Raw genomic sequence first — 112,544 nt, 5'->3', positions numbered from 1 at the left:
GCCGGCAGACAAACTCAAAAAAGCCTTCGGCATCTTCCTGCTCTGCATCGTGGCGAAAATGATCGATAAAGTCTTTTTCTAAGAAAATGGGGAGAGAAAAAGCCTTCGCCGCAAGCAGAAGGCGGCGGAACAGCATGCTAAGCTGTAGTGAAAAAACAACAAAAATTTTTTTGTTGGTAAAATGCAACAAAGTTGTTGCATCCCTGCAAAAAAAGCAGTACTATTGCCCTCGGATTAGGCAATCCTTGAAAACACTTTTATCTCATTGGAGAAAACACATGAAAAAAGCTCTTATTGCATTAAGCGTTGCCGCAGGCATGATCGCATCAGCTCAAGCTGAAAACACCACCACTCTTTATGGTTCATTGGGTGTTGAAACTCAAGTTAACAAAAACAATACTGATTCTATTAGAAGCAGTATCACTGATAACCGTTGGAACTTAGATACTTCATCCGCTAAATTCGGTATCAAAGGTACTGAAGATCTGAACAACGGTTTGCAAGCTTTCTATAAAATCGAATTTGGTTTTGACCCTAATGGCGGTGTTGATAAGACTCGCTATGCCTACCTTGGCTTACGCGGTAATTTCGGTGAAGTAACTTTCGGTAAACAAGATTCGCTCTACAAAATCGTAACTAACAAAGCCGATATCTTCCAAAATAGCTTCTACGGCGAAACTACGCACTATGGTGCAGCGACTGGTGGTTCACAGATTCCTAAAGTGATCAGCTATGTATCGCGTAATATGAACGGCTTCCAATTCGGATTGGCAGGCGTATTAGATGGCAACCATGATGCAGTTGGTTTCTCTGATAACAAATCATTCTCTGCTTATCAAGCAGGTATTTGGTATGCACAAAACGGATTCTACGTAGGTGCTGCTTATTCATCTCTTGATGTTCAAAAAGGTAAATCAGCAACTTTACTTTCTGCTGCTGGTAATTTTCGTGCTAGAACACAACCGTTTGATAATTCACCAAGCATTGATGTAGTTGGTATTGCTGCCGAATACAAAAATGATCAATTTAAAGTCGCTATCAGTGCTGAGCATAAATCAGGTAATGATGTAGTTGGTGTTAGTGGTCCTTGGGGTTCTAATGATGCTAGTACCCCTGCTGATTTCGCTGCTATATCTCAAAAACGAGCTGCAGAACGTTTAGCATGGTCTGATGGTGAAAAATATGCCTTAGCTGGTGAATACTATTCTGGTCCTAATACCTTCCGTGCAGGTTTTGGTCTAGCCGATCTTAATGAGTTTAGTAGCAATATTTACACCTATGGTTTAGGCTATCAATATAACTTCAGCAACCGTACTTACACCTATGTTGAAGGTGAATACATTGACTGGAACGTTAACAATATAAAAAATGGCTACACTGTACGTGTAGGTCTGCGTCACGATTTCTAATCTGATTAGAGATTTTCTACAAGGATGTAGAGGGCGAGAGAGCAATCTCTCGCCTTTTTCTTTGTCTCATTATTGTAGGTCGGATTCTTGAATCCGACAAATGTATAGCTCGAACAATGTCGGATACAAGTATCTCCGCTACCTCTTGAAAAGAAATTCATCAAAATTTCCTTACTGTTTGAAACCCTCCCTTTAGGGAGGATAATCTTGTGGGAGAGGTGTAACCTCTTCCAATTCAGGGCAACACGTAGAGCGACGCTTTATGTGTCGCTCTGTGTGTTGAAACATTTTGCCATGAATTAAGCTTATATCGCTTTAGCAAAGACTTCCTATAAAGCATTTTGGTAAATACTCACTCAAGGTTTTTTGCAAAGGTATCAGACTTGGTATAATCTTGCGCTTGGCGCTTATGCGCCGTCTTTCCCATAATGATAGAGGAGTGTATCTGATGAAAAAAGCATTAAGCGTGGCCATTTTGGCGGTTTTGGCAAGCAGCGCCAGTGCGGAAATGATATTTCGCCGCGGTAACGGCAGCGAGCCGCAGATTTTAGATCCGCAAATTTCCGAAGGCGTGCCCGAATCGAATATTCAGCGCGATTTGTTTGAAGGCTTGGTGGCGGAAGATGCCGCAGGGGAATTGGTGCCGGGTTTGGCAAAATCTTGGGATATTTCTGCCGACGGCTTGGTCTATACTTTCCATTTGCAGGAACAGAATTGGACGGACGGCAGCCCTTTCACCGCGGAAGATGTGGTATTTGCCCTGCGCCGTCTCGTTGACCCTGCTACAGGTTCCAAATATTCCTTTATCGCTTACCCGATTAAAAACGCGAAAGAAATTACCGAAGGGGAAATCAAAGACAGCAGCGAATTGGGCGTCAAAGCCATTGACGCGCACACGGTGGAAATCACGCTGAATGCGCCGACGCCTTATTTCTTGGGCTTGCTCACGCATTCCTCCACGTATCCCGTGCCGAAAGCGGTGGTGGAAAAACACGGCAAAGAATGGACGCGTCCGGAGAACATCGTTTCCAGCGGACCTTTTAAAATGAAAGACTGGGTCTTGCAGTCGCATATCACGCTGGAAAAATCCGATACTTACTGGGATAAAGCAGCGGTAAAACTCGATCAAGTGATTTTCTACCCCACCGAAGACCAAAACAGCGAGCTTAAGCGCTACCGCGCCGGCGAATTGGATTGGACAAATGAAATTCCTAATGACCAACTCAAATGGATTAGAGAAAATCTAGCGGAAGAATTGAAAATCGGCGATTATTTAGGTACTTACTACTACGGTCTGAACCTAAGCAAAGCGCCCTTTAAAGACAATCTGAAATTGCGCCAAGCCTTGAGTCTGGCGATTGACCGCAATATCTTGACGGAAAAAGTAACCGGTGCAGGCGAGAAAGCTGCTTATACGATTGTGCCGCCGGGTGTGATGCACTATGAGCATTATGTGCCGGAATATGCGAGCTGGCCGCGCGATAAGCAAATCGCCGAAGCACAGCGTTTATACGCCGAAGCAGGCTACGGCAAAGACAATCCGCTGAAAGTGGAACTGCTCTACAACACCAACGAAAACCATAAAAAAATCGCGGTTGCCGTTTCCGGCATGTGGAAGCAGGTTCTAGGCGTGCAAACGGAAATGACCAACCAAGAATGGAAAGTCTATTTGCAAACGCGGCGCGAAAAAAATACGCAAATCTTCCGTGCCGGCTGGATTGGCGATTATAACGATCCCTATACCTTCCTTGAGATGTTCCAAGCAGGCGGCGGCTTAAATGACGTGAACTTCGCGCAAAGCGAATTTGACGAACTTTTGGCACAGGCGGCAAAAGAGCAGGATTTGGATGCGCGCGGCAAGATTTTAAATCAGGCGGAGCAGATGTTTACCGATGATTTTGCGATTTTGCCGATTTACTCCTATGTCAGCAAACGCTTAGTCAAGCCCTATGTGAAAGGCTATGAAATCAATATCATGGATCACTCACGCTCCAAATATATCTATCTGGAAAAATAATCCTAATAACCGTCTCAGCCACGGATAAAAGACCCACCTTGCGCCAAGCCGCGCCAAGCCGCGCCAAGCCGCGTCAAGGCGGGCAAGACGGCAAAGCCGCATTTGTCCATCTAAGGAGCCTTTATGTTTCAACACACAGAGCGACACATAAAGCGTCGCTCTACGTGTTGCCCTGAATTGGAAGAGGTTACACCTCTCCCACAGATTATCCTCCCTAAAGGGAGGGGTTTCAACCAGTAAGGAAATTTTGATGAAAAAACTCTTAGCCCTATTATTGCTTGCCGCCTTGGGCGCACAGGCAGAAAGCGTGCTGCACCGCAGCAATGACGACGAACCCTCTACTTTAGACCCGCAACTGGCGCAGGGTATGCCGGAAATGCACATTCTGCGCGATATGTTTTTGGGCTTGGTGGACGAAGCGCCCGACGCCTCTTTAATCGCCGGCGCAGCGGAGCGTTGGGAGATTTCCAAAGACGGACTGACCTACACCTTCCATCTGCGCGACGGCAAATGGTCGGACGGCACGGCGGTTACGGCGCAGGATTTCGTTTACGCTTGGCAACGCGCGCTCGACCCTGCGGTGGGCAGCAAATACGCCTTCTTCCTCTATCCGATTAAAAACGCCAAAACCATCAACGAAGGCAATGCGGAAGTCGCCGCATTGGGCGTAGAAGCGATTGACGCAGGCACCCTGAAAGTGCAACTGGAAAATCCGACCCCTTATTTCTTAGGTATGCTGACCAATGCGGTCGCCTATCCCGTGCCGAAAGCGGTAGTGGAAAAACACCAAAAAGAATGGACGCGTCCGGAAAACATCGTCAGCAACGGCGCATTTACCCTGCAAGAATGGCAGCCGCAGGCGCGCCTCGTATTAGCCAAAGCGCCGCACTATTTCAATGCCGATCAAGTGAGTTTGGACAAAGTCATTTATTATCCGACGCAGCCCAATGCCGCCCTGCAACGCTATCGCGCCGGCGAATTGGATTTCACTTCCGACGTACCGGTGGAACAGCTGAAATGGGTGCGCGAAAACCTGCCGCAAGAACTGCATACCCACAGCCAATTAGGCGTGTTTTATTACGGCTTCAACCTGACCAAACCGCCGTTCAAAGACAACATCAAATTGCGCGAAGCCCTGACTTTGGCGGTAGAGCGCGAGCCGATTGTGAAAAACATTACCGGCAGCGGCGAAGAACCCGCTTACAGCTTTGTCGTGCCGGGGGTGGATAATTACGGCGCTTCCTATCGTCCTGCCTATGCCGATATGCCGCGCGAAGAACGCATCGCCCGCGCCAAGCAACTGTATGCGGAAGCCGGCTATGGCAAAGACAATCCGCTGAAAGTGGAACTGCTGTACAACACCAATGAAAACAATCAGAAAATCTCCGTTGCCATTGCCGCCATGTGGAAACAGACCCTCGGCGTGAAAACCGAGCTGATTAACAAAGAATGGAAAACCTATCTCAGCGACCGCCGCAGCTATAATACCCAAGTCTTCCGCGGCTCATGGCTGGGCGATTATAACGACGCCAACACCTTTTTGGATTTGTTCGTCAGCGGCGGCGGCTCTAATACCGTCGGCTTGGTAGACCCCGAATTTGACGCCCTGATTGCGCAAGCCGCGCAAACCCAAGACATGGACAAACGTTCGGAAATTCTGCATCAAGCCGAAAAACGCCTGATTGATAATTTCAGCCTCATTCCCGTGTATTACTTTGTTTCCAAACACATGGTCAAACCCTATGTCAGCGGCTACGAAGCCAATGTCATGGACCACTGGCAAAGCAAATATCTGAAGGTTAACCGTCCGTAAATACGGACAAAGGCGACGATAAGCCGCCTTTTTCTCATGGTATAGTCTCTTAACTTCAAAATGAGATTATTCTAAGCGCTTCTCCTGACAAAATGTGTATCTCTAAGTCTCATTTTGAAGTTAAGGTACTATATAATCTCGCGCCAATCTGTACGCGAATGGAGGCATGCAATGGCAATCAAAGAAAAACTTGCGGATAAACGCATTCAATTAAGCCCGAAAGACAGCAAAAGACTATGGCAAAAACTTTCCGCCGTCGATGTCAGCCCTGAACGGCGTTTGCAATTGCAAGAAGCGGCAAAACAGCGTCTTCACATCATTTCTTGGGTTAAAAAATAATGCTTTATGTATCCCATTGTTGTTTTAGACGATCTTTCTGCCGATGATGCGGGCAAAGCCTTATTAGCGAATTTTAGCTGCGGTGATGCCGCTCTCGATAATTTTTTACACAATGAGGCGCTCCATTTACATAATGCCGGCATTACGAGAAGCCTCCTGTTTTTAAGCCCCAATCAAGAGGAAATTGTTGCTTGGGCAGCTTTATCGGCTTCAGAAACCCACCTCTCTGATTTTGAAATCGGCGAATTAAGCATTAATAGCATGTTGCCCACGCGCTTTATACCCTCCGTTCGCTTAACGAAATTTGCTCTTGCCGCAAAATATCAGAAACAAGGTCTCGGAAGCCTTGTCCTATCAAGGGTAAAAGATTATTTAATCAGCAATATCAATTCATTATGCGCTTATCGTTTATTAGTTCTTGATGCGCGCAATGATGAGTCGGTGCTTGCCTTCTACCGCCGCAATGGCTTTGAAGAATGCGCACAAGAGACGCGCAATAAAAAACATGATCGTGATCGCAGTTCGGTAGAAATGTATTTTGATTTATTAAACCTCTCTCAATAAAGGAAAACTGATGGACTTAATCGCTTATAAAACCATGCCGCAATGGGGTGCTGATGATCTTCCCAAGGCTTTTTTGCAGCATCACAATACCAAGGCCGGCACATGGGGGCATGTGCAGGTGCTGCAAGGCGAACTGATGTATTACGCCATGGACGAAGCCGGCAATATCCTTTCCGAAACACGGCTTAATCCGCAGAATACGCCGCTCTTTGTCGAGCCGCAGGCTTGGCACAAAGTCGCGCCGCTGAGCGAGGATATGCGGATGCAGCTGAGTTTTTACTGTGAAAAAAGCGACTATTTCACGAAAAAATACGGCATGACGGCGATTCATTCGGCGGTCAAACATATGCTCGATATCGTGCCGCCATGCACAGTGCTGGATTTGGGCTGCGGACAGGGGCGCAATGCCCTGCCGCTGAGCTTGATGGGCTATCGCGTCAGAGCTGCGGATTATCAGCCCGCCGCCGTGGAGAGCATCGCGCGTCTTGCCGCGGAGATGCAATTGCCGCTGGATACCGCCGTCTATGATATTCATCAGGCCGATATTGCAGGCGAATACGACTGCATTATCTCTACTGTGGTCATGATGTTTTTACAGGCGGATAAAATCCCCGCCATTATTGCCGATATGCAGGCCAAAACACGCCGCGGCGGCTATAATCTGATTGTCTGCGCTATGCACAGCGCCGATTATCCCTGCCACATGCCTTTCAGCTTCACTTTTGCCGAAGGCGAGTTGCGCCGCTACTATCAAGATTGGCAATTGCACGTCTATGAAGAAGCGCCGGGCAAAATGCACGCCACCGATGCGCAGGGCAATCCGATTGAATTGACATTCGTTACGATGCTGGCGCAAAAGCATTAAAAACTCGTTTTGTCGGACATCGCATCGATGCGGCGCAGGTCTTCATCCAGCGAAGCGCCGCCGATTTTCTTATTCACGCTGCCGCCGCCGAACCGCAATGGCGGATTGATATCGATATCGTTGAACGATTGCCGCCTTACTCAGCGCGGGAAAACTGTGCGACGTCGATTGTCTGCCGCGTCCTCTGCAAGGTTTGCCAGACAGTGAAAAGGCGCATATTCTGGAAGCATTAGAGGCTTTGGCGCGTTTCGCACCACAGAATAAAACGCTTATTGATTAATAAGGCCAGCATTGACACACTCCCACCACCAAACCTAGCGGTTATGATGGGGGAATCTTTGCGACCCATAACAACCTCAACCTAGATTGAGTTGTTACCTTTCACCAGCACACTTACGCTGATAAGTATTATACTGGGGGAACTCTTTACACAGCACTAAGTCCTAGTGCATCAGCTAACGCTTGATGGCGTATATTGCTTGCTGCATTGATATCACGGTCATGGTGTGTTTGACAGCTAGGACATGCCCAATTTCTGACTGACAACGGCAGACTGTCTAATTTGTGATGGCAATGCGAACAAATTTTACTACTGGCAAAGAATCGATTCACTTTTAGAATGTTTTTACCATACCAATTCGCCTTGTAGGTAAGCAGGGTAACAAACTGCCCCCAACCGACATCATTAATGGCTTTGGCAAGTTTTCGGTTCTTTACCATGTTTTTCACCGCTAAATCTTCAAGTGCATAACTGGTAGCTTGGTTTTCGCAAATCAGTTTATGCGTGATTTTGTGGTGTAAGTCTAAACGCTGGTTGCGTACTTTTTCATAAATACGAGCAACGGCTAATTTTTGTTTTTGATGGTTTTTACTTTGTTTTTGTTTGCGAGCAAAAATTTTTTGCTGTATTGCAAGGCGTTTGCTTGCTTTAGATAAATGTTTTGGGTTATCAAACTTGCTACCGTCTGATAGATTGAGTAAGTGGCTGATGCCTAAGTCAATACCTACAGTTAGGCTAGGCTCTATTGTGGTTGGTGTTGGTACAATTTCATTGTTTTCTACTAAAATACTTGCATGGTATTTGCCTGTTGCTGTCTTAGTGATGGTAACCGTTTTGATATTGCCAATAAATTCACGGCTAAATACGGTTTTGATGCCTTTGATTTTGGGTAGGTTGATGATGCCTTGTTCAAAGTTTATGGTGCAATGTTGTGGACATTGATAACTTCGCTGTGGGATTTTTTTAGATTTAAAGCGTGGAAACTTGGCACGACCTTTGAAGAAATTAGTAAAAGCGGTATGGACATTTAGTAAGGCATTTAGTAACGATTGGCTATTAACTTCGTTTAGCCATGCAAACTTGCCTGTTTTCTTTTTCTTGACTAATTGGTTTTGTATTTGAGTACGGGATAATGATTTGTCAAAGATTTTGTAATATCTATTTTGTAATGCCAATGCCCAATTATAAACAAAACGAACACAACCAAAGTGTTGTTCAAACGCTATGGCTTGTTGTTGGTTTGGGTAAATTCTGTATTTGTAGGCTTTGAGCATGGGTTGTTAGTCAACTTGAATGTAGGTATAATTTAGCGTAAATCCTACTTAGTGTCAATCATGAATAACAAACTAAAATCCCATTATCATTGCGTTTATAAACTTACTTACCATTTAGTGCTAGTCACAAAATACCGCAGAAAATGCTTTACTGGAGCTATGCTCGATAGGCTAAAAGAAATCGTAACCGACCTTTGCCAAAAATGGGAAGTTGAGCTGTTAGAATTCAATGGGGAAGCCGACCATGTGCATTTACTGCTTGATATGCATCCTAATATCATGCTAAGCAAGTTTATCAATAATCTAAAAACGGTAACGAGCCGATTGATGCGAAAGGAATTTGCAAAGCACTTGGCAGAGTTTTACTACAAGCCTGTACTTTGGACTAGAGCGTATTGTTTGCTGACGACTGGCGGTGCTACGATTGATACCATTAGACAGTACATCGAAAAACAAGAACGCCCTGCTTAGGTTGCCTGTGCTTACATCTCCATCTAAATCGAAGATTATAGGTGGAGAATTACGCACGATGAGTTAAAAAGCTGCGCGGCTTAATGTTTTATTATCATGCCGTTCAACCACGCCTCAGTTTCGACGATATTGCCGACGGCGGGGGCTTGGGGGAAAAGGTCGGGGTGGGCAAGCAGATCGATTGCGCCGCCGTAGCTGTCAATCACAAGATGGTAGAAGACTTCGCCGCTCAGCGGATTTTCGCGCAATGCGGCGGCTTTGATGCTGCCGCTAATATAAGCTGTCGGCAGGACTTTTCCCTCGGCATTGTCTTGCGTTTCCTGCTGCATCAAGCCGATAGGGATAAAGGTTTGGGCGGCATAAGGCGTTTCTCTTTCAGCGGCGGTAAAAGCTTTTTCATCGGCATAAAGGCTGATTCTGTGCGGGAAAGCGGTGAGCTGTACGCTGAATTCGATGATTTCATTTAGGCTGTCATCTAGCGGAAATGTCTCGCGGATATGGTCGAAGCCCATCAGATTGAAGAGCAGGGGATAAAGTCCTTCCGGATTGTCCGCTTCGCTCGCGCTCTGTTTTGCCTCCGCCTGCGCCCAAGCATAGCAGCAGCCGACAAAGGGATTGTCTTGTGTATTTAGGTAGCGGTGGGCATGAATGCGGCGGCGGCTGTCGCCGAAGAAATGCGGCTCGAGGCTGTTGAAATCCTGTGCCTGATTGACGCTCACCCAGAGTGAGATGCCTGCCGCCGTATCGCTTTCGCGGTAGCAATAATAATAGCCATTGGGCGTTTCAATGCTTTCAAGCGTTTGTGATTGCAGGGTTTCTAAGAGTGCTGCGAAATCGCTTTCACTATGAATGGCAAAGCCGATATGGTCAAAGGCATTATATTGCGCTTGCGGGGCGACAAATTCGCCCAATTCGTCCAGTATGCCGTATTCGTCCATCAAATCTTCAACCATGTCGAGCAGGTTGTCATTGTTTAAGCCCTCGTTTTCTGTCATAAAATCCAGCCATTGATTTAAATGACTAGCCGCAAGAATCGGCATATAGCCTTCGCCGTCTTCGTCGGGATGCAGCAGCATGATAACGGGGACGGCGGCTTGGCTATGGTCGAGGCAGAAAGTGCCGACTTCATTGCGGTAGAAGGGCAGCCATAACGGATGCAAAAGAGTATTGGCAATGCCGTCTTCCGCGTTTTCAAGCGGATGTGTCTGCCAGTTCTCGCCAAAAGTCTGTGCCAGAAAATCCATGATAGCGGCGCGCGTGCGGATAATGTCTTCACAAGACAGCCATTGCGCATGGATTTCGCCGTCTTCAAAGTATTGCGTCGCGCCGTCGGCGGTCAGCAGAAATTCCCGCCATTGTGCTTGCAGCGCGCAGCCGAGTGTTGCTTCCAAAGCGCGGATAGACGCTTCTTCGGCGGGCGGATGTAATTGAAAATCGCTGTCTTGCAAGGCATTAAGAATGGGGTTCATCTTGGCTGCGTTCCTGTAGGTAAGGGATGGTTTTGTCTAAACAGAGAGTCCATTGCTCTTTGTCGTATTCGGGAAAGATAATCGGACTGACGGTGCTGATGTGTCGGCGCAGGAAGTCCCAATCGACTTGCAATAAGGCCTGTCCTGCGCTGACGCGTTTATGGATGCCGACCAAGAGGCGGATGCCTTCGCCGCGCAGTTTGATGCTGTCGATGCCGATATGGATTAGGATTTCCGTGCCGTTATCGGCGCGGATGCCAATCGCATGTTTGGTGGGAAAAATGGCGATGATACTGCCGTTGACGGGCGAGCGTACTTCGCCATCGCTAGGCTCAATCGCAAAACCGACGCCCATGTCGCCATGTGCGAAACTTTCTTCCGGCACGGCGCTCAGCGGCAAGATGTCGCCATTGATGGGCTGCTGCCATTCCAGTGGAATGGGATTGGCAGGAAGTGCTTTGCTGCGAGGCGGCGTTGAGGTATTTTCTGCGCTGCTGTCGCTGCGAAAGAGGCGGCTCAGATTGCGCCAGAGTTTACTAAAACCCGTATTCGGATTTTCCGCCATGACGGCTTCAAAGGCGGTATAGGCGGCTGTGATATGCTCCGCACCAAAGACGATTTGAAATTCTCCGGCATTGAAAAAATAGCCTTTAATCAAAGGTTCTTGGTCTAGGAGTTCTTGGCGGATACGACTATTATTGTGCAAGACAAGACGCAGGCGCAGCGCGCAATGCGTGGCGGAGGCGATATTGTCCTTGCCCACCGCTTCAATGATGCATTGCGCGGCACGGCGAAATTCCGCATGGCTTGGCATAAATGTAGCTCCTCAGCTGATTCTTGTGATGATGTTCGGGCGCATCATGGCATGTTCGCATCTTTGCTGCAAGCCTGCTGCGACGCTGTCGGCAGGCAATAAAAAGCCGCTTCAATGAAGTGGCGCTGTTTAATAGACTTCGGCAAACAGGTCATGTTCGTCGGCGTCGTGAATTTCCACATGCAGAAGTTGTCCTTTTTCCGCGCCTTCGATGTGGCTGATATGCACCACGCCGTCGATTTCGGGGGCATCATAGGGGCTGCGGGCAATCGCGCTTTGGCTGTCTTCGTCGATTTCGTCTATCAATACCGGCATCACGCTGCCGATTTTGGCTTCCAATAAGCGGCGGCTGACTTCATTATGTTTTTGCATAAAGCGCGCCAGCCGCTCTTGTTTGACTTCTTCCGACACCGCATCGGGCAAGGCGTTGGCGCCGGCGCCTTCTACGGGCGAGTAGGCAAAGCAGCCGGCGCGGTTGATTTCCGCTTCGTCAATGAAATCCAGCAGTTCTTGGAATTGGGCTTCAGTTTCGCCGGGGAAGCCGGTAATGAAGGTGCTGCGGATGGCAATGTCGGGGCAGATCTCGCGCCATGAGCGGATGCGCTCGAGGGTACGCTCGATATTGCCGGGGCGGCGCATGGCTTTGAGAATCTCGGGATTGGCATGTTGCAGGGGAATATCCAGATAGGGCAGGATTTTGCCTTCCGCCATCAGGGGAATGAGTTCGTCAACATTGGGGTAGGGATACACATAATGCAGGCGCACCCATACGTCTAATTCGCCCAAGGCTTTGCAGAGTTCGAATAAACGCGATTTGACCGGTTTGCCGCCCCAGAAATCCAGTTTGTGTTTGATGTCCGCGCCGTAGGCGGAGGTGTCTTGCGAGACGACCAGCAGTTCTTTCACGCCCGATTTGGCCAGTGCTTCGGCTTCGCGCATCACATCGCCGGCGCTGCGGCTTTGCAGGCGTCCGCGCATGCTGGGAATGATGCAGAAGCTGCATTTATGATCGCAGCCTTCGGAGATTTTCAAATAGGCGTAATGGCGCGGCGTGAGGCGCAGCCCGATATCCGGTACCAAGTCGATATGCGGATTTTTTGCCGGCTTCGGCACGGCTTGATGCACGGCTTGCATCACCGATTCATAGGCTTGTGGTCCTGAAATTGCCAGTACACCGGGATGGAGTTCGCGAATCATCTCGGGTTTGACGCCTAAGCAGCCGGTAACAATCACGCGTCCGTTGGCATCCAGCGCTTCGCCGATGGTGTTCAGCGATTCCGCCACGGCTTCGTCGATAAAGCCGCAGGTGTTGACGATGACGACATTGGCATCGTCGTAGTTATTGACGATGCGGTAGCCGTCGGTAGAGAGTTGCGTGAGAATGCGTTCGGAGTCCACAAGGGCTTTGGGACAACCCAGGCTGATAAAGCCGACGGAAGGAGAGGATGTGTTCATGATGATGTATTTTTGTAGATATTAGAGCGTATCGAGGCGCGTTTGGCGGCGTTTGACATACCATTCAAAGGCAAAAGTGCCGAAAGGAATGACGGAGGCGAAAAGACCCGCCAGAAAAATCAGCAATGACCAGCGGTTCACATGCGCGGCGGGAATGAGGGCAAGGATGTAGGCGAGGAATAAGCCGCCGTGCGTCCAGCCGCTGTAATAGACGGGCAGATGCTGACCGCCGTAGTATTTCAAAGGCATGGCGACAAAAATCAGGAATAAGAGCGACAGCCCTTCCAAAATGGCAATAATGCTAAAAATACGGTTAATCATAAGGTATTAAGGTTAAAAATAGGGCGCGGATTATAGCGGAAAAATAGTATTGGACGGAATGATTTCAGCAAAATAGGGGGAATGAAAAACCCCGCTGAGCGGGGTTTGGTGGGATTAGGCATATCCACTAAAAATTACTGGGTAACAATACCAGTACTAGGTTGTTGAACGCTGCGCTCAACAACGCCGTCAACAGTGATGTCAACACGGCGGTTTTGTGCACGGCCTTGGGCAGTGTCGTTAGAGGCAACAGGGTTGCGCTCGCCATTGCCGTAAGCTTCAATGATTGTTCCGGGTACGCCGTTTTCAATCAGGAAGTTGCCGACAGCCGCAGCACGACGCTCAGACAATTTTTGGTTGTAAGCATCAGAACCTTTAGAGTCGGTGTTGCCTACAACGGTAATTTTCTGCACGTTGGCGCCACGAGAGTTTAATTCTTGCGCCAATTGTCGAATGGCCGCTTTACCTTCAGGCTTCAATACGGATTTGTCGAAATCGAAGTAGGTGTCGGCAGATAAGGTAACCACTTGACGTTCTGCTACTTGCTGAACAGGTTGCGGTTGTGCAGGTGCATCGCCGCAGCCGGTCAAGTTGCGATTAGCCATAACGGTAACGCACTCGCCGAAGTTGTTTTTAACAAGGATTTGAGTGTCTGCATTAGACGTCAAATTTTCCAGTTGTTGTGCAGAAGCGTAGCTTGCGCCAGCAAGTACGGCAACTGCAAGCAGTTGTTTCAGTTTCATTATGTTCTCCCAAATTAAACAAAAACTTGCAAGTTCATTGTTTGCGAGGGGGTAAAACTACCCACCGCAGCGCATCATAAGCTGTTTGTCGTAAAAATGCAAAGAGAAAGTATTAAAAATGCAACTTTCTTGCTTGGGGTTTGTTGTTTTAATGATACAAATACTTTTCAGATTTGGGAAAAATGCTTGTTCGTCGAGAAAAACAAAATCAGGTATGAGGATTTTTTATGTTTGTAAACCCACTTGCCCGATAGATGGCACAATTCTAAAATAACCTGAGTTCGGGATAAGCCACCTCTATTTAGCAGCCGCCAAAGCATTCTTCCCAAACATCTGCGGCTTATACGCAAACAAGCAATATGCCGTTAATCCAGAAATCAGATTCAACAAAAATCCCTTCTCTAAACGATGGCGAGTATGTTCAATTTGGCATAGATTCTTTAACTGATCAAAAATCGTTTCAACAACACATCTTTGTTTTAACAACCTTTTTTGTTCAGGACTTTGGGGCGGGGATTTCATATTCTTTTTCTTGCCTGTCAGTAAAGTGATGTTGTATCTCTTTTCTAAGCAATCGCTTAACTCTTTGCTGATATAGCCTCTATCCCCAACCAACAATCCAAATAGTTTGTTTGCCATTTGTCGTAAGCCTTTACGGTCATCAACATTGCCTGGCGTTAGGCAGAAATTGACTAGCTCTCCTACATGATTAAACACTGCATGAAGTTTAAATCCATAGAACCAACCCATGCTGCTTTTGCCACGTTGAGCAATGTTTTTAAACACTTTATGCCTATGAATTCGACGATTGTGACAAACAGATAAGATGGTGGAATCCACGATACTGATGCCTGTACATTTCCCCATTTGAGTACTGAGAAAAACCAACATAGCAGGTAATGCACGTTGTGCTAATTCGATAAATCGATTGTAGCTTGGCATGGTGGGGAATGCTGTTTTCCAAATGGTTTTAATTTGCCATAGATAGTAGCTTTTGGAATCACGTATGCGGATATGATGGAAATAGATCCATACGGTAATGATTTCGGAAGTACTGATAGAGGCTTTTCGGTTTCTGCTGTTGGGTTTGCTGATGAGTGTGCGGTTAAAGTCTGCTTCAAATGTTTTACAAAAATCATCTACTTGGCAGAAAAGTGTTGTAAGATGTTCCATGTTAAAGGGCTTTTGTAATGGTTTGTTTTGTCAAAACAGTAGATTATCACAATTGCTCTTTATTTTTTAGTGGGGTGCTTATCCCGAACTCAGGTTATACTACACTGACCGACAAGGTAACAGCCAACCGAACCGTTTCAATCAAACAAGGTGAATGGCTACAAGTACAGAAAATTGACCATGTGCCAAAAACAGGATTAAAAGTTTGGCTTAAAGACTTTGGTTTTGTCAGCCTTTACCGTCATCACTTTAAAGACGAAGTGAGACATTACGTGAAGTTTGAACCTAAGCCTAAAGATGATGAGCCAAATTCACCTGTATCTACGCCACTAGATTTTGAGTATTTGCATGATTGTCATTGGCAGATTGAAACCTATCATCGAACGATTAAACAGTGTTGTTCAATTGAAAAGTTTCAGCTTTGCCATGAACGTAAAATCCGTAATCATGTATTCTCGTCATTGATGGCGTTTGTGTATTTAAAACAGCAAGCAAGCCTTGGCTTTTCTTCGGTGTATGCTTGGGTTAGTAATCTTTTTGCATCTGTGGTTGCTCAAGTGTCCAAATAGGTCGCTGATGATTTATTCCATTTAAATCCAAAATCTAGTTAGGAAATCATGTTTTCTTGAGTTAAGATAGTGCGTAAGTTCTAAGGCAATTTTTTTTAAGGGTAAATATTTAAGGGTAAGTTATGACACATTCTCACAATATCCGCCACACTGAGCATCTCATCATCGGTTTTGGTAAAGCAGGGAAAACTTTGGCTCAAACCCTTGCTAAAGCAGGTAAAGAGGTCATCTTGGTAGAAAAATCTGCCGATATGTATGGGGGTACTTGCATTAATATTGGGTGTATTCCATCAAAAAAATTGGCATTTTTATCACATGAGCGTGATGTGTCATTAAGCGATGCCATTGCCCGTAAAAATCAACTGATTGCTAAGCTCAATCAAGCCAATTTTGATAAAGTCAATGAATTAGATAACGCCACGGTCATCACAGGTGAAGCCAGTTTTATTGATGATAAGACCGTGCAGGTGACGACAGCTGATGACACTCTAACAATCACCGCTGACCACATTCATATCAATACAGGGGCATATAATTGGCAACCACCCATTGATGGGCTAAAAGACAGCAAATTTGCCCATGACAGTACCAGCATCATGCAGTTAACCCAATTGCCAAAACAGTTGGTCATCATTGGTGGGGGATATATTGGGTTGGAATTTGCCTTTATCTTTGCTGGGTTTGGCAGTGTGGTCACGATTTTAGAAACTGCCGATACTTTTTTACCAAAAGAAGATGCTGACATTCGCCAAAATTTGTTGGGCATCATGGCAAACAAACACATCACTGTCAAAACCAAGCAACAAATTAAGCAGGTTAAGGATGCCAACAATCATGCGATGGTTGTAACTGAAGATGGGGAATTGATGGCAGATGCGATTTTGGTGGCAACAGGTCGTCGGGCAAATACGCAAGGGTTAGACCTTGATAAAGCAGGCGTCACATTGACGGATAAAGGTAACATTGCAGTGAATGATAGGTTACAAACCAGCGTGCCACATATCTATGCGATGGGTGATGTGGCAGGCAGTCCACAGTTTACTTATATTTCCTTGGACGATTATCGGGTGGTCAAAAGTCAAGTGTTGGGTGATGGCACATATACCACAAAAGGACGCACTTTTGCCTATGCGGTGTTTACCAATCCACCGCTTGCCAATGTTGGTATGACCGAGCAAGTTGCCAAGGAGCAAGGGCATGCCGTTAAGACGGCTGTTTTAGAGGCGGTCAACATTCCCAAAGCCAAAATCTTAGAGCAAACCGATGGGCTATTAAAAGCGGTGATTGATGCCAAAACCGATAAAATACTGGGCGTGCAGTTGTTATGTGACAATGCCCATGAGTTGATTAACTTTATGGATTTGGCAATTCGTCAGGGTCTGACTTATCAAGAGGTTAGGGATTATATTTTCACTCACCCAACGATGAGCGAAGCGTTAAATGAGTTGTTTTCAGGGGTAGAAACGTAGAAACCGCTTAAGCATACACCGAAGAAAAGCCAAGGCTTGCTTGCTGTTTTAAATACACAAACGCCATCAATGACGAGAATACATGATTACGGATTTTACGCTCATGGCAAAGCTGAAACTTTTCAATTGAACAACACTGTTTAATCGTTCGATGATAGGTTTCAATCTGCCAATGACAATCATGCAGATACTCAAAATCTAGTGGCGTAGATACAGGTGAATTTGGCTCATCATCTTTAGGCTTAGGTTCAAACTTCACGTAATGTCTCACTTCGTCTTTAAAGTGATGACGGTAAAGGCTGACAAAACCAAAGTCTTTAAGCCAAACTTTTAATCCTGTTTTTGGCACATGGTCAATTTTCTGTACTTGTAGCCATACTTGTAGCCATTCATCTTGTTTGATTGAAACGGTTCGGTTGGCTTTAATAGCAAACATAAACCCTAATTCAGCTGGCAGGTTCAAGTATGATTGCAACGCACCCAAAGCTAACTTTAACCTCCAATGACGTCATAAAGCCTAGCACCTTACGAGGACGATTATTCAAATTGTCCTCTATCTCTTTGATGTATTCAGCGTAGAGATTATCAAGTCTCACAGACTTCGGCAAAAATTGTCGAATCAATCCGTTGAGGTTCTCATTATCCCCTCTCTCCCAAGAGTGATAAGGTCTGGCAAAAAATATCTCGGCATTGAGTGCTTCAGCTATCTGTTCATGCCGAGAAAATTCTTTGCCATTATCAAAAGTAATCGTGCAAACCTTTTCAGCATTAAGTATCTCTATACAAACTTGTGCCACTTGTTCGGCTTTTTGTTCGGCTTTACGATGCTTCAATGCTTTGAGTTTGACTTCTCTCGTTGTTCTTTCTACAAGAGTCACTAATGCTCCTTTGTGCTTATGACCAATGACCGTATCACCTTCATAATCCCCTAAGCGCCTACGCTGTTCTACTATTTCCGGGCGTTCTGAAATATCTACTCTGTTGGGAATGTGCCCGCGTCTGTCATAAGCTTTGAAGCCACGTTTACGGTAGGTTTTCTGACTACGCAGATGACGATATAAGTCTGCGCCTGATTTCTTGTCTGCATAAATATAGCGATAGATGCTTTCATGACTGGGAACATGTTGCCAACCCAGTCGTTTAAGACGCCCTGTTATCTGTTCGGGAGAATATTTTCTCTCAATCAGATGATTGATGTAGGCTTTGGCAAAATCACTGAGTTGATAAGCGTTTTGCTTTTTACGATCTTCTGCCATTTCTTGAGCCTGCAGCGGTCGATAAGCTCTTTTACCTGTATTGCGTTTGAACTCTCGGCTGATGGTAGATTTATGGCAGCCCACGATATTGGCTATTTCGCTATATGAATAAGCGCTTTTCTTAAGCACGGATATTTGATACCTTTGTTCTTGTGTAAGATGTGTGTAGTGTTTCATAACGTTCTGATAGGTGAGAGTTGATGAGCAAGTGCAACACCGCACATCTTACATCTTCTCTCTTGTCTATTAAACGTTGCACTTCAAGCTTGAATCTAAGACCTTAAACAATCTTGACTTTTAAAGATAAGTAATTATTATATATAGAGTTTTTAATCATTGCACTTTATGGAAACGCCAAAAATGTCAGAAAATTCAACCAATCAAGTAAGTATTTCAACTGAAAGAACCCTTGAACTTCGCTCTCTTTTTAACAAAAAACTTATGGAAAATTTTGAAAAAAATAATGCTAGAAACCTTGATTTATCTCTTATTTGGAAAGAAACCAATGACTTACGAGAACTTTACTCTCAACTTGACGATTTAAAAAAATGCCTTGATAGTTTTCGTCCATTGTCTGAAAATGAAGTTGAAATGCTAAATGATTATTTTGATATTGAATACACTTACCATAGTAATAAAATTGAAGGCAATACCTTAACAAAAAATGAAACCAACCTTGTTATTAACAAAGGTATAACTGTAAGCGGAAAAACACTTATTGAGCATTTTGAAGCAGTTAATCACAAAGAAGCCATTGATTATATTAGAGAATTGGTAGAAAACAATTCTGATTTTTCAAAAATGGATTTATTAAATATACATCAACTAATTTTAAAATCAATCAAACCAAAAGACGCTGGAAGATACAGAATGCAAGATGTTGAAATCACAGGAAGTAGGCACACGCCACCACCGCATTTTTTGGTAAATGACCTAATGGAAGAATATTTTAGATTTTATGAAGAAAATAAAAATACTATACACCCTGTTGAGTTATCCGCAGAAATGCACGAAAGATTGGTAACCATACACCCATTTATAGACGGAAATGGAAGAACTTCACGGCTTATTATGAATATTATTCTTTTAAAAAATGGCTATCCAATCACTATTATAGATAGCGAAGAAAGATACAGACAAGAATATTATGATAGTCTTGAATTAGCACAGATAGGGGAAGATGTAAACAAGGAAAGATTTAAAATACTGGTTGCCAAAAAAGTTAAAGATATGATGTTTAAATACATTAACTTATTATCTTCAAATAATAATGAAGACAGATTAACAAAAGGCGGTTATTTCTTTGAAAGAATTAAAGAAATATTATAATTTGTGTCTAAAAAATAGCCATATAAATATGGCTATTTTTTGTACTTGAAAAATAACAATTTTTTAATAAAATTTTGAACTGAACTTAATTTGAAATTTATGAACCATTCTGCACCGCTTGAAATGAGCGTAAAACAAGGGGCAAAACTTTGGCGCATTTCCCATAATACCATTTATGACCGAATAAAGAAAGGATTGCTTCAATTAAATGAAAATTGAAAAATTTCCCCTAGCGAAATGACAAGGGTTTTTTGAAGTCCACGCCCAAACAAAAAAGTTCAATGAACCGTTCAAAACACCCATTGAACTGAACCAAATGAACCCTTTTGAACGGTTCAAATTTCACTCATTGAAACAAAATTGAACTTTGAAAAACAACGCAATGAAGACCTAGAAAAACGCCTAAATGAAGCCAAAACACAACTTGACCGCAAAGACCAACAAATTTCTGAACTTTTGCAAACCATCAAAGACCTATCACAGAGCATAAAACGCCTTGAACCCCCAAAATCTGAACCAAAGCCACACAAAAAATTTTTAGGAATTTTTTAAAAAGATTTGATTTTTCTAAAAAAATTGATAGAATATTAAAAGTTAATAACTTTTAATAACTATGAGTAACACAGCTATGCCACACCTAGCAACCGCCCCAAAACCCCAAAAAGAACGCTTATCACTTGTTTTGGACTTTGACAAAAAACAAGCCTTAACCGAAATCGCCCAAAAACAAAACCGCTCATTAAATTTTGTGGTGCTTGAAATGATTGAAAAATCTTTGCAAGAAGCACAGGAAGAAGCGGAGTACCAAAATTATATTGAAAACCGTGTAATGCGTGCATACAACGAGATGAAAGAGAATGGCTCACAGGGTGTAAGTAGTGCCAAAGCCAAAGAAATTGTAATGCAAAGAGTAAGAGAAAGACTAGAAAATAATAAGTAAATCCTATGAATAACATCGCTTACACGGTGGTTTATGAACCACGAGTTTTGGATGCATTAACGGAAATTTCTTTTTACTAACCTGAGTTCGGGATAAGCACCCCACTAAAAAATAAAGAGCAATTGTGATAATCTACTGTTTTGACAAAACAAACCATCACAAAAGCCCTTTAACATGGAACATCTTACAACACTTTTCTGCCAAGTAGATGATTTTTGTAAAACATTTGAAGCAGACTTTAACCGCACACTCATCAGCAAACCCAACAGCAGAAACCGAAAAGCCTCTATCAGTACTTCCGAAATCATTACCGTATGGATCTATTTCCATCATATCCGCATGCGTGATTTCAAAAGCTACTATCTATGGCAAATTAAAACCATTTGGAAAACAGCATTCCCCACCATGCCAAGCTACAATCGATTTATCGAATTAGCACAACGTGCATTACCTGCTATGTTGGTTTTTCTCAGTACTCAAATGGGCAAATGTACAGGCATCAGTATCGTGGATTCCACCATCTTATCTGTTTGCCACAATCGTCGAATTCATAGGCATAAAGTGTTTAAAAACATTGCTCAACGTGGCAAAAGCAGCATGGGTTGGTTCTATGGATTCAAACTTCATGCAGTGTTTAATCATGTAGGAGAGCTAGTCAATTTCTGCCTAACGCCAGGCAATGTTGATGACCGTAAAGGCTTACGACAAATGGCAAACAAACTGTTTGGATTGTTGGTTGGGGATAGAGGCTATATCAGCAAAGAGTTAAGCGATTGCTTAGAAAAGAGATACAACATCACTTTACTGACAGGCAAGAAAAAGAATATGAAATCCCCGCCCCAAAGTCCTGAACAAAAAAGGTTGTTAAAACAAAGATGTGTTGTTGAAACGATTTTTGATCAGTTAAAGAATCTATGCCAAATTGAACATACTCGCCATCGTTCGGAGAAGGGATTTTTGTTGAATCTGATTTCTGGATTAACGGCATATTGCTTGTTTGCGTATAAGCCGCAGATGTTTGGGAAGAATGCTTTGGCGGCTGCTAAATAGAGGTGGCTTATCCCGAACTCAGGTTAAAATAAACATGTTTCTTCGGAGAAGTGGAGAAGTGGTACAAGGCGAGCCAACGCCGTAATACTTTTTCAATTCTTCGACTATGGCGAATTTTTGCAAATAAGGAGCGGCTTATGTATATCGGCATTGATCTTGGAACTTCCGGAGTAAAAGCGGTTTTGCTGGATGAACAACAGAATATTCTTGCGATTGTGCAGCAGTCTTTGGCGATTGCCCGTCCGCAGCCTTTATGGTCGGAGCAGCAGCCTGAGGATTGGTGGCAGGCGGTGGAAGAGGTGATGCTGCAGTTGGCAGATACACAAGACTTATCCGCGGTGAAAGCCATCGGCTTAACGGGGCAAATGCATGGCGCGACTTTGTTGGATAAGGCGGATCGTGTTTTGAGACCGGCGATATTGTGGAACGACGGGCGCAGCGATTCGGAATGTCGGGAATTGGCGCAAATGCTGCCCAATGCTGTCGAAATCACGGGGAATTTGATGATGCCGGGCTTTACTGCGCCTAAATTAAAATGGCTTGCCAAGCATGAGCCTGAGATTTTTGCTCAAATTGCAAAGGTTTTGCTGCCGAAAGATTATTTGCGGCTAAAGATGACGGGGGAGTATGCCTCGGATATGTCCGATGCTTCAGGTACGATGTGGTTGGATGTCGGTAAGCGCGATTGGAATGAAGATTTGTTGGCAGCCTGCGGATTGACGCTGAATCATATGCCGAAATTATTTGAGGGCAATCAAATTACGGGCTATTTGCTTAAGGAATTGGCGGATAAATGGAAGATGCCGTCTGTGCCGGTGGTTGCGGGCGGCGGCGATAATGCTGCCGGTGCGGTAGGTATCGGTTTGCATAGGGCAGGGCAGGCAATGCTTTCCCTCGGTACTTCCGGCGTTTATTTGGTTGTGAGCGACAGTTTTATCGCAAATCCGCAAAAAGCGGTGCATAGTTTTTGTCATGCTTTGCCAGCGCGTTGGCATTTGATGTCGGTTATTTTAAGCGCAGCATCGGCGGTGGATTGGGTGAAAAATCTGACGCATACGGCGGATGTGGCGACTTTGTTTCAAGAGATTGAACAAAGCGGGGTGCGTTCGGAGACGATTTTTCTGCCCTATTTGTCCGGCGAACGTACGCCGCATAATGATGCTTATGCCAAAGGGGTGTTTTGGGGTTTGGGTCATAATGACAATGCGGCGACAATGGCAAAAGCGGTGGTGGAAGGCGTGAGTTTTGCTTTGGCCGACGGTATTGATGTGCTGCATGAAACGGGGCTGGAAAGCGAGAGCATTGCCCTCATCGGCGGCGGGGCAAAGAGCGCCTATTGGCGGCAGCTCTTGGCGGATATCAGCGGAAAAACTTTGGAATACCGCAGCGGGGGCGATGTCGGGCCGGCATTGGGCGCGGCGAAATTGGCGCAAATTGCCTTGCATCCGCATGAGGATATGGCGAGTTTTTGTCAGCCTTTGCCTTTGGAAGCGGTTTATCGGCCGCGCGAATCTTTAAGCGCGTTTTATGCGGAAAAACGCGCGAAATACGCAGCGCTGTATCAGCGTTTGAAAGGTTTATAGGCGGCGCAAACGTATCAATAAGTCTTCTTGTTTGAAGGGTTTATTGATAAGTGCAAACTCGCTGAGCTGGCTGATGTATCGGGTGTGGTTGCCGGTCATTAAGAGTATTTTGATTGACGGCATTTCGGATTTGAGTTGATTGGTCAAATCGATGCCCGTCATTTTTCCGTTGAGGACGATATCGGAGAGGATGTAGTCCGGCGGCGAATGGCAATGCTGCAAATATGCCAATGCCTGCTCGGCATTTTCTACGCTTATCGTGCGATAACCGCTTTGATTGAGTTGTTCTTGCAAGATTTCTCGCAATTCGGCTTGGTCTTCTATCAATAATAGGGCGGCTGTTTTTTCTTCCGCCACCTGTTCTTTGAGGCTTTGCGCGGCTAAATGCGGCGCTTGCGCAGCGATAGGCAATTGCAGATGAATGCTTGTACCGATGCCTAATGCAGATTCTACTTCCACTCGCCCTTTGGACTGGCGGATAAAGCCGTAGACCATAGATAGACCTAGGCCGCTGCCTTTGCCGTTTTGCTTGGTGGTAAAAAAGGGTTCAAAAATATGCGATAAGGTGTCGCTGTCCATGCCGCAGCCGTTATCGCTGATGGAAAGCTGAATCATCTGTTCGCTTTTGTGGGTGCGCTGAATGAGGCGTTCTTGCGTGCGGATTAGGATTTCGCCTTCGCCGTTCAAGGCGTCTTTGGCATTGAGCAGCAGATTGACTAGGGCGGTTTCCAGTTGGTTTTTGTCCATATATACGGGCGGCAAATGTTCGTCGAGGTGCAAATTCAGCTTAATGCTTGGCGGCAGGCTGTGTTTCATAAAATCGGAAAATTCCAGCAGCAGGCGGTCGATGTCCAAAGCGCTGGGGTTTAATGGTTGTTTGCGGGCATAGGCTAAGAGGCGTTGGGTAAGCGTGGCGCTGTTTTCCGCCGCTTTTAAGGCGCGTTGCAGACGTTTTCTCTGTTTTTCGCTGAGGCTGCCGGCGTCAATGAGGTCTAAATTGCCGATGATGACGGCTAGTAAATTATTGAAATCATGCGCGATACCGCCGGTTAAATGCCCGATGCTGCGCATTTTCTGACTATGCGCCAAATCGAGTTCCAATTTTTTGCGCTGGGTGCGGTCAATTAAAAACGCGACCAAGCCGCCATCTTGCAGGGCGCTAATCCGCCATTCCAAAATCTGCTGTTTATAGTCGATTTCCAGCGGTTCCTGCTCGCTGCGGATTTCGCGCAGCGCATCTTCGTTCAGCACTTGTCCGCTGCCGTAAATGCTGCCTTGCTGTTGCTGCAAAAAAGCCGCCAGTTGTGAGAAGTTCATAGCGATTTGTTCGGTATCCAAATGCAGCAATTCGATGAATTGGCGGTTGTAGGAAATCAGCTCGTCTTGCGGATTGAAAATCGCCAAACCGTCGCGCATGGCGAAGAAGGTGCGTTCCAGCAATTCGCTTTTCTCTTTTAAGAGGGCATCGGCATGGTCCAGTTTCAGCACATTTTGCTGGAAAATATAAAATGCCCGCGCCAATTCGCCGATTTCATCTTGACGCTGCTGCTGCGGCACTTGTATGGCTTTATCGCCTTGCGATAAACGGGTCAGGGCTTGGGTAATGGAATATAGGCGGTTGCCGAATAGATGATAAATATAGCCGCCCAGAATACATATCAGCGCAATGGTAAACAGTGCGGTCAGCAGGATTAAGACAATTTGCTTGGATAGTGCGGTTTGAATTTGTTTTGAATTTTCATTTACTTGTATGATTTTATCCTGTGCCAGACGGCTGTAGTCGCCATCAATTTTGGCGACCAGAAAATCGATTTGGAAAGTCAGAAACTGAATCCGCTGGTTGATGGCTTCCAATTGGTAGGCGGCTTGAATAATGTGGGCAAATTCCTGTTCTATTTTTTGCCATTCCTGCTGAATATCGGGTTGTTTTTGTTCGGGCAGAAAATTAAAGACCGAGTGGATGGCAATGAAGGTTTCGGATGAAAACGAACCTTTGGTGGCGGTTTCTATCAGGGTTTGAATTTGGCTAAACGGCGATGCGGCTGCCGAAGCAGCGGTATGGTGCGAGATTTCGGGCAGAGCAGAGGCGCTGCGTTTTTCCAAGCGCTTGATGTGTTCCAAATACAGCAGGGATTGATTGAGTTTGCTGATGATGGTGGTGTTTAAGACATGGCGCTGATGAGTCTGCTGCAATAAATCTTGTACGCTGTTTTCCAGCAATTCAAGGGAATGAATGATATCGGCAAATTGGCTTTGTTCCACTTCGCCGTACTGCCTGCCTTCTTCCAGATATTGATGCACTTGCTGCAAATGCGATGCCAGTTGTGCCGATGCTTCTTGGTATTCCAAAGCGCGTACCGTTTCGCGCAGCCTGTTGGCGTAAGTGGAGATTTGCGTGATTTTTACTCCGAGGGTCATCGATAAGAACATTTGGCTGAGGGAGCGTTCACGCAAATTAGACAGGGAATGGTAGGTGGAATGAAGCCCTGCCGCTGACATGATGCTGATAGAGCTTACGAGTAGCACCGCCAGCGCCACAAAAGCGATGAGGCGCAGTTTTACGCTGTAGGTTTTTTTAGAGAAGCGGGGTGTTTGCATCATTTTTTCGCCATAGTGTTTTCTTGGATTCTAAGCCTTGTCGCTCGGCGGATTATGACAAATATGAACGGATGTTTAACATTTTCTGTTCATAAAGCTGTGTTTTACTGGGCGTCCATCAAATAGCCTTGAGGGACATTAAGCATGGAAGACGCCGTTAATTCTATCGCCAACGATAGCGCCCCGATGAACGGTAGCGCACCCTTATTGGAAATGCGCCAAATTGCCAAGCGTTTCGGAGATTTTTATGCTTTGCAAGCGGTCGATTTAGATGTTTATTCGGGCGAAATCCATGCCTTGATGGGGGAAAACGGCGCGGGCAAAAGTACGCTGATGAAGATTCTCGCCGGCGCCTATGTCGCCACTTCGGGCGAAATTAAGATTGGCGGGGAGATTTTTCCGATTGCTTCGCCCAAAGATGCAATTCGTGCGGGCATTACCCTCATTTATCAGGAAATTCATCTGTCGCCGAATTTGACGGTTGCCGAGAATATTTTCTTGGGGCGCGAAATCAAAACGCTGTTCGGCTTAAACCGCAAACAGATGGAGGCAGAGTCCCAAGAGGTTTTAGACCGTTTGGGGGCGCAATTTTTTGCGCATCAGAAAGTCTCTTCTTTAACGATTGCTGAGCAGCAGCAAGTAGAAATTGCCCGCGCTTTGCACCGTAAAAGCCGTATTTTGGTCATGGACGAGCCGACGGCGGCGCTGTCTTCCCGCGAAACCGAAAAGCTCTTCGCATTGATTAAAAAGCTGCGTTCCGAAGGTTTGGCGATTATTTATATCAGCCACCGCATGGCGGAAATCTACGAGCTGGCGGATAGGGTCAGCGTGCTGCGCGACGGCAAATATGTCGGTTCTTTGGTGCGCGAAAACCTGAATTCCAACACGCTTGTACAGATGATGGTAGGGCGTCCTTTGACGGATTTGTTCAATAAGGAAAAAGTGCCGGCGGGCGAAGAAGTGATTCGCATCGAAAATCTCGGCGACGGCAAGAAAGTCAAAAATGCGTCGCTGACGGTCAAAGCCGGCGAGATTGTCGGTTTGTCGGGCTTGATCGGTGCCGGACGTTCGGAATTGGCGCATTTGCTTTTTGGAGCAAGCCAACCGACGCAGGGCAAAATCTATCTCAATGGCGCGGAAATCCGCTTTAAATCGCCGCGGGATGCGATTGCCCAACGTGTCGCCTTATTACCTGAAAACCGCAAAGAAGAAGGTTTGTTCCTTGATATGAACGTGTTTAAAAATGTGATTATCGCTACGCTGGAACGCGATGCCACTATGATGATTGTCAATCAGAAAAAGGGCAAACAGGATACCGAGCAGGCGATCAATAATCTGCATATCCGCGTACCCAATGCCAATGTGGAGGTGAGCGGTTTGTCCGGCGGCAATCAGCAAAAAGTTCTCTTGTCCCGCTGGATGGCGATTCAGCCGAAACTGTTTATTTTGGATGAACCGACGCGCGGCGTAGATGTGGGGGCGAAAAGCGAGATTTATAAAATGATGACCGAAATGGCGAAGCAGGGTGTGGCAATTTTGATGATTTCCAGCGAGTTGCCTGAAATCGTAGGCATGAGCGACCGTGTTTACGTGATGCGCGAAGGGGAAATTGCGGGCGAAGTCGCCGGGCAGGATATTAAGCAAGAACACATCATGGCGCTGGCTTGTGGTGTAAACATCTAATTTTGCAGTAAGGAGTAAAAAATGGACAATGTTGCCGCGAAACCAAGTTTGAAAAAGTCGGTCTTAGCCGATGCCATGCAAGCCATGGGTATTTTGCCTGTGCTGGTGCTGATTGTGGTGGTTTTTTCTTTTATCGCGCCGAATTTTATGACCGAAGCCAATATCATGAATATTACGCGGCAGGCATCGATTAATATCGTTTTGGCGGCAGGCATGACTTTCGTGATTTTAACCGGCGGTATCGATTTGTCCGTAGGTTCGATATTAGGCGTTACCGCCGTTTTGGCGTTGGTGAGTTCTTTAAATCCCGCCATCGCGCATTTTGCCGTTCCGATTGCTTTGCTCGCCGGTTTGGGTATGGGGGTGTTTAACGGTTTGTTAGTGGCCTATGCCGGATTGCCGCCTTTCATCGTGACGCTCGGCACTTATACCGCGCTGCGTGGCTTCGCTTATTTGGCGGCGGATGGCACCACAGTCATTAATTCCAATATCGCTTTTGCTTGGATTGGCAACGGTTATCTCGGTTCGATGCCTTGGTTGGTGATTATCGCTTTTGCCGTGATTGCGGTCTGTTGGTTTATTCTGCGCCGCACCACCTTGGGCACACATATTTATGCGGTCGGCGGCAATTTGCAGGCTGCCCGTCTGACAGGAGTTAAAGTTTCCTTCGTCCTGATTTTCGTTTATGCCGCCAGCGGTTTATTGTCCGGCTTGGGCGGCGTGATGAGCGCTTCGCGTTTGTACAGCGCTAACGGAAATCTTGGCGTCGGTTATGAATTGGATGCGATTGCTGCCGTCATTTTGGGCGGTACGAGTTTTGTCGGCGGTATCGGCACGATTACAGGCACCTTAGTCGGCGCCCTGATTATCGCGACATTGAATAACGGAATGACATTGATGGGCGTGTCCTATTTTTGGCAACTCGTTATTAAGGGTGCTGTGATTATCGTGGCGGTATTAATCGACAAATACCGTACGCGCAAATCAAATTAGCACTTTTTTAACTACTCTCAACAGGAGATTCTGTATGCAATTAAAAACCTTAGTCATCTCTGTCATGCTCGCTGCCGCGCCTTTTGCACAAGCGAAAGAGTTAACATCCATCGGGGTAACCGTGGGCGATTTGGCTAATCCGTTCTTCGTGCAAATCGCAAAAGGAGCAGAGTTGAAAGCCAAAGAATTGGCGGGCGACAAAGTGAATGTCACCTCGGTTTCCAGCGGCTACGATTTAGGTCAGCAAGTAGCGCAAATCGATAATTTCATTGCCGCCAAAACTGATATGATTATTCTGAATGCGGCGGATTCCAAAGGCATCGGTCCTGCGGTGAAGCGGGCGCGCGATGCCGGCATTGTTGTGGTTGCGGTGGATGTGGCGGCTGACGGCGCGGATGCCACCGTAACATCTAACAATTACCAAGCAGGCGAAATCGCTTGTCAAACGATTGTGGATACCATCAATGCCAAAGGCAATGTGGTGATTATCAACGGCCCGCCGGTATCTGCCGTGCAAGACCGCGTACAAGGCTGTATGGATGTCTTGGCAAAACATAAAGACATCAATCTCTTGTCCCATAATCAAAATGCGAAAGGCAGCCGTGAAGGCGGTTTGGAAGTGATGACTTCTTTGCTTATCGCCCATCCGAAAATCGATGCGGTATTTGCCATCAACGACCCGACCGCTATCGGCGCGGACTTGGCGGCGAAACAGGCACAACGCAAAGAGTTTTTCATTATGGGCGTGGACGGCTCTCCTGACGGCGAAGATGCTTTGAAGCAGGCGGACAGTTTGTTCAAAGGCACGCCGGCACAAGATCCGCAAGTCATGGCGGCGGAAGCGGTGCAAATCGGCTACGATATTTTGCAAGGCAAAGCGGCGCCGGAAAAACCCGTCTTGATTCCGGTGACCTTAATTAATCGCGATAACATCAAAGATTACAAAGGCTGGACAGTAAAATAAGCTGCAAAGTATAAGCCGTTGCCTTGTGCAACGGCTTAACGATGCAATCAAACAGTAAATAAGGAATGTGTTGCCGAAAAACAGACGGAAACATTCCTTTACAGGAGATAAGAATGTTTCAACACACAGAGCGACACATAAAGCGTCGCTCTACGTGTTGCCCTGAATTGGAAGAGGTTACACCTCTCCCACAAGATTATCCTCCCTAAAAAAGGGAGGGGTTTCAACCAGTAAGGAAATTTTGATGAAACGCTCCGAAATCAATCAGGCAATTAAAGACGCCAAGCAAATCATGGCGCAATACCGTTTTTCCTTGCCGAAATTTGCCGAATTTTCTGCAAAAGACTGGCAGACATTTTCCTTAGAGCCGTATGCGGAAATATTGAAATCCAATTTGGGCTGGGATGTGACCGATTTTAATTTGGGCAATTTTGCGCAAACAGGATTAACCCTGTTTACTTTGCGCAATCAATCTGAAAAAAACGGCAAACCCTATGCCGAAAAAATTATGCTGGTCAAGCAAAATCAAGTTACGCCGATGCATTACCATTGGAAAAAAATGGAAGATATTATCAATCGGGGCGGCGGCGTTTTAAGCCTGCAATTATATAAGCGCGATGAAATCACGGATTTATTGGACGAGGTATGTGCCATTGAAGTCAGCATAGACGGCGAAAGACGGCAAATTGCCGCCGGCGACAAAATCCGCCTGCATCCCAGACAGAGCATTTGTCTGCCGCCTACGCTTTATCACAGCTTTTGGGCGGAAGAGGGCAATGTTTTGGCGGGCGAAGTCTCGATGGTGAACGACGATCTTACCGACAACCGTTTTTTAGATCCGCTGGGACGTTTTTCCGCCATTGAGGAAGACGAAGCCCCTATCCATTTGCTTTGCAGCGATTATAAGGAGTTTTTATGCCGCTGATTAATTTGAAAGATATGCTTGCTCTTGCCGCAGAACACAAATTTGCCGTAGGCGCCTTTAATGCGATTGATTCGAACTTTATCGATGCGGTATTTGCCGCCGCTCAAGAGCAGCAATCGCCCGTCATTATCAATGTGGCGGAAGTGCATTTGCAATATATCGATTTGCCTTCGGCTGCCGAATATATCAAAAAGAAAGCGCATCAAGCCGGCATTCCCGTGTGCCTGAATTTAGATCACGGCTTAACCCTGCCGACGATTAAAGCGGCAATCGATTGCGGATTCTCATCGATTATGTTTGACGGCTCTTCATTGCCGTATGAAGACAATATCCGCCAAACTCGAGAAGTGGTGGAATTGTGCCGTCCTTATAATATTTCTGTTGAAGGCGAGCTTGGCGCAGTCGGCGGCGACGAAGGCGGCGCATTGGAAAGTAGCGCGGATGCCGCCTTATATACCAAAGTCGAAGAAGCAAAAGCATTTGTCGAGCAGACGGGCATTGATGCGCTTGCCGTTGCTATTGGCAATACGCATGGCAAATATAAAGGCGAGCCGAAGCTCGATTTTCAGCGTTTGGAAGACATCAATAAAGCCGTCGGCATTCCTTTGGTGTTGCACGGCGGTTCGGGCATCAGCGCAGAGGATTTCCGCAAAACGATCGAACTTGGCATTTGCAAAATCAATTTCTTTACCGGCATGTCGCAGGCGGCATTGGACAGCTTAGCTGCCAGCATGAAGGCGGCGGAATCCGGCGGAAAATATAATCAATATTTGATTATCATGGCGCATATGCAACAGGCGGTTCGCCAAACGGTCGCCGAACAAATGCACATTTTCAACAGCGTGAATAAAGCAGAGCATTATGCAGGAACGTAAGGGAATTCTGGCGCTGGGGAATTTATTAGTCGATCGTACCTTAGTCATCTCGGAATATCCCAAAGAAACGATGCTGGCGACCATTTCGCAGATGGGGCTACATTGCGGCGGCGGCTGCACCAATGTTTTATTCAATTTAGCCAAACTGGATGCCGAGCTGCCGCTGTTTTTAAGCGGCGCTATCGGTAAAGACAGCGAAGGGCAATTTATTTTGCGGCAAGCGCAAAAACATAAAGTGGCATTAAGCGCGCTCATAGAAAGCGAGTTACCCACATCATTTACCGATGTGATGATTAACAGTCAAAACGGAGAGCGTACTTTTTTCCACTATATCGGGGCGATGCAGCATTATGACGCGCAAGCGGTGGCGGCGATTGATTGTGATGCCAAAATCGCGCATATCGCCTATTTACCGCTGCTGCCGGCATTATTGGATGTAGCGGTATTGAAAGAGACGCTCCTTACACTGAAAGAAAAAGGTTTTTTAATTTCCATCGATTTGGTTTCTGTCGAAAATCAGCAGATTTTTACCGATATGATTCTTCCGGTGCTGCCCTATGTCGATATTGTGATTATTAATGATGTCGAGGCGAAAAGTTTGACCGCCGCGAAGCAGACGGCTTCTACGGAAAAAGATTTGATAATGGCGGCGCAAAACATTATGCGCTTAGGCGTGAAGCAGGCGGTGGTCGTGCATTCGCCGAAATATGCGGCAGCCTGCGATTGGCAGGGCAATTCTTTGGCACTGCCTTCCTATTGGGTGGAAAAAGACAAAATTGTCAGCACTTTAGGAGCAGGCGATGCCTTTTGCAGCGGCGTTTTGTACGGATTGCATGAGAATCTGCCTTTGCAGGAAACATTGCAGCTGGGGCATGGCTTGGCTTATTTCAATTTATTTTCCGTTTCCGCAACCGAAGGCGCAGTTGATTATCCGCGCTTAAGGGATTTTATCCGCCATCAATCGCTATCAGGTATTGGGCTTTGATTATTCTGATTTTTCTACCGAAAAATTGAACATATAGCCAATGCCACGTACCGTTTGGATAAAAGTAGGTGCTTTCGGATTCGGTTCGATTTTTTTGCGCAGGCGCATAATCAGCACGTCAATCGTACGGTCGAAAATTTCCAAGTTTTCGCTGTGCGTTAATTCCAGCAATTGCTGGCGGGACAAGGCTTTTTGCGCATGGGAGAGTAAAGTGAATAGCAGTAGGTATTCCCCTTGAGTGAGCTCGATTTCCTGCCGCTGCGGCGAATACAATTTATGTTTATCGGTATCTAAAAACCATTGTTGAAAACGCAATCCCTGCTGCTGCGGCGACGGGCAGCTTTGCGGCTGGCCGCGGCGAATGGCAGCTTTGGCGCGAGCGACCACGACGCGCGGATAAAAAGGCTTGGCAATATAATCGTCTGCGCCCATTTCCAAGCCTACCACTACATCCGATTCCGCGTTTAAGCCGCTTAACATGATAATCGGCGTATTGACGAGGTTTTTGAGCTGTTGCAGCAACACAAGCCCATTGATATCGGGCAGGATAAGGTCTAAAAAAATCAGTTGGAACTGCTGACCCGTGCTTAATAAAGCCAATGCCGCCTGCCCGCTTTGTACGCAGCTCATCTGATAGCCGTACTCTTCAAAAGTATCGCTGAGCAGCTCGCACAGCGAAATATCATCGTCAATCACTAAAATAGACATGGCAGGCGACATGAAAGGTATCCAAAAGAGGTGTGTTAAAAATACAAGTATATAAAATATTAGTATAAAATCCTATGTTTTATCAAATGGACTGGTTATTCATCATTAAGGAGCAATTATGCGTATCGGTATTGATTTGGGCGGCACAAAAATCGAGGTAATCGCTTTGAGCGACAGCGGCGAGGAATTGTTCCGCAAACGGATTGCCACGCCTCGCGGTTCTTATCCCGAGACCTTGGCGGCGATTAAACGTTTGGTCGATAATGCCGAAGCGGCGACCGCTCGGCACGGCACGGTCGGCATCGGCATTCCCGGCACGATTTCGCCTTTTACGGGCAAGGTGAAGAATGCCAATTCCGTTTGGCTGAACGGGCAGGCATTGGATGCCGATTTGAAGGCGCTTTTGGGACGCGAGGTGCGCATCGCCAATGATGCGAATTGCATGGCGGTATCCGAGGCGACCGACGGTGCCGGTGCGGGTAAAAAAGTGGTGCTGGCATTGATTTTAGGCACGGGCAGCGGTTCGGGGATTGTGATTGACGGCAAACCTTGGAACGGCGCGAACGGTATCGGCGGCGAATGGGGGCATAATGAATTGCCTTGGCAGGATGAGGAGGAGCGTTCGCATAATGTGCAATGTTATTGCGGAAAATACCGCTGCGTGGAGCAGTTCGTATCGGGCACGGGCTTGTGCGATGATTATGAACGTCGCAGCGGTCGGCGTTTAAAAGGCAATGAAATCAGCGCACTTGCCGAGCAGGGCGATCCGATTGCCGAGCAATCGCTGCAAGCCTACGAGCGCCGCTTGGCAAAAGCCTTGGCGGCTTATGTGAATACGCTTGATCCTGATGTGGTGGTGCTGGCAGGCGGCGTCTGCAATATTGATCGTCTGTATCGAAATGTGCCGCCTTTGGTGAACGAATATATTTTCGGACGTGAATTTTTCACGCCTATCAAAAAAGCCTTGCACGGCGATTCGAGCGGCGTGCGCGGCGCGGCGTGGTTGTGGGGTGTGAATGAAGGCTGATGCGCCTTTCGGCTCAGAAAAAACGGCGCCGACGTGCTAGAATAGCGCGTTATTTTTAGAGATTCAGCAAAAGAGAAGTCAAATGAGTGATTTTGCCAAAGAAGTTCTCCCTATCAATTTAGTCGATGAGATGCGCAGTTCTTATTTGGACTATGCGATGAGCGTGATTATCGGGCGTGCTTTGCCTGATGCGCGCGACGGTTTGAAGCCTGTGCATCGCCGTGTGATGTATTCCATGCATCAAAACGGCAATGCTTGGAATAAGAAATATGTGAAATCAGCGCGGGTTATCGGGGATGTGATGGCGAGTTACCATCCGCATGGCGACAGCGCGATTTATGACACTTTGGTGCGCATGGCGCAGTCTTTTTCTCTGCGTTATCCGCTGGTAGACGGGCAAGGCAACTTCGGCTCGATTGACGGCGACCCTGCGGCGGCGCACCGCTACACCGAAGCGCGTATGGCGAAAATCGCGCATAGTTTGATGACGGATATTGAAAAAGAAACGGTCGATTTCACGCCTAATTACGACGGTAGCCAGTTGGAGCCGGTGGCTTTGCCCGCACGCTTTCCGAATTTATTGGTCAATGGCAGTTCCGGCATTGCGGTGGGTATGGCGACCAATATTCCGCCGCATCATTTGGGCGAAACGATTGACGCCTGCCTGCATTTGCTTGCCAATCCGCAGGCCGATACCACGGCTTTGATGCATCATTTGCCCGGTCCTGATTTTCCCACCGGCGCGATTATCAACGGCGCTAAGGGGATTCGTGAGGCTTACGAAACCGGCAAGGGACGGATTTATATCCGCGCCAAAACCCATATTGAGGGCGATGAGGGCGGCAAGCAGGCGATTATCGTCGATGAATTGCCGTATCAGGTCAATAAGGCGAATTTGCTGAGTAAAATCGCGGATTTAGTCAAGGAAAAGAAAATCGACGGCATTACCGCTTTGCGCGACGAGTCGGATAAAGACGGCATTCGTATGGTGATTGAATTGCGCCGCGGCGAAGTGGCGGAAGTGGTGCTGAATAATCTGTTCCAACTCACGCAATTGCAAATCGTCTTTGGTATCAATATGATGGCTTTGGTCGGCGGACAGCCGAAATTATTGTCATTAAAAGAAGTCTTGCAGGTATTTTTGGCGCACCGCCGCGAAGTGGTTACGCGCCGTACGATTTTTGAGCTGCGCAAGGCGCGCGAACGTGCGCATATTTTGGAAGGCTTGTCGGTGGCTTTGGCGAATATTGATGAAGTCATTGCTCTGATTCGCGCTTCCAGCGGGCCGGCGGAAGCCAAAGAAGCCTTGATTAGCCGTGTTTGGCGCCCCGGTCAGGTCGTCGATATGCTGGAAAGAGCAGGTGCGGAAAATTCGCGCCCCGACGGCTTGGCGGCAGAGTACGGCTTATTGGCGGACGGCTATCATTTGTCGCCGGAGCAGGCGCAGGCGATTTTAGATTTGCGTTTGCACCGCCTAACGGGGCTGGAACAGGATAAGATTCTTGAAGAGTTTCAAGAAATTTTAAGCAATATCGAAAACTTGCTTGAAATCTTGCAAGTGCCGGAGCGTTTGCAGGCGGTCATACAGGAAGAATTGCTGGAGATTAAAACCCAATTTAATGATGTGCGCCGTACGCAGATTTTAGACACGCATTTGAATTTAAGTTTGGAAGATTTGATTGCCGAAGAAGACCGCGTGATTACCTTATCCCATGAAGGCTATATCAAAGCTCAGCCTTTGGGCGATTACGAAGCGCAGCGGCGCGGCGGCAAGGGAAAATCGGTGACGGCGGTCAAAGACAAGGATTTTGTCGAGCAATTGTTTGTGGCGAATACGCACGACACTATGCTGTGCTTTTCCAATAAGGGCAAAGTCTATTGGCTGAAAGTCTACGAATTGCCGCAGGCTGGGCGACAGGCAAAAGGCAAACCGATTGTCAATCTGCTGCCCTTTGAAAAAGACGAGCGTCTGAATGCCGTGCTGACCACGCGGGAATATCCTGAAGACCAATTCCTATTCTTCGTTACTAAGGCGGGAACGGTGAAAAAAACGCCTTTGTCCGAATATTCCCGTCCGCGCGCCAACGGCATCATTGCCATCAGCCTGAGTGAAGATGACGAATTGGTAGATGTGGAAATTACCGACGGCAAGCAGGACATTATGCTGTTTTCCAATGCGGGAAAATCCGTGCGCTTTAATGAAGAGGATGTGCGCAGCATGGGGCGCGGAGCCGGCGGCGTACGCGGTATGCGTTTGGAAGATGATCAGCGCGTCATTGCCCTATGTGTAGTCAAAGAAGAGGGCGCGATTCTGACGATTACCGAGAACGGCTATGGCAAACGTACGCCGATTAGCGATTACCCGACAAAAGGTCGCGGCGGCAAAGGCATTTTGTCGATTATGTGCAGCGAGCGCAACGGAGAAGCCGTATATGCGGTGCAAGTGGAGGAAGATGAGCATATCATGTTGGTTACCAATAACGGCACTTTGGTGCGTACACGCGTGGCGGAAATTTCTACCAGCGGACGCAATACGCAGGGCGTGCGCCTCATTCGCACCAATGAACAGGAAAAACTGATTGCGGTGGCGAAAATCATTGCCGAGCAAGGCGGCGACGAAGAGGGTGATGCCGAGGATGGCGACGATGCGGAGAATGCCTAAGCCTCTGCTTGTTCTATTGATATAGTTAATTCATGGCAAAATTAATCATTTTTCAATCGGGTAGGTCGGATATTTGTATCCGACATTACTTAAAACATAAATTTGTCGGATTCAAGAATCCGACCTGCTTCTTTATAAATTAGTAGCTTAGGTGTTTATGCCAACACAATTCATCATGATGTGTGCTTTCAGGCATAAATGCCTAAGCTAAGGTTAAAAATATAATATTCTTCTTTGTCATGAACTGACTATAACACTGACACATAAAAAAACAGCCATTCGGCTGTTTTTTTGATGCTCGGCAATTAACCTTTGATTTTGCGCGTTTTGACGACGCGGCAATCTTTATGCGTGATTTCATTGGCAGGGTCTTGTACCGTTGCCAAACCGATTTTATGGTAATTGTTTAATTCCATATAATCGGCGTCCAAGCGCCAACTGTCTTCGCTTTCGCCGAAGGTGGTGCCGGCAACACTGGAGAGATTTAGATTAATCGGCATGAAACGCGTTTTGCCTCCTAAAAACGCTTCTGCGTATGTCGGCAGCCTTTGGGCGTTAAATCCGTAGGTAACGACTAAGTTTCCGCCTTGTCGGCAAGAATAGCTGACTTCGCGTATTTTGACGGTATCGGCATCGGCTTGCGCAGCATCGGTTGCCATATTGCTTTGTGCCATGCCCATACTGCTGGCAAGCAAGAGTGTAGAAACTAATAATTTTTTCATAATTATTCCTTTTTTGTTAAGCATTTTTTACTGCAATATAATTGCATTTATTAATCTAACACGCTTTGATTAGTTGATGCTAGTGAAAATGATTAAAATTATTTAATTAACGAATAAAAATGTACTGCGCCTTTTGAACCGCTTAGCGCTTTTTAGATAAAGCTATTCTAGGCGGTTATTTTTTATATGATTATTCGTCAGGATAATCTTGGATGAATTGCATGACGTTTTCTACCATTTGCCGCGAACCTGTAAAGAAAGGGCTGCGCTGATGCAGGCTTTGCGGTTGGATATCAAGAATGCGCTGTTTGCCGTCACTGGCTAAGCCTCCGGCTTGTTCGGCAAGGAATGCCATCGGATTACATTCGTAATTAAGCCGCAATTTTCCTTGCGGATAGCTGCTGGCTTGCGGATACATGTAAATGCCGCCTTTGAGCATGTTGCGGTGAAAATCGGAGACTAAGGAGCCGATATAGCGTGATTTATAGGGGCGATTCTCCTGCGGGGCTTCTTCTTGGCAGTATTTGATGTATTTTTTCACGCCTTGCGGGAAGCGGACATAGCCGCCTTCATTGACGGAATAAATGCTGCCTTGCTCGGGAATGCGAATGTTTTCATGCGACAGCAAGAACATGCCTAGCGAAGGGTCGTAAGTAAATCCGTTTACGCCGTTGCCGGTGGTGTAAACCAGCATGGTGGAAGAACCGTAGACGACATAGCCGGCAGAGACTTGGCGGCTGCCGGGCTGCAAGAAGTCTTCCAATGTGACGGGGCTGCCGATAGGGGTTACGCGGCGGTAGATGGAGAAAATCGTGCCGACGGCGACATTGACGTCGATATTGGACGAGCCGTCGAGCGGGTCGGTAAGAATGATATATTTGGCGTTTTTGCCGCGTTCGGTATTAAAAGCGATGAAGTTTTCTTCTTCTTCGGAGGCAAAGCCCGCCACATCATCGCGCATAAAAAGGGCTTTTTTAATTGTTTCATGGGCAAGGACGTCGAGTTTTTTCTGCTGTTCGCCTTGTACGTTTTCTGCGCCGGCATCGCCGAGGACGTCATTGATGAGCCCTGCTTTATTGATGTCGCGGTGGAGGAATTTGGCGGAGAGTCTGATGGCGGATAGGATGCCTGACAATGAGCCTTTGGCTTCCGGATATTCGCTTTGTTTTTCAATAATGAATTCGCCTAAACTTTTCATGATGCCTTCCTTTGAAAATGATTGCGGCGTTTATTGTAGCGCAGGAAATAAAAAACCGCAGAGGATTTCTGCGGTTTTGCTGTGAAAATGCTTAAGGAAGACGTTGATGAAGCAATTGGCGTACGGCAATGCCGTCGTCTAATTGCAAGGCTTCTTCAAGCAAGGCGCGACAATCTTTGGCGCTTAATTGACGGATGCGGTGCTTAACGGCAGGAACGCCGCGACCCGAAACGGAGAGTTCGTGAAAGCCCATGCCGACTAAGAAAGGCGTGGCTTCAATTTGTCCGCCCATTTCACCGCAAACACCGATTTCAATACCGGCGGCATGTGCGGCATCTACCGCCATTTTCATGGCGCGTAAGACGGCAGGATGCAAGCTGTCGTAAAGCGAGGAGATTTTCGTATTGCCACGGTCTGCGGCAATGATGTATTGCGTCAGATCGTTTGTGCCGATACTGAAGAAATCGGCATGTTTGGCCAATTGCGGCGCAATCAGGACGGCGGCAGGCGTTTCAATCATAATGCCGATTTTGATGTCGGGATTACAGGCTTTGCCTTCTGCCTGCAAAGCGGCGACTTGCGCGGCGACTTCACGGCGCACGAACAAAATTTCATCGACATTGCTGACCATGGGAATCATGATTTGCAGATTGCCATGAACCGCAGCACGCAGGGCGGCACGGATTTGCGCGTCAAAGACATGGCGCATTTCATCGTAAATGCGCACGCCGCGCCAGCCTAAGAAAGGATTTTCTTCATGCGGAAAGTTGAGATAAGGCAGGGGTTTGTCGCCACCGATATCGGCTAAGCGCAAAATCAATTGGCGTTCGCCCAAATGTTCTGCCGCTTGTTTGTAGGCCTGATACTGCGCTTCTTCGCTGGGCGCGCTGTTGGCGCTCATGAATAAGAATTCGCTGCGGAATAAGCCGATGCCTTCGCTGCCATTGTCCTCAACAAGGTGCAAATCCTTGGGCGAGCCGATGTTTGAATACAGTTTGATGGTCTGTCCGTCGGTCGTGGTGGCGGGTTGATGAAGCAGGGCAGCATATTCGGCCTGCAATTGCGCTTCCGCCGCTGCTTTTTGGCTGAATTGCGTTTGCGTGGCTTCATCAGGTTGCACGATGATTTCGCCGCGGCTGCCGTCAAGCAAAATGCTTTCGCCGTTTTGCACTTGTTCTAAAACGTTGCTGATGCCCATCACTGCCGGCAAGCCGATGTTGCGCGCTAAAATTGCCACATGGCTGGTCAAGCCGCCGCCTGCCAGAACAAAGCCGCGCACGTTTTTGGGATTGAGCTGTGCGGTTTCACTGGGGCTTAGATCTTGAGCGAAAATAATCGTATCGGCAGGCGCATCGCCTAAAGAGGCAAAGGGCATATTGTTGAGCGCGAGCAATAAATTTTTTTGTAGATCTTCAAATTCCGCTGCGCGTTCTTTGAGGTAATCGTCGTCTAAGGTGCGCATGGTGGCGGCGGCTTGATCGAGATATTCTTTAACGGCTCTGGTGGCGCTGTATTGTTCGTCTTTCATCAATGCCAGTACGTCTTGCTCGAATTCTTCGTCGCGCAAGAGTTCGATATGGCTGGAAAAGATTTCGGCTTCCTCTTCGCCTTGCTCCGCCAGCACTTTTTCATACAGGCTTTGCAGATGTGCTTCTACCGTATTTTGCGCATGGCGGAAGGCTTCAATTTCTGCTTCGGCATTATCGCTGGCTTGAAAATGGATTGCAGGGCTTTGGGGGATGAATATCCAAGCATTGCCTGCCGCAATGCCCGGAGAGGCGGCAAGCCCCTTTAATTGGCGGTTCATTATTCTTCTAAGGTGTTGATGTATTCAACAATCGCGGCTAATGCGGCGTCTTCGTCCGCGCCGTTGGTTTCAACCGTCAATACGTCGCCTTGGCTTAAGCCTGCTTGCAAGAGTTTCATCAGCGATTTGGCATTATAGCGTTCGCCGGCTTTGATGAGGGTCACTTCACTTTCGTAGCCTTTGGCCAATTGGACTAATTGCTTGCCGGGACGAGCGTGTAAACCTGCCGGGTTAGTTAATGTGACTTGTTGTTCTTTCATCATAATTCCTTATTTCATTGTGCAAAAGCAACGTGTGCGACACACGCTGCGCGCATTTTGTAATAAAAATTAAATTTTTGCTAGTGAAATTTCGTATTTTGCCGCTAAAAATCAGGCTTTGCTCTTGTTGCAAAAGCAAAAAATAAGGAATGTTTTTGTTCGGTGCTTAATCGACTTCTATTAATTCCACATCGTTTTCCGCTAAAAAGGCGCGGTATTTTGCCGGCACGCCGCGGTTGGTAATGATGGCGTCAATGGCTTTGAAGCTGCAGATGGTGCGGAAAGATTTTTGGTCGAATTTGCTGTTGTCGGTCAGTACGAAGACTTGGTCGGCCTGCTCGGTCATTTGGCGGGCGGTGCGCGCGGTCAGTTCGTTGGTACTGGTCAGCCCCGAGAGCATGTCAATACCGTCCACGCCGATAAAAGCTTTGGCAAAATGGCATTGTTTCAGGTTTTCCTGCGTCATTGCGCCGCCAAATGCCATCACGTCTTTGCGCAGTTCGCCGCCGAGCGAGTAGAGGTTGGTATGGGCATGGGTGCTGAGAATGGAGAGGGCTTCCAAGCTGTTCGCCATGACGTTGATGGGTACGTCGGGCAATTGGCGTACGAATTCCAAGGTGGTGGAGCCGTTTGCGATGATGATAGCATCGTCTTGGGTATCGATAAGGTGGCGGGCGGCATAACGACCGACGGCACGTTTGGCATCTAAATGAATATTGGCTTTTTTGCCGCGCAGACGAGCGGAGACAAAGCGGTTGGCGAGAATGGCGCCGCCGTGCTGGCGTTTGGCAATGCCTTGTTCTTGTAGACTGTCAAGGTCGCGATAGATGGTCATCAGAGATACGTTAAATAATTCCGCAAGCTGTTGTGAGCTGACCACATTATTCGCTTCGAGCATTTGACGGATTTTGGCGCGTCTGTCTACGGTCGTTTCTGCTTTCATATTTATCCTTCAGAAGAATATGTTTGTGGCTTTATAGTGTAATACTTGTGGATTTGATTTGGAAGTACTGTGAAAGTAGAAATAAATCGTCAGCATAAAGAAAAACCTAGTGATTTGAAAATTCTTAAGTGTTATCAATTTATTGTTAACGATATGATTCTTGCTGCAGAAGGCTGATGTCGCCTGCGCCTTGTCGCAAAATAAGGGGAGGCATTTCGGTCAAATCCAGAACGGTGCTAGGACGCAGGGGCAGTTCGCCACAATCGACGATGATGTCCACCGCATTGATAAAAGCCTTGTCCATATCGTGCAGATTGATGAAGTATTGTTCTTCATCGCTGTTGAGAGAGATGCCCATTAGGGCTTCTTGATGTGCGGCGATGATGCTTTGGCAAATGCCGTGTTCGGGAATGCGGATGCCGATGGTTTTGCGTTTTTCATGTTGCACGAGACGTGGTACTTCTTTGCTTGCTGGCAATATGCAGGTAAAGGCGCCGGGGAAAAGGCGTTTGAGCAGGCGGAATTGCACATTGTCCACACGCGCGTATTGCGACAAATGGGTTAAATCGCTGCACATGATGGTAAAGGGATGGTCTTTATCCAGTTCGCGCAATTGGCGGATGCGGTTGCCGGCGTTTTTATCGCCTAGACGGCAGACGAGAGCATAGCCGGTATCGCTGGGAATGACGGCGATTGCGCCGCCGGCGAGGGCATTGCTGATGTTTTGTAGGTCGCGAGATTTGATAAAACCCGCTTGGCTTTCAATCCATTGACTCATGTGTGCTTGTCCAAAAACGGTTATTTTACGCTTTTTCCGAGAGGAAGGTTTGCGCTTCTTGCTTGTCGGCATGAATATTTCTGTTTATGCTTGTGTTTTTAACGAGGGGAAAACGATGAAGATTCGCAAATTATGGTTAAGCGCCGCCATAGCTTTTAGCGCGGCGGTCATGGCGCAGGAGAAGGCGGCTAAGATTGCTTATAGCCAGATTATCGCGCATCCTGCTTTAGACGAGATTTATGCCGGCATGGTGCAGGGTTTGCAGGAGCACGGCTATGTGGTGGGCAAAAATTTAAACATCGATTATCAGATTGCGCAAGGCGATATGGCAATCAATAATCAGATTGCGCAAAAATTCGTCGGCGATAAGCCGGATGTGATTGTGGCAAGCACCACGCCTTCGGCGCAGGCGGTAATTGCCGCGGCAAAAGGGCGTTTGCCGATTGTTTTCACCGGGATTACCGACCCGATTTCCGCAAAATTGGTGGATAATTTGGAAAAGCCGGGCGGCAATGTGACGGGAGTCAAAGAGGCCTTGGCTTATGAACAAAATGTGGCGATTTTGCACAGTCTGCTGCCTGAGGCAAAACATATTGGCACGGTGTTTAATCCGGGCGAGGATAATTCCAATGCCAGCAATGCGATGTTGGAAAAAACCATGCAGCCGCGCGGTTTGACCTTGGTCAGCGCGCCGGCAAAAAATACCGGCGAAGTGTTAGATGCGGCACGTTCTTTGGTAGGCAAAGTCGATGCTTTCCTGATTACTTTGGATAATACCGCGGTCAGCGGTCTGCCTTCTTTGGTACAGGTGGCGGAGCAGCATAAATTGCCTTTGTTCGTATTTGATACTTATTCTGTGCCGATTGGCGCGGCGGTAGGTGTTGGTTATGATGAGTTTGATGTCGGACGTTTAACGGCGGATAAGGTTGCTGCGATTTTGCAAGGCGCCAAAGCGGGCGATTTGCCGGTGGCGGAAGTGGAAAAAAGCCGCATTGTGCTTAATCCCGCAGCGGCGGCGCGTCAAGGTTTGACTCTGCCACAAAATTTATTGGATCAGGCTTCTGAAATTGTTGAGGAGAAGAAATAATGTTGAAAAAATCATTGTGCGCCTTATTGGCTTTATGTACATGGCAAAGTTGGGCGGCGGATGTGCCGGTGGTGGCGGTCGCGCAGATTGTCGCGCATCCTTCTTTGGATGCGGATTTTAAGGGTTTGGTCGATGCTTTGGCGGAAGCCGGTTATAAAGACGGCGAAACGGTGCAGATTAAACGCGAATTGGCGCAGGGCGATATGGGCATTGCCACGCAAATCGCGCAAAAATTTGTCGGCGAAAAACCGGCGGTATTGGTCGGTATTTCCACGCCGTCGGCGCAGAGTTTGGCAGCAGCGGCGCGCGGACGTTTTCCGATTGTGTTTACCGCCGTTACCGATCCTTTGCAGGCAAAATTAGTGGATAATTTAGAAAAACCCGGCAAAAATGTGACAGGTACCAGCGATGCGGTACCGCTTGAAAAAAATATTGAATTGATTCAAAGCCTCATGCCTGAGGTAAAAACCATCGGTACGGTGTTTAATCCGGGCGAGGCGAATTCTGTTGCCGCCGTTGCGGAGCTGGAGCAGGTTGTCAGCAGTAAGGGATTGAAATTACTGCAGGCACCGGCAACAAAAACCGGCGAAGTATTGGATGCCAGCCGTTCTTTGGTAGGCAAAGCGGACGCTTTCTTTATCACGACGGATAATACGGCGGTAACGGCTTTCAGCTCTATCGTGCAAGTGGCGGAAGCGGAAGATATTCCTTTGTTTTCTGCCGATACCGGTTCTGTGGCAGAGGGTGCGATTGCCGCTTTAGGCTTTAGTTTCTATGAAATCGGTCGCGAAACCGGCAAGCAGATTGCCGCGGTTTTAAAAGGTGAGGCGATTGGCGATATGCCGGTGAAATTTATGCAAAACCCTGAATTGTATTTAAATAAAGCGGCAACAGAGAAAATGGGACTGACTTTGCCGCAGTCTGTGATTGACAGTGCGGCGCATGTCCTGCCTTAGGCAGCTGTCATTTTAAAACAGGATTGCCGCTTGCTTGACCGGATTGAGAGTGTCAAAATAGCGGCAATTGCCGAATTACCGCCTGCGGGCGGCTTTTCTATTGGCAAGATGTCTAAAATAAACAAGAATTGTGAAGCATTATGTTGAGTTCAACCGCATTTTGGGGCGCGATGGAAACCGGGCTGGTCTATAGCCTTGTGGCTTTTGCGATGTATTTATCTTTTCGCGTGTTGGAGTTCGCGGATTTGACCGTAGAAGGCAGTTTCCCTTTGGGTGCGGCGGTATCGGCAGCCTTGATTTTGCAAGGTTGGCATCCTTGGGCATCGATTGCCGTTGCCGTTATAGCGGGCATGTTTGCCGGCGCGATTACCGGTTTTTTAAATGTACGCTTTAAAATCATGCACCTGCTTGCCTCAATCTTAGTGATGTATGGTTTGTATTCGGTTAATTTGCGGATTATGGGACGCCCGAATCTGCCGCTGTTGGGCGAAGACAGCATTCTCACGCCCTTTTACGAATTGCCGCTGGCATTAGAAATTGTGCCCGTGATGTTGTTTGCTATCGTTCTGACGGTGGTGGGCATTTTGCTGTGGTGGTTTATGAATTCCGAAATCGGTTTGGCGATGCGCGCCACCGGAGCCAATCCGAATATGGCGCGTGCGCAAGGCGTAGCGACAGGTTTGATGGTCATTTTGGGCATTTCTATTGCCAATGGTTTGGCGGCTTTGGCGGGCGGTTTATTTGCCCAAAGTCGCGGTTCTGCCGATGTGACTTTAGGCGTCGGCGTATTGGTCGTCGGCTTGGCTTCCCTAATCGGCGGCGAAGCGGTTCTATCACCTAAAACGGTTTTGCGTGCTTTATTGGCCTGCGTGATCGGCTCGATTATTTTCCGCCTGGTTATCGCTTTTGCCCTAAGCGGCGGCGATATCGGCTTGCAGCCCGGAGATATTAATTTGATCACTACCGTGCTGATGTTATTAGCGATTAAATTAGGCGATATCCGCAGTTTTACCGCCAAATGTTTGAAGCGGGGGCAGTCATGATTGAAGTACGCGAGATTTATAAAACCTTTAATCCGCATACGCCTTTGGAAAATCCCGTCTTGCGCGGCATGTCCTTATCTCTACAGCAAGGCGAGTTTGTAACTGTCATCGGTTCCAATGGGGCGGGTAAATCCACTTTGCTCAATGCCATTTCGGGAGAAATACGCGTGGATAGCGGTGCCGTGCTGATTAATGGGCAAGAGGTGAGTAAATTGCCGGCGTATAAACGCAGCGCGCAAGTGGCGCGTGTTTTCCAAGATCCGCTTGCCGGCACCTGCGCCCATCTCAGTATCGAAGAAAATTTGGCTTTGGCAATGAAACGCGGACAAGGACGCGGCTTGGCACGCGCTGTACAGGCACGTTATTTGAGCCAATTTACAGAAGCGTTGGCGGCTCTGAATTTGGGTATCGAACAGCGCTTGAAAGACCGCATGGGCTTGCTTTCGGGCGGACAAAGACAGGCGGTAAGCCTGCTGATGGCCAGTCTGCAACCCTCGGGCATTTTATTGCTAGACGAGCATACTGCTGCCCTTGACCCTAAAACGGCGAATTTTGTCTTGTCTTTAACCCAGCAAATCGTGGCGGAAAAAAGCCTGACGACTTTAATGGTCACGCACAGCATGCGCCAAGCCTTGGATATCGGCAGCCGTACCGTCATGCTGCATCAAGGTCAAGTCATTTTTGATATTAGCGGCGCTGAACGCGCTTCTTTAGATGTACCGGATTTATTGGCATTGTTTGAAAAACAACGCGGTCAGACCGTAAGCGATGATAGTTTGTTACTGGGTTAAGCTTGCTTATTGATTCAAATAAGCAATACAAAACAGGGATTAATCCCTGCTTTGTATTGTCTTTTTTTAATAACGATGTCTGGGTTTCTCTTCTTGAGTGATTTGGTCATGTCCTTTAATGGAAAGGATTGTAAAATCACCTAGGAGATTGCGTTTTAATTCTATATCAATTTTTCTATTAATTTTAAGTTTATCTTTTATAATAGAAATTTCAATTTGGCTTTTTCCTTTATTAAATGGTAATTCTTCGCTATGCTGATGGGAAATGACCTTAGTATGTACTCGGACAGTGTGAGGCTTTGCACCAGGAATAATATTTTGCTTGTAATAATTACATAGAGAACTTGAATTTGGTTCTATTGTTTTAGTGCTACGGCTGTTGATTGTGTAATTAAAATTAATGATAGTTTCTGCTTGCAGCATATTGCAAAATAATGCAGTGCTTTCTTCATCAGGAAATTGGCTTTTTTTCGCCCAACGCTGAACTGCTCCTTCTGTAAAAGAAAAATAGTTGACGCCTAAATAAAAAGCGATAACACCGACTAGAAAAAGAAAAGATTTCATACGACCTCCATTGTCAAAATGCGCTTATGATAGCAGAAAATCAGTTTGTTGCCTGCCTGCGGATGATGTCGCGAATAAGGGCGCGTGCAGGCAGCAGTTGGCTGATTAATGATTCTTCGATAGGTAGAGGACTGTTAAGCATCATGGCGGCAAGGAGTTCGGCGCCGTAAAAGGCAGTCAGACAGCCTTTGGAACCAAGCCCTGCATGCAGATACCATGCGCGCGGATATTCGGGATTGGCGCGTATGGGGATATGTTTGTCGAATTGCCATTTGTGATAGGCTTGCTTAAGCGCTTGAGGATTAGGGATTGGTCCGATAAACGGCAGATAATCGCGGCTGCTGGCGCGTACGCCGGCAAAGGCGCTGTCGTAATGAGCGGCATATTGCGGATAGCTGTCTTGAAAATGTTTGAGCAGCAGCTCGTTATCGGCGTAACGGATGCTGCCGTCTGTGCAATTGGGCTGGTATGCGGAGCCGATGTAGATTTTTTGTCTGTCCGCAAAGGGCAGGATGCTGTAGTGGGCGCAGGTGGCGGCTGGTTCGAAATGCGGTGTGACGCCTGCGATGCAGGCTTGTCCGCGCAAAGGGCGCAGATGGCGATGCCAGTCTTGAGGGAGCAAATCATGATGCCAAGCGCTGGCAAAAATGACGCTGTCGTTTTGCCAAGTCTCTAGTTGTTTGCTGTCAATGTCTTGCTCGATGAGCCGAATCAGCGGATGGCGGCTTAGGATGTTGAGCAAAGCCGGTGTGTCAATGGTGCCGCTGCCGTGCAAGATGAGATGGCGGTCTGCTTCTAAACGGTATTCATCGGGGCTGAAGAGCCGGGCGGCGGCAATTTGTCGGTGGCGTTCGGCAGCGGCGTCGTCTTTGGCGCTTAAGACGATGTCTTGCGGATAAAGAAATATTTGTTCGGGGAATTGTGCGCTCAGTTGGGCAAAAAAGCCTTTGTTATAGCGCCATGCCGCCAGTTGAAAGCGGCGCATCGGTGTATCTTCCCGCCCTACTTGCAAGAAGGGGACGGCAATCGGTACTTGGCTGGCGGCAGGACGCTGCGGCGAGTGATAGATTTCTACGGCGATACCGCGTTTGGCTAATGCCCAAGCGCTTGCCATGCCGGCAAGCCCTGCACCGATGATTTTAACGCTGTTGTGAGGGTTTATAGGCGGGGCGAGCCTTGTCCAATGGGGCGCAGAATTATGATTGGATTGGAATTCGCCGACCAACATGTCGCGTTTGCGTCCGAAGCCGCTTTGTTTTTGCAGCCTGAAGCCGACTTGATTTAGCCCGTCGCGGACTTGTCGCGCGACGCTGAAGGTGGCAATGGTGCTGCCAAGACGGCTATGGGCGGCAATGGCTTGAAAAATGCGCGGCGACCACATGTCGGCGTTTTTACTGGGGGCGAAGCCGTCTAAAAACCAAGCGTCAACGCTGCCATGCAGTTCGGGTAAGAGTTCATTGGCTTCTCCCCATAGTAATAAGAGGTCGATGCGCGGATGCAGATGCAGCCAATGAAAGCCGTGGCGGCAATGCGGGTATTGCTGATAGAGGGCTGCGCGCCGTTCGGGATTTTCCCAGTTTTGATGGATGCGGCGCAGGTCTTCTAGCGGAATCGGGTGTTTTTCGCAACTGATGTAGATGAGGCGGCAGTCATCAGGCGCTTGTTTTAAGAAACAGTCTGCCGCCAGCAGGCAGTTCATGCCGCTGCCAAAGCCGGTTTCGCCGATGGTGAAATGTGTGCGTCTGTCTAAGGCGGCAAATCGTTCGGCAAGGCGGTTGCCGCGGATAAACACATGTTCGCTTTCGGCAAAGCCTTGTTGCGGATTGAAATAAATATCGCCGTAGAGCCTATTGCGCAGACTGTTGCTGTCGTATTCAATCTGCGCGTAATCCAGTAGTTTAGCCAAGATAGTGCCGCATTTGCTCGTTGAGGCTGTTTAAGAGCTGATGGAGCGTTGTGGGAAGCTGATTGGCGCTGACGCTCATGCTCAGCGGTTTGGCTTCAGGATATTGTCTGAAATAGTGCTCCATGAAGACTTGGCGCAGCATAGGATCGAGATAATCCAGATTCGGCGTGTCCGTCTTTATCGGCAGATAACGCAGGGCACGGTTCGTGAAGCGGTAATCTGTGCGGAAATCGTATTCGCTGCTTTTTTTAAGAACTTCGATTTGTTCGGCGGACAGCGTGCATTGTAGCAGCGGGCGGTCAAGCATCACTGCCTGTGCACCGGCAAGTAGAGCGCCGACAATATCGGCGCCGTGGGTGAAATCGCCCCATAAAACAATCGGCAGGGACACATGATTGCGGACTTGCTGCAGGAGCGCCAAAGCGCTTTGTCGTAATTCGGGCAGGGCGTTTTCAAAACGATGCTGCTCGCCGCCGGCTTCGACGCCTTGCAAGACTAAATAATCAATGCCAAAATCGGCAGCGGCAATCGCTTCGGCAACGCTGTGGCAAATAGCGAAAGTGGGAATTTGCTGCGATTGAATAAAGGCGATGGTGTCTTTTTCGGGAATACCGTTGGCAAAACCGATTAGACGCGGCGAAGCTTGTATGGCCGTATCGAGTAGGTCTAAAAAATGATCGTTTTTCGGCAAGGGATAATCGATTTGATATTGATGCGCCAAGTGTTGCAGCTGTCCTTGCGCGTCCTGCGGTATTTGCCAATGCGGGGATTGCGGCAGGCGGTGGCTAAAGCAGATGCCGGGCTGCTGATGATATTCGCCGTATTGTGCAAGGGCGTCTTGTAATTGCCGGCAATTGCCGCTTTCGCCGATGGTGATGATGCCTAAAGCGCCTGCTGCGCTGATTTCTCCCGTCGTCTGCGAACTGATGAGTTCAAAGGGCAGGGGAGCTTGCCAAAGGGGAGTGCGCAAATCCAAGGATTGGGTCAGGGCATTGTCTAAAAAAGCCATAGTCTTTCTCTTTATAAGATAATGCGCGGATTATAGCGGTTCTATGGCGACGAATAAACTCGCAGAGAAATTGCGCTCTATAGCAGGGAGCGAATTCTGTTATCATAGTCACATTTTTCGTCATGGCTTGCTTTTTGCTTTTGCGCAGCCGTTATTCATTTGAAAGGATTTTCATGTCAGACCAAAAACAAACCTGTTCTTTGCTCTTTATCAGCCGCGATATGGAATGGTTGAATGCTTTCCAAAAAGGGGTGCAGCGGTTTTTCTTTACGCAAGAGAAAACGGCGGATACGCTTGAAGAAGTGGAAAATGTTTTAAAAGATTATCGTGCGGATTTGATTGTCCTGTCGGTGGATGAGAGCTTGCCGAGCATGGATAAAGTCAAGCAGCTTCTGCACCGCTTGGGACGGCATATTCCTGTTTTGACCGTAGCGCCGGATTGGCAAAGCGGCAGCGACACTTATGTGAAATTAGGGGCGGAATTCGTCAGCGCACGCCGCGATTTACTGACTGCGATTCGCGCCGTCCAACATGTGATGCGTCTTCATGCCAATGAAGCGGCGATGATTCATGCAGAGCATCATTTGCAGGGGGTGGAACAGCGTTATCAGCGTTTGTTTGATGATTTGCCCGATCCTATTTGCTATTTGCTATTTGCAGGACGGTTTGTTCTTAGATGCCAATCCTGCCTTTTTACGCTTATTCAAAGTCAAAGATAAGGCGGCGCTTGAGTCCTTAACCATTATGAGTTTTGTGCCGCTGAAATCCGAGCGTAATGTGAAGCAATTGATGAAATTAGCAATGGAAAAAGACGTCGTGCCGAGCGAGAAACTCGAATTTCACGATAATGAAGACGGCAAATTAGAGCTTACTGCACAGGTCAGTCAAGTGAAATTCCGCGGCGAAGATGCGGTGCAGATGTATTTGCGCAATGCCAGTGCGGGCGGAGGCGGCGGTGTAGACCCGACCACAGGTTTAGGGGTAGGCAATATTTTAAAAGCTTCTATCACGCAGACCCAAGAGCGTTCGGAAAATCAGTTTTTGGGCGTTTGGATTTATTTATGGCTGGAAAATTACCGCGAAGTCTTGCAAAAAGACGGCTACAAACCTGCTGAAATCTTGATGCACAGCGTGGCGGAAACGGCGCAGCGTTTGTTGCCGCCGTCGACAGAAATGGCGCGATTTACCGACGATGCCCTAGTATTGTGGATTGACGGCGATAAAGAACAAGCGATTACGCGCGTGCAAAATTTGGTCGCCAATTTAGACGAATTGGTGCCGGAAAATATCGGCCGTCTGATTCATCCGCATACTTTTGCGGGCATGCAGGAAGTGCGTAAAGACAGCGACTATGAAGACTTGATTGCGAAAAGCTTCCGTGCCGTACGCGGTTTGGCTTTGGGGCAGGGTAAAGATCGGGTGGCGGAGCCGGCGGCGGCAGATATGTCGCGCAAAGATGAACGCCGCTTAAATATGATTAATAAATTATTGGATAATAACCAAATTAACTTCCTCTATCAGCCGATTACCATGTTAGAGCCCGACGGCGTGCCGCGCTTTGCCACCCGAATTAATATTTTGGCGACAGCGGAAGAAATGGAAGAAGAAATGGAATTGGATATGATGCTGCAATTGGCCGACCGCTACGGCTTGGGGCGGCAGTTGGACCGACTCAAAGTCCGCCAATTCTGTCAGGATGTCTTATCTTATGACGGTGATCAGCGGCATCTGATCGGCTTTTTATCGCTGAGCAATGATGCCTTGAACGATGAGGAATTTCCGGATTGGCTTGCCAATCAGCTGAAGCAAACCGGTATTGCGCCGCAGCAAATTGTCTTGGAAATCAGTTTGGACGGTGCGACCAATGCCTTTAGCGGTCTGCTGCGTTTAGCAGAAAAAATGCGCCCTTTGGGCGCCAGAGTGGCGATTACGGAAATCGCGCGTTTTGACGAGGAAATCAAAGAAATCTTCGGACGCATCAAGCCGGATGTTATCAAGCTGGATATGCGCGAGATTGATACCTTTGACGAAGATGAAGAGCCGCGCTTTATGGAAGCGATTAAAGGTTATGCCGAAGAGCATCATGCCACTTTGATTGTCGATCACATGGAATCTCCGGCGCAGCTGTCGCGCGTTTGGCCTTATGATTTGCAAATTCTGCAAGGCGACGGCATCGTACCGCCGCTTGCCAACTTTAATTATGATTTCAGCGAGGCGCCGATTTAATTTTCAACACCGCAAAAGCAGCGCAAGCTGCTTTTGTTTTATGATAAAAATGCCGATAAAACCGATGTTATCGAAATTTTTCAGCGTTTATCCGACAAAGACCGCTACACTAGCCGCGTTTTCCGCCATTGTGAACCTTCATGCCGCGACCGCCTGCCGCTTCTCTGCTTAATGATTTGATACGCCCTTACCGCCGCCGTTTGCGGCTGCCGCTGATATTGGCGATGCTCGGTATGGGCTTATTGATTGTGCAAACGGCATTATTGGCGATGATTTTTGCCGATTGGCTGAATGCCCTTGCCCGCAATATCCCCCCGCAGGCAGACATTTTGCAGCAGAATGCACCGTATTTATTGCTGTGTTTCGTGCTGCGCCCCAGCCTGAATGTGTTCAAAGATATCTTATTGCAGCGCTTAAGCCTGCTTGTGCGCGGCGATTTGCGCCGCCGTTTATTAGATGCTCTGACAACCCTCGGTCCGGCGCGGGCGCATATCGGCAATGACGGCGCCTTAAGTATGCAAATCTTAGAACAAGTCGATGCCTTGGACGGCTTTATCAGCCGCTTTTATGTGCAAAGCAGAGTCGCCGCGCTCACGCCCTTATTGATTGCGGCGGCGGTGTGCTTCCACAGTCCCTTGGCGGCAGGATTGCTGCTGCTCAGCGCGCCTTTGGTGCCGGTGTTTATGATATTGGTCGGCAGCTTGGCGGCGGAGAAAAGCCGCGAGCAATTGCAGATCTTGGAACAATTGGGCGGACGTTTTTTAGATTTGCTGCGCGGTTTGCCGACCCTGCGCCGTCTGCGTGCGCAGCAATGGGCGCAGCGGGAAGTGCTGTCTGCCGCCGGTGCCTATCAGCGCAGCAGCATGCGGGTGCTGCGTCTGGCATTTTTATCCGGCGCGGTTTTGGAATTATTTTCCGCCTTAGCCATTGCCTTGGTAGCAGTCTATTTGGGCTTGGGATTATTGGGCATTCTGCCTTGGGCAAAGGGCGAAGTGCCGGTGCCTTATCAAAGCGCCTTATTCATTCTCTTATTGGCGCCGGAATTTTATCTGCCGCTGCGCCAATTGGGCAGCGATTACCATGCCAAAGCGCAAGCCCAAGCGGCGATTGAATCTTTGCAAGGCTTATTGCAAACGCCCGCATTACCCGAGGCGGACGGCGAAGCACCGCTGACATCGCAGCCGCCGCAGATTCGGCTGCACCATCTCAGCATACAGACGTCTGAGGGACGCCGGCGACTCGCCGCCTTATCGGCAGAAATTGCCGCCGCCGAACGCATCGGCATCATCGGGCGCAGCGGCAGCGGTAAATCCAGTCTTTTAGAAGCGCTGCTCGGCTTTGCCGCCTATCAGGGAGAGATACGGGTTAACGGCATTGCGCTCAATACGATTAAACGCAGCGACTGGCAGCGACACATCGCTTATTTAGCCCAATCGCCCAGCCTGATGCGCGGCAGCATTGCCGCTAATTTGCGCCTTGCCCAAGCCGATGCCGACGATGCCGCCTTGCAAGCCGTATTGAAACAAGTCGGCTTATGGAAAGCGATTGCGTACCTGCCGCAGGGCATCAATACCTGTTTGGGCGAAAGAGGCGGCGGCTTATCGGGCGGACAGCAGCAGCGTCTTTGTCTCGCGCAATTATTGCTGCGCGATGCGCCGCTGTGGCTGATAGACGAGCCCTGCGCCCATTTGGACGCTGAAACCGCCGCCGAAATTTATGCCCTGTTAGGCGAATTGAGTCGGGACAAAACCCTGATTCTGGTCGGGCACGACATCGGCGGTTTGCCGTGGCTAGACGGTTTAATCGATTTGGAGCGGAGATGAAAAACAATCCTTTGCGGCTGAGAGATTTGTGCCGCCTGCAAAGCGGTAAATGGCTCTTGGCATGGACTTTGGGCGCGATAACGCTGTTTGCCGGCGTGGCTTTGCTTGCCGTTTCAGGCTGGTTTATCAGCGCCGCCGCTTTGGCGGGCTTGACCGCGCTTGCCGGCATTTTCAGCTTCGACTACTTCCGCCCCGCCGCGATTATCCGCGCTCTGGCGATTGCGCGCACCGCAGGACGCTACGGCGAACGCCTTGCTTCGCATGAAGCGGTCTTGGCATTGCTGCGCGATTTGCGCGGACATTTCTTTGCCCGCATCGCCGCTAATCCCCAGCGGCAATTCGTTTCCGTCCATGCTCTGCAAGGATTAAGCAGCGATATCGATTTGCTAGATAATTTGCCGCTGCGCTTTTTCATGCCTTGGCTGTGGGCATTGGCATTGCAAGCCCTACTGCTGCTGTGGCTGCTTTGGATTGCGCCTTCTTTGGCGGCTTGGCTGAGCCTGCCCCTATTGCTGGCAGGAATAATTTTGCCTGCCGCCGCCGCTATACAAGGTCGCGCCCTCGCGCGCGCCGATGCCGATTGGGCGCAGCAGCGGCGCAGTTTATTATTGGAACCCCTGCGTTTGCTAACGCCGCTCTTATTATGGCAGCGCTGGGCGGATTGCCGCCGCGACTTTCTTGCCGCCGATGCCGTTTACCGCAACGCCAAACAGCGGCAGCAATATTGGGCTTCATTTTATCAATGGGCGCAGCATTGCCTCTTGGCTTTCGCTCTGCTGCTCTTGCTGTGGCAAGCCCTGCCGCTGCTGCAAACGCAAGCCTTAAGCCTGCCGCTGCTGCTGGCGATTGTTTTGGCGCTCTTGAGTTTGACGGAAAGTCTGCAAGCCTTGACGGCGCAATATTTGGCGCTCGGCTTTGCCCTTGCCGCGCGCGACCGTCTCAATACCTTAGCGCCGCCGCAACGCTCGGTCGCAATTGTCGCGCCGCCGGTCAATGCCACGCCGAATGAAGCCGAATATCTGATTGCCGAACAGCTTTCCGCCCGCCATGCAGGAGCTTTAAACGGCGTCGAGAATTGCTCTTTCCGCTTGGCGCGCGGCGAAGCCCTGATTGTGTGCGGGCGTTCAGGCGGCGGCAAATCGACTTTGCTCGATGCCCTAGGCGGAGAATTGCCGCTGCTCTCGGGCAGATTGCGACTGGATGCACAAGCCTATCATCCCGAATATAGCAATTATCTGGCGCAACAAGTGGATATTTTCGATTTGAGCTTGGCGGATAATCTACGCTTAGGCGAGAATTTCAGCGATGAGGCGCTGTGGACGGTCTTGGAAAGCGTCGATTTAGCCGACTGGGCACGGTCGCAGCCGCAAGGTTTGGCGACCGCTTTGGGCGAATACGGCAGCGCCGTATCCGGCGGACAGGCGCGGCGGATTGCCCTTGCCCGACTATTGCTGCGCCCCAAGCCGGTATTGCTGCTGGACGAACCTTTTGCCGGACTGGATGAAGGCACACGGCACAAGCTGTGGCGGCATCTGCGCACGGTGCAAAAAAACGGCTGGCTGATTGTTGCCAGTCATCACTTACCGGATAATGGCAGCGTCTTGTCGTTGGACAAGCCGTTTTAAGCAGAAGAGGAGAATATATGGACGTTGTCGAGCTGTCGCGACTGCAATTCGCCGTCACGGTGCTGTATCACTTTATTTTCGTGCCCCTGACCTTGGGACTGTCGTGGATTTTAGTGATTATGGAATCGGTCTATGTCATGACCGGTAGAGTGATTTACCGCGATATGGTGCAGTTTTGGGGCAAATTATTCGGCATCAATTTCGCCCTCGGCGTAACCACGGGCATTACGATGGAATTCCAATTCGGCACCAATTGGTCGTATTACTCGCATTATGTCGGCGATATTTTCGGCGCACCGCTGGCATTTGAAGGCTTGATGGCGTTTTTCTTGGAAGCGACCTTGGTCGGTCTGTTCTTCTTCGGTTGGGAAAGAATGTCGCGCCGCCAACATCTCTTAGTTACGCTGTTCATGGCATTGGGTACCAATTTGTCTGCGCTGTGGATTCTGATTGCCAATGCTTGGATGCAAAACTCTGTGGGCGCGGAATTTAATTTTGAAACCATGCGCATGGAATTGGTGAGTTTCGGCGCGGTCTTTTTCAATCCCGACGCGCAGAATAAATTCGTCCATACCGTCTCCGCCGGCTATGTCGCCGGCTCGATGTTCGTGCTCTCGATTTCCGCTTGGTATTTGCTGAAAAAGCAAGATGTGGAATTTGCGAAAAAAAGTTTCCGCATTGCCGCCGCTTTCGGCTTTGCCTCGATTGCCTCGGCGATTGTACTGGGCGACGAATCGGGCTACAGCATCGGCAAGGCGCAGGAAACCAAATTAGCCGCGCTGGAAGCGATGTGGGAAACCGAGCCGGCGCCGGCGAGTTTTAATGTGATCGCCATTCCCAATGAAGCGGAAATGAAAAACGATTTCGCCATTCATATCCCCTATCTCATGGGCATTATCGGCACGCGATCGCTGACGCAGGAAATTCTGGGCATCAAGGAAATCGTGGCGCACAACCGCGAACGCATTGCCTCGGGACAGCAGGCGGTCATCGCTTTGGAAGCCCTGCGCCGCGATAAACACGATGCGCAGGCGATGGAAATTTTCCAAGCGCATAAACAGGATTTGGGCTTCGGCTTATTGCTCAAGCAATATACCGACGATGTGGCGCAGGCAAGCCCCGATATGATGGACAAGGCAGCGCGTCATTCGGTGCCGAAAGTTTGGCCGATGTTTTGGAGCTTCCGTCTCATGGTCTTGTGCGGCGTCTTGATGCTGCTGCTTTTCAGCCTCAGCCTCTGGCATTCGGTCAAAAACACCTTTACGCACAAACCTTGGCTGCTGCGCAGCGCCTTTTATGCCCTGCCGCTACCGTGGATAGCGATTGAAGCCGGCTGGTTTTTAGCCGAATACGGCCGCCAGCCTTGGACGATTTACGGCGTTTTACCCACCCATCTCTCGGCATCTTCTCTAACGACGAGAGATTTGTATCTGTCCTTGTCGGGCTTTATCCTGTTTTACACGGTGCTGCTGATTGTGGAAGTCTATTTGATGCGCAAATACGTGCGCCAAGGCCCGGGCTCTTTAGGCACAGGACGTTACGACAAAGAAAGCGGCGAGGAATAAACCATGGACATTATTAATCTTTTCGACTACGCCACCTTGAAATTCCTCTGGTGGCTGTGCATCGGCTTTTTATTAATCGGCTTTGCGATTATGGACGGACACGATATGGGCATCTGCTCGCTCCTGCCCTTTGTGGCAAAAAGCGATGAAGAGCGGCGCATCGTCATCAACACCATCGGCGCGCATTGGGAAGGCAACCAAGCTTGGCTGATTACCGGCGGCGGCGCAATTTTCGCCGCATGGCCGATGGTTTACGCCGTCGCCTTTTCCGGCTTTTACTGGGCGATGCTGGCGGTTCTATGGGCGATGTTTTTCCGCCCCGTAGGCTTTAAATATCGCAGCATGATTGCCAATCCGCTTTGGCGGCGCACTTGGGATTGGTGCTTATTTGTCGGCTCATTTGTGCCGGCGCTATTATTCGGCGTGGCAATCGGCAATGTCATACTCGGCGTACCCTTTCATTTCGACGCCGATATGCGCATCTTCTACACCGGCTCTTTCTGGGCATTGCTCAATCCTTTTGCCCTGCTATGCGGTCTGCTCTGCGTCGCCATGCTGATCTTACACGGCGGCATCTATTTGATGCACCGCAGCGAAGGCGCAATTTACGCCCGCACCCGTCGCAGCCTGCCCTATTTCCTCTTGCTCAGCCTAGTCTTATTCAGCCTCGGCGGTATTTGGATCGCCCATATCCAAGGCTATGCAGCGGCGGCAGGCAGCATCGATCCGCAGGGAATTGCCAATCCGCTGGCCAAAAGCGTCAGCCGCATCCAAGGCGCATGGCTGAATAATTATCGGCAATATCCGCTGACAATGCTGATTCCCGCCTTGGCTTATCTCGGCTTTAGTGTCGCATGGATCTTGGCGCGCAAAGACAAAACCTTATTGGCATTTGCCGCCTCCTCCGTCGGCATCATCGGCGTCATCGCCACCTTTGCCGTCTCGCTCTTTCCCTTTATTTTGCCGAGTAGCAGCGATTTGTCTTCGGGGCTGACCGTCTGGGACGCCACCGCCAGCCACCGCAGCCTCATCGTGATGCTTCTAGCCACCATCGTGATGATGCCGATTGTGATCGCCTACACCTCATGGGCATTTCGCATCATGAGCGGCAAAGTAACCGCGCAATATCTGCGCGAAAACGACCATAATGCCTATTAGGAGAAAATAATGTGGTATTTTGCATGGATACTCGGACTCGGCTTCGCCGTCTTACTCGCGATCTTAAACGCTCTATGGGGCGAATTTGAGCAAGACCGCGACAAAGTGTTTAAGCCACAATCTCGCGATTAGCGGCTTCATCCAAGCGCTTGAGCAAGGCTTGCACTGGGTGCTGCAAAATGGTGCCGCTCATGCGCTTGCTTTGGCTGCGGCAGGAGTAGCCTGTAGCCAGCAATTGTCCGCCGTATTGGGCCACCGGCGCTTGCCAAGACATGTCAAATAGTTGCGCCGATTGTGCTTGATGTTCGCTTTCATGCCCGAAGGTGCCCGCCATGCCGCAGCAGCCTACCGCTACCGGCTGCAAATCCAAGCCGAAATGTTGGAAAATCCGCTGCCAGTCTTTGTCCGAGCCGGGCAATTGGGTTTTCTCGGTGCAATGCGCGGCGAAATAGTAGGTTGTGCCTTGCTTGTTTGATGGCTTATCTAGTGGCACATGCCTGGGCAGATAGTCATCGCGCAACCATTCCTGCGGCAGCAAAATGCGGCGGTCGGGCTGCTGCGGCGTATCTTTCAGATATTCTTGACGAAATACTAAGGTCATGGCGGGGTCTAGGCCGATAATCGGTAAGCCGCTTTCTGCGGCGGCGGCAAGCAGTTGCTCGTTATGGCGGCGCAGTTTGTGAAAATGCGCAAGAAAACCGTGTACATGCAGGGGTTTGCCGTTGGGAAAATAGGGTAGCAGATAGGTTTTGATGCCCAAAGTCTGTAAGAGCCGCAGCCAGTCGAGAAATACCGGCGTGTCGAAATAGCGGGTAAAGGCGTCTTGTAGCACGATGACGGCATTGTCTTGCTTGGGCGGGGTTTCGCCTTTGCGCAGCATTTGTACGCCGTAGGCGGCAAGGTCTGCGCGCGCTTGGGGATGAAAGAGCGGCGCATCGCTTAAGCGCAGATACTTGCGGTTGATGCTGCACATCAGGCGGTTGTTCTGCATCAGGTTATACAGCGGCGCGATTTTAACCAGATGCGGAATCAGGTATTCCAAATAGCCGATCAGATAATCGCGCAGCGGACGGCGGTGACGGCGATGATATTCGGCCAAAAAGCGGCTTTTGCCGTCGGGAATATCGACTTTCACGGGGCATTGTCCGGCGCAGGATTTGCAGGACAGACAGCCGTGCAGGGCTTGATAGACTTCCTGCTCGAAGTCGGGCGTGAGGTTGCTGTCTGCTTTGCGGCGCAGCCATTCTTTTAGCAGCATGGCACGCCCTTTGGGCGAATGTTGGCGGTCGCGCGTCACTTTCCATGAAGGGCACATGGGGTCGTCAAAGGCAAAATTAAAACAGGCGCCGTTGCCGTTACATTGCAGGGTATTGCCGAAATTCTGCCAGTCTTGTTTGTCGATACGGCGGTCGAAATCGCCACGCATCGGTACGGCGATCAGCGGCGTCAATTCGGCATCGCCGGCATAGGGCACGGCGATTTTGCCGGGATTGAGCTGATTATGCGGGTCAAAAGCAGATTTGATTTGGCAAATCAAATCCCAGCAATCGCCGAAAAAGGTCGGCGCATATTCCGAGCGCAGCCCTTTGCCGTGTTCGCCCCACAGCACGCCGCCGTAGCGATGGGTCAGCGCCACGACCGCTTCGGTAATCTCACGCAAGCTGTCTTTCATGCCCTCGACTTTCATATCCAATTGCGGACGCACGTGCAGCACTCCCGCATCCACATGCCCGAACATGCCGTAAGCCAAGCCTTTGTCGTCTAAAACTTGGCGGAAGGCTTTGATATAGGCGGCAAGATGCTCGGGCGGCACGGCGGTGTCTTCCACAAAGGGCAGGGGGCGCTGCTCGCCCTGCACATTGCCTAGCAAGCCCACCGCGCGTTTGCGCATATGATAGACCGCCTCGATTTCCGCTTCGCCGCGGGCTACCGTGCAAGTCAGGCGGGTAACGCTGTTATCGCTTTGCAAATGCGCGAGAATGGCGCTCAGATGCGCGGCTAAAGCAACGGCGTCGGCGGCATCGATTTCCAAGAGATTGATACCCTGCACGGGTGCGTCCTCGGCAGCGGGGAAAAAGCGCGCCACGCTTTCCCAGACAATATCCTGCTGCGCCAGCGCCAAGACTTTGGAATCCACCGTTTCAATCGACAGCGGCGATTGGCTCATCAAGGCATTGGCATCTTCCAAAGCGGATTGGAAATCGGCATAGCCGATATTGATGAGGGCGCGATGCTGCGGAATCGGCAGCACATTGAGCTCCGCCTCGCAAATAATACCCAAAGAACCTTCCGAACCGCAGAGAATACTGTTGATATTAAAGCTTTGTTCGTCCAACACATGCGGCAGGTCATAGCCGGTCAGTGCGCGCGTCAGCGGCGGAAAAGAACGGCGGATTTTGTCCTGATTATCAGCAGCAAGACGGAAAATCTGCGCGTACAAAGCCTGCTGCGGCGGCGATTTATCCGCTATCTGCGCCTGCCAGTCATGGCGCGGCAAAGCGGCGGAATCCAGCACTTCACCGCCCAGCAAAACCGTGCGCAAGCCAAGCACATGGTCATGGGTTTTGCCGTAGCGCAAACTGCCCTGCCCGCAAGCATCGGTATTAATCATGCCGCCGATAGTGGCGCGGTTGGAAGTGGACAATTCGGGGGCAAAAAACAAACCGTAAGGCTTAAGCGCGCGGTTCAACTGATCTTTCACCACTCCCGCCTGCACGCGCACGCGGCGATGTTGCACATCAATCTCAAGAATATCATTCATAAAACGCGACACATCCAGCACAATGCCGTCGGTCAGCGATTGTCCGTTAGTACCCGTACCGCCACCGCGTGCGGTAATCATGATTTGACGAAATTCCTCGCGCACCGCCAAAGCCAACACCGCCTGCACGTCCGCCGTGCTGCGCGGCCAAATCACCGCCTGCGGCGTGCGTTCGTAAACCGAATTGTCCGTGGCATAGACGCTGCGCTGCGCCTCCGCCGTAGAAAATTCGCCGTGAAAACCGCTATCCGCCAAAGCAGACAAAAACGCTTGATTCAGCGCTGAAAGAGAAGAAAACATTGCCTTGTAATGATGAGATGAAAAATGCGATTGTGCCATAAATTGCGGCGCAGGCAATCGGCTGCGGGAAAAATCCCGCTTTTTTATCGCAATGGTGTGCCGGCTTGCCTGATTTTAAGAGGGTGCAAGCACGGGCGGGCGGGGGAGGATTTCGTTTCCAGCGGCGGCTTTGCTATCATGCCGCTTTTGCCGACGGGTCTGACGGTGTCCGCATATCCTCCTTCTTCCTTTCTGTTCCGCCTCACGGTGGCCTTTATCGGCGCCCTGGCGTTTATGCAGGTTTATTCCATTCAGTCGATTTTACCGCTGCTGATGCGCCATTTTCAGGCAGACGAGGTGCAAATCGGTTTGGCGGTGGGCGTTACCGTGATGGGCATGGGGCTGATGTCGCCTTTTATCGGCATGCTTTCCGATGCTTTCGGGCGGCGTTGGATGATTTGCAGTGCGATTTTCTTCTATAGCCTGCCGGTGGCTTTATCGGCTTATGCGCCGACGATCGAGAGTTTTACCCTACTGCGTTTTTTGGTCGGCGTTTTTGTGCCGGGGATGACGGTCTGCCTGATTGCTTATCTGGGCGAGGAATTTGAAAGCAAGCATATCGGCAAATTGATGGCGTTTTATGTCTGCGGTACGGTGTTCGGCGGTTTCAGCGGGCGTTTTCTGCTCGGGCATTTAACGCAGTGGATCGGTTGGCAATTCAGCATGTTGCTGCTTTCGGGCTTGAGTTTCGCCGGTTTTTTACTGGTGCTGTGGCAATTGCCGCCTTCACGGCATTTTGTCGCCAAACCGCAATTGAGCACAGCGATGCGCAGTTTGGTTTCGCATCTGCATAACCGCATTGTCTTATCTTCCTGCGCTTTGGGATTTTTCGTTTTGTTTTCTTTAGTCGGCTGTTTTTCTTTTATCAATTTGCGCCTTGCACAAGCGCCTTATCATTTGAATACCGCGCAATTGGCAAATATTTTCAGCGTCTATTTAATCGGCATGATCATTACGCCGGCGGCAACATGGCTATTGCGAAAATTCGGCGCGCCGCGCACAATGGCGCTTTCCCTCGCGCTGTCTGTGTGCGGGATAGTGATCAGCCTTGCCCAGCCGCTGATGCTGGTCTTTTGCGGCTTGATTTTGATGAGCACCGGCGTATTTATCACCCAATCCGCCACTATCAGCTATATTTCCCTGCATGTGCGCGAAGGCCGCTCTTTGGCGACAGGTTTGTATTATATGGCGTATTATTGCGGCGGAACGGCTGGCGCATGGCTCTGCGCTTTGAGTTTTCAAACATGGCAATGGCAGGGTGTGGTCGGCACTTTGCTTTTGGCACAATGTATCGGTTTAATTATTATTTTCAGCGTGATATGGCAGACTTCGCCGCGCGCGCAAGGATAAGATGGCAGAACAGATTCCTTTAAATCCGCAGCAACAGCAGGCGGTTACCTATCTTGGTGGGCCTTTGCTCGTGATTGCCGGCGCCGGCTCGGGCAAAACCGGCGTGATTACGCGCAAAATCGCCTATTTGATTCAAGAGGCGAATTATGCGGCAAACAGCGTGTTTGCCGTCACTTTTACCAATAAAGCCGCACGCGAAATGGGCGAGCGCAGCCGTCATCTACTCGGCAGCGCGGCGCGGGGTTTGCATATTTCCACCTTTCACCGCTTGGGACTGGACATATTGCACCGCGAATATCCCAAACTGGGACTGCGCAAAGGCTTCAGCATTTTAGATGCACGCGACGGCATCACGCTGCTGCGCGAGCTGACCAAAAGCGAAGACAATGCCCAACTGCAGGCCGTACAAAGTCGCATTTCCGCCTATAAAAACAGCAATATTGATGCGGCGCAGGCTCTGCAATTAGCCGATGACGAACTAAGCAAATTAAGCGCAATCGCCTACGGCGCTTACCAAGAACGCCTACGCGCCTATAATGCGGTGGATTTTGACGATTTGCTGCTGCTGCCCGTGCAATTGCTCAAAACCGAAAGCGAGACGCGCAATTATTGGCAAAGCCATGTGCGCTATTTATTAGTCGATGAATATCAAGACACTAACGACTGCCAATATCAGCTGATGCAATTGCTGAGCGGCGTTTCCTGTGCCTTTACCGCTGTAGGCGACGACGACCAATCCATCTATGCATGGCGCGGTGCACAGCCGCAAAACCTACTGAATTTGCAGCAAGATTATCCGCAGTTAAAAACCATCAAATTGGAGCAGAACTACCGCTGCCATCAAAAAATCCTGCATGCCGCCAATGAACTGATTGCCCACAACAGCCATTTGGTAGAGAAAAAACTCTGGTCCACTCTCACATTAGGCGAAGGCGTCAGCGTGATTTCCGCCCGCAATGAAGAAAACGAGGCGGAAAACATCGCTTATGACATTCATGCCCAGCAAATCCGCCACCAAGCCCGCCCCAGCGATTTCGCAATTCTGTACCGCAGCAATTTCCAATCACGCGTTTTGGAGCAAAAACTGCGCGAACTCAGCATTCCTTACCGCATCAGCGGCGGCACCAGCTTTTTTGAACACAGCGAAATCCGCGACCTGCTTTCCTATCTGCGCCTTATCAACAACCCTGAAGACGATGCCGCCTTTCTGCGCGTCTGCAATGTGCCGAAACGCGAAATCGGTGCGGCAACACTCAGCAAATTAGGCGAATATGCCCACCGCCGCCAACAACCGCTCGCACAATGCGCCACCGATTTAGCCCTGCAAAGCGAACTCGGCAACCGCGCCACCCAAGCCCTCGGCAGCTTTTGCAACTGGCTCAACCATATGGCACAAATGGCGGAAAACGAATTGCCGCTAGACGTCCTCGAGCAAGTCATTGCCGACATCGAATACAGCGACTATCTCTACGAACTCTATGCCCTACCCAAACAAGTAGAAACCCGCCTCGAGCGTATCGGGCAACTCAAAGCATGGATTGGCAAACTGCAAGAAGAAGAACGCTTTCAAAATCTTGCCGCCTTGATGCAACACCTTATGCTGCTCGATATTCTCGACCGTCAAGAAAAAGACAGCGAAGCCGTGCAATTGATGACCCTGCATTCCGCCAAAGGCTTGGAATTTCCCTTTGTCTATATGATTGGCATTGAAGAAGGACTGCTGCCGCATGCCAATAGCAGCGAAACGGAAGAAGGCATCGCCGAAGAACGCCGCCTGATGTACGTGGGCATGACCCGCGCCAAACGCAACCTCACCCTCAGCTATGCCAAGCAGCGCAAAAAAGGCGGACAGTGGCAAAGCAGCGAGCCCAGCCGCTTTTTAGACGAATTGCCCGAAGAAGGAATTAACTGGCAGGACGGACGCAAAGCGCAAGACCCTGCCGCCGAAAAAGCGAAAAACATGGCGACGATTAGCGATTTGAAGAAATTATTGCAGTCTTAGGGATTAGTCGCCGAAGACTGCAATAATAGATTGAAAATGTATTTTTGAAACTCCCTATATGTAAAGGCAGTATTGCCCTTTGATTCATGATATAGGGAAGCATTGTACGCTATTTCACACTTAATTCCTGTCTGACGATTGCCGCGCCCACGCTTAGAGCCTGCATTTTACCTTTGGCAATATGGCGCGCCAGCGGAGCCATGCCGCAGTTGGTGGAAGGATAGAGTTTGTCGGCATCGACAAATTGCAAAGCCTTGCGCAGGGTTTGCGCCACTTGCTCCGGCGTTTCAATCTGATTGCTGGCAACGTCTATCGCGCCTACCATGACTTTTTTACCGCGGATAATCTCGATTAACTCCATCGGCACATGGGAGTTTTGGCATTCTAGGGAAATAATATCGATTTGAGATTGTTGAAGTTTCGGGAAAATTTCCTCGTATTGCCGCCATTGCGAGCCAAGGGTTTTCTTCCAATCGGTATTGGCTTTGATGCCGTAGCCGTAGCAGATATGCACGGCGGTCTCGCAGCGCAGCCCTTCGGTGGCTTTTTCTAAAGCCGCAATGCCCCAGTCTTTGACTTCGTCAAAAAAGACATTAAACGCCGGTTCGTCGAATTGAATAATATCCACGCCGGCAGCGGCGAGAGCTTTGGCTTCTTCATTGAGAATCTTGGCGAATTCCCAAGCCAGTTTTTCACGGCTGTGGTAATAGCCGTCATAGAGGGTATCGACCATGGTCATCGGGCCGGGCAATGCCCATTTAATCGGGCGGCGGGTGTGGCGGCGCAAAAAAGCCGCATCTTGCACAAAGACCGGCTTGGAACGCGCAACTGCACCGACCACTGATGGCACGCTGGCATCATAGCGGTTGCGGATTTTCACGGTCTCGCGGCGGTTAAAATCCACGCCGTCCAGATGTTCGATGAAAGTAGTAACGAAATGTTGGCGGGTCTGTTCGCCGTCGCTGACGATATCAAGCCCTGCGTGTTCCTGCTCTTGCAGACATAGCAATAAAGCGTCCTGTTTGCCGGCCGCCAGTTGCTCGTCGGCGAGTTTCCAAGGCGACCACAATTGCTCCGGTTCTGCCAGCCAACTGGGTTTGGGCAGGCTGCCGGCGGTGGAAGTGGGTAATAAAATGTTCATCAAAATTTCCTTACGTGTTGAAACATTGTTAATAGTTCTCTGAAATGATGGTTAGCATCATGCGAATAGCCGGAAGCTGAAGGTTGTCACATTCAGCTTCCGGCACGATTGTATCAAAGCCATCAGGCTAAGGTGTTCAGCCATTGCGCAATGAGCTGCTGCTGCGGTTTGATGAAATGTGCTTCCGCGTATTTTCCTTGCTTGATGGCTAATTGCGTCCGTTCTTCTCTGTCGTATTCGATGGCGGTTTTTGAAAAATCCTGATACTGCAAACTGGCGCGGTATATCTGTCCTGCCGCCGAGTTGGCGTTATACACTTCCGGACGGTAAATTTTCTGGAAGGTTTCCATAGTAGCGATGGTGGCAAGCAATTCCAGATTGCTGTAATCGCTTAATAAATCGCCGCCAAAATAGAAGGCGAAAGGCGCGACCGATTTCGGCGGCATGAAATAGCGCACCTCCAAGCCCATTTTGCGAAAATATTCATCGGTCAGCGAATCTTGGTCTTGCCGGTATTCAAAGCCTAAGACGGGGTGGTAATTGCTGGTTTTATGGTAGGTTTTGGTGGTGGAAACGCTCAGACAAATGACCGGCGGTTTTTGGAAATGCGCTTGATACACTTCTGAACGCAGGAAATATTTAAACAATTCGCCGTGCAAATCGCCGAAACCTTGCGGAACGCTGAATTGCGCTTTGTCTTTGTTGTAATCCAAGAGCAGGACGCTGAAATCATAATCGCGGATATAGGATGAAAAGCTGTTGCCGACTAATCCTTCAATCCGCAGATTTTTCTCGTGGTCGATGATATTGGTTTTCAGCACTTCAATCGAGGGAAAGGCTTCTTCATTGCCTTCAATATGCAAATCTGCCGAGATAATTTCCAGCTCAATGCTGTAGCGGTTGCCATTGGGATTGTCCCAATAGACTAAATCGTTGAATCTGTGATTGATCATGTCGATGGTATTGCGCAGATTTTGCTGACGGTTCTCACCGCGCGCCAAATTGGCAAAATTGGTGGTCAGGCGCGTGCTGCTCGCCGGCTCGTAATGCTCGTCAAAAACATGGCTTTTAACGGAATAATAAAAAATATTAGACTGGCTCATAGGGATTCCTTTCTTGCGTAAATTAATGAGAAATACTCTAAGCGAAAGATTAGATGAATAAAAATGATTTAATATTATGGAAGAATGAAAAAAATTTATGGATAAGGTTTTCTTCCGCTTTCCTGATATGGCATTTAATCAGTTGTATATTTTGCAATTTTTAGATATGGTAGCTGAACGTCAAGATGAGATGTAGAGATGCGCATTTGTCAGGAGAAGCGTTTGGAATCATCTCATTTTGAGATTAAGAGACTATATTTGTCTTTAATCTTATGGTGTTCAGGAGTGCTGTGTGAAAAATACAAATAAAACCGTGCAAAATTCCGAGTCTGCTCATGGCTTGCCGAAAGGGGTGACGATTGCAGTCTTGGCGGCTTTGCTTGCTTTAGCAGCTTTCGTATGGATAAGTGTTAGCGGCAGACAGGCGGAAGAGAAGTCGGGATTAGGTTTAGGGCTGCAAACGGAAAGACAAGGCGCGGCGGATAATGTGTCGGCGCGTGCAGAAGCCGGCGATGCCGAGGCGCAATATCGTATTGCTCATGACTATATACGTAAAAATGATTGGGCAAACGCCGTACCGTGGTTGGAAAAGGCAGCTGCACAAGGTCATGGCAAAGCGCAGAATAATTTGGGCGTGGCGTATGTGCAAGGTTTGGGGGTTGCCAAGGATAATGCCAAAGCCTGCGAGTTGTTCAAATCGGCATATCAGCAGCTCAAAGATGCCAAGACAGCGGATAATTTGGGTATGTGTTTGGACGAGCGACATACGGCAAGTGGCTATGCGCAAGCCTTTGAATATTTTCAAATAGCGGCGGAAAAAGGCGACTCTCATGCGCAAAACGCGCTGGCGCAGATGTATGAAAAAGGCGAAGGCACGAAGATGGATAAGGAAAAGGCGATTTATTGGTATCGCCAAGCGATTATTCAGAATGGCAATGTGGAATCGGCTTATGCGCTTGGTTTGATGTATGCCCGCAATGAGGGTTTTCCAAAGAATAAATCGAACAGCACGGCGGCATATATGCTGTTGAAATCGGCGTGGATAAAAGCTGCGGGAAGAGAGCGGCAGCGTTTGGCGGAGGCTAATTTGCCGAAACTTTTGGAGGAGCTTGAGGCAAATATGCCTAAGGAGATAAAAGCCCAAGCGCTTGAGATTGAAAAATTTATCAAAAATCATCAGATGAAGGATGTTTTATCGCGGCTTGAGAAATTGCCTTTTATTTCGCCGCAGGAGGAAGAAAAAGCCTTAGAGCCACTGGCGTTCTAAGGCTTTTAAAATCGCGCAGTCGGGGCAGTCATTGCCTTGGCAGGCGTCGTGCCAGTCTTGCAGCAGGGCGAGCATTTGCTGCAAATCGGCAATTTGCGTTTTGATTTCCGCGATATGGGCGGCGGTCAGACTTTTGACTTCGCTGCTGTGGCGATGCGGATTTTCCTGCAGATGCAGCAGGCGGGAGATTTGTGCGAGGGAGAAGCCGACGGCACGAGCTTGTCGGATAAATTGCAGGCGTTTAATGTCGGCGGGGCTGTATTGACGATAGCCGGAAGGATTGCGGCTGCTGTGCAAGAGTCCGTATTTTTCGTAGTCGCGGATTTGTTTGGCGGATAGTCCTGATGCGGCGGCGGCTTGGCTGATATTCATCAAAATTTCCTTACTGGTTGAAACCCCTCCCTTTAGGGAAGATAATCTTGTGGGAGAGGTATAACCTCTTCCAATTCAGGGCAACACGTAGAGCGACGCTTTATGTGTCGCTCTACGTGTTGAAACATGTTTGACCTTAACCTATGGTAAAGGCTTATAGTAGCAGTTTTGCGGCGTGGCCGCGTTTTTGGAGAGTACAGATGCAGAAGATTGTTTTACATATTGAGGGTATGACTTGCGGCGGTTGCGTGAAGAGCGTCAGCAATATTTTGCAGGGCTTAGACGGCGTGCAGAGCGCGGAAGTCAGTTTGGAACAAAAGCAGGCGGCGGTTGCTTATGATGCCGCGCAGATTACGCCCGAGGCGATGATTGCCGCGATTGAAGACGGCGGTTTTGAAGCGCACGCCGAGTAAAGCATGATACAGAGTAATGCCGCCGCCGCGCGTTTTCAGATTGAGGGCATGACTTGCCAAGCCTGCGCCGCAAGAATTGAAAAGGTGCTGAATAAAAAGCCTTTTATCAGTGAGGCGAGTGTGAATTTTGCCAGCGAAGAGGCGCAGGTGCTTTTTGATGCCAATCAAACGACGGCAGCGGCTATTGAGGAAATCATTGTTAAAACGGGTTTCGGCGCGAAGCTGAAAACAGATGCCGATGAATGGACGGAGCAAGAAGCGCCGCAGATGGGCTGGCGTTTGGTTTTGTTATTACTGATTAATTTACCGTTTTTGTTCGGCATGGCGGGCATGCTGATAGGGCGGCATGATTGGATGTTGCCGCCGCTGTGGCAATTTGTTTTGGCGAGCGTGGTGCAATGGGGGCTGGCTCTGCCTTTTTATCGCGGCGCATGGGCGAGTGTGCGCGGCGGTGTGGCGAATATGGACGTACTGGTCAGTTTGGGAACTTTGGCAATTTATTTTTACTCGGTTTTCATGTTGTTTTTTGCGCCGCATCAGCATCATGGTGCGCCGGTGTATTTTGAGGCGGGCGTGATGGTGGTGGCTTTTGTTTCTTTGGGCAAATTCCTCGAGCAGCGCAGCAAGAAAATGAGTTTGAATAGTTTGACTTTGCTGCTTAAGCTCACGCCGCAGCAGGTTAATGTGCGGCGCGAGGGGAATTGGCAATGTCTGCCGCTTGCCGAAGTGCGCATCGGCGATGTCTTGCGTGCCAGCCACGGCGAGCGGATTGCGGCCGACGGCGTGGTTTTGAACGGTCAGGCTTGGGCGGACGAAAGTCATCTTACCGGCGAGTCTTTGCCGGAGCCTAAAGCGGTAGGTAGCCGCGTGTTGGCAGGGGCGATGTTGAGCGAGGGCAGTGTGGAATATCGCGCCGAGCAATTAGGCAGTCAGACGGTCTTGGGCGATATGATGCAGGCTTTGTCGCAGGCGCAGGGGACAAAAGCGCCGATTGCGCGTTTGGCGGATAAGGCGGCGGCGGTGTTCGTGCCGAGTGTGGTGGCGATTGCCGCTGTGACTTTTGTCTTAACGTTTTGGCTGCAAGGCGATTGGACGCAGGCTTTGATGCATGCGGTGGCGGTCTTGGTTATTGCCTGTCCTTGCGCCTTGGGTTTGGCAACGCCGGCGGCGGTGATGGTCGGCATGGGTAAAGCGGTGCGGCAGGGCGTGTGGTTTAAAGATGCGGCGGCATTGGAAGAGGCGGCGCGTGTAGATACGGTGGTCTTGGATAAGACCGGCACGCTAACGCAGGGCAAGCCAGAGTTGGTGGCGGTATTGCCGGCGGAGGGCGTGAGCGAGGAGGAATTGCTGCGCGTGGCGGCGGCGGTCGAGCAATATGCGCGGCATCCTTTGGCGCAGGCGCTGTGGCAGGCGGCGCAAGCACGCGGCTTGGAGATTCCCTCGGCAGAAGCAGTGCAAACGGTGGTCGGCGAGGGCGTGCAGGCGCAAGTGGCGGGGCTGGGCTTGGTTAAGGTCGGCAAGGCGGCATGGTGCGGATTTGAGTTGCCGTCGCATGCGGATAAGGTATGGGAGACGGCGAGTCTTGTAGCGGTGGCGGTCAATGATGTGCCGCTGGGTGCTTTTGCTTTGGCGGATACCTTAAAAGACGATAGCGCGGCGGCGGTAGCGGCATTGCAGGCGCTAGGTATTGAAGTGCTGATTATGAGCGGCGACAAAAACAGCGTGGTGCAGGCGGTAGCAGCGCAATTAGGCATTGCCGATGCACAAGGCGAGATGAGTCCGCGGGCGAAAGCGGCGGCGGTGCAGGCACTGCGTGCGGCGGGTAAGGTCGTGGCGATGGTTGGCGACGGCGTGAACGATGCGCCTGCTTTGGCGGCGGCAAATGTGAGTTTTGCCATGCAGGAGGGGGCGGCGGTGGCGGCACACAGCGCTTCGGCAACCTTGATGCGGCATAGTCTCAAGCAATTGACAGAGGGCTTGACGGTGGCAAGAATGACGCTGAAAACGATTCGGCAAAATCTCTTTTTCGCCTTTTTCTACAATCTCTTGGGTATACCGCTGGCGGCTTTCGGTTTGCTCAGTCCCGTGATTGCCGGCGCAGCAATGGCGGCGAGTTCTATTTCCGTATTGGCTAATGCCTTGCGTCTGAAAAAACAGAAGATAGCCTAATATAGTCGATTAAAATTGCAATGATATAGTCGGAGAAGTGAAAAAGTAGTACAAGGCGGCTCGCCGCCTTGTCTCATTTTTATTTAATCGACTATAGTTAGCTACATATGTGCCTGCCGCTTTTAAATGGCCGCGAGGAAAAGCGCGATGATGCAGCAAAATCCGCCTGTCCACATCAGCGAACGCAGCAAGGCTTTATCGGCAAGATAGCAGGCGATGAATGCCAAGCGAAAAAGAATGAATAAGACCGCGAAAAGGTTGATGGTATTCGGTGCGGCATTGCCCGAAATATGGGCGATGATGACGGCGGCGGCAAAAGGCGCAAAAACTTCATAGCCGTTTTGCTGTGCTGCATTGGCACGGGCGGCAATGCCTGTGCTGCGGGCAAGAAAAACACGTGGTTCGCCGTTATCGCGTTGAAAATCAAAACCGCCGGCGATTTTGGCATAAAAAGCACAGAAAAGCGGCAAAAGCGCGGCAAGCAGCACGCAGAAAAAAGCAATCGTCATGAGAATGTCCCGATGGTTGAAAACAGGTGATTGTAGGGCTTTTTGTCGGGCGCGTACAATATAGTCGGAGAAGTGAAAAGTAGTACAAGGCGGCGAGCCGCAGACAGTACAAGAGCGTACGGCAAGGCGAGCTAACGCCGTAATACTTTTTCAATTCTTTGGCTATATCGCGGATTGAAGACGGTTTTAGAAGCAATAATGAAAGTCTTATTATTAGGCGGCAGCGGCTTTATCGGGCGCGCGGTAAAGCAAGCCTTGTTATCGACAGGGCATGAAGTCAAGGCATTGGGGCGCGGGCAGATAGATGTTGCCGCCTTATTAGGCAGAACGCCTTTGGGCGCAAAGAATTTTTATTAGCAATAGTGTTTTAACGTCAAAATGGTATTTATAGTCGAATAATTGAAAAAATATTACGGCGTTGGCTCGCCTTGCCGTACTATCTGTACTGTCTGCGGCTCGCCGCCTTGTACTACTTTTCCACTTCTCCGACTATAGAGATGCATGTTTTGTCAGGAGAAGCGCTTGAAATCATCGCATTTTGAAGTGAAGAGACTATATTTCGGAGAACAATATGCAAAAACCACTTATTAAAGGCATTTACCGGCATTACAAAGGCAATTTATATCAAGTCATTGAGGTGGCGAAACATTGCGATACGGAAGAAGTCTTTGTGCTATATCGCGCGCTATACAGCGATTACGGACTATGGCTGCGCCCGGTGGCGGATTTCTGCGCGCAAGTGGAAACCGCCGCAGGCAGACAGCCGCGCTTTGTGCTGGAAACTGCTTTGGAATCGTATTAGGACGTGTTGACAATTAGTTTTAAGCGCAATTTTTGCAAAAAAATCCTTAATACCTACTGACGGAGAAGCCAAAATCCCCTTTGCGGCGCCGAGGCAATGCAGAATTTTTTGGGAGTAAGCAGGCCATGTTTGCGCGTAGCGAGTTTGGCCTGCGCCGAAAAATTCAAATTGGCGAGGGAAATTTGCTAAGCGAATCGCCGCAACGGGCTTGCCTTTCTTTGCTTACTTTCTTTGGCAAGGCAAAAAAGCAGCGCCCGGCGCAGCGTCTAAATCTATAAGCATCTAATAGAAAGGGGGAATGATTCGGTGTATTTCCTTATCTTATGATTGTCGAAGAGTTTCTTAAAGTCGCTTAAGTATCAATATCGCCTAAGGCATCACAGACTGATAGCGGCAGTCGGGCAGATATTGGGCGACAAAGTCGATGTCGCTGACGCATTCCAGGCGTACGCCTTGGAAAAAGCCGTCTTTCTCGCCCAAGGCGTCGGGGTCGGCGATGGTAATGCGCACGCTGCCGCGGATGCCGGTGGCAGGCAGCGGCTGTAAGATGAATTCGCCTTTACGAGACATTTGCACAGGCGCTACGCTGGCGTTGATCTGCCATTGCGGGGGCAGGCCGAGATCGGGCAAATTGGCGGGCAGGCGGGCCTCTTCTGCCAGCAGGATGTCAATGGGCGTGCGCAGTCCTTGCACCGCCCGCACGGCTTGCAGCAGATATTCTTTATGCAGGGCATCGGCCACGGCGGCCGCCCTGGCGGCGTTTTGCTCTTGCGCCAGCGCTTCGATGCGCGCCTGCACCTGGCGGTCGAAGTCGGCAAGCAGCTGGCGCTGGAAGTGGAAATGATAGAGGCCGACGGCGGCGCTGCCGGCGGCAAATCCGGCCATCAGGCTGATCAGCAGGGTGGATTTCATCAGGGCTTACTCACAGAACAGTTGTGTATAAAGGGCGGCATCAAAGCCAAGGGCAATGCCGCCCGCATGTTGCAGCAGAGGGCGTTTGATCAGGTTGGGATATTGCATCATCAGGGCGATGGCGCCGCTTGTGGTTTCGGCTTGCGCTTGTTCTTCTATACTCAGTCCGCGCCATGTGCTGCTGCGTTTGTTGAGTACTTGGGCGAGTTCGATCTGTTCCAACCATTGGCGAATAAGGTTTTCATCCGGCGCTTGTTTTTTGAAGTCGATAAATTGATGCTCAATTGCTTGGGCGGCGAGCCATTGCCGCGCTTTTTTAACGCTGTCGCAGTTGTTGATGCCGTAAAGGATGATGTTCATGAGAATGGCCAAATCATAGGGATAAAGAGGATGCCGAGCGCCCAGTAGAGCAGGTTCAGCGGCAGTCCGATTTTGATGAAGTCGGTAAAGCGGTAGCCGCCGGCGCCGTAAACCATGGTATTGGTTTGGTAGCCGACCGGCGTCATAAAGCTGGTGGCGGCGGCAAACATGACGGCGATAATCAAGGGTGAGGCGTTAATGTCGAGCATATTGGCGGTGGATACGGCTATCGGGGTCATCAGCACGGCGGTGCCGGCATTGCTCATCAATTCGGTGAGCACCATGGTCATCAGATAGAGAATGGCAAGTATTGTTAAGGGGCTTGCATCGTTGAAGCGCCCGAGGGTATGCTCGACGATAAATGCCGCCGCGCCGCTGTTGTTCATGGCAGCGCCTAAGGGCAGCAGTCCTGCCAATAAGATGATGATGCGCCAATCAATCGAGGCATAGGCTTCTTCCGCACTCAAGCAGCCGGCGCAGACCATGAGGACGGCGCCGATGAGGGCGGTAATGGTAATCGGGACAATCCCTACTGCGGAGGCGGTAATCACGGCAATCATTACGCCGATGGCAAAATGGGCGCGCCAGTCGGTTTTTTTGCGTTCGTGGTTTTCCGAGAGAATGATGAAGTCTTGATTGCGGCGCAAATCGGCGATGTCTTCTTTGGGCAGAATCATTAATAGGATGTCGCCGACGTGAAAATGAATGCGGCGCAGACGTTCGCGCACGATTTTGCTGCGCCGCTGAATGCCGACGACGGTGCTGTTGCGATTCCAACGCTGCGAGAGCAGGGCGACGTTGCCGCCTATCCATTGCGAATTGGGCGCAACCATGACTTCGGCGATGACCCATTGAGTTTCGGCATTATCGCTGTTGTGCTGATGCGCATAGACGGAAAAGGCTTTGAGGGCGAATTGGTCGCGCAGTTTGAGCAGTTCTTCCGGCAAACCGCGCACCAGCAGAATGTCATGACGCTGCAAGACTTGCTGTGAGGGTGTGGAAAGGCGTTCGCCGTCGCGCAATACGCCGATGATATAGAGGTTTAAATCCACCGCATCGGCAATGGTTTTGCCCACAAGCGGTGATTCGGCGCTGACCCGCCATTCGGCGACGTATTTGCCGAGGTCTTGCCGTTCGTCAATCAGATGAGCGCTATTATCCGGCAGCAGCCAACGTCCAGCCGTCAGCAAATACACGTAGCCGATAATCAGAAAAATGATGCCGAGCGGAAAAAACTCAAACATGCCGAAGCCGCGATGCCCCTGCTGCTGGGCAATGGAATTGACGAGCAAATTGGTCGAGGTGCCGATAAGCGTGGTTACTCCCGCCATTTGCGAGACGAAAGACAGCGGAATCAGAGCTTTGGAGGCGGGAAATTTAATGTTTTTCGCCGCCGCAATCACAATCGGAATAAAGACCGCTACCACCGCCGTATTATTCACAAAAGGTGAAATCAGCGAGACAATCGCAAACAGCACTAAGAGAAAAGCCAAAGGCGATTTGACACGTCCTAGCAAAGCGCCGATGCCGTCCAATGCACCACTGATTTGCAGGCCCGCCGCTAATACAAACATAGCGGTTACGGTAATCGTGGCGGAATTGCTAAAGCCGCTTAAAGCTTCTTGCGGTGAAATTTGTCCGAATAAAGCCAAACTTGCCAGCACCAGAATCGCCACTGCATCCATGCGCATTTTTTCGGTGGCGAATAAAACAGTCGCTATGATGGCGATGCTGAGGGTAATGGCGATATCAATAGTCATAAAAAGATTTCCGCAAGAAATAAAGCGCGCATTTTCGCAGAGTTTGTTCATAGGCGGTAGTCTTGTAAGATAAGTCTTCTATTGTTTAACGAAAACCTGCTATGCCTACTTTAATCAGTACAGAAATAGAAACGCCGATTGGCATCATGCTCGCCGCTGCTTATACTCAAAGCGAGGATGCGGCTTTGGTCTATGCGGATTTTATCGACAAGCCGAAAATGCGGCAATCGATTGAAGAAACATTAGAAAAATATTATCAATGCCGGCTGCGGGTAGGGCAGACTCCGCTCTTGCAGGAAACGCAATCGCAGCTTGAGGATTATTTTTGCGGCAAATTGCGCGCATTTCGCCTATCATTAGCGCCGCCGGGCACCGTCTTTCAGCGCACCGTTTGGGACTTGCTAAAGCAGATTCCTTACGGCGAAACATGGACTTATAGCCAACAGGCGGCGCTTTACGGCAAGCCTTCGGCGCTGCGCGCAGTCGCGGCGGCAAACGGAAAAAATCCGCTTTCGATTATCGTACCCTGTCATCGCGTGATTGGGAAAAACGGCGCATTGACGGGCTATTCGGGCGGATTGGAACGTAAGGCTTTTTTATTGGATTTGGAACAACGCTTTAAGTGAGGCAATATGCAAACGGACGATTTTGAAGATTTTGACGACTTCGATGCTTACGAAGAAGCAGATTTTGATGAAGACTATGAAGACGAGGACTACGAAGAGGAAGTGCAGGAACTCGGCGGCGACAGTCTGAACTGGGGCGGCTTTTCTGACGATAGCGACGATGAAGGCGGCTGGTATTATGATGATGAAGACAGCGACGACGAATTCGGCGAAGAACAAGGCTATTCCTATGATGAGGAATAATGTAAGACAAAGCTTCAACGCCACATAAAATCATTAGGCTTTTAATAAAGCCGTCTTTTACTCATAACGCGGCAAAAACGCCGCGTTTTTTCTACCCGATATTTAGCCAAATCTCTCTCATGAAATACTTGAGATAAATGCGAAAAGTCGGCAGAATAGCGAACTTTTTACGCAGATTTATCATGGAAATAAAACATCGTATTCCGCCAAAGCCCTTGCATGGGGAAGGGAATGAGCAGCTCTCGAGAGAATCGTGGAAAGTATTTCAAATCATGTCGGAATTTGTCGATGGGTTTGAACGTTTATCGGTCATCACCCCTTCGGTCAGCATTTTCGGCTCGGCACGCCTGCGTCCGGATAATCCTTATTATCAATTAACGGAAGACATCGGCAAACGTTTGTCCGATGCCGGTTTTTCCGTCGTTTCCGGCGGCGGCCCGGGAATTATGGAGGCGGCAAACAAAGGCGCTTATCAAGGGGCGCATGGCTTGTCGGTGGGCTTGAATATTGAATTGCCGCATGAGCAAAAAGGTAATCCTTATCAGGATATTTCAATGAAATACCGCTATTTTTTCGCCCGTAAAGCCATGTTTGTCAAATATTGCAATGCCTATATCGTCCTTCCCGGCGGCTTCGGTACGCTGGATGAACTGGCGGAAATCCTGACCCTGATTCAAACCGGTAAAAGCCGCAAAATTCCCGTGATTTTGGTCGGCAGCAAATTTTGGCAGGGATTATTGGACTGGCTGCGCGAGCAATTGCTCGGCATGGGCTTAATCGCCGCGCAAGATTTGGATTTGATGACGGTGGTCGATGATGCCGACGGCGCGTTGAAAATCATCGAAGATTTCTATCAAGACCGCTCTTATGCCCATACTGCCGCCGCAGAACCTCGCACGAATCTGAAAGAGGGGTAAATTATGCAGCAAATTATTCGTCTGATTGACGGCTTGAGCATCGCCGTGGGCAAAATCTGCGCTTGGCTGACCTTAGCCATGGTATTGCTTACGACCTATTTGGTCGTGATGCGCTATGTTTTTAATATGACCTCGATTGCCCTGCAAGAATTGGTCATGTATATGCATGCCAGCGTCTTTATGCTAGGTGCCGCCTATGCCCTGCAAAGCGATCAGCATGTGCGGGTCGATGTGCTGTACCGCACACTATCCTCACGCAAACGCGCGCTGCTGAATATTATCGGCACCATTTTGTTTTTATTCCCTTTTACTGCCTTGATTACCTATTACGGCTGGAATTATGCCGCCAGTGCGTGGAAATACCGCGAAGCCTCCACCCAACCGGGCGGCTTGCCCTATGTGTATTTGCTCAAATCTCTGCTGCCGGCTTTCGCCATTATGATGTTTATGCAAGGCATTGCAGAATTACTGCGCAATATTCTGATATTAATAGGCAAATGGCATATCACGGAGGAACAGTAAAATGGAATGGCTTGCAATTGTCATGTTTGTAGCATTGGGAATGGCGCTCTTAATGGGCTATCCCGTTGCCTTGTCTTTAGCAGGGGTTGCCCTGATTTTCGCGGGCATGGCGCCGCTCTTCGATGTGGATATGAGTGTTTTGCCGATGATTACCAATCGCTTGTTCGGCGGCGTGATGACCAATGAAACCCTGATTTCCGTGCCTACCTTCGTTTTTATGGGGCTGACCCTGCAAAAAGCGAAAATTGCCGAAGATTTGCTAAGTATGATGACGCTCTTATTCGGCGGCATGCGCGGCGGTTTGGCATTTACCGTCACCATTGTCGGCGCACTATTAGCCGCTGCCACCGGCATTGTCGGCGCAACAGTGGTAACCATGACCTTACTTTCCCTGCCCGTCATGCTTAAAAACGGCTACGACCCGAAACTCTCTACCGGCGTGATTTGCGCCTCCGGCACTTTGGGGCAAATCATTCCGCCGTCTATCGTGTTGATTGTCTTAGGTGATGTGGTAGGCAATGCCTATAGCGAATCGCAAATGAAAATGGGTAATTTCGCTCCCGATACCGTCTCCGTCAGCGATTTATTTGCCGGTGCGGTCGTGCCGGGCTTGTGCATTGTCGGTTTGTATTTATTGTACATATTCATCCGCACGCTGATTACGCCGAACGACTTGCCCCTGCCTGATAAATCAGAACGCGCCCAATTGCGCGGCAAACACTTCTATTTGCGCCTCTTATTTGTGCTGCTACCGCCTTTGGCTTTGATTCTCTGCGTATTAGGTTCTATTTTGATGGGACTTGCCACGCCGACCGAAGCCGCCAGCATCGGCGCATTCGGCGCATTAGTCATTGCCTTTGTCCGCTATTTGGTCGATAGAAAAAACGGCGTACCGAGCTCTCTGCGCTGGTTGATTGACGTACCGCGCGAAACCTTGCAAATCAGCGCTATGGTCTTTTTAATCATGATTGGTGCTTCATTATTTTCATTGGTATTTCGTGCCTATGGCGGCGATTTGCTGATTGAGCATTGGCTGTCTAATCTCCCCGGCGGCAAAATCGGCGCGATTTTTGTGGTGATGTTTGTGATTTTTGTGCTGGGCTTTGTTTTAGACTATTTTGAAATCGTCTTTATCGTTATCCCCATTGTGGCGCCGATTCTCTTCCAAATGGACGTGGATCCCGTATGGTTTGCGATTATGGTGGCGATTAACCTGCAAACCAGCTTCCTCACGCCGCCTTTCGGCTTTGCCCTCTTCTTCCTGCGCGGCGTTGCGCCGATAAGCGTGAAAACCGCCGATATTTACAAAGGCGTGATTCCTTTTATCGCCTTGCAGCTGCTGATGCTCGTGATTCTGGCATTTGTGCCGCAAATGGTGCGCTGGGTATCTTTTTAAAACATAGAGATAGAAAAATATTTGCAGATAGCGAAAAAAAATATTGACGCATTTGGTGCGCATCTATAAAATGCGCACTTCTTTGAAACGGAGTATAGCGCAGTTTGGTAGCGCATCTGGTTTGGGACCAGGGGGTCGGGGGTTCGAATCCCTCTACTCCGACCATCAAAGAATGCTTTATCTTATGTGCCCGTAGCTCAACTGGATAGAGCAACGGCCTTCTAAGCCGTAGGTTGCAGGTTCGAGCCCTGCCGGGTGCGCCAGCAAATCGGTGAAGAACCACAATACATCAATGGTGGATATAGTTCAGTTGGTTAGAACGCTGGATTGTGATTCCGGAGGTCGTGGGTTCGAGTCCCATTATCCACCCCATTTATGAATGCCCCTTTAGGGGTTTTTCTATTTCTGTCTTAAAAATTCTTTACATCATCTGATCATTCCTGCGGTTTATTTTGAGATGTTTGTATGGTCGATTAATCGCAATAATAAGGTCTTAATTCGTTTTACATCTTTTGTAATCCCGTCTTTGTATGTCGGAGAGGTAGAAAAGTGGTATAAGGCGGCAGGCCGCAGGCAGCACAGAGCATACGGCGTTGGCTCGCCTTGCCGTACGCTCTTGTACTGTCTGCGGCTCGCCGCCTTGTACTACTTTTTCACTTCTCCGACTATATTCATGCGTTTGAAATTTATGCTTGATAAGCAGCCTAATGAAATGAGAAATAAGTTTAGGCAATGCTGCCGTTTTTTTGCAGGATTAATCGAGGAATAAGAAGAGATGAGAGAGGGATTTTGTCTTGAAGATAATAAGATACTCAGATTGCTGAGGCAAATTTTTATGCAAATTGCTAAAGGAATAAAAAATGGTGGGTCGTGAAGGATTCGAACCTTCGACCAATTGGTTAAAAGCCAACTGCTCTACCACTGAGCTAACGACCCCCTAAGAAAGGAGATAATAAAGATGGTGGGTCGTGAAGGATTCGAACCTTCGACCAATTGGTTAAAAGCCAACTGCTCTACCACTGAGCTAACGACCCATCAAAAAATGGAAGCGCGAATTATAGCGGAATTTTTCAGCCTTGCAAGTCTTTGCGGCGAAAAATTCCGCGGAATTATTTAATTTTCGGTTTTTATACGGGAAAATTTTCTCCGAAATGGTCTTGTGCGCGCAGGAGGTGGCAGATGCTTTGATAATGCGCTTCGTCGGGCGTGATGAGCTGATGGCGGATGGCGCAATCGATGATTGCCAGCGCGGAATTGTATTTGATGGAATGATTGTCTTGGCGCAGCATGGCGATGATTTCGCTCAGCGGATAGCAGAAGAATTCCGCAACTTCGCCGTCGCTATTGCTGGGGATAAAATCTGCTGGCAGCCATAAGTCGTAGAAAAACATCATATCGGCACGGATGCCGTTTGCCACTTCATGATAATAGCTGCCCATACCGACGGCGCGGGCTTGGGCGCTGAGGGCAGCGGGAATATTGGCTTCTTCGGCGCATTCTTTCTGCATATTGGCAAAGACACTGATGCCATAAGGTAGTCCGCCGGCGGCGATTTGATCCAATTTGTTCGGTGAGGTGGGTTTATCGGCGGCGCGCTTACCCAGCCACATATAGATGCCGTCCGTTTTCTGCACCAGTCCGTTGACATGCACGCCATAGCCGCGTGCGCCGAATAAGGGCATGGCGGCACGTTCGACTAAGGCAAGCGGGAGCTGTTGGTAATCGATGGCGATGGGATAAAGCTCGTCGCGCCAGCCTTGCACAATGCCGTCTTTTGCCATTTGTCGGCAGATATCGGCAAGAAAAGCTGTGTTGGCGGCGCAATCGCCTTGGCTTTGCCAATGCAATGCCTCGCCTTGGGCGTGCAGATGAAAGCCGTAATCGGCAAGCAGGCTTTTCTGTGTGCGGCGGATGAGTCCGACGCGCTGTCCAGCGATATACAGGGCTTGATAATCCGCCGCGCGTGCGTTATTGGCGGCGTGCAGGCAGTCGATGAGCGCCATGCTTAGACGCCGTCGCTGATGTTGCTGTTGTAATACAACAGCGGTGCGCGTTCCGGATAGACGGCGCTTTCCTCGACCAAACCGACGAAGATGTCATGATCACCTTGTCGGATGATGTTTTGGATATTAATGAGCAAATTGGCTTGAGCTTGCTTGAGCATGGGCAGGGCAAGGGCATTGTTATGATGTAGATGGGCTTCTAAGTGGTTGCGGTCGCCGCCGGCAAATTGGTAGGCGAGGGCGGTTTGTCCTGCGGCGAGAATATTCACGCAGACATGTTGCTGCTGACTGAGCTCCGGGTAAATATGCGCCTGATGATCCACACAAAACAAGACCAAAGGCGGATTGAGCGAGAGGGAGGAAAAGGCGCTGACGGTAATGCCTTGGATAGGCGCGGCGGTGGTTTTCCATGTGATGACGGTAATGCCGCTGGCGAAGAGGCGCATAGCGGCTTTAAAGACTTCATTATCAATCATGTGCTTGTCCTTAAGAAAAAAGGGCATTTTAGCGGAATTCGGCTCAGGGAAAAATTATCCTTTGTTTTTTATCAGTCGGGATGATTTTATTTTTGATTGGGTGTTTTGTTTTAACAGTCTGAAGTTAAATAATATTTTTACAATAGTTTTGTTTGAAAAATAGCATACAATGCTAGGGCGTTTGCGCCGGCATGATAGGTTTGCGGCAAATGTTTTCAGCAAAAAAATATATAGAGGAGTTTGTATGACAGGTATCGGATTGATTGTGTGTTTTGTCATCGCGGTTGCTTTGATGATTTTTATGATTGCCAAATGGCGCGTGCATCCTTTTTTAGCCTTAATGGCGGTGTCCTTGGCTTTGGCTTTGGTGGCGAATCTGCCTTTGGCGAGCATTCCAGGCATTATCGGCGACGGTTTCAGCGCGATTTTCAAAAGCATCGGCATTGTGATTATTTTCGGAGCGATTATCGGCACGGTCTTGGAGAAGACAGGCGCCGCTTTGAAATTGGCCGATATGGTGGTGCGGCGTGTAGGCGAGAAGCGGCCTGAATTGGCGATGTTGCTGATGGGTTGGATTGTGGGGATTCCCGTTTTTTGCGACAGCGGTTTTGTGGTCTTAAATCCTATCCGCGAGGCGATTCGTAAAAAATTACTCGCGCATCCTGCGGCTTTGGCAGTGGCGCTGAGCGCAGGTTTGTATGCCGCTCATGTATTTATTCCGCCGACGCCCGGTCCGATTGCGGCAGCGGCTTCCGTCGGTTTGGAAGGCAATTTGCTGTTAGTAATCGGCGTGGGCATTCTGGTTTCTCTGCCGGTTTTATTAGCCAGTTATCTGTTTGCCAAATATATTAGCAAGCAGATGTCGCTTGCAGAGCAAGAGCAGGCAAGCGATGTCGAGGTGCAGCAAAGCTATGAAGATTTATTGCGGCATTACGGACGCTTGCCAAATGTCCTGCTTAGTCTTGCCCCGATTGTTTTGCCGATTTTCTTTATGGCTTTGAGTTCTGTGGTCAAAATTGCGGGCTTTAGCGGCGGATTTGCGCAATTGTGCTTATTTTTGGGCAGTCCGGTGATTGCTTTGGCTATCGGCGTATCGGCGGCGATTGTGCTGTTGGCGGATACGGGCAAAATGCCGCAATTTAATCAATTGACAAACGATACGTTGCAGATGGTCGGTCCGATTTTGCTGATTACGGCGGCGGGCGGCGTATTGGGCAATGTGATTACGCAAGCGGGTTTTGTGCAATATATCAAGGAAAATGCACAAAATTTAAGCAGCGTCGGCATTTTCTTTCCCTTCTTGATTTCCGCCATTTTGAAAACCGCCCAAGGCAGTTCGACGGTAGCCATTATTACTACCGCTTCCATTATGGGCATGTTCCATGCGGATGACTCGATGATGACCGCCTTAGGCTTAAATACGGAAATGGCGGCGGCATTGACCGTGATGGCGATTGCATCCGGAGCGATGTGCATATCCCATGCCAATGACAGCTATTTCTGGGTCGTGACGAATTTTTCCAAACTCACGCCGCAGCAGGGTTATCGCACGCAAACCGCTCTAACTTTTATCATGGGCATCACAGGCATATTGAGCGTTTATGTATTATCTTTGCTGCTGCTTTAAGAGGAGAAAATTATGAAAATAGTGATAGCGCCCGATTCTTTTAAAGAAAGTTTGACCGCCTTGGCGGTTGCCGAGGCGATTGGCGAAGGGTTTCGGCGCATTTTGCCGCAGGCGCAATATCGACTGGTACCGATGGCTGACGGCGGCGAAGGTTTGGTGCAGTCGATTGTCGATGCTACGCAGGGCGAGAAATTCAGCACGCAAGTCACCGCGCCTTTGGGCAATAAGGTTTCCGCTTCTTGGGGCATGACGGGCGACGGACAAAGTGCCGTGATTGAAATGGCGGAAGCCTCCGGCTTGCATTTGGTGCCGACGGACAAACGCAATCCGCTGATAAGCACCAGCTACGGTACCGGCGAGCTGATTAGCACCGCATTGGATAAGGGATTGCGCCGCATTATTTTAGGCATCGGCGGCAGCGCGACCAATGACGGCGGCGTGGGCATGTTGCAGGCTTTAGGAGCGAAATTTGTCGATAAGACGGGAAAATCCCTGTCTTTTGGCGGCGCGGCATTGGCTGATTTGGCGCAGATTGATATGAGCGGGCTGGATCCGCGCCTGCAGGAAACGCGGATTGAAGTGGCTTGCGATGTGGATAATCCTTTGTGCGGGGAGCATGGCGCTTCTGCGGTTTTCGGTGCGCAAAAAGGGGCGACAAAGGCGGATATTCAAAGGCTTGATGCCGCCTTGCGTCATTTTGCCGAACAGGTGCAAGCTCAGCTGGGCATAGACATTCAAACGCCGAAAGGCGCCGGCGCAGCAGGCGGCATGGGCGGTGGTCTAATGTTATTGCCGCAGGTGCGTTTGCGTTCAGGGGTACAAATGGTGATTGAAGCGGTGGATTTGGCGGCGGCAATCGCGGATGCGGATATCGTCGTTACAGGCGAAGGGCGTATGGACGGACAAAGCGTGCACGGCAAGACGCCTATCGGTGTGGCGAAACTTGCCAAATCCGCCGGCAAACCGGTTATTGCTATCGTCGGCAGTCTGCGCGAGGATTATCCTGCGGTATATGAAGCCGGCATAGATGCGGTCTTTCCGATTATCCGCCAAATAAACAGCTTGGAAAATACCTTGCAAGCAGGGCGCGAGAATTTGATTTCTACTGCGGAAAATGTGGCGCGTTTATGGCAGATTGCAGGGAAAAATGCGCTTAGAGCCGATTAAGATAGCCATGATAGAGTCTCGGCTTGTTTTATAGTTTCTTCAGATTAAAATGAGGCAATAAAAATTTCCAACATATTGAAATATATTTCAATATGTTGCTTTAAGGCATGTCATTTTAATCTGAAGAAACTATAATCGCTGAATGAAGGGTATTTGAAAAAAGCCGATATCGCAGGATATCGGCTGTAGATCTTAATGTTTGTGTACGGCGGGAGCGGCTTTGTCGCCATGCTCGTGATCGTGTTTGTCGCTATGTCCATGATGATCATGATGATGGGCATGCGCGCTTTCTACTTTGGTTTCAAAAAGCGCCATGACTTCGGAGACACTCAGCACTTTTGCCTCGCATTCTAAGACTTCGCCGTCATCTAGACCGAGTTTTACCGTGTGCGTTGAGCCGATTGTGGGAAATTTGTCTTCGGCGACATTCATGAGCATGAGATGGAAACTGCCTTTTTTAAAGCGGTTTTCGCCTTCTTCTAAGGGATATTCCGTGATTTGCTGCATTTGCATGACATTGTCTTTCATAATCATTTCGTGCAATTCGACAGTTTTCGTGATGCTGGGAATTTCCGCTTTGACGATTTTCTGCTCTTTGCCGCTGTGTTGCAGCAGGAAGCCGCCGCCGGTCATGTTTTTACCCGGAATGATTTCTTGGATGTAGCATTCGCTGAGTTGGTTGCTGGCGGTGTCTGCGGCTTGGGCGGCAAAGGGTAGGGCTAATGCAAGGGCAAGAGCGAGTTTTTTCATGGATTTTCTCCTGTTTGACAAGTGATGAAATCGGTAATGCTGTCGGTTTCTTTTAAGATACCGTTTTTAGTGGCGATGACTTCGCCGTCGCGGATAATGGCGGTATAAGGAAGTCCTACCGCTTTGAAGCGGCTAAGTAATTCCGTATCTGCGCTGCTGTGCGGCTCGAGGTGCTGAATATTCAGGTCTTTAAATAGAGCGGCGGAAGCTTCTTCGCCGTCATTGAGATTAAGGGCAAATACGTTTAATGCTGCGGGTTTTTCTGCGAGATAAGCATCGAGTAGCGGCAGTTCTTCGCGGCAGGGCGCACACCACAATGCCCAGAGGTTGAATAAGACGTAGCCTTCGGGCATTTTGCTGTCGCTGATTGCTGCGGCAAAGGGATCGACTGCGCTAAAGCCTTCAGGTAGAGGGCAGTCTTTGGCAAAGGCGGGCAGGGCGGCAGAGAGGACAGCAATGAGGGCTAAACGTAAATACATAACTTCTCCTTTTGTTAGGTTAATATAATCAAGTTTTTTGACTTTGTAAATAGATATTCCTTAAATCCAAACAAATCTTCTTAATCGCCTAATGTCGGGCGGAAAAGCTAACTATGAGTCGTGTGGATGAATAGAGACTATACAGAATTTTTTTATAGATTGACTTGATATAACTCATGCGGCAAAAGGGCGTATAATCTTGCCTTTTAGCGAAGGAGAAAGCGATGAAAACTTGTTTTTTATCAGGCTTGTGTCTATTGGTTTTGAGTGCTTGCCAGCAAGCGCCGCAGTTGCAAGGCAGGGCGGAGTTTGCGCCGGTAGGTCAGCCGCCGCGCATTTCGCAGGGCAATCATGTGGGGATTAGCAATGAGGACGGCGAAACGCGGGTCTATGGCAGCATCGGCGTAGAAGCGCAGCATCAGGACGGATCTTGGTTGCAATAATCAGCTTATTGTTTTTACGGATAATATATAGTCTCTTCAGATTAAAATGATACGCCTTAAAACAACATATTGAAATATTTTCAATATGTTGAAAATTTTTATTGTCTCATTTTAATCTGAAGAAGCTATAAATGCTAAAAGATGCGAAAGCCGCCGTTAATGGGCGGCTTTTTTGTGTGATTAACGGCGCAGGCTGTCTATAATAGCTTGATGTGCTGAGATTTCTTCTTCGCTGGCTTGAGCGGCGAGCCATGTAAATGCACCGTTTGCCGGCTGTGCCGTATTATGGCTTGTACTTTTTTTGTGTTGCGCTCTGGTTTCTTGCGGCGCGCCGAAGAGGGCGGATTGTCTGCTGGTGAGTTTGAGATAGACTTCAAGCAGCAGTTCGCTGTCGAGCAGGGCGCCGTGTTTTTCGCGTCCGCTGTTGTCGATGTTAAAGCGTTTGCATAGGGCGTCGAGGTTGACGCGCTGCCCCGGAAATTCTTTTCTGGCGAGGACGAGTGTGTCGATAATATTGAATTTGTCTTCAATGCGGTAGCCGCGTCGGGCAAGGGCGAGTTCGCGGTTGAGGAATTGGCAGTCAAAACTAGCATTGTGGGCGATGAGGTCGTCCGCACCGTCTAAAAAGGCTTCGATTTCCTCCCATTTGTCGCCGATGAGCGGTTCTTTGGCAAGGCGTTTGTTGTCCAAGCCGTGTACGGCAACGGCTTCAGGATCAACTTTTTGTTCCGGATTGAAGTAGAGATGCAAGGTTTTACCTGTGGGGCGGCGGTCGATGATTTCGATGCAGCCGAGTTCGATAATGCGGTGTCCTTCGGCTTTGTCGGCGCTGCTTTTGTTCATGCCGGTGGTTTCGGTGTCAAAGATGATTTGGCGCATGGTCTTCCTTTAGCGATAAAGATGGCGGCTGAGGCGGTTTAGCCACAAGGTAAGGGCGAAGGCGGTAAGTACGAATACCGCACCGGTGTAGCCGATGCTGTTTAGCCCGAAGCTGCTGGCGGCAATTTGGCTGCCGATGAGCGCGCCGCCGCCGATGCCGAGGTTGAAAATGCCCGAGTAGATGGCGCTGGCGACATCAGTGGCGTCGGGAGCGAGTTTTAAGACGCGGATTTGTAAGCAGAGTATGACGCCCATTTCGGCAATACCCCAGATGAGCAGCAGAATAATCCATAGGGTTTTGCTGGCGCGAATGGGCGCGAAGAGCAGCATCATGGCGGTGCTGATGAAGAGACAGAGCGGCAGATAATGCTGTTTGAGCGGCGGTTGGAAGCGGTTGAATACCAGACTGCCGATGATGCCGGCAATGCCGAACCAGAGCAAAATCAGCGTAGTATGGCTGGACGAGAAGCCGCCGATTTTCAGGGCAAAGGGTTCGATGTAGCTGTAGGCGGTGAAATGTCCGCTGACGAAAATCACGGTAACGGCAAACAGGCAGAGCAGGGCGGGGCGGCGGATGAGGCTGCTTAAACTGCTTAAATCACCCGAGTTTTTACTCGGCAGCTGCGGCAGTATGCGCCACAGGCTAATCATAATCAGGCTGGCAATAACGGCGATGATGGCAAAGGTCATGCGCCAGCCGAAGAATTGTCCGATGAGGCGTCCCAACGGTAAGCCTAAGACGGTGGCAAGGGATACGCCCATAGCAAAGAGCCCGATGGCTTGGGTTTTGCGGCTGCGCGGGGCGACGCGCATGACCAAAGCTGCGGTAATCGCCCAAAAGACGCTATGGGCAAAGGCGATGCCCATGCGCCCGATCATCAGCACGGGGAAATTCCAAGCAATCACGCAGATAATATGACTGGTGATAAAAATCGCGAATAGTATCAGCAGCAATTTGCGCCGCTCGATATGGGCGGTAAGCAGCATAAATGGCAGGGAGCAGAGGGCGACAATCCAAGCGTAGAGCGTAATCATGATGCCGGTTTGTTCGGCGCTCATGGCAAAACTTTTGCCGATATCGGTCAGCAGGGCGACGGGGATAAATTCGGTGGTGTTAAAAATAAAGCCCGACATGGACAAAATGAAGACGCGCCACATGGCGATGCGGTTAATGGCTTGGAAGTTCATAGAAGTAATGGCAAATCGGCAAGTGCGGTGATAAAGCGTGCTATGCTAACCTGCAATCACAGGCGCGTAAAGCAGCGCTGCTATTTTCTTTTGGAATAAGGGTTGAAATGAAAGCAGAAGCGGAAATCGACGGAGCAATGGCGGATTATTGGTTGCGCCGTTTTGGGAGTGAAGCGGAAAAGGCGGCGTTTGCAGAAGCCTTTACGGCGGTGCAAAGCGCTTTGGCGGTAGGACATACGCTGCTGGAGCTGAGTGAATTGACAGAACCTGCTATCAATCATTCGCTCCTAATCGGCGATGTGCGGCAGGGGCAATATGCAGCGCCTTTGCTAAGCGACGGCGAGTATTTGTGGCTTAACCGCATTTATCAGTCGGAACAGGCGCTTGCCAAGGATATTTTGACGCGTTTGGCAGCCCGTCCCGCCCCTTTGGATTTGGATGAGACGACGATTGCCGCCTATTGCCAGTCTTTGAATCAAGAGCAAAGTCAGGCGGTACGTCAAGCATTAAGTCATGGTTTTACAATGATTAACGGTGGTCCGGGGACGGGGAAAACTTCCACGGTGGCGCAATTGGTGGCTTTATTGGCGGCAGCAGGGCAGACAGAACGTCTGGCGCTTGCCGCGCCTACGGGCAAGGCGGCGAAACGTATGGAAGAAGCCTTGAACAAATCTTTGAAAGAAGCCGGTGCGAAAATCGAGATTGCCGCCGCGCAAACTCTGCACCGCCTGCTTGGGATTAACGGCGAAGGGAAGGCCTATTATCATCGCGAGAATCCTTTGCCGCATCGCGTGATTATTATTGACGAAGCCTCGATGCTGTCGCTGGAATTGGCGGCGCAATTGTTTGCGGCGGTAGCGGCGGATGCGCGTCTGATTTTATTGGGCGATGCCGATCAATTGGCGGCGGTGGAGGCGGGGGCGGTCTTGCAAGATTTATCGCGTCATCCGCGTTTGCAAGATGCTTTGGTGACCTTGAAAGAAAACTACCGTTTCGGCACGCAATCCGGTATCGGACAATTAGCGCAGCTAGTCTTGCAAGGCGATGCCGCGGTGGAAAAATTGGCGGCTTGCTTTGCCCATTATGACAATATTCATCATTATGAATTGGAAAGCGATATTTATCAGCAATTGGCGCAGGGCTATGCTCCGTATTTTGCCGCCTTAAATGCAGGCGCGACGGCGCAAACCTTATTGAGCACATTTGATGAATACCGCATTTTGCTTGCCTCGCATCACGGCGTATTGGGTACGGCGGAAATCAACCGCCGCCTGCGTCATATCCATTTGCAACAAGTTAATCTCGCCTATCGCGGCGGACATTTTCACGGTTTACCGCTGATGATTACTGCCAATGACTACCGCAATGAAGTCTTTAACGGCGATATCGGACTATGTTTGGAAGACGAAAACGGACGCCTGCGCCTGCATTTGCCGCACAAGCAAGTGCTGATTGAACGCCTTAACCCTGCGCATTTGCAGGAAGCCTATGCGCTGACCATTCACAAATCGCAGGGTTCGGAATTTAGACATGTGGCATTGGTATTGGCGGCAGGGCAGCAAGACAAATTATTAAGCCGTGAATTGCTTTATACGGGAATTACGCGCGCCAAAGAGCAATTATCTCTGTACGCCCCAACCGCGACTTTGCAGGCCGCCATCCGACAGCCTACGCAGCGCAGCACGGGATTGGAGAGATTTTTATAAGTCGATGCAAAAATATAGCTGACATAAATACTAGAAAAGCCTAAATTAGAAACGGTGAAAGTATGGCTGAATTAGAAAAGTTTTCTTTTGAGCAGCAGAGCGAACAAGCGGCGGAATTTCTCAAAACCTTGAGCAATGCGCACCGTTTGCAAGTCCTGTGTTTATTGGCGCGTATGCCGTGGAATGGTTAATTCATATCTGGAGAATCCTTATGCCTTGTAATCTTGGAAAAATGGAACGTATTGCACGCGGCATTTTAGGTTTGTTGCTGGTGGTTTTAGCGGCAACAGGTACGATTGGCTGGTGGGGCTATTTAGGGGCGATTTTTATCGCTACCGCCGCCATCAGCTTTTGCCCGATATGGTGCTTGCTAGGAATTTCTACCTGCAAGAAAAGCGATTGAAAATGCAATAAAAAACGCCGCATTTTGCGGCGTTTTTTAGATGTTTTTATTTAGGAGAAACTAATATTTTTACCTGATTTTTTTCTTTCACTAAAGCTTCGAATCCTTCATTGACTAAATCAGCCAATTGGATTTTTTTAGTTACAAGGACATCTTTTGAGAAATAGCCTTTTTCCATGAGTTTTAATACGGCAGGAAAAACTTCACGATAGGCAATGATACCTCTTACTGTTTTTTCTTTAATCACGATTTCATTAGGATGAATACTGGCTTCTTGTTCCCAAATACTGACAATGACTGCCATACCGTCATTTTTTACAGCTTCGATTGATTGCTGTAATACCGCCGGTACGCCTGTAACTTCAAATGAAACATCACAGCCACCATTAGTTTTGTCTTTAATAGTTTTGAGTACGTCATCTTTTTGAGGATCAAGAACAATAGCGCCTAATTCTTTAGCTTTAGCTTGACGTTCCGCAGAGAGTTCGACAGCATAAATTTCTGAAGCGCCTGCTGCCCGCAAGGCTTCAATAACTAGCAAACCGATGGGTCCACAACCAAATACCGCAGCAGTTTCGCCGGCTTTAATTTTGCTTTGATGCACGGCATATAAGGCAACTGCTGCGGGTTCGGTTAATGCAGCTTGTTCAAAATCGATGCTTTCCGGTAATTGATGTACCAATTGCGCATCTACTACACAAAATTCGGCAAAACCGCCGTCAGCAGCAAGCCCTACAAAACCTAAATTAGGATCAAGATTATACTGCCCCACTAAACCGTTTTCCGCCAAAATGGGTTCTACGGTAATACGATCACCTACCCTGAGATGATGTACGTCCGAGCCAACTTCGACAATTTCACCAGAAAATTCATGCCCCATGATCAGTGGTGCTTGTTGTCCAGAATAAGGATGAGGTTTATCGACCGGAATAAAAATCGGACCGCCAAGATATTCATGTAAATCACTACCGCAAATGCCTGTATATTTAACGGCAATTTTAACTTGGTGTGCTTTCGGACTAGGAATATCGACTTCTTCAATCCGAATATCGCCTTTACCATACCAACGTGCTGCTTTCATTGTCATGAGGTATTCTCCTTCTATATGATGTTGCCAATTACAACATTGGAATAGTATTTTTTTTCAAATAGCTGCGTCAAATAAAAACAATGTCGATTTCTTCATGAAATATTATTCTACTTTTATTTCAATAAGCGGCATTTCCAAGTGGATTTGCTCTTCGCCTTCGCCGATGAGAATGTTATGGTATTCGTAACGCGGCGGGCGGTAATCTAGCGGCGCTTGTGCAAATTGCGCAATGGTAGCGGCGCTATTTGCCTCATCATAAAAATACAGATGGTTTTCTTCCAATCGCTCTTCCTCTGTCTCTGTGTTTGAGATGAGGCGGTAATGATAGAAGTATGAACCGCTATTCTTCGGCAGTACCAGCCATTCGGGGGTGGCGGGATTTTGGTCGGCATCGACTACGCGGATGATAAATAGGGCGGCATCGGGATCTTCGCTGTTCAATACGCGCTGCAAGTCTTCTTCGTCGCTGTGCCATAAATGATTGAGCAGGGATTCGCGCAGACTGTCGGGCAGCGGCATATCTGCCGGTATGCGGTGGAAATAGCGGTCGATATCCGCCGGCAGACGCTGTTTCCAGAGCTCGTAATTCATGCTGTCTATTTTGATACCATGCTCGCCTTCTATATTATCAATTTGATAATGGGCGGCCAGTTTCTTCAATGCGGCTTCACCCGCTTCGCCGTATTGTTTGAAGAAATAGCGGTCTTCTTTCAATAATTGTTCGGCGTTTTTGCGTCCGTCTAAATAGCGCGCCGTTTGGCTTTCTAATGTCCATTGCGGCAGCGGCAGGAAGATAAAGATGATCAAAGCAACGGTCATGATGCCGAGCGTGTAGGTGCATAGGCGGTCGCTGATGGCTTTACCGCTGGATAAGGCTTTGATGCCGATACCGATAAAGCCGATAAAAAGCAGTAGGGCAAGGCATAGAATGCTTAAGCGGCTTTCCGTGATGCCTTGGCTGTGCAAACGCAGTCCGATACCGTATAAACTCATGGCAACCAGTATCAAACCGACGGCAGCTGTCAGCGTATTCAGCAGTATCTGCGGTTTTTTGAGATCATGTGCAATGACGGCGAGCAACCATAAAAAGGCGGCGGTGCTCAGACGCATGCCGCTGTCGATATTGATATCGAGGCGCAGCAGGGAAATGGCGAGATAAATGCCGATAAATGCCAAGGCAATCCATTGGAAAATAAACAGATAGGGGAAAGGATAGGGACGTGCTTGCACCGGAATCAACAATAAGAAAGCGGGAATGCTGCCCAGTGTTAAGCCGATGATGGTAAAAATCGCTGCCGAACTCAAGGACAGACCGAGCAAATACAGCAATCCGAAACCCAGCCCCAATACAATTGCAAACAGCAGCGCAAATATCGTCAGCAAAAAGGCACTGCTGAAATAGCGGTTAAAGACAATCAGCAAATTGCTGTCGAGACTAAAAGCATTGCGTCGGCTGAGGCGGACAATGCCTAAATAAATCAGCAGTTGGCAGACGATGGAGTGGCAGAACATCAGCAGGAAGAGGTAAGCCTCCGACTGCCCTGTGCCGAAAAAAGCCTTCCAATGGGTTTTCTGCCACAGCATCAGGCAAAAAACGAGGGTAATAATCCCCGTAATCAGCTTCCATAGACGCTTGCTTTGTTCGCTCTGCCATAATTGCGCCCAATTCAGTGCCAAAGCGACATAGGCATTGCAGAAAATAAACATCAAATTGCTGATCAGCCCGAATGTCGTTCCCCATTCGGATTTGTGATCAAGCCAATACATACAAAGCAGATAAAGCGCCAGTATCGGTGCGAATAACAGGCTGATAAAGGGGATTTTTTGCCGTACGACGTTCATGGTTTCTCCTGAAAAAGCGGCTTCAAAAAAGATATGTTGAAACCATATTAGCAGATATTCTCATTTATTATAGTTTCTTCAGATTAAAATGAGACAATAAAGAATGCATCCCAAATCGCCTGCCAAGTCTGTTTTTCCCTGCGCCGCTTGCGCACTATACATTCGCCCTCAAGCGGCGTATAAAGGCAGCTTTGCATAATTCAGAGAACAGGCGATGTTAAAAATTATAAGCACCTTGATGCCCATGTTTATGGTGATAGCTTTGGGCTATGTTTTAGCGGCAAGCAGATTTATCAATGCCGAGCATTTGCAGGGATTTGGGCGCTTGGTCATAGCGGTGGCGCTGCCGATGATGATTTTCAAAACATTGTCTTCTTATTCATTAAGCGAAATTTTTATCGCGCCCTATTTATTCGGCTACAGCGCGGCGACGCTCTGCGTCTTCGCCCTGAGTGCGGGGTTTGCCCTATGGCGCAGGCAGACCACTGTCGGGGCTTTGGTAGACGGTATGGCAAGCGCCTATTCAAACAGCGTTTTTGTCGGCTATCCCTTGGGCTTGGCGGTCTTGGGCAGCGGGCCGGCAGGGATTTATTTATCGCTGAATGTTTTAATTGAAATGATGCTCTTGGTGCCGCTGTTTTTGTCTTTGATGGAATATGTGCAAGCCGCGCAGGTGGGCGGAAAGCCGAAGCTTTTTCATATGTTTATCAATATCTTGAAAAAACCGCTGATATTAGCTCTATTGTTGGGACTGCTTTTTTCCGCCTGCCGCTGGCAATTGCCTTTGCCGGTATTCAAAGCGATTGAGATTTTGGCGGACGCGGCTTCGCCTTTGGCGCTGCTGATTATCGGCGGCAGCTTATATGGTCTGCGTTTGCAAGGCAGTGTGCCCGATATTATTCAGATTACCGCGGTAAAAATTCTGCTGATGCCGCCGGCTTGTGCGGGATTTGTCGCTTTGTTCGGCGGCAGCCGCGAAATGATTTTCGCCGGCGCTTTATTGGGCGGTCTGCCTTTGGCAAACGCCGGCGCGATTTTATGCCAGCAATACGGACATATGAATCGCGGCACGGCATCCATGCTGCTGTCCACGATATTTTCCACCCTGACTTTGTCACTGATTTTTATGTTCTATAACACTTAAATTTCCATCAACATTCTGCAATAGGGCAAAACACCGCTTGATTTTGTCAGGAAAAGACAAGATTTTTAATAATCTGCATAAAATAAGAAAAAGTATTTCAAATGTTATGCAATTAATGCTAAAATTTTCGCTAAAATTTTCCACAGAAATTTTTTATTCTGTCTTTCAGTACAAGGAAAAGAAATGAAAAAACGTTTGTTATTGGCGGCGCTTGCTTTGTGCGCCGGTTTGGCTTGGGCGGAGATTGAGTTGACCGACACTAAAGGGCGGACAGTCAAGCTGAATGCGGTGCCGGAGCGGGTGGCGCTCGGATTTTATTATGAAGATTATTTGGCGGTAACAGGAAAAGAGGGCTTGGATAAAGTGGTTGCTTTGTCGCGCTACACGTGGAAGGATTGGCGGCCTAATCAATATGCTCTCTATGAGCAGGCTTTGCCGCGTTTAAAAGATATTCCGGATATGGGCAGCACCGCTAATGACAGTTTTTCAGTGGAAAAATTGATTGCCGCAGAGCCCGATGTGCTGATTGTCGCGGCATGGGATTTCGATGCTTTGGGCGAGGCGGCGCATACGATTGAGGCGGCGGGCGTTCCGATTGTGGTTTTGGATTACAATGCGCAAACGATTGAAAAACATGTGCGATCGACCTTGGTTTTGGGCAAATTGATGGGACAGGAGTCGCGCGCACAAGCCTTGGTGGATAATTATCAGGCGGCGATGGAAGCAGTCATGGCGCGGGTGGAAAAAGCACAATCGCAGTCGAAAGTCTATGTCGAATTGGCGCAAAACGGCGCGGAGCAATACGGCAATTCTTACGGCAATACGATGTGGGGCGCTTTGATCACGCAGTTGGGCGGCGAGAATATTGCGGCAAAAGAAATCAGTAACTGGGGACCTTTGAATCCCGAATATATTTTGACGCAAGAGCCCGATGTCATTTTCTTGACGGGTTCGGAATGGAAAAATAAGCCGCAGTCGGTGACGGTGGGCTTCGGTGCGCAGGCGGATGTTTTGAAAACGCGTATGCAGGCCTATATGCAGCGTCCAGGCTGGACGGAACTGCCCGCCGTGAAAAACCGCCGTGTGCATGCGATTTATCACGGCGGTGCGCGTACTTTGTCCGACTATGTTTATGCGCAATATATCGCCAAGCAGTTATATCCTGATTTGTTTGAAGATATCGATCCTGCGCAAAATCTGCGCGATTACTATGCCAAATGGCTGCCGATTGCTGCCGACGGTATTTTTATGTGGCAATATCAGCCTTAAGGATAGCGATTGAATACCGCGATTGTTCATACGCATACGCAGGCGCAGCGCCGTTCCCTGCTATATTTACTTTTGGCATTGGCGCTGCTCTTGTTTTTGATGGGCTTGGATTTATTGACCGGACCTGCGGGTTTATCATTCGACAGTTTATGGTCGGCATTATGGGCAGGCCCGAAGGGCATTGCAGCCGATGGCAGCAATCGTAAAATCATCACCATCTTATGGCAGGTACGCCTGCCGCCGACCCTTATGGGTACTTTGGTCGGTTTGAGCTTGGGCTTGGCAGGGCTGCAAATGCAGACGATTTTAGACAATCCGCTTGCAAGCCCGTTTACGCTCGGCTTTTCCGCCGCCGCGGGATTCGGTGCGGCATTGGCGATTATGTTCGGCGGCTTTCTTGCCGTGCCGGCGTTTATTCTCGTGCCGAGCGCGGCATTTGTCATGACGCTTTTTGCCTGCGGCTTGATTTATGTGCTTGCCATGCTGCGTAGCGCCGCGCTGGAAGTGTTGGTGTTGGGCGGTATTGCGGTTTTATTCTTCTTTCAATCGATTCAATCCTTATTGCAATATCTTGCTTCGCCTGAAGTCTTGCAGCAGATTGTGTTTTGGTTATTCGGCAGTTTGCTGAAATCCAGCTGGACAAGTATTGCCGTGCTGACAGTGGTCTTGCTGCTGTGCTTGCCGTGGATTGCGCGCGATACATGGGCATTGACGACTTTGCGCTTGGGCGAGGCGAATGCGCAAAGTCTTGGCGTGGCGGTAGAGCAATTGCGCCGCCGCAGCTTTATGATTGTCGCCTTATTAACCGCCGCCGCCGTGGCTTTTGTCGGCACTATCGGTTTTGTCGGCTTGGTCGCGCCGCATATTGCGCGCGCTTTGGTCGGCGAAGACCATCGCTTTTCTTTGCCCATGTCGGCAATGGTCGGGGCGATTGTTTTGATCGGCGCATCGGTTCTGGGTAAATGGATTTCGCCTGCGGCGGTTATCCCCGTCGGAATTATTACCGCTGTGGCGGGCGTGCCGATGCTGTTTTTGATTATTTTGCGCCGCACAGGGAGAAACACCTGATGTTAGTCTTGGACAATGTCTGTGTTGCGGCAGGCAGGCAGCCGATTATCGACCGTCTGTCCCTGCAATTAAATGCCGCCGAGATGGTCGGCTTGGTTGGTCCGAACGGTGCAGGTAAATCGACTTTATTGCATGCGATTGCAAATCTGCGTGCCTTCAGCGGCAGGATTACTTGGCAGGAGCGCCCGATTCGTATTGCGGAAATCGGCTTTATGCCGCAGCAATGCCATGTGAAAGCGCAGCTGAGCGTGCTGGATACCTTATTGTTAGGTTGTCATGAAAAATTAGGCTTGCGCGTGCAATCCGAACTGGTTGAGCGTGCGATTAATATGCTGGAATCTTTTCATATCAGTCATTTGCATCAGCGCCCGATGAATCGTCTATCAGGCGGACAGCAGCAGTTAGTGCTATTGGCGCAGCGGCTGTTGCGCCAGCCGCAATTATTATTGCTCGATGAAGCCACTAGCGCCTTAGATATCCGACATCAAATGATGGTCTGCGAACGTTTGCAAAGCTATGTGCAAAGCAGCGGCGCTTTAGTCATCATGGCAGTGCATGATTTAAGCCTTGCCGCGCAATTTATGCAGCGCGTGGCTCTGCTTTCGCAGGGGCGATTAGCCGCCAGCGGCGCTTTTGCCGAAGTGCTGACGGAGCAAAGTCTGCGCCAAGTCTATGGCATTGAAGCGGAAATCTTACGCAGCAGCAGCGGACGCATTGCCGTTGTGCCTATCGCGCCGGTGCAGCGGTCGTGTGCCGAAGGCGCTTAGGTATTTTTCTGGGAAGATTTCGCGCTAACCGCCAATAAAGCGCCGCTAATCACAATGGCGGCACCGCAGTAGGCAAGTCCGTTTAATTCGGGGACGTGATGAGTTGCGGGGCGATACTGTGCAAGATTTCGGTGGCGATGATGGTAATGAGCGGTACCATGGTCAGGGTGGCGGATACTTTGCTGATTTGCCAAATGCGGATGGCTTCGGCAAAGGCCCGTAGGCAATCGGGGTGTTGAGGCAGCAGAAAAGGAGTAATACCCAATGATGCGTTTGCAGACGCGAGAAGGCTGTCCAGTCGATGAAGGCAATGCCGGCTAAGGCGCAGCCCAGATAGATGAGGGCTAGGATTTGCGTATTGCCCATGGTGCGGTTTAATTGTTTCTGCACCAAACTGTACACGACCCAGACGGCGGAGGCAATCAGGCTTAGGAGTATGCCGATGAGTTGGTTGCGCATGTCTTTGCTTAAGAGATGCGGCAATTCGCGGTTAAAGAATAGGAGAATGCCGCTAAAGAGCAGCAGGGATGCGATGATTTGGCGGCGGTTGATGCTTTCTTTATAGACGATGATGCCGGCGAACATCAGCAGAAAGGGTTGCAGTTGCGCCAATACTTGCGCGGCAGAGGGGTTGAGATAGAGTAGGACTGTGCTGAAAAGAAAGAAGTTGCCGAATAATCCCATGATGCCGAGTAGTAACAGGAAGAGGCGACGTGTTTGCAGAATATAGTCAAAGAATTGAAAAAGTATTACGGCGTTGGCTCGCCTTGCCGTACGCTCTTGTACTGTCTGCGGCTCGCCGCCTTGTACTACTTTTTCACTTCTCCGACTATAGTTGCCGCTGTCGGCAGTTCTCGCCGATGGCTTAATAAGACGAATAAAAACAGGGCGGCAAAGGCAAAGCGCGTGGTAACGAGGGTTTGCGGATTCATGAGGCGCAAAAGCGGTTGCGCCGCCATCGGCAGAAAGCCCCACATCAATACCGTGATGCTTGCCATCAATAATCCTTTGCCTGCGTTCATGAATCTGTTCCTTGCTTGATGAAAAAAGCACCTTTAAGGTGCTTGAGTGTGTAATTTGCCTTGATGCAGATAGTAGCAGGAATCGGTTTGGCGGGCGATGTTGAGGTCGTGGGTGACTAAAATCATCGCACCGTTTTGTTCGCGAATCAGCGATTGCATGAGGGCGAAGACGCTGTCGGCATTGTCGTTGTCCAAATTACCGGTGGGTTCGTCGGCAAGCAGGCAGCGCGGCTGGCTGACAAGTGCGCGGGCAATGGCGGCACGTTGGCGTTCGCCGCCCGAGAGTTCGGCGGGTTTATGCCGCATTCTGGCGGAAAGCCCGACTTTTTCCAGCCACAGCGCGGCTTCGCGCATGGCTTGGCTGTCGCTGATGCCGCGAATTCGTAGCGGCATGGCGACGTTTTCCTGCGCGCTGAATTCCGCCAAGAGGTGATGGAATTGATAGACAAAGCCCATGTAGCGGTTGCGCATTTTGCTGCGGCGGTTGTGCTGGGTTTTGCCGGCTTGCACAAAAGGCTCACCGCAAAGGCTGATGTTGCCGCTGTCGGGGCTGTCCAGACCGGCAAGCAGATGCAGGAGGGTGGATTTGCCCGAGCCGGATGCGCCGACGATGGAAACGCTTTGTCCTTGTGAAATGCTGAGGTCGATGCCTTGTAAGATGCTGAGGTTTTCGCCTTTGCTGCGGTATGTGAAGTGCAGGTTTTCTGCTTGCAGCACAATTTGGTTCATGCTTATTCCTCTGCTTATTCTTGGGATAGGGCGCGAGCGGGTTCGGTGCGCGCGGCAATAATGGCGGGAATGACGGAAAAGAGCAGGGTCATGATGAGGGTAATCGCGCTGATGCTGATGACCACCGCCGGATCGATTTTCGCGCTGAGCTGTTCGACGAAATACAGTTGCGGCGGAATTTCATAGCCTGTCATTTTCTGTAATACATCCATGAGATAGGGTACGTTAAGAGCAATCACAATGCCCAGACTGACGCCTAAGACGGTGCCGATGCTGCCGAAAATCATGCCTTGCGAGATAAAGATTTGCGCGATTTGTCCGCGCGTCATGCCCATGGTGCGCAAGATGGCGATATCGCGGCGTTTTTCGGTAACGACCATATACATGGAGGAGAGCAGCCCGAATGCCGCCACCATCACAATCAGGCATAGGATGATGAACATGGCGTTTTTTTCCATTTGCACGGCATTGAAATAGACCGCTTGGTCGAGCGACCAATCGCTGGCATAGACGTCGGGCGGCAGAATGCTTTGCAGATGTTTACGGATTTCGGGCGCCTGCATGGCGTCGCCGATTTTAATTTGATAACCGCTGGCGCCGGCGGGCAATTGCAATAGAGTTGCGGCATCGGCTTCATGTACCATCACATATTGATGGTCATATTGATAATGTCCGCTTTCAAAAGCGCCGACATAGGTAAAGCGTTTGAGGCGCGGCATCAGTCCGGCGGCGGAAGCATTGGCTTTGGGCACGATAATCGTGATTTTGTCGCCGGGGAAAACGCCTAATTGATTCGCCAAACCTTTGCCTAAAATGATATTCCATGAGCCTGCTTGCAAGGCATTGCGGGCTTGCTCGGGAATGCGGGTGAAGGTTTCCGATACTTTGCCTTCTTCTTCGGGATTCAGTCCGTGCAGCAAAATGCCCTGATAGGAATTGCCCATGCCGATTAGCCCCTGTCCTTCCACATAAGGGGCATAGGCTTGAATGCGCGCATCTTGGCGCAGATATTGGGCGGCATCAAATTCGGGGGCAATGGTTTCGCTAAAGCGCGGTCGCAGAGAGACTTGCGCGGTCATGGCGAGGAGCTTGTCGCGCACATCGCTGACCACGCCGTTCATCACCGACAGCACCACAATCAAAGCGGCGATGCCGATAGTGATGCCGATGACGGCTAAAATCGCATTGAGCCCGATGAAATTGCTGCCGCGGCGCGCATAACTGTAGCGCAGCCCGATTTTGCTGGGGAGAATGGACATATTAATCGGCAAGCAGCGCGTCTAATTTGCCCTGCTCGTCGAGTGCGTATAAATCGTCGCAGCCGCCGACGTGTGTGCCGCCGATAAAGATTTGCGGCACGGTGCTGCGTCCGCCGGCGCGGGCGATCATTTCATCGCGGCGCTCGGGGAATTTGCTGATATTGATACTTTCCACTACTGCGCCTTTGTCGTCGAGCAATTCGGCGGCGCGTTGGCAATAAGGGCAGGTGGGCTTCATATACATGAGTACGTTTTTCATAAGAATCCTCGTTGATTTAGACTAGGGGGAGATTTTCTGCTTTCCAGCCGTCGATGCCGGATTTGAGCTGATAGACGTTGCTAAAACCTTGCGCGGTCAAGAGATTGGCTTGCTGACGGCTGCTCAAGCCGCTTTGACAATATACGATAATCGGCTTGTCTTTGGCAAGATTAAGGCTTTGCGCATAATCGGCGAATTTATCGGCGCCGACGTGTTTGGCACCGGCAATATGTCCGGCTTTGTATTCGGCGGCGGTGCGCGTATCCAGCAGCAAAGCGCCGTTATTGATGAAAGCGCTGGCGGCAATATTGCTTAATTGCTGTCCGCTCTTGCCGCGGTTATTGAATTCATAAAAGGCGATGGCTGCCAAGACGATGAATAACAGAAGAAAAAGCAGCCAGTTGGCGGCAAAAAATTGCGAAAAAGACATCGCGTTCCCTCGAAAAAGCAAAAGGCTAATTATACGGCTTGACCGCGCAGAATTAAACCTATAGTCAAAGAATTGAAAAAGTATTACGGCGTAGGCTCGCTTTGCCGTACGCTCTTGTACTGTCTGCGGCTCGCCGCCTTGTACTACTTTTCACTTCTCCGACTATATACGCCCGAAAAGCCCCGCTTTGCGTATTGCCATAGTGAAATGCGGACTAAGCGCGGCTTTCTGCTATATTGCGCGTTTTTTTAAAGAGAGATAACACATGAATCGACAACAAGGACGCGCTTCTATTTCCGCCATTTTGCTAATAGTGATTTTAGGCGCGGTGGGTTTGGCCTTTGTAACGGGCGTGCCTGCCTATAATAAATTGCAGCGTTTGGACGAGGGCGTGAAAGCCGCTTGGTCGGACGTGGTCAATCAATATCAGCGCCGTGCCGATTTGGTGCCGAATTTGGTGGAAGTGGCGAAAGGCTATGCCGCGCATGAGGAATCGGTCTTTACACAGGTAACCGAGGCGCGCAGCCGCGTCAGCAGCATGAATGTGAATGTCGGCGATTTGGATGCCAATGCTTTGCAGCAGTTCCAGGCGGCGCAGGCGCAATTAAGCGGTGCTCTATCGCGTTTGATTGCGGTATCGGAAAACTATCCCGAATTAAAAGCCAGCGAAGTCTTCCAGAATCTGCAAGTGCAGTTGGAAGGCACGGAAAACCGCATCGCCACTGCGCGCAGCGACTATATCAATACCGTACGCGAGTTTAACAGCAGCGTGCGCCAATTCCCGACCAATATGATTGCCGGTTTTGCCGGACTGAGCGCCAAGCCGAATTTCAGCGTGGAAAACGAAGCGCAAATTTCGACCGCGCCTAAAGTAAGCTTCGGACAATAAAATGAACGCAAGATTTCTGCCGCGCCTCTCTTATCTGCTCGCCGCTTTCTGCTTGTTCTGCTGTGCGCCGTTGTGGGCGGTTCCTGCCGAGCAATTGAGGCTTGACCGCCCTGTGATTGATCAAGCGCAATTATTGGATGCGGCAAGTGTGGCGCGGATTGAAAACCGCCTCTATGCCCTGCGCGATCAGGCATTGGTGCAGGCGGCGGTGGTTATTGTCGATAGCACCGACGGCGTGGAAGCCTTTGATTATGCCTTGAGTTTGGCGCGGCGTTGGCAATTGGGCGATGCGCAGGCGAATAACGGGCTGTTGTTTTTAGTCGCGCTGCAAGACCGCCGCTTTTTCATTCTGACGGGCAGAGGAATTGAAGGCGCATTGCCTGATGTCTCGGTGGCGCGGATTCAGCGCAATCAATTAGTGCCCGCTTTCCGTCAAGGGCAATACATGCAAGGTATTGAAAATACGATCAATGCACTGATTACGCAGTTGGAAGCCGACCCCGATACGCGCGCGCAAATGATTGCGGCGGATAAAAAAGCCGACAGCGGCGATCCTTTGGAACAAGTGCTGCCTACCGCGATGATGATTTTTGTGCTGTGCTTTCCTCTTGCCATGCTCTTGGGTAAATTTGTCAGCGGCTTGCTGGGCGGCGCGGCGGTGGCGGGCCTGAGCTATTTCATCTTCGGCTTGGGCGCGCTGTCCTTTGTTTTCGGTTTCTTTTTCTTTGTTATCTTTTTGTTTTTCTTTGGCGCACAAGGCGCTTCGGGCGGCAGTCGACCGATTATTATCAGCGGCGGCAGCGGCGGTTTTTCGGGTGGCAATTTTGGCGGCGGACGCAGTTATGGCGGCGGTGGAGGCGGTTTTTCAGGTGGCGGAGCAGGAGGTTCATGGTGAATACGCAAACAGTTGGCAGCAAAGTAAAACGTGCTTTATCGCATTTGATCGCCACCCCTTTTCAATCGCGCTGGCTCAATGCCGCCGCCTTGGCGCGGCTTGAAGCGGCGATTGCCCTTGCCGAGCGCGGTCATCGCGGCGAAATCCGCCTGTGCATCGAACGCAGCCTGCCTTTTACGCAAAGTTTTCATCTGCGCATCCGTCAGCGTGCCGAAGACATGTTCGCCCATCTGCGGATTTGGGACACGGCGGAACGCAACGGCATTTTGATTTATCTGAATTTGGCGGAACACCGCTTGGAAATCGTTGCCGATCAAGGCTTAAATACCGTGATTAATGAAAAAGAATGGCAGATTCTGGCGGATGCAGCGGTAGCGAAACTCTACGCTAAAGAAAGAATCGAAGCGCTGGAAGCCTTGCTGGAAGACGTGGGCAATCTGCTGCGTGAACGCATGCCCTCGGAAGACGACCCCAACGGCAACGAATTGCCTAATCAAGTCCTTCTGCGCTAAGCTGCGCCTTTTCGCTTTAGGAGACACTCATGCCAGCCGTTCAAGCCTATGCGCGCTATCAAAGTATCCGCCATCGCCTGCCGCAAGTGCGGCGCGCCGCGCCCGCCCTTGCCGTTAGCGGCTTAGAAGAAATCGCCGAACAATTCGATGTCTTTTTATTTGATGCCTACGGCGTCTTAAACGTAGGCAGCAGCGCAATTGCCGGCACGGCGGAAGTCGTTGCCGCCCTACAAGCGCAAGGCAAAGAATGCTTTGTCGTCTCAAACGCCGCCGGCTTTGAAAAAAACTTCTATCTCGGCAAATACTCGGGCTTAGGCTATGATTTTGCGCTGGAAAACATCGTTACCAGCCGCGACGCCCTCTTGGAAGCCTTGGCGGAATACCCGCGTCAACTCACTTGGGGCAGAATCGGCGCGGCAGAACATCAAACAGACCTTGCCGATTATCAAATAATCGACCAAGATGCGCCGCAATTCCTGCAAGCCGACGGCTTCTTATTCTTCTCGCCACACCGCTGGAATGCCGAACGCCAAGCCGCATTGGAAGCCGCGCTTATCAATCATCCGCGCCCCGTCTTGCTCGGCAATCCCGATCTCATCGCGCCCCTTGGCAAAACATCGTCTATCGAAGCAGGTACATACGCCTTATTCTTCCCTGATGCCGTGCATGAGAAAACCCGCGTCTTCGGCAAACCTTTCCCCGCCATTTACGACATCGTGGTAAAACGCCTCGCCGCGCGTGGCATCGCCTTTCAGCCCGAACGCTGCCTGATGCTGGGCGACACCCTGCATACCGATATTTTAGGCGGTAATGCCTATGGCATTAAAACCGCGCTTTTATACGGACACGGCTTTTTCAAAGACCTTGATTACCGCCACTACATCGCCGACAGCGGTATCTCGCCTGATTTTGTTATGGCGCAAGTGGGAAAATCCTAAGGCTAGTCTATCTGCCGCCATTATTGGCGGCAGCATTCGCGCAAGCCGAATTTAATGGATACGGCAAATAAAAAGCTGAGCATATCAATGCTCGGCTTTTTTGTTTGGCGATTGAATAATCGATAAAACGAGAGCGGGAAAATATTCGTTTTAAGGTATGGTGCAAAAAAGCGTCTTAATCCCCGATGTGTGGGGCGGTTGTTCCAACTAATGCTCACGAGCAACATTGGTTCGATTGTTAGTCTTAATCCCCGATGTGTGGGGCGGTTGTTCCAACTAAAGCACCTGGATTAGCTATTCGCTTATCTAAGGTCTTAATCCCCGATGTGTGGGGCGGTTGTTCCAACGGAGGCAGCCTACCACCTGCAATGCTTCGCGCTTGTCTTAATCCCCGATGTGTGGGGCGGTTGTTCCAACATTCCCCAGTGCTTTGTATCGCGCGGAATCACTGGGTCTTAATCCCCGATGTGTGGGGCGGTTGTTCCAACCACATGTAGGAACTCAGTACTTGTCCTGCCGTGGGTCTTAATCCCCGATGTGTGGGGCGGTTGTTCCAACTTGTTCCGACTGGGCAAGCGTCGCTAGAATGTTTGTCTTAATCCCCGATGTGTGGGGCGGTTGTTCCAACGAAAATCGGAAGCAGAGAACGGTCTGTATAAAGCGTCTTAATCCCCGATGTGTGGGGCGGTTGTTCCAACCTACGATGTAGGTGAGGCATACAAGCTGCAAGTGTCTTAATCCCCGATGTGTGGGGCGGTTGTTCCAACTGCTGATTCATCGTATGCCGCGTCTTAATCCCCGATGTGTGGGGCGGTTGTTCCAACTGACTGCCTGTTTTTTCTCCTTGCTTTTCAAATGGTTGAAAGGCGCTTTAGCTAAATTTCTTTTTTGCCAAAAGGAGTTTTTCATGCTGTCGAGTTTTCAATGACTTAGCTTTGTGTCGGAAGAACGTTGAGGCGCGCTATTTTAAAGGCTGTTTGCGCGCCGTTCAAGGGGTGTTTTATGTTTTGTGTTTTAAATATGGCGATGGGGTTTCCGGAAAGTTGCCGAGGCTGATGCCTGTGCCTAGGCTGGGTTTGCCTAGGCGGTAGAGTTTGCCGGCGAGAGGGTAGGCGCGTAGGTCGTCTTTTTTAGGGTCTAGGTTTTGCATGAGTTGTTCGAGTGTTTCTATGAGTTGTGTTTCATTGCCTTGGTATAGAAAGGTGCTGTTTTGCAATGAGATGGCGATGTCTGTGAGTTGGCGGTGGATTTTTTGCAGACGGCGTTTGTCTGTGATGTCGTAGGCGATTATCCAGTTCATGATGTTGTTTCGCTGTTGTTTGTTTTGTCGATGATGTGGAGGTGGTCGCTGTTTCTGTCGTGGGCGGGATCTAGGGTTTTGAGTAGTTGGCGGCAGCGGTGGTGGATTTGGGGGCGCAGTTGTTTGGCAAGTTGTTCGTAGTCTTGGTAGAAGTGTTGGCGGGCGGTTTTGTTGATGCTGCAATTGTTGGCGGTGATGCGAAAGTCTTGGGCGCGGTAGCGTTGTTGTTTGATGTGTTGAATGATCCATTGATCGTATTGCGGGCGCAGGGCTTCGATGAGGTCGCAGGCGAGGGATTCGCGTCCGTGTTCGGTTTGGTGGTAGTAGCCGATGTAGGGGTCAAGTCCGCAGAGGTGTAGGTGTTTGACGGTTTCAAAGTGTAGCAGGGTGTAGCCGAGAGAGAGGAGGCTGTTTACTGGGTCGCGCGGTGGGCGGCGGTTGCGTCCTGTAAATTGCAGATTGCGCGGAATGATGTGCTGCCATGCGGCAAAGTATTGGGCTGCCGCCGCGCCTTCTATGCCGCGAATTTGGGCGATGCTTGGGCTGTGGCTTATGTGGGAGAGGTGTTGGGTAATGGATTTGATGTGGCGGTAAATGGGCGGTTGGCGGTATTGATGAAGGTGTTCCAGTTGGGCTTGGAGTTTTTCTTGGCAGATGTGGCGGGATTGTTGTAGGCAAAAGTCAGGGTTTTGGGCTTGGGTGTATTGGTGTTGGCGGCGTTTTCCATCTAGTTTCCAATTGGGCATCAATAGGCAGGGGCGGCGGTTTCTGCCGCTTAAGATGACGATGCCAATGCCGTGTTCGCCGAGTTTGCCTAGGCTGTGTGCGCTGAGTTGAAGGTCGCCATGTATGCAGAGGCGTTCGATGAGTTTGAGGGGAAGGGTGTTGAGGTGTTGTTCGTTTTCGCGAATGACTAGGGCAGCGCGTTCTATGCTGAGGCTAAGGTTGCGGCGGTCGATATAGAGGGTGCTCATGTGTTGTCCTTTAGCTGATGATGAAATAGTCTTGGCGCAAGGGGTGGGCTATGCCGTAGTGTTTGGCTTTTTCGGAGTCGGTAATGAAGTAGTGAAGGCTGTCTTGTTCGGTGATGAGTTCGCTGATGTCGTTGCAGAGTTGTTGTTGCTCGTGGGGGTGGAGGTTGCATTCGTAGAGGGATTTTTGCCTACCTGTGGCATAGGATTGAAGCAGGCGGCGGATTTTGGCTTGGCGTTTGGGGCAGCTGATGTCGTAGATAAAGAGGTAGTAGTGGCGCATGGGTTTCCTTATGTGTTTGTTGTGGTGTTTATTATGCGTGATGGTAAATTTTTTTGAGTAGAAAAATTTGTTTTTATCGAGTTTGTTTAAGCTTTGTTTTATGATGCGGTTTTCAATAAGGAGCTGGATATGACGGTTTGGTTTGTTTCGCGTCATCAGGGCGCTATAGACTGGATTGCTGAACAGAAGCTTTGGCAGGTGGATAGGGTGGTGCCGCATTTGGCGGTGGAGGAGATTAATGCCGGCGATGTGGTTTTGGGGACTTTGCCTGTGCATTTGGCAGCGCAGGTTTGCGAGCGCGGTGCGCGGTTTTATTTTTTGCAGATGCCGCAGTCTTTGGCGATGCGCGGTAGCGAGTTTTCAGCGCAAGAGATGCGTGAAGCGGGGGCAAGTTTGCAGGCTTTTGATGTGCGCAAGCTGAAGGCATGATGTTGTGAGGAGGGCTGGAGATGCTTAGATTGGCGGCAAAAGAAAGGAAGATCGATGCAGCCTCATAATTTGCCGAGCGATTTGCCGATTGCCCGTTATCGTTTTGGTTTTTTGCTGCATCAAGCCGTGCAATTTCCTGCTTATGCCGGCTCTACTTTGCGCGGTATTTTTGGGCATGCTTTGATGAAATATATTTGTACTTGCAGACAAGATCCGCATCAAGATAATTGTTTTTATAGCCGCGTTTTCAGTGTGCCGCCGAGTCAGCGTCTTGATCGCAGTCAGAGAAATACGCCGCCGCCGCCTTATGTTATCGAGCCGCCGCTACAGGGAAAAACGCATTGGCAAAGCGGCGAGATATATCGTTTTAATCTTGTGCTGATTGGCGAGGCGCGGCATTATCTGCCGCTGATTAGCTATGCTTTGCAGCAGGCTTTTAATCATCAAATCGGTAGGCAGAAAAGTCGTGCGGAGTTGATTGAATTGGCAGTAGAGCATCAAGATTCTTGGTATCCTATTCTCAAAGATAGGAATATTATCCGGCATCATAATAGCATCAGCTTGCCAGAGAGCTATCCAGAGCATATCTGTCTGAATTTTCTAACACCTGTGCGTCTACAGCAGCAAGGCAAGGTCGTTAAAGAAGAACATTTTAGTGCAGACCAAGTGCTGCGGCAGGCGATGCGGCGCAGCTCAAGCATCGCTCAGCTTTATTTTCCTCAAGCGATAGAGGCCGACTATGCCGCTCTTGCTAGGCAATGCCAAGATGTTGTTTGGCAGAGCCAAGTCCGATGGCAGGATTGGACGCGTTATTCCAACCGCCAACAGCAGCATATGAGTTTAGGTGGGCTTATCGGGGAATGTCGGTTTAAAGATATTCCGCCTGAACTGAGTGTGTTTTTGCATTTGTGCCAGTGGCTGCATATCGGCAAAGAAACGGTTTTTGGTTTGGGGGCTTATCGCTTGAGAAAACTAGCGAATGATTGAAATTTATACTATCATCTTTTTAGAATGCTATAGTTTAGATGTAAAGTTTTAAGTTAATAATTTTTGATATATTTTCATTTTAACCAAGGAGATGATATGAGTACTTTGATTAGTTTTTTAGGTAAGCAAATGAATGGCTACCGTGAAACGGAATATGAGTTAAATAATCAATTTTTTACCACTAAATTTATGGGAGCCGATTTAACACAAATAATAAAACCTAAAAAATTATTGCTGATTGGTACAGCCGGTAGTATGTGGGATGTATTATTTGATCACTACGGCACTACAGATGAAAGGTTATTGGAATTAATTGAAAAATCTAGCCAAAATGAAGTTGATGAAAACTTCTTACAGGCATTCACACCTGAGTTAGAGCAGAAATTGGGTTGTGAGGTTCGCTGTATCGTGATTGGATATGCACGTGATAGTGTGGAGCAAATTGCTATTTTGCAAAGAATTTCCAGAGAATTATGTGAAAATGAATGTATTTCACTCGATGTTACTCATGGCTTTCGACATTTACCTATGTTGGCATTGGTTGCGGCGCGTTTTTTGAAAAGTATAAAAAATATTCGTACTGAACATATTTATTATGGCGCGTTTGAAATGAGAAATGAGAATAACCGTACGCCGGTAGTGGATTTGAGCGGTATGCTGACCATGTTGGATTGGGTAGATGCGCTTTCTGCTTATAAACAAAGCGATAATTATGCCGCATTTATCCCATTGTTAGATTCGCATAATGGTCAATTATTGAAGGAAGCTGCTTTTTTTGAAAATATTAACCAAATGCAATTTTCGCGTTCATCGTTGAAAGAGTTTAATAAAAATTTACAATCAAATCAAATTAATAATCTATTTTTACCATTGGTAAAAAATGATTGGGTGCAGAGACTTCAATGGGTGAAAGAGAAAGGTCATTATGAACGCCAGTTGTATTTGGCGAAACGACACTTGGAAAATGGCAATTATCTACAAGCCAGTATTTTGAGTAATGAAGCATGGATTTCTAAAAAAATTAAATTTAATAATCAAGATCAAAATGTTCATGGTTTACGTGATAAAGCAAAGGATGAATTGAAGAAGACTCTTAATTCAACGGGTAAAAAATTATTTAACGAAATTTCTGCTATTCGTAACGCAATGGCACATGGTACAAAGCCAGATAATGCTGATATTTTACCAATTTTGAATAACCAAGAAAAATTACATCAAAAACTAAAAGATATTATTCAATATATTGAAACATGGGAAATATAATCATGAGTTTACGAAAAATTGATTTAGCCGCACCTGTGTTTGATAAAGACAGCAAAATTATTACAACAGATTCAGGGCAGCACTCTACTGAAATAGCATGGCAAAGCATTTCATGTGAATTGGTAACGCCTATTCACGGTGGTGGCGTTGAAGCAAGACACAGTGATGCGGATTTACCGATTCGTGTGGCAGCGATTCGCGGACAGTTGCGTTTTTGGTGGCGTTTGTTGACGCAACATAAATGGAAGCTGAAAGATATTCGCAAAGCGGAATTTGCTTTGTGGGGCGGTATGAATGATGGCGATGAGGGCGGAGGTCATGCGAGTTTGGTGTTTTTGCGGGTGGAAATGGAAAATAAACTCCAAAAAGCCTTGCTTTCAGACTACGCTAAAAATATCAATGATACATTAGGTTATGCCTTATTTACCGCCAGAAGCACCCGAACTGGCTTGCCTGAAATGAAGTTGGGTAAAGAAGGTTTGCGTTGGAATTTGCAATATTGCTTTGACCAAAAAATCAGCGATGAACAAAAAGAACAAGTTTTAGAAACCCTACGCTGGTGGGCGACTTTGGGCGGTATTGGTGGACGAACGCGACGCGGTTGTGGCGTATTTACCGTGCAAGGCTTGAATTTGGTTTCAGAACAGGAAATGCGTGATTTGGGTTGTCAAATCTTGCATTCAGGCAGCCTAGAAAATAATGCCAAAGCCGCGTGGATTGATGCGATTGATGCTTGGAAAGAAAAACGCCGTGAGCATAAAGAGGCATTTCGAAAATTACTTGGCAAAAATGATGAACATTCGCGTCATTTGGCAACGGTGTTTAGTCGCCCTGTTTATAACGGTTCGCAATGGCGTGCTATGGTGCTGATGTTGCCCAATAGCAGCCAAGAAGTGAAAAACATTTTAGGGAAAACAAAATGAATTCATATGTTTTAATCCTGTCTGTAGGACCGGTGCAAGGATTTATTGCTTCGGCGCGGCGCAGTCGTGATTTGTGGGCGGGGTCGTGGTTGTTGTCGGAGATTGCCAAAGCAGCGGCGCAAAGTTTGCTAAATAGCGGTGCGGAAATGATTTTCCCTCATGCAGAAGAAAACAAGCTGCCTGAAAATGTGGGCAATAAAATTCAGGTTATCATCAAAAATAAATCTCAAGAAGAGCTGTTGAATATTGCCAAAGAAGCCAAAAAAGCCGCAGAGGATTTTTTTGTTAAACAAGCTGATGATGTTTTTGAAAAAATCGGTAAACAGTTGCGCCAAGAGCTTTGGGATAATCAAAAAACGATTATGTGGAAGTGCAATACGCGTGGGCAAAAATGGCTGATGAGAAAGAATATGTTTCAGCCAGCCAAAAAGCCGCCGCCATGTTGGCAGCGCGTAAAGCCACTCGTGATTTTGCTCCATCACTTAATAAAGTGAATTTACCCAAATCATCGTTAGACGGTGCGCGTGAAACCGTGCTGCCTGAAAAAAACAGTTCTTTGTTACGCAAAAAATTAGGGTTGAGCCAATCGGAGCAGCTGGATTGTGCAGGTGTGGTCAAGCGTTTATGCGGTAATCCGGAGCAATTCACCGCCATCACTCGCGTGGCGGCAGAGAGTTGGATTGCTGAAGTCAAACACCATGCCGATTTTGAGCAAGTGAAACAAGCCTATGAAGAATTGGTGAAAAATGGCTTGGCAACACGCGTTTTTAGGCAATCATCAAATTTATGCGGATTTTCCGTATGACGCGCAATTTTTATACCCTGCACGTTTGCAAGCAGCTTACCCAAACTGTGACGATGCCGATAAACCATTATTGGACCAATTTAAAATATGCTTTAAAAGCAATTTGGAAAGCACATGGCGAGCCATGCCCTTATTTTGCCATGTTGTTGGCAGACGGCGATCGCATGGGGGAATTGCTGGATAAAGCAGAAAAAATAGAACATCATCAATCTATCACTAAACATTTATCCGCATTTGCCGAAGGTGTTCCCCAAACCATGCCAAAACATCAGGCGCAATGTATTTATGCGGGTGGCGATGATGTGTTGGGTTTGGTGCCGCTCAATCAAGCCCTTAAGTGTGCCGAAGCACTGGCAGAAAAATTTTCAGCTAGTTTGAAACCAGTTGCCGATGGTTTGGGGGCAGAAAATCCGCCTACCTTATCGGTGGGTTTGGCAATTTGCCACATCAATACACCATTGGGCAATATCCGTGCCTTGGCAAAACGCGCCGAAAAAGAAGCTAAAGGCGATAAATACCCCAAAAAAACACAGCGTAATGCTTTGGGCATCACATTGGGGTGCGCGGCGGTGCGACTGTAGATATGCGTTTGCGTTGGGATGATACATCTGCATTGGAAAAATTCAGGTTCTGGCAGCAGGCTTATCAAGAAAAAACCATCAGCAGCCGTATTGCTTATGATTGTCGTGAAATTTTTACGGCTACCGATTTTCCCACACCCAGAGATGAAGCCTTGTTGGAAAAAATCCGCATGGCTGAATTGATGCGTATGTTGGAAAAAGCCCGTACTCATGACGGTAAAAAATAGATGCTGTCGTGAAAACGGAATTGGAAAACCGCCTCAATGCTTTGCAAGACTTAAACGCCCTTGCTACCGAGTTAATCATCGCCCGCTGGCTGGCGGCCAAAACCCAACGCGATTTAGGAGAGAACATCATGAATTATTACATCATTGACGCGCTTTCGCCGTTGGTGTTTCGCAGTGGCAAACCCTTTGGCGCACAGTCGGACACAGACGACATCATGTTTCCTTTGCCCAGCGCGGCGGCGGTTTGATTCGCACGGTGTCGGGCGCAGCAGCAGGACGGTTTTTCAGGCAGCTACGATGTAGCGGCTTTGCAAAATATTGCGGTAAACGGTTTGTTTTTGGCGAAATTGGACGATTCAGGTAGCTTGAAACAGGTGTTTGTGCCCAAACCAGCCGATGCTCTGTATCTTAAAAATAAAGAAACCGATCGTGTGCAATTGCTGCGTTTGTCGCCACAAAAAGTGCCTGAAGATTGTGGTTCGGATTTGCCGCA

Annotated in this window: 117 protein-coding genes, 5 tRNA genes, 1 pseudogene and 1 CRISPR repeat array (1 of these 124 running past the window's edge); of the genes and pseudogenes, 75 read left to right on the top strand and 48 right to left on the bottom strand. The window is 49.1% G+C overall.

All coding sequences use genetic code 11. The annotated features are described in order from the left end of the window. The 7 genes from DYC63_RS00970 to tehB form a co-directional block, all read left to right on the top strand. A protein-coding gene (locus DYC63_RS00970) for a sulfite exporter TauE/SafE family protein (protein ID WP_115217520.1) crosses the window boundary here: on the top strand, positions 1-82 show its 3' portion. It extends 62 nt beyond the left edge of the window; only the last 82 of its 144 coding nucleotides appear in the window; its start codon lies off the left edge, out of view; the stop codon is at positions 80-82. A 196-nt stretch (positions 83-278) separates the two neighbouring features. Continuing rightward, positions 279-1,409, top strand: a complete 1,131-nt coding sequence (locus DYC63_RS00965; protein ID WP_115217519.1) for a porin — start codon at positions 279-281, stop codon at positions 1,407-1,409. 448 nt (positions 1,410-1,857) lie between these two features. Continuing rightward, positions 1,858-3,426 carry a peptide ABC transporter substrate-binding protein gene (locus DYC63_RS00955; RefSeq protein WP_115217517.1) on the top strand — a complete coding sequence of 523 codons (1,569 nt, stop codon included), beginning with the start codon at positions 1,858-1,860 and terminating at the stop codon, positions 3,424-3,426. A 250-nt stretch (positions 3,427-3,676) separates the two neighbouring features. Further along, positions 3,677-5,239, top strand: coding sequence for a peptide ABC transporter substrate-binding protein (locus DYC63_RS00945; protein WP_115217515.1), 1,563 nt, complete (start codon positions 3,677-3,679; stop codon positions 5,237-5,239). Positions 5,240-5,410: 171 nt separating this feature from the next. Beyond that, a complete protein-coding gene (locus DYC63_RS12480) occupies positions 5,411-5,578 on the top strand; it encodes a hypothetical protein (protein WP_172459354.1) in 168 nt (55 codons plus the stop codon). A gap of 6 nt (positions 5,579-5,584) precedes the next feature. After that, a complete protein-coding gene (locus DYC63_RS00940) occupies positions 5,585-6,142 on the top strand; it encodes a GNAT family N-acetyltransferase (protein WP_115217514.1) in 558 nt (185 codons plus the stop codon). Between the two features lie 10 nt (positions 6,143-6,152). Further along, positions 6,153-7,007, top strand: a complete 855-nt coding sequence (gene tehB / locus DYC63_RS00935; protein WP_115217513.1) for an SAM-dependent methyltransferase TehB — start codon at positions 6,153-6,155, stop codon at positions 7,005-7,007. Positions 7,008-7,433: 426 nt separating this feature from the next. Here the strand turns inward: tehB and DYC63_RS00930 are convergent, their stop codons facing one another. Then, entirely contained in the window at positions 7,434-8,561 is a 1,128-nt protein-coding gene (locus DYC63_RS00930; RefSeq protein WP_115217512.1) for an RNA-guided endonuclease TnpB family protein, read from the bottom strand. A 60-nt stretch (positions 8,562-8,621) separates the two neighbouring features. Between DYC63_RS00930 and tnpA the strand changes: the two genes are divergently transcribed. Next, the gene (tnpA, locus tag DYC63_RS00925; RefSeq protein ID WP_115217511.1) at positions 8,622-9,032 is read left to right on the top strand and encodes an IS200/IS605 family transposase; all 411 of its coding nucleotides are present in this window, start codon (positions 8,622-8,624) and stop codon (positions 9,030-9,032) included. An 80-nt stretch (positions 9,033-9,112) separates the two neighbouring features. Here tnpA and DYC63_RS00920 read toward each other — a convergent pair whose 3' ends face one another. From DYC63_RS00920 to DYC63_RS00895, 6 genes are all read right to left on the bottom strand, one after another. Next, positions 9,113-10,501: an SMI1/KNR4 family protein gene (locus tag DYC63_RS00920; RefSeq protein WP_115217510.1), complete on the bottom strand. Its 1,389-nt coding sequence runs from the start codon at positions 10,499-10,501 to the stop codon at positions 9,113-9,115. Further along, on the bottom strand, positions 10,485-11,315 hold the full coding sequence (locus DYC63_RS00915; RefSeq protein ID WP_115217509.1) for a glucose PTS transporter subunit IIA: 831 nt from the start codon (positions 11,313-11,315) through the stop codon (positions 10,485-10,487). Before DYC63_RS00915 ends, DYC63_RS00920 begins: the two co-directional genes overlap by 17 nt. A gap of 129 nt (positions 11,316-11,444) precedes the next feature. Next, positions 11,445-12,776 carry a 30S ribosomal protein S12 methylthiotransferase RimO gene (rimO, locus tag DYC63_RS00910; RefSeq protein ID WP_425452115.1) on the bottom strand — a complete coding sequence of 444 codons (1,332 nt, stop codon included), beginning with the start codon at positions 12,774-12,776 and terminating at the stop codon, positions 11,445-11,447. 15 nt (positions 12,777-12,791) lie between these two features. After that, positions 12,792-13,091, bottom strand: a complete 300-nt coding sequence (locus tag DYC63_RS00905) for a DUF3817 domain-containing protein (protein ID WP_115217507.1) — start codon at positions 13,089-13,091, stop codon at positions 12,792-12,794. A 134-nt stretch (positions 13,092-13,225) separates the two neighbouring features. Further along, on the bottom strand, positions 13,226-13,834 hold the full coding sequence (locus tag DYC63_RS00900) for an OmpA family protein (RefSeq protein ID WP_115217506.1): 609 nt from the start codon (positions 13,832-13,834) through the stop codon (positions 13,226-13,228). 297 nt (positions 13,835-14,131) lie between these two features. Continuing rightward, a complete protein-coding gene (locus DYC63_RS00895; protein WP_115217505.1) occupies positions 14,132-15,007 on the bottom strand; it encodes an IS982 family transposase in 876 nt (291 codons plus the stop codon). Positions 15,008-15,024: 17 nt separating this feature from the next. Between DYC63_RS00895 and DYC63_RS00890 the strand changes: the two genes are divergently transcribed. Both DYC63_RS00890 and DYC63_RS00885 read left to right on the top strand, forming a co-directional pair. Then, on the top strand, positions 15,025-15,576 hold the full coding sequence (locus DYC63_RS00890; RefSeq protein ID WP_115217504.1) for a transposase: 552 nt from the start codon (positions 15,025-15,027) through the stop codon (positions 15,574-15,576). A gap of 122 nt (positions 15,577-15,698) precedes the next feature. After that, entirely contained in the window at positions 15,699-17,045 is a 1,347-nt protein-coding gene (locus DYC63_RS00885; RefSeq protein ID WP_115217503.1) for an FAD-dependent oxidoreductase, read from the top strand. A gap of 7 nt (positions 17,046-17,052) precedes the next feature. Here the strand turns inward: DYC63_RS00885 and DYC63_RS00880 are convergent, their stop codons facing one another. Continuing rightward, complete coding sequence (locus DYC63_RS00880) at positions 17,053-17,481, bottom strand: transposase (RefSeq protein ID WP_172459353.1); 429 nt, start codon at positions 17,479-17,481, stop codon at positions 17,053-17,055. 10 nt (positions 17,482-17,491) lie between these two features. Then, positions 17,492-18,478, bottom strand: a complete 987-nt coding sequence (locus DYC63_RS00875; RefSeq protein WP_115217501.1) for an IS30 family transposase — start codon at positions 18,476-18,478, stop codon at positions 17,492-17,494. A gap of 168 nt (positions 18,479-18,646) precedes the next feature. Between DYC63_RS00875 and DYC63_RS00870 the strand changes: the two genes are divergently transcribed. The 5 genes from DYC63_RS00870 (at position 18,647) to xylB (ending at position 23,203) form a co-directional block, all read left to right on the top strand. Beyond that, entirely contained in the window at positions 18,647-19,630 is a 984-nt protein-coding gene (locus DYC63_RS00870) for a Fic family protein (protein WP_115217500.1), read from the top strand. Positions 19,631-19,990: 360 nt separating this feature from the next. After that, positions 19,991-20,182 (top strand): hypothetical protein, encoded by a 192-nt coding sequence (locus DYC63_RS00865; protein WP_115217499.1) that lies wholly within the window; start codon positions 19,991-19,993, stop codon positions 20,180-20,182. A gap of 61 nt (positions 20,183-20,243) precedes the next feature. Continuing rightward, positions 20,244-20,570 carry a hypothetical protein gene (locus DYC63_RS00860; protein WP_172459352.1) on the top strand — a complete coding sequence of 109 codons (327 nt, stop codon included), beginning with the start codon at positions 20,244-20,246 and terminating at the stop codon, positions 20,568-20,570. Between the two features lie 174 nt (positions 20,571-20,744). Then, positions 20,745-21,620 carry an IS982 family transposase gene (locus tag DYC63_RS00855; RefSeq protein ID WP_115217497.1) on the top strand — a complete coding sequence of 292 codons (876 nt, stop codon included), beginning with the start codon at positions 20,745-20,747 and terminating at the stop codon, positions 21,618-21,620. A gap of 137 nt (positions 21,621-21,757) precedes the next feature. Beyond that, entirely contained in the window at positions 21,758-23,203 is a 1,446-nt protein-coding gene (gene xylB, locus DYC63_RS00850; protein ID WP_115217496.1) for a xylulokinase, read from the top strand. Here xylB and DYC63_RS00845 read toward each other — a convergent pair. Then, entirely contained in the window at positions 23,198-25,804 is a 2,607-nt protein-coding gene (locus DYC63_RS00845) for an ATP-binding protein (protein WP_115217495.1), read from the bottom strand. The genes xylB and DYC63_RS00845 overlap by 6 nt on opposite strands. Positions 25,805-25,945: 141 nt before the next feature. On the opposite strand from DYC63_RS00845, the gene DYC63_RS00840 reads away from it, so the two are divergent. The 6 genes from DYC63_RS00840 (at position 25,946) to DYC63_RS00815 (ending at position 32,226) form a co-directional block, all read left to right on the top strand. Then, complete coding sequence (locus tag DYC63_RS00840) at positions 25,946-27,484, top strand: sugar ABC transporter ATP-binding protein (RefSeq protein WP_218564505.1); 1,539 nt, start codon at positions 25,946-25,948, stop codon at positions 27,482-27,484. A 21-nt stretch (positions 27,485-27,505) separates the two neighbouring features. Continuing rightward, complete coding sequence (locus DYC63_RS00835) at positions 27,506-28,477, top strand: ABC transporter permease subunit (RefSeq protein ID WP_115217494.1); 972 nt, start codon at positions 27,506-27,508, stop codon at positions 28,475-28,477. A gap of 34 nt (positions 28,478-28,511) precedes the next feature. After that, positions 28,512-29,441: an ABC transporter substrate-binding protein gene (locus DYC63_RS00830; RefSeq protein ID WP_115217493.1), complete on the top strand. Its 930-nt coding sequence runs from the start codon at positions 28,512-28,514 to the stop codon at positions 29,439-29,441. Positions 29,442-29,685: 244 nt separating this feature from the next. Beyond that, the gene (locus DYC63_RS00825) at positions 29,686-30,366 is read left to right on the top strand and encodes a D-lyxose/D-mannose family sugar isomerase (protein ID WP_115217492.1); all 681 of its coding nucleotides are present in this window, start codon (positions 29,686-29,688) and stop codon (positions 30,364-30,366) included. Then, a complete protein-coding gene (locus DYC63_RS00820) occupies positions 30,357-31,241 on the top strand; it encodes a ketose 1,6-bisphosphate aldolase (protein ID WP_115217491.1) in 885 nt (294 codons plus the stop codon). Before DYC63_RS00825 ends, DYC63_RS00820 begins: the two co-directional genes overlap by 10 nt. Then, on the top strand, positions 31,228-32,226 hold the full coding sequence (locus DYC63_RS00815; RefSeq protein ID WP_115217490.1) for a carbohydrate kinase family protein: 999 nt from the start codon (positions 31,228-31,230) through the stop codon (positions 32,224-32,226). Before DYC63_RS00820 ends, DYC63_RS00815 begins: the two co-directional genes overlap by 14 nt. Here the strand turns inward: DYC63_RS00815 and DYC63_RS00810 are convergent, their stop codons facing one another. Further along, positions 32,227-32,946 carry a response regulator transcription factor gene (locus tag DYC63_RS00810; RefSeq protein ID WP_115217489.1) on the bottom strand — a complete coding sequence of 240 codons (720 nt, stop codon included), beginning with the start codon at positions 32,944-32,946 and terminating at the stop codon, positions 32,227-32,229. Positions 32,947-33,052: 106 nt separating this feature from the next. Between DYC63_RS00810 and mak the strand changes: the two genes are divergently transcribed. After that, entirely contained in the window at positions 33,053-33,961 is a 909-nt protein-coding gene (gene mak, locus DYC63_RS00805) for a fructokinase (RefSeq protein WP_115217488.1), read from the top strand. Between the two features lie 82 nt (positions 33,962-34,043). Continuing rightward, positions 34,044-36,623 carry a DNA gyrase subunit A gene (gene gyrA, locus DYC63_RS00800; protein ID WP_115217487.1) on the top strand — a complete coding sequence of 860 codons (2,580 nt, stop codon included), beginning with the start codon at positions 34,044-34,046 and terminating at the stop codon, positions 36,621-36,623. A 305-nt stretch (positions 36,624-36,928) separates the two neighbouring features. Here the strand turns inward: gyrA and DYC63_RS00795 are convergent, their stop codons facing one another. From DYC63_RS00795 to DYC63_RS00770, 6 genes are all read right to left on the bottom strand, one after another. Further along, the gene (locus DYC63_RS00795) at positions 36,929-37,345 is read right to left on the bottom strand and encodes an ACP-like domain-containing protein (protein WP_115217486.1); all 417 of its coding nucleotides are present in this window, start codon (positions 37,343-37,345) and stop codon (positions 36,929-36,931) included. A 190-nt stretch (positions 37,346-37,535) separates the two neighbouring features. Continuing rightward, positions 37,536-38,543 (bottom strand): class 1 fructose-bisphosphatase, encoded by a 1,008-nt coding sequence (fbp, locus tag DYC63_RS00790; RefSeq protein WP_115217485.1) that lies wholly within the window; start codon positions 38,541-38,543, stop codon positions 37,536-37,538. Positions 38,544-38,634: 91 nt separating this feature from the next. After that, positions 38,635-40,350, bottom strand: coding sequence for a phosphoenolpyruvate--protein phosphotransferase (gene ptsP, locus DYC63_RS00785; RefSeq protein WP_115217484.1), 1,716 nt, complete (start codon positions 40,348-40,350; stop codon positions 38,635-38,637). After that, the gene (locus tag DYC63_RS00780; RefSeq protein WP_115217483.1) at positions 40,350-40,610 is read right to left on the bottom strand and encodes an HPr family phosphocarrier protein; all 261 of its coding nucleotides are present in this window, start codon (positions 40,608-40,610) and stop codon (positions 40,350-40,352) included. Before DYC63_RS00780 ends, ptsP begins: the two co-directional genes overlap by 1 nt. A 166-nt stretch (positions 40,611-40,776) precedes the next feature. Further along, on the bottom strand, positions 40,777-41,553 hold the full coding sequence (locus DYC63_RS00775; RefSeq protein ID WP_115217482.1) for a DeoR/GlpR family DNA-binding transcription regulator: 777 nt from the start codon (positions 41,551-41,553) through the stop codon (positions 40,777-40,779). A gap of 145 nt (positions 41,554-41,698) precedes the next feature. Continuing rightward, entirely contained in the window at positions 41,699-42,331 is a 633-nt protein-coding gene (locus DYC63_RS00770) for an L-threonylcarbamoyladenylate synthase (protein ID WP_115217481.1), read from the bottom strand. Positions 42,332-42,446: 115 nt separating this feature from the next. On the opposite strand from DYC63_RS00770, the gene DYC63_RS00765 reads away from it, so the two are divergent. From DYC63_RS00765 to DYC63_RS00750, 4 genes are all read left to right on the top strand, one after another. Continuing rightward, entirely contained in the window at positions 42,447-43,418 is a 972-nt protein-coding gene (locus DYC63_RS00765; RefSeq protein WP_172459351.1) for an ABC transporter substrate-binding protein, read from the top strand. Then, on the top strand, positions 43,418-44,374 hold the full coding sequence (locus DYC63_RS00760) for an ABC transporter substrate-binding protein (protein ID WP_115217479.1): 957 nt from the start codon (positions 43,418-43,420) through the stop codon (positions 44,372-44,374). The genes DYC63_RS00765 and DYC63_RS00760 overlap by 1 nt, the downstream gene beginning before the upstream one ends. A gap of 140 nt (positions 44,375-44,514) precedes the next feature. Next, complete coding sequence (locus tag DYC63_RS00755; RefSeq protein WP_115217478.1) at positions 44,515-45,417, top strand: ABC transporter permease; 903 nt, start codon at positions 44,515-44,517, stop codon at positions 45,415-45,417. After that, positions 45,414-46,208 (top strand): ABC transporter ATP-binding protein, encoded by a 795-nt coding sequence (locus DYC63_RS00750; protein WP_115218027.1) that lies wholly within the window; start codon positions 45,414-45,416, stop codon positions 46,206-46,208. Before DYC63_RS00755 ends, DYC63_RS00750 begins: the two co-directional genes overlap by 4 nt. Before the next feature lie 66 nt (positions 46,209-46,274). Here the strand turns inward: DYC63_RS00750 and DYC63_RS00745 are convergent, their stop codons facing one another. Genes DYC63_RS00745 through DYC63_RS00735 form a run of 3 tightly spaced genes read right to left on the bottom strand, consistent with a single transcriptional unit; the run spans position 46,275 to position 49,687 of the window. Next, positions 46,275-46,772 (bottom strand): hypothetical protein, encoded by a 498-nt coding sequence (locus DYC63_RS00745; RefSeq protein ID WP_115217477.1) that lies wholly within the window; start codon positions 46,770-46,772, stop codon positions 46,275-46,277. 40 nt (positions 46,773-46,812) lie between these two features. After that, positions 46,813-48,678, bottom strand: a complete 1,866-nt coding sequence (gene mnmC1 / locus DYC63_RS00740) for an FAD-dependent 5-carboxymethylaminomethyl-2-thiouridine(34) oxidoreductase MnmC1 (RefSeq protein WP_115217476.1) — start codon at positions 48,676-48,678, stop codon at positions 46,813-46,815. Continuing rightward, on the bottom strand, positions 48,671-49,687 hold the full coding sequence (locus tag DYC63_RS00735) for a nitronate monooxygenase (RefSeq protein ID WP_115217475.1): 1,017 nt from the start codon (positions 49,685-49,687) through the stop codon (positions 48,671-48,673). Before DYC63_RS00735 ends, mnmC1 begins: the two co-directional genes overlap by 8 nt. A gap of 173 nt (positions 49,688-49,860) precedes the next feature. On the opposite strand from DYC63_RS00735, the gene DYC63_RS13070 reads away from it, so the two are divergent. From DYC63_RS13070 to cydX, 8 genes are read left to right on the top strand one after another with little or no spacing between them, the layout of a single operon-like run. After that, on the top strand, positions 49,861-50,406 hold the full coding sequence (locus tag DYC63_RS13070; protein ID WP_245887966.1) for a response regulator: 546 nt from the start codon (positions 49,861-49,863) through the stop codon (positions 50,404-50,406). Beyond that, on the top strand, positions 50,309-51,913 hold the full coding sequence (locus DYC63_RS00730; protein ID WP_245887964.1) for an EAL domain-containing protein: 1,605 nt from the start codon (positions 50,309-50,311) through the stop codon (positions 51,911-51,913). Before DYC63_RS13070 ends, DYC63_RS00730 begins: the two co-directional genes overlap by 98 nt. A gap of 33 nt (positions 51,914-51,946) precedes the next feature. Then, entirely contained in the window at positions 51,947-52,093 is a 147-nt protein-coding gene (locus DYC63_RS12475; RefSeq protein ID WP_172459350.1) for a hypothetical protein, read from the top strand. After that, a complete protein-coding gene (gene cydD / locus DYC63_RS00725; protein ID WP_115217474.1) occupies positions 52,054-53,736 on the top strand; it encodes a thiol reductant ABC exporter subunit CydD in 1,683 nt (560 codons plus the stop codon). The genes DYC63_RS12475 and cydD overlap by 40 nt, the downstream gene beginning before the upstream one ends. Beyond that, a complete protein-coding gene (locus DYC63_RS00720) occupies positions 53,733-55,361 on the top strand; it encodes an amino acid ABC transporter ATP-binding/permease protein (protein WP_115217473.1) in 1,629 nt (542 codons plus the stop codon). Before cydD ends, DYC63_RS00720 begins: the two co-directional genes overlap by 4 nt. Before the next feature lie 17 nt (positions 55,362-55,378). Further along, a complete protein-coding gene (locus DYC63_RS00715) occupies positions 55,379-56,926 on the top strand; it encodes a cytochrome ubiquinol oxidase subunit I (RefSeq protein WP_115217472.1) in 1,548 nt (515 codons plus the stop codon). Positions 56,927-56,929: 3 nt separating this feature from the next. Next, positions 56,930-58,084, top strand: coding sequence for a cytochrome d ubiquinol oxidase subunit II (gene cydB, locus DYC63_RS00710; RefSeq protein ID WP_115217471.1), 1,155 nt, complete (start codon positions 56,930-56,932; stop codon positions 58,082-58,084). A gap of 9 nt (positions 58,085-58,093) precedes the next feature. Then, complete coding sequence (cydX, locus tag DYC63_RS00705; protein ID WP_115217470.1) at positions 58,094-58,216, top strand: cytochrome bd-I oxidase subunit CydX; 123 nt, start codon at positions 58,094-58,096, stop codon at positions 58,214-58,216. Here cydX and DYC63_RS00700 read toward each other — a convergent pair. Beyond that, positions 58,194-61,145: an FAD-binding and (Fe-S)-binding domain-containing protein gene (locus DYC63_RS00700; protein ID WP_115217469.1), complete on the bottom strand. Its 2,952-nt coding sequence runs from the start codon at positions 61,143-61,145 to the stop codon at positions 58,194-58,196. The genes cydX and DYC63_RS00700 overlap by 23 nt on opposite strands. A 24-nt stretch (positions 61,146-61,169) precedes the next feature. Between DYC63_RS00700 and DYC63_RS00695 the strand changes: the two genes are divergently transcribed. Next, on the top strand, positions 61,170-62,534 hold the full coding sequence (locus tag DYC63_RS00695; RefSeq protein ID WP_218564503.1) for an MFS transporter: 1,365 nt from the start codon (positions 61,170-61,172) through the stop codon (positions 62,532-62,534). 1 nt (position 62,535) lies between these two features. Then, positions 62,536-64,536 (top strand): UvrD-helicase domain-containing protein, encoded by a 2,001-nt coding sequence (locus DYC63_RS00690; RefSeq protein WP_115217468.1) that lies wholly within the window; start codon positions 62,536-62,538, stop codon positions 64,534-64,536. A 109-nt stretch (positions 64,537-64,645) separates the two neighbouring features. Here the strand turns inward: DYC63_RS00690 and DYC63_RS00685 are convergent, their stop codons facing one another. After that, positions 64,646-65,677 (bottom strand): methionine synthase, encoded by a 1,032-nt coding sequence (locus DYC63_RS00685; RefSeq protein WP_115217467.1) that lies wholly within the window; start codon positions 65,675-65,677, stop codon positions 64,646-64,648. Positions 65,678-65,799: 122 nt separating this feature from the next. After that, on the bottom strand, positions 65,800-66,780 hold the full coding sequence (locus DYC63_RS00680; RefSeq protein ID WP_115217466.1) for a putative oxygenase MesX: 981 nt from the start codon (positions 66,778-66,780) through the stop codon (positions 65,800-65,802). A gap of 292 nt (positions 66,781-67,072) precedes the next feature. Between DYC63_RS00680 and DYC63_RS00675 the strand changes: the two genes are divergently transcribed. Further along, positions 67,073-68,047: a tetratricopeptide repeat protein gene (locus tag DYC63_RS00675; protein ID WP_115217465.1), complete on the top strand. Its 975-nt coding sequence runs from the start codon at positions 67,073-67,075 to the stop codon at positions 68,045-68,047. On the opposite strand, the gene DYC63_RS00670 is transcribed toward DYC63_RS00675, so the two are convergent. Beyond that, entirely contained in the window at positions 68,027-68,419 is a 393-nt protein-coding gene (locus DYC63_RS00670; RefSeq protein WP_172459349.1) for a MerR family DNA-binding protein, read from the bottom strand. The genes DYC63_RS00675 and DYC63_RS00670 overlap by 21 nt on opposite strands. Before the next feature lie 200 nt (positions 68,420-68,619). Here DYC63_RS00670 and DYC63_RS00665 point away from each other — a divergent pair, with 200 nt between their 5' ends. Next, positions 68,620-68,832 (top strand): heavy-metal-associated domain-containing protein, encoded by a 213-nt coding sequence (locus DYC63_RS00665; protein WP_115217463.1) that lies wholly within the window; start codon positions 68,620-68,622, stop codon positions 68,830-68,832. A 3-nt stretch (positions 68,833-68,835) separates the two neighbouring features. Further along, positions 68,836-71,001, top strand: a complete 2,166-nt coding sequence (locus DYC63_RS00660; protein WP_115217462.1) for a heavy metal translocating P-type ATPase — start codon at positions 68,836-68,838, stop codon at positions 70,999-71,001. A gap of 122 nt (positions 71,002-71,123) precedes the next feature. Here DYC63_RS00660 and DYC63_RS00655 read toward each other — a convergent pair whose 3' ends face one another. Continuing rightward, positions 71,124-71,510 (bottom strand): MAPEG family protein, encoded by a 387-nt coding sequence (locus tag DYC63_RS00655; protein ID WP_115217461.1) that lies wholly within the window; start codon positions 71,508-71,510, stop codon positions 71,124-71,126. A gap of 198 nt (positions 71,511-71,708) precedes the next feature. Between DYC63_RS00655 and DYC63_RS00650 the strand changes: the two genes are divergently transcribed. From DYC63_RS00650 to DYC63_RS12470, 3 genes are all read left to right on the top strand, one after another. Beyond that, positions 71,709-71,867 (top strand): NAD-dependent epimerase/dehydratase family protein, encoded by a 159-nt coding sequence (locus tag DYC63_RS00650; protein WP_115217460.1) that lies wholly within the window; start codon positions 71,709-71,711, stop codon positions 71,865-71,867. Positions 71,868-72,081: 214 nt separating this feature from the next. Next, entirely contained in the window at positions 72,082-72,312 is a 231-nt protein-coding gene (locus tag DYC63_RS00645; RefSeq protein ID WP_115217459.1) for a DUF1653 domain-containing protein, read from the top strand. A gap of 125 nt (positions 72,313-72,437) precedes the next feature. Continuing rightward, the gene (locus tag DYC63_RS12470; RefSeq protein WP_172459348.1) at positions 72,438-72,590 is read left to right on the top strand and encodes a hypothetical protein; all 153 of its coding nucleotides are present in this window, start codon (positions 72,438-72,440) and stop codon (positions 72,588-72,590) included. Positions 72,591-72,681: 91 nt separating this feature from the next. On the opposite strand, the gene DYC63_RS00640 is transcribed toward DYC63_RS12470, so the two are convergent. The 3 genes from DYC63_RS00640 to DYC63_RS00630 are packed head-to-tail and all read right to left on the bottom strand — an operon-like array spanning position 72,682 to position 75,344. Further along, the gene (locus DYC63_RS00640) at positions 72,682-73,224 is read right to left on the bottom strand and encodes a hypothetical protein (RefSeq protein ID WP_115217458.1); all 543 of its coding nucleotides are present in this window, start codon (positions 73,222-73,224) and stop codon (positions 72,682-72,684) included. Between the two features lie 6 nt (positions 73,225-73,230). Continuing rightward, positions 73,231-73,584, bottom strand: a complete 354-nt coding sequence (locus DYC63_RS00635) for an arsenate reductase (RefSeq protein ID WP_115217457.1) — start codon at positions 73,582-73,584, stop codon at positions 73,231-73,233. Then, positions 73,581-75,344 (bottom strand): SLC13 family permease, encoded by a 1,764-nt coding sequence (locus DYC63_RS00630; protein WP_115218025.1) that lies wholly within the window; start codon positions 75,342-75,344, stop codon positions 73,581-73,583. Before DYC63_RS00630 ends, DYC63_RS00635 begins: the two co-directional genes overlap by 4 nt. A 218-nt stretch (positions 75,345-75,562) precedes the next feature. Here DYC63_RS00630 and DYC63_RS13290 point away from each other — a divergent pair, with 218 nt between their 5' ends. The 8 genes from DYC63_RS13290 (at position 75,563) to DYC63_RS00590 (ending at position 79,420) form a co-directional block, all read left to right on the top strand. After that, on the top strand, positions 75,563-75,970 hold the full coding sequence (locus tag DYC63_RS13290) for a methylated-DNA--[protein]-cysteine S-methyltransferase (RefSeq protein ID WP_342769715.1): 408 nt from the start codon (positions 75,563-75,565) through the stop codon (positions 75,968-75,970). A 6-nt stretch (positions 75,971-75,976) separates the two neighbouring features. Beyond that, on the top strand, positions 75,977-76,213 hold the full coding sequence (locus tag DYC63_RS00620) for a hypothetical protein (RefSeq protein WP_115217456.1): 237 nt from the start codon (positions 75,977-75,979) through the stop codon (positions 76,211-76,213). A 182-nt stretch (positions 76,214-76,395) separates the two neighbouring features. Continuing rightward, on the top strand, positions 76,396-77,130 hold the full coding sequence (locus DYC63_RS00615) for an LOG family protein (RefSeq protein ID WP_115217455.1): 735 nt from the start codon (positions 76,396-76,398) through the stop codon (positions 77,128-77,130). Between the two features lie 3 nt (positions 77,131-77,133). Then, the gene (locus tag DYC63_RS00610) at positions 77,134-77,652 is read left to right on the top strand and encodes a TRAP transporter small permease subunit (protein ID WP_115217454.1); all 519 of its coding nucleotides are present in this window, start codon (positions 77,134-77,136) and stop codon (positions 77,650-77,652) included. Position 77,653: 1 nt separating this feature from the next. Beyond that, positions 77,654-79,048 carry a TRAP transporter large permease gene (locus DYC63_RS00605; protein WP_115217453.1) on the top strand — a complete coding sequence of 465 codons (1,395 nt, stop codon included), beginning with the start codon at positions 77,654-77,656 and terminating at the stop codon, positions 79,046-79,048. 88 nt (positions 79,049-79,136) lie between these two features. Further along, positions 79,137-79,213: transfer RNA gene (locus DYC63_RS00600), tRNA-Pro, on the top strand. Between the two features lie 21 nt (positions 79,214-79,234). Beyond that, positions 79,235-79,311: transfer RNA gene (locus DYC63_RS00595), tRNA-Arg, on the top strand. Between the two features lie 32 nt (positions 79,312-79,343). Further along, positions 79,344-79,420, top strand: a tRNA-His gene (locus DYC63_RS00590). Positions 79,421-79,909: 489 nt separating this feature from the next. On the opposite strand, the gene DYC63_RS00585 is transcribed toward DYC63_RS00590, so the two are convergent. The 4 genes from DYC63_RS00585 to DYC63_RS00570 form a co-directional block, all read right to left on the bottom strand. After that, positions 79,910-79,984 (bottom strand) — tRNA-Lys (locus tag DYC63_RS00585). Between the two features lie 23 nt (positions 79,985-80,007). Beyond that, a tRNA-Lys gene (locus tag DYC63_RS00580) sits at positions 80,008-80,082 on the bottom strand. Positions 80,083-80,175: 93 nt separating this feature from the next. After that, complete coding sequence (locus DYC63_RS00575; protein ID WP_115217452.1) at positions 80,176-81,051, bottom strand: NUDIX hydrolase; 876 nt, start codon at positions 81,049-81,051, stop codon at positions 80,176-80,178. Positions 81,052-81,053: 2 nt separating this feature from the next. Then, positions 81,054-81,527 carry a flavin reductase family protein gene (locus DYC63_RS00570; RefSeq protein WP_172459347.1) on the bottom strand — a complete coding sequence of 158 codons (474 nt, stop codon included), beginning with the start codon at positions 81,525-81,527 and terminating at the stop codon, positions 81,054-81,056. A 244-nt stretch (positions 81,528-81,771) separates the two neighbouring features. Here DYC63_RS00570 and DYC63_RS00565 point away from each other — a divergent pair, with 244 nt between their 5' ends. Continuing rightward, complete coding sequence (locus DYC63_RS00565) at positions 81,772-83,154, top strand: GntP family permease (protein WP_115217450.1); 1,383 nt, start codon at positions 81,772-81,774, stop codon at positions 83,152-83,154. Positions 83,155-83,166: 12 nt separating this feature from the next. Beyond that, positions 83,167-84,321 (top strand): glycerate kinase, encoded by a 1,155-nt coding sequence (locus DYC63_RS00560; RefSeq protein ID WP_115217449.1) that lies wholly within the window; start codon positions 83,167-83,169, stop codon positions 84,319-84,321. 192 nt (positions 84,322-84,513) lie between these two features. Here the strand turns inward: DYC63_RS00560 and DYC63_RS00555 are convergent, their stop codons facing one another. Both DYC63_RS00555 and DYC63_RS00550 read right to left on the bottom strand, forming a co-directional pair. Next, positions 84,514-85,071 carry a copper chaperone PCu(A)C gene (locus DYC63_RS00555; RefSeq protein WP_115217448.1) on the bottom strand — a complete coding sequence of 186 codons (558 nt, stop codon included), beginning with the start codon at positions 85,069-85,071 and terminating at the stop codon, positions 84,514-84,516. Next, positions 85,068-85,550, bottom strand: coding sequence for a TlpA family protein disulfide reductase (locus DYC63_RS00550; RefSeq protein WP_115217447.1), 483 nt, complete (start codon positions 85,548-85,550; stop codon positions 85,068-85,070). Before DYC63_RS00550 ends, DYC63_RS00555 begins: the two co-directional genes overlap by 4 nt. A 224-nt stretch (positions 85,551-85,774) precedes the next feature. Between DYC63_RS00550 and DYC63_RS00545 the strand changes: the two genes are divergently transcribed. Next, a complete protein-coding gene (locus tag DYC63_RS00545) occupies positions 85,775-85,993 on the top strand; it encodes a hypothetical protein (protein ID WP_115217446.1) in 219 nt (72 codons plus the stop codon). A gap of 180 nt (positions 85,994-86,173) precedes the next feature. Here the strand turns inward: DYC63_RS00545 and dnaQ are convergent, their stop codons facing one another. Beyond that, the gene (gene dnaQ / locus DYC63_RS00540) at positions 86,174-86,872 is read right to left on the bottom strand and encodes a DNA polymerase III subunit epsilon (RefSeq protein WP_115217445.1); all 699 of its coding nucleotides are present in this window, start codon (positions 86,870-86,872) and stop codon (positions 86,174-86,176) included. 9 nt (positions 86,873-86,881) lie between these two features. After that, a complete protein-coding gene (locus DYC63_RS00535; RefSeq protein WP_115217444.1) occupies positions 86,882-88,060 on the bottom strand; it encodes a sugar transporter in 1,179 nt (392 codons plus the stop codon). A gap of 107 nt (positions 88,061-88,167) precedes the next feature. Here DYC63_RS00535 and recD point away from each other — a divergent pair, with 107 nt between their 5' ends. The 3 genes from recD (at position 88,168) to DYC63_RS00525 (ending at position 90,169) form a co-directional block, all read left to right on the top strand. Next, a complete protein-coding gene (recD, locus tag DYC63_RS00530) occupies positions 88,168-89,766 on the top strand; it encodes an exodeoxyribonuclease V subunit alpha (RefSeq protein ID WP_115217443.1) in 1,599 nt (532 codons plus the stop codon). 62 nt (positions 89,767-89,828) lie between these two features. Next, positions 89,829-89,957 (top strand): hypothetical protein, encoded by a 129-nt coding sequence (locus tag DYC63_RS13285; protein ID WP_281267753.1) that lies wholly within the window; start codon positions 89,829-89,831, stop codon positions 89,955-89,957. Positions 89,958-89,977: 20 nt separating this feature from the next. After that, the gene (locus DYC63_RS00525; protein WP_115217442.1) at positions 89,978-90,169 is read left to right on the top strand and encodes a YgaP family membrane protein; all 192 of its coding nucleotides are present in this window, start codon (positions 89,978-89,980) and stop codon (positions 90,167-90,169) included. A 46-nt stretch (positions 90,170-90,215) separates the two neighbouring features. Here DYC63_RS00525 and DYC63_RS00520 read toward each other — a convergent pair whose 3' ends face one another. Then, complete coding sequence (locus DYC63_RS00520) at positions 90,216-91,250, bottom strand: 2,3-butanediol dehydrogenase (RefSeq protein WP_115218023.1); 1,035 nt, start codon at positions 91,248-91,250, stop codon at positions 90,216-90,218. A 111-nt stretch (positions 91,251-91,361) separates the two neighbouring features. Beyond that, positions 91,362-93,101 (bottom strand): DUF4153 domain-containing protein, encoded by a 1,740-nt coding sequence (locus tag DYC63_RS00515; RefSeq protein WP_115217441.1) that lies wholly within the window; start codon positions 93,099-93,101, stop codon positions 91,362-91,364. Between the two features lie 214 nt (positions 93,102-93,315). Here DYC63_RS00515 and DYC63_RS00510 point away from each other — a divergent pair, with 214 nt between their 5' ends. The 4 genes from DYC63_RS00510 to DYC63_RS00495 all read left to right on the top strand — a co-directional run bounded on the left by DYC63_RS00510 (position 93,316) and on the right by DYC63_RS00495 (position 97,349). Next, the gene (locus DYC63_RS00510) at positions 93,316-94,245 is read left to right on the top strand and encodes an AEC family transporter (protein ID WP_115217440.1); all 930 of its coding nucleotides are present in this window, start codon (positions 93,316-93,318) and stop codon (positions 94,243-94,245) included. A gap of 183 nt (positions 94,246-94,428) precedes the next feature. Next, positions 94,429-95,514 (top strand): ABC transporter substrate-binding protein, encoded by a 1,086-nt coding sequence (locus tag DYC63_RS00505; RefSeq protein WP_115217439.1) that lies wholly within the window; start codon positions 94,429-94,431, stop codon positions 95,512-95,514. A 9-nt stretch (positions 95,515-95,523) separates the two neighbouring features. Then, positions 95,524-96,582 carry a FecCD family ABC transporter permease gene (locus DYC63_RS00500; RefSeq protein ID WP_245887961.1) on the top strand — a complete coding sequence of 353 codons (1,059 nt, stop codon included), beginning with the start codon at positions 95,524-95,526 and terminating at the stop codon, positions 96,580-96,582. After that, positions 96,582-97,349: an ABC transporter ATP-binding protein gene (locus DYC63_RS00495; protein ID WP_245887957.1), complete on the top strand. Its 768-nt coding sequence runs from the start codon at positions 96,582-96,584 to the stop codon at positions 97,347-97,349. The genes DYC63_RS00500 and DYC63_RS00495 overlap by 1 nt, the downstream gene beginning before the upstream one ends. On the opposite strand, the gene DYC63_RS12335 is transcribed toward DYC63_RS00495, so the two are convergent. The 7 genes from DYC63_RS12335 to DYC63_RS00465 form a co-directional block, all read right to left on the bottom strand. After that, positions 97,346-97,543, bottom strand: a complete 198-nt coding sequence (locus DYC63_RS12335) for a hypothetical protein (RefSeq protein ID WP_147284902.1) — start codon at positions 97,541-97,543, stop codon at positions 97,346-97,348. The genes DYC63_RS00495 and DYC63_RS12335 overlap by 4 nt on opposite strands. Then, a complete protein-coding gene (locus DYC63_RS00490) occupies positions 97,512-98,072 on the bottom strand; it encodes a DMT family transporter (protein WP_281267759.1) in 561 nt (186 codons plus the stop codon). Before DYC63_RS00490 ends, DYC63_RS12335 begins: the two co-directional genes overlap by 32 nt. Before the next feature lie 86 nt (positions 98,073-98,158). Continuing rightward, a complete protein-coding gene (locus DYC63_RS13280; protein ID WP_115217437.1) occupies positions 98,159-98,371 on the bottom strand; it encodes an EamA family transporter in 213 nt (70 codons plus the stop codon). A 33-nt stretch (positions 98,372-98,404) separates the two neighbouring features. Next, the gene (locus tag DYC63_RS00480) at positions 98,405-99,100 is read right to left on the bottom strand and encodes an ABC transporter ATP-binding protein (RefSeq protein ID WP_115217436.1); all 696 of its coding nucleotides are present in this window, start codon (positions 99,098-99,100) and stop codon (positions 98,405-98,407) included. A 14-nt stretch (positions 99,101-99,114) separates the two neighbouring features. Beyond that, positions 99,115-100,359 carry a lipoprotein-releasing ABC transporter permease subunit gene (locus tag DYC63_RS00475; RefSeq protein ID WP_115217435.1) on the bottom strand — a complete coding sequence of 415 codons (1,245 nt, stop codon included), beginning with the start codon at positions 100,357-100,359 and terminating at the stop codon, positions 99,115-99,117. A gap of 1 nt (position 100,360) precedes the next feature. Continuing rightward, a complete protein-coding gene (grxC, locus tag DYC63_RS00470; protein ID WP_115217434.1) occupies positions 100,361-100,618 on the bottom strand; it encodes a glutaredoxin 3 in 258 nt (85 codons plus the stop codon). A gap of 16 nt (positions 100,619-100,634) precedes the next feature. Continuing rightward, complete coding sequence (locus DYC63_RS00465; protein ID WP_115217433.1) at positions 100,635-101,048, bottom strand: rhodanese-like domain-containing protein; 414 nt, start codon at positions 101,046-101,048, stop codon at positions 100,635-100,637. A 265-nt stretch (positions 101,049-101,313) separates the two neighbouring features. Here DYC63_RS00465 and DYC63_RS00460 point away from each other — a divergent pair, with 265 nt between their 5' ends. The 4 genes from DYC63_RS00460 to DYC63_RS00445 are packed head-to-tail and all read left to right on the top strand — an operon-like array spanning position 101,314 to position 104,282. Further along, positions 101,314-101,937: a LemA family protein gene (locus tag DYC63_RS00460; RefSeq protein ID WP_115217432.1), complete on the top strand. Its 624-nt coding sequence runs from the start codon at positions 101,314-101,316 to the stop codon at positions 101,935-101,937. 1 nt (position 101,938) lies between these two features. After that, positions 101,939-102,832, top strand: coding sequence for a TPM domain-containing protein (locus tag DYC63_RS00455; protein ID WP_115217431.1), 894 nt, complete (start codon positions 101,939-101,941; stop codon positions 102,830-102,832). Continuing rightward, on the top strand, positions 102,826-103,344 hold the full coding sequence (locus DYC63_RS00450; RefSeq protein ID WP_115217430.1) for a TPM domain-containing protein: 519 nt from the start codon (positions 102,826-102,828) through the stop codon (positions 103,342-103,344). Before DYC63_RS00455 ends, DYC63_RS00450 begins: the two co-directional genes overlap by 7 nt. 29 nt (positions 103,345-103,373) lie before the next feature. Continuing rightward, a complete protein-coding gene (locus tag DYC63_RS00445; protein ID WP_115217429.1) occupies positions 103,374-104,282 on the top strand; it encodes an HAD-IIA family hydrolase in 909 nt (302 codons plus the stop codon). Positions 104,283-104,454: 172 nt separating this feature from the next. Continuing rightward, positions 104,455-105,106: direct repeats of the CRISPR family, unit length 36 nt; unit sequence GTCTTAATCCCCGATGTGTGGGGCGGTTGTTCCAAC. Positions 105,107-105,282: 176 nt separating this feature from the next. Here the strand turns inward: DYC63_RS00445 and cas2 (DYC63_RS12465) are convergent. Genes cas2 (DYC63_RS12465) through cas2 (DYC63_RS12460) form a run of 3 tightly spaced genes read right to left on the bottom strand, consistent with a single transcriptional unit; the run spans position 105,283 to position 106,836 of the window. Further along, positions 105,283-105,582 (bottom strand): CRISPR-associated endonuclease Cas2, encoded by a 300-nt coding sequence (gene cas2 / locus DYC63_RS12465; RefSeq protein ID WP_115218020.1) that lies wholly within the window; start codon positions 105,580-105,582, stop codon positions 105,283-105,285. Then, entirely contained in the window at positions 105,579-106,556 is a 978-nt protein-coding gene (gene cas1 / locus DYC63_RS00435; RefSeq protein ID WP_115217428.1) for a CRISPR-associated endonuclease Cas1, read from the bottom strand. The genes cas2 (DYC63_RS12465) and cas1 overlap by 4 nt, the downstream gene beginning before the upstream one ends. Before the next feature lie 10 nt (positions 106,557-106,566). Continuing rightward, the gene (cas2, locus tag DYC63_RS12460; protein ID WP_115219461.1) at positions 106,567-106,836 is read right to left on the bottom strand and encodes a CRISPR-associated endonuclease Cas2; all 270 of its coding nucleotides are present in this window, start codon (positions 106,834-106,836) and stop codon (positions 106,567-106,569) included. Between the two features lie 129 nt (positions 106,837-106,965). Here cas2 (DYC63_RS12460) and csx16 point away from each other — a divergent pair, with 129 nt between their 5' ends. The 10 genes and pseudogenes from csx16 to DYC63_RS12780 all read left to right on the top strand — a co-directional run. Continuing rightward, positions 106,966-107,265 carry a CRISPR-associated protein Csx16 gene (gene csx16 / locus DYC63_RS00425; protein WP_115217427.1) on the top strand — a complete coding sequence of 100 codons (300 nt, stop codon included), beginning with the start codon at positions 106,966-106,968 and terminating at the stop codon, positions 107,263-107,265. Between the two features lie 54 nt (positions 107,266-107,319). Continuing rightward, complete coding sequence (cas6, locus tag DYC63_RS00420; protein ID WP_115217426.1) at positions 107,320-108,252, top strand: CRISPR system precrRNA processing endoribonuclease RAMP protein Cas6; 933 nt, start codon at positions 107,320-107,322, stop codon at positions 108,250-108,252. A gap of 96 nt (positions 108,253-108,348) precedes the next feature. Next, on the top strand, positions 108,349-109,515 hold the full coding sequence (gene csx2, locus DYC63_RS00415) for a TIGR02221 family CRISPR-associated protein (RefSeq protein WP_115217425.1): 1,167 nt from the start codon (positions 108,349-108,351) through the stop codon (positions 109,513-109,515). Between the two features lie 2 nt (positions 109,516-109,517). Then, positions 109,518-110,438, top strand: coding sequence for a type III-B CRISPR module RAMP protein Cmr1 (gene cmr1, locus DYC63_RS00410; RefSeq protein WP_115217424.1), 921 nt, complete (start codon positions 109,518-109,520; stop codon positions 110,436-110,438). Next, entirely contained in the window at positions 110,435-110,932 is a 498-nt protein-coding gene (locus DYC63_RS00405; RefSeq protein ID WP_115217423.1) for a type III-B CRISPR-associated protein Cas10/Cmr2, read from the top strand. Before cmr1 ends, DYC63_RS00405 begins: the two co-directional genes overlap by 4 nt. Next, complete coding sequence (locus DYC63_RS00400) at positions 110,929-111,243, top strand: hypothetical protein (protein ID WP_115217422.1); 315 nt, start codon at positions 110,929-110,931, stop codon at positions 111,241-111,243. The genes DYC63_RS00405 and DYC63_RS00400 overlap by 4 nt, the downstream gene beginning before the upstream one ends. Further along, on the top strand, positions 111,240-111,824 hold the full coding sequence (gene cas10 / locus DYC63_RS00395; protein WP_172459346.1) for a type III-B CRISPR-associated protein Cas10/Cmr2: 585 nt from the start codon (positions 111,240-111,242) through the stop codon (positions 111,822-111,824). The genes DYC63_RS00400 and cas10 overlap by 4 nt, the downstream gene beginning before the upstream one ends. Positions 111,825-111,826: 2 nt before the next feature. Next, positions 111,827-112,051: a hypothetical protein gene (locus DYC63_RS00390; RefSeq protein WP_115217420.1), complete on the top strand. Its 225-nt coding sequence runs from the start codon at positions 111,827-111,829 to the stop codon at positions 112,049-112,051. A gap of 8 nt (positions 112,052-112,059) precedes the next feature. Then, positions 112,060-112,299, top strand: a complete 240-nt coding sequence (locus DYC63_RS12785; protein ID WP_218564502.1) for a type III-B CRISPR module-associated protein Cmr3 — start codon at positions 112,060-112,062, stop codon at positions 112,297-112,299. Between the two features lie 60 nt (positions 112,300-112,359). Beyond that, positions 112,360-112,544: pseudogene (locus DYC63_RS12780) on the top strand (type III-B CRISPR module-associated protein Cmr3); the annotation flags it as partial.

This window comes from Suttonella indologenes (assembly GCF_900460215.1).
Taxonomy (GTDB): domain Bacteria; phylum Pseudomonadota; class Gammaproteobacteria; order Cardiobacteriales; family Cardiobacteriaceae; genus Suttonella; species Suttonella indologenes.
This window is presented reverse-complemented; position numbering and strand designations above follow the sequence as displayed.

Bases quoted from the DNA above. Each gene is read 5' to 3' on its own strand.
- DYC63_RS00655 (WP_115217461.1), bottom strand. From the start codon at position 71,510: ATGACGATTGCTTTTTTCTGCGTGCTGCTTGCCGCGCTTTTGCCGCTT.
- csx2 (WP_115217425.1), top strand. From the start codon at position 108,349: ATGAGTACTTTGATTAGTTTTTTAGGTAAGCAAATGAATGGCTACCGT.
- DYC63_RS00520 (WP_115218023.1), bottom strand. From the start codon at position 91,250: ATGAAAGCAGCACGTTGGTATGGTAAAGGCGATATTCGGATTGAAGAA.
- xylB (WP_115217496.1), top strand. From the start codon at position 21,758: ATGTATATCGGCATTGATCTTGGAACTTCCGGAGTAAAAGCGGTTTTG.
- DYC63_RS00825 (WP_115217492.1), top strand. From the start codon at position 29,686: ATGAAACGCTCCGAAATCAATCAGGCAATTAAAGACGCCAAGCAAATC.
- DYC63_RS00730 (WP_245887964.1), top strand. From the start codon at position 50,309: ATGATTTGCCCGATCCTATTTGCTATTTGCTATTTGCAGGACGGTTTG.
- DYC63_RS00700 (WP_115217469.1), bottom strand. From the start codon at position 61,145: ATGTTTTCTTCTCTTTCAGCGCTGAATCAAGCGTTTTTGTCTGCTTTG.
- DYC63_RS00690 (WP_115217468.1), top strand. From the start codon at position 62,536: ATGGCAGAACAGATTCCTTTAAATCCGCAGCAACAGCAGGCGGTTACC.
- DYC63_RS00845 (WP_115217495.1), bottom strand. From the start codon at position 25,804: ATGATGCAAACACCCCGCTTCTCTAAAAAAACCTACAGCGTAAAACTG.
- DYC63_RS00665 (WP_115217463.1), top strand. From the start codon at position 68,620: ATGCAGAAGATTGTTTTACATATTGAGGGTATGACTTGCGGCGGTTGC.
- DYC63_RS00715 (WP_115217472.1), top strand. From the start codon at position 55,379: ATGGACGTTGTCGAGCTGTCGCGACTGCAATTCGCCGTCACGGTGCTG.
- DYC63_RS00445 (WP_115217429.1), top strand. From the start codon at position 103,374: ATGCCAGCCGTTCAAGCCTATGCGCGCTATCAAAGTATCCGCCATCGC.
- DYC63_RS00650 (WP_115217460.1), top strand. From the start codon at position 71,709: ATGAAAGTCTTATTATTAGGCGGCAGCGGCTTTATCGGGCGCGCGGTA.
- DYC63_RS00620 (WP_115217456.1), top strand. From the start codon at position 75,977: ATGCAAACGGACGATTTTGAAGATTTTGACGACTTCGATGCTTACGAA.
- cas6 (WP_115217426.1), top strand. From the start codon at position 107,320: ATGCAGCCTCATAATTTGCCGAGCGATTTGCCGATTGCCCGTTATCGT.
- DYC63_RS00775 (WP_115217482.1), bottom strand. From the start codon at position 41,553: ATGAAAGCAGAAACGACCGTAGACAGACGCGCCAAAATCCGTCAAATG.
- DYC63_RS00685 (WP_115217467.1), bottom strand. From the start codon at position 65,677: ATGAACATTTTATTACCCACTTCCACCGCCGGCAGCCTGCCCAAACCC.
- cydD (WP_115217474.1), top strand. From the start codon at position 52,054: ATGCCGCGACCGCCTGCCGCTTCTCTGCTTAATGATTTGATACGCCCT.
- DYC63_RS00720 (WP_115217473.1), top strand. From the start codon at position 53,733: ATGAAAAACAATCCTTTGCGGCTGAGAGATTTGTGCCGCCTGCAAAGC.
- DYC63_RS13290 (WP_342769715.1), top strand. From the start codon at position 75,563: ATGCGGCAATCGATTGAAGAAACATTAGAAAAATATTATCAATGCCGG.
- DYC63_RS00760 (WP_115217479.1), top strand. From the start codon at position 43,418: ATGTTGAAAAAATCATTGTGCGCCTTATTGGCTTTATGTACATGGCAA.
- mak (WP_115217488.1), top strand. From the start codon at position 33,053: ATGCGTATCGGTATTGATTTGGGCGGCACAAAAATCGAGGTAATCGCT.
- DYC63_RS00545 (WP_115217446.1), top strand. From the start codon at position 85,775: ATGAAAACTTGTTTTTTATCAGGCTTGTGTCTATTGGTTTTGAGTGCT.
- DYC63_RS13280 (WP_115217437.1), bottom strand. From the start codon at position 98,371: ATGAACGCAGGCAAAGGATTATTGATGGCAAGCATCACGGTATTGATG.
- DYC63_RS12480 (WP_172459354.1), top strand. From the start codon at position 5,411: ATGGCAATCAAAGAAAAACTTGCGGATAAACGCATTCAATTAAGCCCG.
- DYC63_RS00570 (WP_172459347.1), bottom strand. From the start codon at position 81,527: ATGATTGATAATGAAGTCTTTAAAGCCGCTATGCGCCTCTTCGCCAGC.
- DYC63_RS13285 (WP_281267753.1), top strand. From the start codon at position 89,829: ATGGCTGAATTAGAAAAGTTTTCTTTTGAGCAGCAGAGCGAACAAGCG.
- DYC63_RS00765 (WP_172459351.1), top strand. From the start codon at position 42,447: ATGAAGATTCGCAAATTATGGTTAAGCGCCGCCATAGCTTTTAGCGCG.
- cmr1 (WP_115217424.1), top strand. From the start codon at position 109,518: ATGAGTTTACGAAAAATTGATTTAGCCGCACCTGTGTTTGATAAAGAC.
- gyrA (WP_115217487.1), top strand. From the start codon at position 34,044: ATGAGTGATTTTGCCAAAGAAGTTCTCCCTATCAATTTAGTCGATGAG.
- ptsP (WP_115217484.1), bottom strand. From the start codon at position 40,350: ATGAACCGCCAATTAAAGGGGCTTGCCGCCTCTCCGGGCATTGCGGCA.
- DYC63_RS00465 (WP_115217433.1), bottom strand. From the start codon at position 101,048: ATGTCTTTTTCGCAATTTTTTGCCGCCAACTGGCTGCTTTTTCTTCTG.
- DYC63_RS00820 (WP_115217491.1), top strand. From the start codon at position 30,357: ATGCCGCTGATTAATTTGAAAGATATGCTTGCTCTTGCCGCAGAACAC.
- DYC63_RS00575 (WP_115217452.1), bottom strand. From the start codon at position 81,051: ATGGCGCTCATCGACTGCCTGCACGCCGCCAATAACGCACGCGCGGCG.
- DYC63_RS00670 (WP_172459349.1), bottom strand. From the start codon at position 68,419: ATGAATATCAGCCAAGCCGCCGCCGCATCAGGACTATCCGCCAAACAA.
- DYC63_RS00835 (WP_115217494.1), top strand. From the start codon at position 27,506: ATGGACAATGTTGCCGCGAAACCAAGTTTGAAAAAGTCGGTCTTAGCC.
- DYC63_RS00660 (WP_115217462.1), top strand. From the start codon at position 68,836: ATGATACAGAGTAATGCCGCCGCCGCGCGTTTTCAGATTGAGGGCATG.
- DYC63_RS00475 (WP_115217435.1), bottom strand. From the start codon at position 100,359: ATGTCCATTCTCCCCAGCAAAATCGGGCTGCGCTACAGTTATGCGCGC.
- DYC63_RS00930 (WP_115217512.1), bottom strand. From the start codon at position 8,561: ATGCTCAAAGCCTACAAATACAGAATTTACCCAAACCAACAACAAGCC.
- cydB (WP_115217471.1), top strand. From the start codon at position 56,930: ATGGACATTATTAATCTTTTCGACTACGCCACCTTGAAATTCCTCTGG.
- DYC63_RS00680 (WP_115217466.1), bottom strand. From the start codon at position 66,780: ATGAGCCAGTCTAATATTTTTTATTATTCCGTTAAAAGCCATGTTTTT.
- DYC63_RS00640 (WP_115217458.1), bottom strand. From the start codon at position 73,224: ATGAAATCCACCCTGCTGATCAGCCTGATGGCCGGATTTGCCGCCGGC.
- DYC63_RS00965 (WP_115217519.1), top strand. From the start codon at position 279: ATGAAAAAAGCTCTTATTGCATTAAGCGTTGCCGCAGGCATGATCGCA.
- DYC63_RS00755 (WP_115217478.1), top strand. From the start codon at position 44,515: ATGTTGAGTTCAACCGCATTTTGGGGCGCGATGGAAACCGGGCTGGTC.
- DYC63_RS12470 (WP_172459348.1), top strand. From the start codon at position 72,438: ATGTTTGCGCGTAGCGAGTTTGGCCTGCGCCGAAAAATTCAAATTGGC.
- cas2 (WP_115218020.1), bottom strand. From the start codon at position 105,582: ATGAACTGGATAATCGCCTACGACATCACAGACAAACGCCGTCTGCAA.
- DYC63_RS00780 (WP_115217483.1), bottom strand. From the start codon at position 40,610: ATGAAAGAACAACAAGTCACATTAACTAACCCGGCAGGTTTACACGCT.
- DYC63_RS00495 (WP_245887957.1), top strand. From the start codon at position 96,582: ATGTTAGTCTTGGACAATGTCTGTGTTGCGGCAGGCAGGCAGCCGATT.
- DYC63_RS00560 (WP_115217449.1), top strand. From the start codon at position 83,167: ATGAAAATAGTGATAGCGCCCGATTCTTTTAAAGAAAGTTTGACCGCC.
- cas10 (WP_172459346.1), top strand. From the start codon at position 111,240: ATGACGCGCAATTTTTATACCCTGCACGTTTGCAAGCAGCTTACCCAA.
- DYC63_RS00510 (WP_115217440.1), top strand. From the start codon at position 93,316: ATGTTAAAAATTATAAGCACCTTGATGCCCATGTTTATGGTGATAGCT.
- DYC63_RS00770 (WP_115217481.1), bottom strand. From the start codon at position 42,331: ATGAGTCAATGGATTGAAAGCCAAGCGGGTTTTATCAAATCTCGCGAC.
- DYC63_RS00735 (WP_115217475.1), bottom strand. From the start codon at position 49,687: ATGGCTTTTTTAGACAATGCCCTGACCCAATCCTTGGATTTGCGCACT.
- DYC63_RS00605 (WP_115217453.1), top strand. From the start codon at position 77,654: ATGGAATGGCTTGCAATTGTCATGTTTGTAGCATTGGGAATGGCGCTC.
- DYC63_RS00830 (WP_115217493.1), top strand. From the start codon at position 28,512: ATGCAATTAAAAACCTTAGTCATCTCTGTCATGCTCGCTGCCGCGCCT.
- tnpA (WP_115217511.1), top strand. From the start codon at position 8,622: ATGAATAACAAACTAAAATCCCATTATCATTGCGTTTATAAACTTACT.
- DYC63_RS00405 (WP_115217423.1), top strand. From the start codon at position 110,435: ATGAATTCATATGTTTTAATCCTGTCTGTAGGACCGGTGCAAGGATTT.
- DYC63_RS00390 (WP_115217420.1), top strand. From the start codon at position 111,827: ATGCGTTTGCGTTGGGATGATACATCTGCATTGGAAAAATTCAGGTTC.
- DYC63_RS00840 (WP_218564505.1), top strand. From the start codon at position 25,946: ATGGAAGACGCCGTTAATTCTATCGCCAACGATAGCGCCCCGATGAAC.
- DYC63_RS00885 (WP_115217503.1), top strand. From the start codon at position 15,699: ATGACACATTCTCACAATATCCGCCACACTGAGCATCTCATCATCGGT.
- DYC63_RS00555 (WP_115217448.1), bottom strand. From the start codon at position 85,071: ATGAAAAAACTCGCTCTTGCCCTTGCATTAGCCCTACCCTTTGCCGCC.
- DYC63_RS00955 (WP_115217517.1), top strand. From the start codon at position 1,858: ATGAAAAAAGCATTAAGCGTGGCCATTTTGGCGGTTTTGGCAAGCAGC.
- DYC63_RS00550 (WP_115217447.1), bottom strand. From the start codon at position 85,550: ATGTATTTACGTTTAGCCCTCATTGCTGTCCTCTCTGCCGCCCTGCCC.
- DYC63_RS00645 (WP_115217459.1), top strand. From the start codon at position 72,082: ATGCAAAAACCACTTATTAAAGGCATTTACCGGCATTACAAAGGCAAT.
- DYC63_RS00875 (WP_115217501.1), bottom strand. From the start codon at position 18,478: ATGAAACACTACACACATCTTACACAAGAACAAAGGTATCAAATATCC.
- DYC63_RS00750 (WP_115218027.1), top strand. From the start codon at position 45,414: ATGATTGAAGTACGCGAGATTTATAAAACCTTTAATCCGCATACGCCT.
- DYC63_RS00515 (WP_115217441.1), bottom strand. From the start codon at position 93,101: ATGAACGTCGTACGGCAAAAAATCCCCTTTATCAGCCTGTTATTCGCA.
- DYC63_RS13070 (WP_245887966.1), top strand. From the start codon at position 49,861: ATGTCAGACCAAAAACAAACCTGTTCTTTGCTCTTTATCAGCCGCGAT.
- DYC63_RS00810 (WP_115217489.1), bottom strand. From the start codon at position 32,946: ATGTCGCCTGCCATGTCTATTTTAGTGATTGACGATGATATTTCGCTG.
- DYC63_RS00905 (WP_115217507.1), bottom strand. From the start codon at position 13,091: ATGATTAACCGTATTTTTAGCATTATTGCCATTTTGGAAGGGCTGTCG.
- DYC63_RS00815 (WP_115217490.1), top strand. From the start codon at position 31,228: ATGCAGGAACGTAAGGGAATTCTGGCGCTGGGGAATTTATTAGTCGAT.
- DYC63_RS00535 (WP_115217444.1), bottom strand. From the start codon at position 88,060: ATGAACTTCCAAGCCATTAACCGCATCGCCATGTGGCGCGTCTTCATT.
- grxC (WP_115217434.1), bottom strand. From the start codon at position 100,618: ATGAAAAACGTACTCATGTATATGAAGCCCACCTGCCCTTATTGCCAA.
- DYC63_RS00450 (WP_115217430.1), top strand. From the start codon at position 102,826: ATGGTGAATACGCAAACAGTTGGCAGCAAAGTAAAACGTGCTTTATCG.
- DYC63_RS00920 (WP_115217510.1), bottom strand. From the start codon at position 10,501: ATGAACCCCATTCTTAATGCCTTGCAAGACAGCGATTTTCAATTACAT.
- csx16 (WP_115217427.1), top strand. From the start codon at position 106,966: ATGACGGTTTGGTTTGTTTCGCGTCATCAGGGCGCTATAGACTGGATT.
- cas2 (WP_115219461.1), bottom strand. From the start codon at position 106,836: ATGCGCCACTACTACCTCTTTATCTACGACATCAGCTGCCCCAAACGC.
- DYC63_RS00945 (WP_115217515.1), top strand. From the start codon at position 3,677: ATGAAAAAACTCTTAGCCCTATTATTGCTTGCCGCCTTGGGCGCACAG.
- DYC63_RS00615 (WP_115217455.1), top strand. From the start codon at position 76,396: ATGGAAATAAAACATCGTATTCCGCCAAAGCCCTTGCATGGGGAAGGG.
- DYC63_RS00635 (WP_115217457.1), bottom strand. From the start codon at position 73,584: ATGAACATCATCCTTTACGGCATCAACAACTGCGACAGCGTTAAAAAA.
- recD (WP_115217443.1), top strand. From the start codon at position 88,168: ATGAAAGCAGAAGCGGAAATCGACGGAGCAATGGCGGATTATTGGTTG.
- DYC63_RS00695 (WP_218564503.1), top strand. From the start codon at position 61,170: ATGCGATTGTGCCATAAATTGCGGCGCAGGCAATCGGCTGCGGGAAAA.
- DYC63_RS00745 (WP_115217477.1), bottom strand. From the start codon at position 46,772: ATGAAATCTTTTCTTTTTCTAGTCGGTGTTATCGCTTTTTATTTAGGC.
- dnaQ (WP_115217445.1), bottom strand. From the start codon at position 86,872: ATGCGCCAAATCATCTTTGACACCGAAACCACCGGCATGAACAAAAGC.
- DYC63_RS00455 (WP_115217431.1), top strand. From the start codon at position 101,939: ATGAACGCAAGATTTCTGCCGCGCCTCTCTTATCTGCTCGCCGCTTTC.
- DYC63_RS00480 (WP_115217436.1), bottom strand. From the start codon at position 99,100: ATGAACCAAATTGTGCTGCAAGCAGAAAACCTGCACTTCACATACCGC.
- cas1 (WP_115217428.1), bottom strand. From the start codon at position 106,556: ATGAGCACCCTCTATATCGACCGCCGCAACCTTAGCCTCAGCATAGAA.
- fbp (WP_115217485.1), bottom strand. From the start codon at position 38,543: ATGAAAAGTTTAGGCGAATTCATTATTGAAAAACAAAGCGAATATCCG.
- DYC63_RS00565 (WP_115217450.1), top strand. From the start codon at position 81,772: ATGACAGGTATCGGATTGATTGTGTGTTTTGTCATCGCGGTTGCTTTG.
- DYC63_RS00460 (WP_115217432.1), top strand. From the start codon at position 101,314: ATGAATCGACAACAAGGACGCGCTTCTATTTCCGCCATTTTGCTAATA.
- DYC63_RS00630 (WP_115218025.1), bottom strand. From the start codon at position 75,344: ATGACTATTGATATCGCCATTACCCTCAGCATCGCCATCATAGCGACT.
- DYC63_RS00525 (WP_115217442.1), top strand. From the start codon at position 89,978: ATGCCTTGTAATCTTGGAAAAATGGAACGTATTGCACGCGGCATTTTA.
- DYC63_RS00915 (WP_115217509.1), bottom strand. From the start codon at position 11,315: ATGCCAAGCCATGCGGAATTTCGCCGTGCCGCGCAATGCATCATTGAA.
- DYC63_RS00860 (WP_172459352.1), top strand. From the start codon at position 20,244: ATGAGTAACACAGCTATGCCACACCTAGCAACCGCCCCAAAACCCCAA.
- DYC63_RS00855 (WP_115217497.1), top strand. From the start codon at position 20,745: ATGGAACATCTTACAACACTTTTCTGCCAAGTAGATGATTTTTGTAAA.
- DYC63_RS00940 (WP_115217514.1), top strand. From the start codon at position 5,585: ATGTATCCCATTGTTGTTTTAGACGATCTTTCTGCCGATGATGCGGGC.
- DYC63_RS00795 (WP_115217486.1), bottom strand. From the start codon at position 37,345: ATGAAAAAATTATTAGTTTCTACACTCTTGCTTGCCAGCAGTATGGGC.
- DYC63_RS00895 (WP_115217505.1), bottom strand. From the start codon at position 15,007: ATGGAACATCTTACAACACTTTTCTGCCAAGTAGATGATTTTTGTAAA.
- DYC63_RS00880 (WP_172459353.1), bottom strand. From the start codon at position 17,481: ATGTTTGCTATTAAAGCCAACCGAACCGTTTCAATCAAACAAGATGAA.
- DYC63_RS00870 (WP_115217500.1), top strand. From the start codon at position 18,647: ATGGAAACGCCAAAAATGTCAGAAAATTCAACCAATCAAGTAAGTATT.
- DYC63_RS00890 (WP_115217504.1), top strand. From the start codon at position 15,025: ATGGTTTGTTTTGTCAAAACAGTAGATTATCACAATTGCTCTTTATTT.
- tehB (WP_115217513.1), top strand. From the start codon at position 6,153: ATGGACTTAATCGCTTATAAAACCATGCCGCAATGGGGTGCTGATGAT.
- DYC63_RS00900 (WP_115217506.1), bottom strand. From the start codon at position 13,834: ATGAAACTGAAACAACTGCTTGCAGTTGCCGTACTTGCTGGCGCAAGC.
- DYC63_RS00610 (WP_115217454.1), top strand. From the start codon at position 77,134: ATGCAGCAAATTATTCGTCTGATTGACGGCTTGAGCATCGCCGTGGGC.
- DYC63_RS00505 (WP_115217439.1), top strand. From the start codon at position 94,429: ATGAAAAAACGTTTGTTATTGGCGGCGCTTGCTTTGTGCGCCGGTTTG.
- cydX (WP_115217470.1), top strand. From the start codon at position 58,094: ATGTGGTATTTTGCATGGATACTCGGACTCGGCTTCGCCGTCTTACTC.